This is a genomic window from Streptomyces sp. NPDC002520 (assembly GCF_053595235.1).
Map to the genome: position 1 here is coordinate 60,885 of NZ_JBSFXG010000011.1, position 113,786 is coordinate 174,670.

Annotated in this window: 99 protein-coding genes, 2 tRNA genes, 3 pseudogenes and 1 riboswitch (1 of these 105 only partly in view); of the genes and pseudogenes, 56 read left to right on the forward strand and 48 right to left on the reverse strand. The window is 71.4% G+C overall.

The genetic code is table 11. The annotated features are described in order from the left end of the window. Positions 1-135 precede the first annotated feature (135 nt). The 7 genes and pseudogenes from ACWD5D_RS17720 (at position 136) to ACWD5D_RS17750 (ending at position 6,611) form a co-directional block, all read left to right on the forward strand. Positions 136-735, forward strand: a complete 600-nt coding sequence (locus tag ACWD5D_RS17720; protein WP_451373614.1) for a TetR/AcrR family transcriptional regulator — start codon at positions 136-138, stop codon at positions 733-735. A gap of 133 nt (positions 736-868) precedes the next feature. Further along, the gene (locus ACWD5D_RS17725) at positions 869-3,091 is read left to right on the forward strand and encodes an MMPL family transporter (protein ID WP_451373615.1); all 2,223 of its coding nucleotides are present in this window, start codon (positions 869-871) and stop codon (positions 3,089-3,091) included. Between the two features lie 265 nt (positions 3,092-3,356). Next, positions 3,357-3,752 carry a hypothetical protein gene (locus tag ACWD5D_RS17730; RefSeq protein WP_451373616.1) on the forward strand — a complete coding sequence of 132 codons (396 nt, stop codon included), beginning with the start codon at positions 3,357-3,359 and terminating at the stop codon, positions 3,750-3,752. A gap of 58 nt (positions 3,753-3,810) precedes the next feature. Continuing rightward, positions 3,811-4,323 carry a YbaK/EbsC family protein gene (locus ACWD5D_RS17735; protein ID WP_451373617.1) on the forward strand — a complete coding sequence of 171 codons (513 nt, stop codon included), beginning with the start codon at positions 3,811-3,813 and terminating at the stop codon, positions 4,321-4,323. Next, positions 4,320-5,169 (forward strand): annotated as a pseudogene (locus ACWD5D_RS17740) (EamA family transporter). Before ACWD5D_RS17735 ends, ACWD5D_RS17740 begins: the two are co-directional and overlap by 4 nt. A 126-nt stretch (positions 5,170-5,295) precedes the next feature. Further along, positions 5,296-6,186 carry an NAD(P)-dependent oxidoreductase gene (locus ACWD5D_RS17745; protein ID WP_451373618.1) on the forward strand — a complete coding sequence of 297 codons (891 nt, stop codon included), beginning with the start codon at positions 5,296-5,298 and terminating at the stop codon, positions 6,184-6,186. A gap of 149 nt (positions 6,187-6,335) precedes the next feature. Continuing rightward, a complete protein-coding gene (locus ACWD5D_RS17750; RefSeq protein ID WP_451373619.1) occupies positions 6,336-6,611 on the forward strand; it encodes a DUF1876 domain-containing protein in 276 nt (91 codons plus the stop codon). A gap of 43 nt (positions 6,612-6,654) precedes the next feature. Here the strand turns inward: ACWD5D_RS17750 and ACWD5D_RS17755 are convergent, their stop codons facing one another. From ACWD5D_RS17755 to ACWD5D_RS17775, 5 genes are all read right to left on the reverse strand, one after another. Next, positions 6,655-7,815, reverse strand: a complete 1,161-nt coding sequence (locus ACWD5D_RS17755; RefSeq protein ID WP_451373620.1) for a serine hydrolase domain-containing protein — start codon at positions 7,813-7,815, stop codon at positions 6,655-6,657. A gap of 143 nt (positions 7,816-7,958) precedes the next feature. Then, positions 7,959-8,438, reverse strand: a complete 480-nt coding sequence (locus tag ACWD5D_RS17760) for a MarR family winged helix-turn-helix transcriptional regulator (RefSeq protein ID WP_451373621.1) — start codon at positions 8,436-8,438, stop codon at positions 7,959-7,961. Then, a complete protein-coding gene (locus tag ACWD5D_RS17765) occupies positions 8,435-9,199 on the reverse strand; it encodes an energy-coupling factor ABC transporter ATP-binding protein (RefSeq protein ID WP_451373622.1) in 765 nt (254 codons plus the stop codon). Before ACWD5D_RS17765 ends, ACWD5D_RS17760 begins: the two co-directional genes overlap by 4 nt. Then, the gene (cbiQ, locus tag ACWD5D_RS17770) at positions 9,187-9,948 is read right to left on the reverse strand and encodes a cobalt ECF transporter T component CbiQ (protein ID WP_451373623.1); all 762 of its coding nucleotides are present in this window, start codon (positions 9,946-9,948) and stop codon (positions 9,187-9,189) included. Before cbiQ ends, ACWD5D_RS17765 begins: the two co-directional genes overlap by 13 nt. A 1-nt stretch (position 9,949) precedes the next feature. Continuing rightward, positions 9,950-11,050, reverse strand: a complete 1,101-nt coding sequence (locus ACWD5D_RS17775) for an energy-coupling factor ABC transporter permease (RefSeq protein ID WP_451373624.1) — start codon at positions 11,048-11,050, stop codon at positions 9,950-9,952. A 148-nt stretch (positions 11,051-11,198) separates the two neighbouring features. Here ACWD5D_RS17775 and ACWD5D_RS17780 point away from each other — a divergent pair, with 148 nt between their 5' ends. Next, positions 11,199-11,543, forward strand: coding sequence for an SsgA family sporulation/cell division regulator (locus ACWD5D_RS17780; RefSeq protein ID WP_451373625.1), 345 nt, complete (start codon positions 11,199-11,201; stop codon positions 11,541-11,543). Here ACWD5D_RS17780 and ACWD5D_RS17785 read toward each other — a convergent pair whose 3' ends face one another. Together ACWD5D_RS17785 and ACWD5D_RS17790 are read right to left on the reverse strand one after the other, a co-directional pair. Then, the gene (locus ACWD5D_RS17785) at positions 11,544-13,202 is read right to left on the reverse strand and encodes a penicillin-binding transpeptidase domain-containing protein (protein ID WP_451373626.1); all 1,659 of its coding nucleotides are present in this window, start codon (positions 13,200-13,202) and stop codon (positions 11,544-11,546) included. It abuts the gene before it with no gap. 100 nt (positions 13,203-13,302) lie between these two features. After that, complete coding sequence (locus ACWD5D_RS17790; RefSeq protein ID WP_451373627.1) at positions 13,303-14,943, reverse strand: penicillin-binding transpeptidase domain-containing protein; 1,641 nt, start codon at positions 14,941-14,943, stop codon at positions 13,303-13,305. A 255-nt stretch (positions 14,944-15,198) separates the two neighbouring features. Between ACWD5D_RS17790 and ACWD5D_RS17795 the strand changes: the two genes are divergently transcribed. Continuing rightward, positions 15,199-16,308 (forward strand): PP2C family protein-serine/threonine phosphatase, encoded by a 1,110-nt coding sequence (locus ACWD5D_RS17795; RefSeq protein ID WP_451373628.1) that lies wholly within the window; start codon positions 15,199-15,201, stop codon positions 16,306-16,308. Positions 16,309-16,359: 51 nt separating this feature from the next. Here the strand turns inward: ACWD5D_RS17795 and ACWD5D_RS17800 are convergent, their stop codons facing one another. Next, the gene (locus ACWD5D_RS17800) at positions 16,360-18,102 is read right to left on the reverse strand and encodes a dolichyl-phosphate-mannose--protein mannosyltransferase (protein ID WP_451373629.1); all 1,743 of its coding nucleotides are present in this window, start codon (positions 18,100-18,102) and stop codon (positions 16,360-16,362) included. Positions 18,103-18,206: 104 nt separating this feature from the next. On the opposite strand from ACWD5D_RS17800, the gene rsmI reads away from it, so the two are divergent. From rsmI to ACWD5D_RS17830, 6 genes are all read left to right on the forward strand, one after another. Continuing rightward, positions 18,207-19,055, forward strand: coding sequence for a 16S rRNA (cytidine(1402)-2'-O)-methyltransferase (gene rsmI / locus ACWD5D_RS17805; RefSeq protein ID WP_451373630.1), 849 nt, complete (start codon positions 18,207-18,209; stop codon positions 19,053-19,055). A 329-nt stretch (positions 19,056-19,384) separates the two neighbouring features. Then, positions 19,385-19,792, forward strand: a complete 408-nt coding sequence (locus tag ACWD5D_RS17810) for a hypothetical protein (RefSeq protein ID WP_451373631.1) — start codon at positions 19,385-19,387, stop codon at positions 19,790-19,792. Between the two features lie 48 nt (positions 19,793-19,840). Next, a complete protein-coding gene (locus ACWD5D_RS17815; RefSeq protein WP_451373632.1) occupies positions 19,841-20,764 on the forward strand; it encodes a TatD family hydrolase in 924 nt (307 codons plus the stop codon). 147 nt (positions 20,765-20,911) lie between these two features. Further along, on the forward strand, positions 20,912-22,441 hold the full coding sequence (locus ACWD5D_RS17820; RefSeq protein ID WP_451373633.1) for a ubiquitin-like domain-containing protein: 1,530 nt from the start codon (positions 20,912-20,914) through the stop codon (positions 22,439-22,441). A 252-nt stretch (positions 22,442-22,693) separates the two neighbouring features. After that, entirely contained in the window at positions 22,694-23,572 is an 879-nt protein-coding gene (rsmA, locus tag ACWD5D_RS17825) for a 16S rRNA (adenine(1518)-N(6)/adenine(1519)-N(6))-dimethyltransferase RsmA (RefSeq protein ID WP_451373634.1), read from the forward strand. Beyond that, on the forward strand, positions 23,569-24,462 hold the full coding sequence (locus ACWD5D_RS17830; protein WP_451373635.1) for a 4-(cytidine 5'-diphospho)-2-C-methyl-D-erythritol kinase: 894 nt from the start codon (positions 23,569-23,571) through the stop codon (positions 24,460-24,462). Before rsmA ends, ACWD5D_RS17830 begins: the two co-directional genes overlap by 4 nt. 10 nt (positions 24,463-24,472) lie before the next feature. Here ACWD5D_RS17830 and ACWD5D_RS17835 read toward each other — a convergent pair whose 3' ends face one another. Next, the gene (locus ACWD5D_RS17835) at positions 24,473-25,066 is read right to left on the reverse strand and encodes a Uma2 family endonuclease (protein ID WP_451373636.1); all 594 of its coding nucleotides are present in this window, start codon (positions 25,064-25,066) and stop codon (positions 24,473-24,475) included. A 193-nt stretch (positions 25,067-25,259) separates the two neighbouring features. Between ACWD5D_RS17835 and ACWD5D_RS17840 the strand changes: the two genes are divergently transcribed. The 4 genes from ACWD5D_RS17840 to ACWD5D_RS17855 all read left to right on the forward strand — a co-directional run bounded on the left by ACWD5D_RS17840 (position 25,260) and on the right by ACWD5D_RS17855 (position 32,092). Beyond that, positions 25,260-27,068, forward strand: a complete 1,809-nt coding sequence (locus ACWD5D_RS17840) for an ABC-F family ATP-binding cassette domain-containing protein (protein WP_451373637.1) — start codon at positions 25,260-25,262, stop codon at positions 27,066-27,068. 252 nt (positions 27,069-27,320) lie between these two features. Further along, positions 27,321-29,141 (forward strand): outer membrane protein assembly factor BamB family protein, encoded by a 1,821-nt coding sequence (locus tag ACWD5D_RS17845; RefSeq protein ID WP_451373638.1) that lies wholly within the window; start codon positions 27,321-27,323, stop codon positions 29,139-29,141. Positions 29,142-29,226: 85 nt separating this feature from the next. Then, positions 29,227-31,149 carry an outer membrane protein assembly factor BamB family protein gene (locus ACWD5D_RS17850; protein WP_451373639.1) on the forward strand — a complete coding sequence of 641 codons (1,923 nt, stop codon included), beginning with the start codon at positions 29,227-29,229 and terminating at the stop codon, positions 31,147-31,149. Between the two features lie 223 nt (positions 31,150-31,372). Further along, positions 31,373-32,092 (forward strand): helix-turn-helix transcriptional regulator, encoded by a 720-nt coding sequence (locus tag ACWD5D_RS17855; RefSeq protein ID WP_451373640.1) that lies wholly within the window; start codon positions 31,373-31,375, stop codon positions 32,090-32,092. Here the strand turns inward: ACWD5D_RS17855 and ACWD5D_RS17860 are convergent. The 4 genes from ACWD5D_RS17860 to ACWD5D_RS17875 form a co-directional block, all read right to left on the reverse strand. After that, positions 32,064-32,669: a biliverdin-producing heme oxygenase gene (locus ACWD5D_RS17860; protein WP_451373641.1), complete on the reverse strand. Its 606-nt coding sequence runs from the start codon at positions 32,667-32,669 to the stop codon at positions 32,064-32,066. The two genes, ACWD5D_RS17855 and ACWD5D_RS17860, sit on opposite strands and share 29 nt — an antisense overlap. A 21-nt stretch (positions 32,670-32,690) precedes the next feature. Next, on the reverse strand, positions 32,691-33,467 hold the full coding sequence (locus tag ACWD5D_RS17865; protein ID WP_451373759.1) for a class 1 isoprenoid biosynthesis enzyme: 777 nt from the start codon (positions 33,465-33,467) through the stop codon (positions 32,691-32,693). A 71-nt stretch (positions 33,468-33,538) separates the two neighbouring features. Beyond that, the gene (locus tag ACWD5D_RS17870) at positions 33,539-33,901 is read right to left on the reverse strand and encodes a hypothetical protein (RefSeq protein ID WP_451373642.1); all 363 of its coding nucleotides are present in this window, start codon (positions 33,899-33,901) and stop codon (positions 33,539-33,541) included. Positions 33,902-33,922: 21 nt separating this feature from the next. Continuing rightward, a complete protein-coding gene (locus ACWD5D_RS17875; protein ID WP_451373643.1) occupies positions 33,923-35,614 on the reverse strand; it encodes a sodium:solute symporter family protein in 1,692 nt (563 codons plus the stop codon). Positions 35,615-35,826: 212 nt separating this feature from the next. Between ACWD5D_RS17875 and galT the strand changes: the two genes are divergently transcribed. From galT to galK, 3 genes are read left to right on the forward strand one after another with little or no spacing between them, the layout of a single operon-like run. Then, entirely contained in the window at positions 35,827-36,903 is a 1,077-nt protein-coding gene (galT, locus tag ACWD5D_RS17880; protein WP_451373644.1) for a galactose-1-phosphate uridylyltransferase, read from the forward strand. Further along, a complete protein-coding gene (gene galE / locus ACWD5D_RS17885; protein ID WP_451373645.1) occupies positions 36,900-37,862 on the forward strand; it encodes a UDP-glucose 4-epimerase GalE in 963 nt (320 codons plus the stop codon). The genes galT and galE overlap by 4 nt, the downstream gene beginning before the upstream one ends. Further along, the gene (galK, locus tag ACWD5D_RS17890; RefSeq protein WP_451373646.1) at positions 37,862-39,016 is read left to right on the forward strand and encodes a galactokinase; all 1,155 of its coding nucleotides are present in this window, start codon (positions 37,862-37,864) and stop codon (positions 39,014-39,016) included. Before galE ends, galK begins: the two co-directional genes overlap by 1 nt. Positions 39,017-39,046: 30 nt before the next feature. Here galK and ACWD5D_RS17895 read toward each other — a convergent pair whose 3' ends face one another. Genes ACWD5D_RS17895 through ACWD5D_RS17905 form a run of 3 tightly spaced genes read right to left on the reverse strand, consistent with a single transcriptional unit; the run spans position 39,047 to position 40,142 of the window. Further along, a complete protein-coding gene (locus ACWD5D_RS17895; RefSeq protein ID WP_451373647.1) occupies positions 39,047-39,361 on the reverse strand; it encodes a hypothetical protein in 315 nt (104 codons plus the stop codon). Continuing rightward, on the reverse strand, positions 39,358-39,648 hold the full coding sequence (locus tag ACWD5D_RS17900) for a hypothetical protein (protein ID WP_451373648.1): 291 nt from the start codon (positions 39,646-39,648) through the stop codon (positions 39,358-39,360). The genes ACWD5D_RS17895 and ACWD5D_RS17900 overlap by 4 nt, the downstream gene beginning before the upstream one ends. 32 nt (positions 39,649-39,680) lie before the next feature. Continuing rightward, positions 39,681-40,142 (reverse strand): GNAT family N-acetyltransferase, encoded by a 462-nt coding sequence (locus ACWD5D_RS17905; protein ID WP_451373649.1) that lies wholly within the window; start codon positions 40,140-40,142, stop codon positions 39,681-39,683. Positions 40,143-40,439: 297 nt separating this feature from the next. Between ACWD5D_RS17905 and ACWD5D_RS17910 the strand changes: the two genes are divergently transcribed. Next, the gene (locus tag ACWD5D_RS17910; RefSeq protein ID WP_451373650.1) at positions 40,440-41,234 is read left to right on the forward strand and encodes a LuxR C-terminal-related transcriptional regulator; all 795 of its coding nucleotides are present in this window, start codon (positions 40,440-40,442) and stop codon (positions 41,232-41,234) included. On the opposite strand, the gene tamR is transcribed toward ACWD5D_RS17910, so the two are convergent. Continuing rightward, positions 41,193-41,690 (reverse strand): MarR family transcriptional regulator TamR, encoded by a 498-nt coding sequence (gene tamR / locus ACWD5D_RS17915; protein WP_451373651.1) that lies wholly within the window; start codon positions 41,688-41,690, stop codon positions 41,193-41,195. The genes ACWD5D_RS17910 and tamR overlap by 42 nt on opposite strands. A gap of 119 nt (positions 41,691-41,809) precedes the next feature. Here tamR and ACWD5D_RS17920 point away from each other — a divergent pair, with 119 nt between their 5' ends. Further along, the gene (locus ACWD5D_RS17920) at positions 41,810-42,634 is read left to right on the forward strand and encodes a trans-aconitate 2-methyltransferase (protein WP_451373652.1); all 825 of its coding nucleotides are present in this window, start codon (positions 41,810-41,812) and stop codon (positions 42,632-42,634) included. A gap of 21 nt (positions 42,635-42,655) precedes the next feature. On the opposite strand, the gene ACWD5D_RS17925 is transcribed toward ACWD5D_RS17920, so the two are convergent. From ACWD5D_RS17925 to ACWD5D_RS17940, 4 genes are all read right to left on the reverse strand, one after another. Beyond that, the gene (locus ACWD5D_RS17925; RefSeq protein ID WP_451373653.1) at positions 42,656-42,904 is read right to left on the reverse strand and encodes a type II toxin-antitoxin system RelE family toxin; all 249 of its coding nucleotides are present in this window, start codon (positions 42,902-42,904) and stop codon (positions 42,656-42,658) included. Then, positions 42,901-43,155: a type II toxin-antitoxin system Phd/YefM family antitoxin gene (locus ACWD5D_RS17930; protein ID WP_451373654.1), complete on the reverse strand. Its 255-nt coding sequence runs from the start codon at positions 43,153-43,155 to the stop codon at positions 42,901-42,903. Before ACWD5D_RS17930 ends, ACWD5D_RS17925 begins: the two co-directional genes overlap by 4 nt. Positions 43,156-43,216: 61 nt before the next feature. Next, positions 43,217-43,894, reverse strand: coding sequence for a TetR family transcriptional regulator (locus ACWD5D_RS17935; protein WP_451373655.1), 678 nt, complete (start codon positions 43,892-43,894; stop codon positions 43,217-43,219). Beyond that, entirely contained in the window at positions 43,891-44,898 is a 1,008-nt protein-coding gene (locus ACWD5D_RS17940) for an acyl-CoA desaturase (protein WP_451373656.1), read from the reverse strand. The genes ACWD5D_RS17935 and ACWD5D_RS17940 overlap by 4 nt, the downstream gene beginning before the upstream one ends. A gap of 306 nt (positions 44,899-45,204) precedes the next feature. On the opposite strand from ACWD5D_RS17940, the gene ppc reads away from it, so the two are divergent. Next, positions 45,205-47,949: a phosphoenolpyruvate carboxylase gene (gene ppc, locus ACWD5D_RS17945; protein ID WP_451373657.1), complete on the forward strand. Its 2,745-nt coding sequence runs from the start codon at positions 45,205-45,207 to the stop codon at positions 47,947-47,949. Between the two features lie 99 nt (positions 47,950-48,048). Here the strand turns inward: ppc and ACWD5D_RS17950 are convergent, their stop codons facing one another. The 6 genes from ACWD5D_RS17950 to ACWD5D_RS17975 form a co-directional block, all read right to left on the reverse strand. Next, positions 48,049-48,555, reverse strand: a complete 507-nt coding sequence (locus ACWD5D_RS17950; protein WP_451373658.1) for a hypothetical protein — start codon at positions 48,553-48,555, stop codon at positions 48,049-48,051. Between the two features lie 52 nt (positions 48,556-48,607). After that, entirely contained in the window at positions 48,608-49,210 is a 603-nt protein-coding gene (pth, locus tag ACWD5D_RS17955) for an aminoacyl-tRNA hydrolase (RefSeq protein WP_451373659.1), read from the reverse strand. Between the two features lie 92 nt (positions 49,211-49,302). Beyond that, positions 49,303-49,902: a 50S ribosomal protein L25/general stress protein Ctc gene (locus ACWD5D_RS17960; protein WP_451373660.1), complete on the reverse strand. Its 600-nt coding sequence runs from the start codon at positions 49,900-49,902 to the stop codon at positions 49,303-49,305. A gap of 192 nt (positions 49,903-50,094) precedes the next feature. Then, a complete protein-coding gene (locus tag ACWD5D_RS17965; protein WP_451373661.1) occupies positions 50,095-51,075 on the reverse strand; it encodes a ribose-phosphate diphosphokinase in 981 nt (326 codons plus the stop codon). 139 nt (positions 51,076-51,214) lie between these two features. Then, positions 51,215-52,663 (reverse strand): bifunctional UDP-N-acetylglucosamine diphosphorylase/glucosamine-1-phosphate N-acetyltransferase GlmU, encoded by a 1,449-nt coding sequence (gene glmU, locus ACWD5D_RS17970; RefSeq protein WP_451373662.1) that lies wholly within the window; start codon positions 52,661-52,663, stop codon positions 51,215-51,217. Between the two features lie 113 nt (positions 52,664-52,776). Then, positions 52,777-52,851 (reverse strand) — tRNA-Gln (locus ACWD5D_RS17975). 365 nt (positions 52,852-53,216) lie between these two features. Here ACWD5D_RS17975 and ACWD5D_RS17980 point away from each other — a divergent pair. Further along, positions 53,217-54,551 (forward strand): sensor histidine kinase, encoded by a 1,335-nt coding sequence (locus ACWD5D_RS17980; RefSeq protein ID WP_451373663.1) that lies wholly within the window; start codon positions 53,217-53,219, stop codon positions 54,549-54,551. Positions 54,552-54,584: 33 nt separating this feature from the next. Here ACWD5D_RS17980 and ACWD5D_RS17985 read toward each other — a convergent pair whose 3' ends face one another. After that, positions 54,585-55,079, reverse strand: coding sequence for an SUKH-3 domain-containing protein (locus ACWD5D_RS17985; RefSeq protein WP_451373664.1), 495 nt, complete (start codon positions 55,077-55,079; stop codon positions 54,585-54,587). Between the two features lie 86 nt (positions 55,080-55,165). Then, positions 55,166-55,681: a YwqJ-related putative deaminase gene (locus ACWD5D_RS17990; RefSeq protein WP_451373665.1), complete on the reverse strand. Its 516-nt coding sequence runs from the start codon at positions 55,679-55,681 to the stop codon at positions 55,166-55,168. Positions 55,682-56,028: 347 nt separating this feature from the next. On the opposite strand from ACWD5D_RS17990, the gene ACWD5D_RS17995 reads away from it, so the two are divergent. From ACWD5D_RS17995 to ACWD5D_RS18005, 3 genes are all read left to right on the forward strand, one after another. Beyond that, complete coding sequence (locus ACWD5D_RS17995) at positions 56,029-57,024, forward strand: SMI1/KNR4 family protein (RefSeq protein WP_451373666.1); 996 nt, start codon at positions 56,029-56,031, stop codon at positions 57,022-57,024. 10 nt (positions 57,025-57,034) lie between these two features. After that, the gene (locus ACWD5D_RS18000) at positions 57,035-60,196 is read left to right on the forward strand and encodes an SUKH-4 family immunity protein (protein WP_451373667.1); all 3,162 of its coding nucleotides are present in this window, start codon (positions 57,035-57,037) and stop codon (positions 60,194-60,196) included. Positions 60,197-60,407: 211 nt separating this feature from the next. Next, a complete protein-coding gene (locus ACWD5D_RS18005; RefSeq protein ID WP_451373668.1) occupies positions 60,408-61,298 on the forward strand; it encodes a cellulose-binding protein in 891 nt (296 codons plus the stop codon). A 183-nt stretch (positions 61,299-61,481) separates the two neighbouring features. Here the strand turns inward: ACWD5D_RS18005 and ACWD5D_RS18010 are convergent, their stop codons facing one another. The 3 genes from ACWD5D_RS18010 to ACWD5D_RS18020 form a co-directional block, all read right to left on the reverse strand. After that, positions 61,482-63,101: a sodium/solute symporter gene (locus tag ACWD5D_RS18010; RefSeq protein ID WP_451373669.1), complete on the reverse strand. Its 1,620-nt coding sequence runs from the start codon at positions 63,099-63,101 to the stop codon at positions 61,482-61,484. Then, positions 63,098-63,556, reverse strand: a complete 459-nt coding sequence (locus ACWD5D_RS18015; protein ID WP_451373760.1) for a DUF485 domain-containing protein — start codon at positions 63,554-63,556, stop codon at positions 63,098-63,100. Before ACWD5D_RS18015 ends, ACWD5D_RS18010 begins: the two co-directional genes overlap by 4 nt. Before the next feature lie 261 nt (positions 63,557-63,817). Continuing rightward, a complete protein-coding gene (locus tag ACWD5D_RS18020; protein ID WP_451373670.1) occupies positions 63,818-65,314 on the reverse strand; it encodes an MFS transporter in 1,497 nt (498 codons plus the stop codon). Positions 65,315-65,807: 493 nt separating this feature from the next. Here ACWD5D_RS18020 and ACWD5D_RS18025 point away from each other — a divergent pair, with 493 nt between their 5' ends. Beyond that, positions 65,808-66,596, forward strand: coding sequence for an ABC transporter ATP-binding protein (locus tag ACWD5D_RS18025; RefSeq protein ID WP_451373671.1), 789 nt, complete (start codon positions 65,808-65,810; stop codon positions 66,594-66,596). Further along, the gene (locus ACWD5D_RS18030) at positions 66,593-69,172 is read left to right on the forward strand and encodes an ABC transporter permease (protein ID WP_451373672.1); all 2,580 of its coding nucleotides are present in this window, start codon (positions 66,593-66,595) and stop codon (positions 69,170-69,172) included. Before ACWD5D_RS18025 ends, ACWD5D_RS18030 begins: the two co-directional genes overlap by 4 nt. 102 nt (positions 69,173-69,274) lie before the next feature. Here the strand turns inward: ACWD5D_RS18030 and ACWD5D_RS18035 are convergent, their stop codons facing one another. Together ACWD5D_RS18035 and ACWD5D_RS18040 are read right to left on the reverse strand one after the other, a co-directional pair. Further along, entirely contained in the window at positions 69,275-69,535 is a 261-nt protein-coding gene (locus ACWD5D_RS18035) for a type II toxin-antitoxin system RelE family toxin (RefSeq protein WP_451373673.1), read from the reverse strand. Further along, a complete protein-coding gene (locus ACWD5D_RS18040) occupies positions 69,532-69,807 on the reverse strand; it encodes a type II toxin-antitoxin system Phd/YefM family antitoxin (protein WP_451373674.1) in 276 nt (91 codons plus the stop codon). The genes ACWD5D_RS18035 and ACWD5D_RS18040 overlap by 4 nt, the downstream gene beginning before the upstream one ends. 141 nt (positions 69,808-69,948) lie before the next feature. On the opposite strand from ACWD5D_RS18040, the gene mfd reads away from it, so the two are divergent. After that, positions 69,949-73,506 (forward strand): transcription-repair coupling factor, encoded by a 3,558-nt coding sequence (mfd, locus tag ACWD5D_RS18045; RefSeq protein WP_451373675.1) that lies wholly within the window; start codon positions 69,949-69,951, stop codon positions 73,504-73,506. Positions 73,507-73,736: 230 nt separating this feature from the next. Further along, positions 73,737-74,414, forward strand: coding sequence for an HNH endonuclease family protein (locus tag ACWD5D_RS18050; protein ID WP_451373676.1), 678 nt, complete (start codon positions 73,737-73,739; stop codon positions 74,412-74,414). A gap of 100 nt (positions 74,415-74,514) precedes the next feature. On the opposite strand, the gene ACWD5D_RS18055 is transcribed toward ACWD5D_RS18050, so the two are convergent. Both ACWD5D_RS18055 and ACWD5D_RS18060 read right to left on the reverse strand, forming a co-directional pair. Further along, complete coding sequence (locus ACWD5D_RS18055; RefSeq protein ID WP_451373677.1) at positions 74,515-75,258, reverse strand: hypothetical protein; 744 nt, start codon at positions 75,256-75,258, stop codon at positions 74,515-74,517. A gap of 180 nt (positions 75,259-75,438) precedes the next feature. Then, a complete protein-coding gene (locus ACWD5D_RS18060) occupies positions 75,439-76,131 on the reverse strand; it encodes a hypothetical protein (protein ID WP_451373678.1) in 693 nt (230 codons plus the stop codon). A gap of 190 nt (positions 76,132-76,321) precedes the next feature. Between ACWD5D_RS18060 and ACWD5D_RS18065 the strand changes: the two genes are divergently transcribed. The 16 genes and pseudogenes from ACWD5D_RS18065 to ACWD5D_RS18140 all read left to right on the forward strand — a co-directional run bounded on the left by ACWD5D_RS18065 (position 76,322) and on the right by ACWD5D_RS18140 (position 95,303). Then, positions 76,322-78,562, forward strand: coding sequence for an N-6 DNA methylase (locus tag ACWD5D_RS18065; protein WP_451373679.1), 2,241 nt, complete (start codon positions 76,322-76,324; stop codon positions 78,560-78,562). 130 nt (positions 78,563-78,692) lie between these two features. Then, the gene (locus ACWD5D_RS18070; protein ID WP_451373680.1) at positions 78,693-79,322 is read left to right on the forward strand and encodes a hypothetical protein; all 630 of its coding nucleotides are present in this window, start codon (positions 78,693-78,695) and stop codon (positions 79,320-79,322) included. A gap of 38 nt (positions 79,323-79,360) precedes the next feature. Continuing rightward, complete coding sequence (locus tag ACWD5D_RS18075) at positions 79,361-80,854, forward strand: protein kinase domain-containing protein (protein WP_451373761.1); 1,494 nt, start codon at positions 79,361-79,363, stop codon at positions 80,852-80,854. A 120-nt stretch (positions 80,855-80,974) separates the two neighbouring features. Beyond that, complete coding sequence (locus ACWD5D_RS18080; protein WP_451373681.1) at positions 80,975-81,802, forward strand: glycoside hydrolase domain-containing protein; 828 nt, start codon at positions 80,975-80,977, stop codon at positions 81,800-81,802. 143 nt (positions 81,803-81,945) lie between these two features. Further along, positions 81,946-82,596, forward strand: coding sequence for a SurA N-terminal domain-containing protein (locus ACWD5D_RS18085; RefSeq protein ID WP_451373682.1), 651 nt, complete (start codon positions 81,946-81,948; stop codon positions 82,594-82,596). Positions 82,597-82,778: 182 nt separating this feature from the next. Continuing rightward, the gene (locus ACWD5D_RS18090; protein ID WP_451373683.1) at positions 82,779-83,354 is read left to right on the forward strand and encodes a hypothetical protein; all 576 of its coding nucleotides are present in this window, start codon (positions 82,779-82,781) and stop codon (positions 83,352-83,354) included. Between the two features lie 110 nt (positions 83,355-83,464). Then, positions 83,465-84,469: a nucleoside triphosphate pyrophosphohydrolase gene (locus tag ACWD5D_RS18095; protein WP_451373684.1), complete on the forward strand. Its 1,005-nt coding sequence runs from the start codon at positions 83,465-83,467 to the stop codon at positions 84,467-84,469. 142 nt (positions 84,470-84,611) lie between these two features. After that, the gene (locus ACWD5D_RS18100; protein WP_451373685.1) at positions 84,612-85,883 is read left to right on the forward strand and encodes a cytochrome P450 family protein; all 1,272 of its coding nucleotides are present in this window, start codon (positions 84,612-84,614) and stop codon (positions 85,881-85,883) included. 168 nt (positions 85,884-86,051) lie between these two features. Next, complete coding sequence (locus tag ACWD5D_RS18105) at positions 86,052-87,092, forward strand: transglycosylase family protein (protein WP_451373686.1); 1,041 nt, start codon at positions 86,052-86,054, stop codon at positions 87,090-87,092. Positions 87,093-87,289: 197 nt separating this feature from the next. Next, a riboswitch (cyclic di-AMP (ydaO/yuaA leader) is annotated at positions 87,290-87,465 on the forward strand. Positions 87,466-87,469: 4 nt separating this feature from the next. Further along, a complete protein-coding gene (locus tag ACWD5D_RS18110) occupies positions 87,470-88,168 on the forward strand; it encodes a transglycosylase family protein (RefSeq protein ID WP_451373687.1) in 699 nt (232 codons plus the stop codon). 238 nt (positions 88,169-88,406) lie between these two features. Beyond that, entirely contained in the window at positions 88,407-89,693 is a 1,287-nt protein-coding gene (gene eno / locus ACWD5D_RS18115) for a phosphopyruvate hydratase (RefSeq protein ID WP_451373762.1), read from the forward strand. A gap of 121 nt (positions 89,694-89,814) precedes the next feature. After that, on the forward strand, positions 89,815-90,291 hold the full coding sequence (locus ACWD5D_RS18120; protein WP_451373688.1) for an FtsB family cell division protein: 477 nt from the start codon (positions 89,815-89,817) through the stop codon (positions 90,289-90,291). A gap of 28 nt (positions 90,292-90,319) precedes the next feature. Beyond that, a pseudogene (locus tag ACWD5D_RS18125) lies at positions 90,320-90,721 on the forward strand (DUF501 domain-containing protein); the annotation flags it as partial. Positions 90,722-90,895: 174 nt separating this feature from the next. After that, on the forward strand, positions 90,896-91,882 hold the full coding sequence (locus ACWD5D_RS18130) for a Ppx/GppA phosphatase family protein (RefSeq protein ID WP_451373763.1): 987 nt from the start codon (positions 90,896-90,898) through the stop codon (positions 91,880-91,882). 443 nt (positions 91,883-92,325) lie between these two features. Beyond that, the gene (locus ACWD5D_RS18135; RefSeq protein ID WP_451373689.1) at positions 92,326-93,705 is read left to right on the forward strand and encodes an NAD(P)/FAD-dependent oxidoreductase; all 1,380 of its coding nucleotides are present in this window, start codon (positions 92,326-92,328) and stop codon (positions 93,703-93,705) included. A gap of 299 nt (positions 93,706-94,004) precedes the next feature. Next, a complete protein-coding gene (locus ACWD5D_RS18140; protein ID WP_451373690.1) occupies positions 94,005-95,303 on the forward strand; it encodes a class I SAM-dependent methyltransferase in 1,299 nt (432 codons plus the stop codon). 67 nt (positions 95,304-95,370) lie between these two features. On the opposite strand, the gene ACWD5D_RS18145 is transcribed toward ACWD5D_RS18140, so the two are convergent. After that, a complete protein-coding gene (locus ACWD5D_RS18145) occupies positions 95,371-97,899 on the reverse strand; it encodes an ABC transporter permease (RefSeq protein ID WP_451373691.1) in 2,529 nt (842 codons plus the stop codon). Beyond that, positions 97,899-98,669, reverse strand: coding sequence for an ABC transporter ATP-binding protein (locus ACWD5D_RS18150; RefSeq protein WP_451373692.1), 771 nt, complete (start codon positions 98,667-98,669; stop codon positions 97,899-97,901). Before ACWD5D_RS18150 ends, ACWD5D_RS18145 begins: the two co-directional genes overlap by 1 nt. 394 nt (positions 98,670-99,063) lie before the next feature. Between ACWD5D_RS18150 and ACWD5D_RS18155 the strand changes: the two genes are divergently transcribed. After that, positions 99,064-99,147 (forward strand) — tRNA-Leu (locus ACWD5D_RS18155). A 34-nt stretch (positions 99,148-99,181) separates the two neighbouring features. Here the strand turns inward: ACWD5D_RS18155 and ACWD5D_RS18160 are convergent. Further along, a complete protein-coding gene (locus ACWD5D_RS18160) occupies positions 99,182-100,387 on the reverse strand; it encodes a cytochrome P450 (protein ID WP_451373693.1) in 1,206 nt (401 codons plus the stop codon). Between the two features lie 236 nt (positions 100,388-100,623). Between ACWD5D_RS18160 and ACWD5D_RS18165 the strand changes: the two are divergent. Further along, positions 100,624-100,758, forward strand: a pseudogene (locus ACWD5D_RS18165) (4-hydroxybenzoate 3-monooxygenase); the annotation flags it as partial. A gap of 150 nt (positions 100,759-100,908) precedes the next feature. Next, on the forward strand, positions 100,909-101,769 hold the full coding sequence (locus ACWD5D_RS18170) for a Bax inhibitor-1/YccA family protein (protein ID WP_451373694.1): 861 nt from the start codon (positions 100,909-100,911) through the stop codon (positions 101,767-101,769). 68 nt (positions 101,770-101,837) lie between these two features. Here ACWD5D_RS18170 and ACWD5D_RS18175 read toward each other — a convergent pair whose 3' ends face one another. Next, positions 101,838-102,068, reverse strand: coding sequence for a DUF4287 domain-containing protein (locus ACWD5D_RS18175; RefSeq protein WP_100826629.1), 231 nt, complete (start codon positions 102,066-102,068; stop codon positions 101,838-101,840). Between the two features lie 129 nt (positions 102,069-102,197). Here ACWD5D_RS18175 and ACWD5D_RS18180 point away from each other — a divergent pair, with 129 nt between their 5' ends. After that, positions 102,198-102,479 (forward strand): hypothetical protein, encoded by a 282-nt coding sequence (locus ACWD5D_RS18180; RefSeq protein ID WP_451373695.1) that lies wholly within the window; start codon positions 102,198-102,200, stop codon positions 102,477-102,479. Positions 102,480-102,513: 34 nt separating this feature from the next. Here ACWD5D_RS18180 and ACWD5D_RS18185 read toward each other — a convergent pair whose 3' ends face one another. The 3 genes from ACWD5D_RS18185 to ACWD5D_RS18195 all read right to left on the reverse strand — a co-directional run bounded on the left by ACWD5D_RS18185 (position 102,514) and on the right by ACWD5D_RS18195 (position 106,128). Beyond that, complete coding sequence (locus tag ACWD5D_RS18185; RefSeq protein ID WP_451373764.1) at positions 102,514-103,296, reverse strand: hypothetical protein; 783 nt, start codon at positions 103,294-103,296, stop codon at positions 102,514-102,516. 299 nt (positions 103,297-103,595) lie between these two features. Beyond that, positions 103,596-104,816 (reverse strand): acetyl-CoA C-acetyltransferase, encoded by a 1,221-nt coding sequence (locus ACWD5D_RS18190; protein ID WP_451373696.1) that lies wholly within the window; start codon positions 104,814-104,816, stop codon positions 103,596-103,598. A gap of 289 nt (positions 104,817-105,105) precedes the next feature. After that, on the reverse strand, positions 105,106-106,128 hold the full coding sequence (locus ACWD5D_RS18195; RefSeq protein ID WP_451373697.1) for an SGNH/GDSL hydrolase family protein: 1,023 nt from the start codon (positions 106,126-106,128) through the stop codon (positions 105,106-105,108). A gap of 161 nt (positions 106,129-106,289) precedes the next feature. Between ACWD5D_RS18195 and ACWD5D_RS18200 the strand changes: the two genes are divergently transcribed. After that, positions 106,290-107,681 (forward strand): cystathionine beta-synthase, encoded by a 1,392-nt coding sequence (locus ACWD5D_RS18200; RefSeq protein WP_451373698.1) that lies wholly within the window; start codon positions 106,290-106,292, stop codon positions 107,679-107,681. 463 nt (positions 107,682-108,144) lie between these two features. On the opposite strand, the gene ACWD5D_RS18205 is transcribed toward ACWD5D_RS18200, so the two are convergent. The 3 genes from ACWD5D_RS18205 to ACWD5D_RS18215 form a co-directional block, all read right to left on the reverse strand. Then, positions 108,145-108,594 (reverse strand): hypothetical protein, encoded by a 450-nt coding sequence (locus tag ACWD5D_RS18205; protein WP_451373699.1) that lies wholly within the window; start codon positions 108,592-108,594, stop codon positions 108,145-108,147. A gap of 77 nt (positions 108,595-108,671) precedes the next feature. After that, positions 108,672-110,090 (reverse strand): purine-cytosine permease family protein, encoded by a 1,419-nt coding sequence (locus ACWD5D_RS18210; protein WP_451373700.1) that lies wholly within the window; start codon positions 110,088-110,090, stop codon positions 108,672-108,674. Then, positions 110,091-110,246 (reverse strand): hypothetical protein, encoded by a 156-nt coding sequence (locus tag ACWD5D_RS18215; RefSeq protein WP_451373769.1) that lies wholly within the window; start codon positions 110,244-110,246, stop codon positions 110,091-110,093. 141 nt (positions 110,247-110,387) lie between these two features. Here ACWD5D_RS18215 and ACWD5D_RS18220 point away from each other — a divergent pair, with 141 nt between their 5' ends. Together ACWD5D_RS18220 and ACWD5D_RS18225 are read left to right on the forward strand one after the other, a co-directional pair. Continuing rightward, positions 110,388-111,896: an aromatic amino acid ammonia-lyase gene (locus ACWD5D_RS18220; RefSeq protein WP_451373701.1), complete on the forward strand. Its 1,509-nt coding sequence runs from the start codon at positions 110,388-110,390 to the stop codon at positions 111,894-111,896. After that, the gene (locus ACWD5D_RS18225) at positions 111,893-112,765 is read left to right on the forward strand and encodes a MurR/RpiR family transcriptional regulator (protein ID WP_451373702.1); all 873 of its coding nucleotides are present in this window, start codon (positions 111,893-111,895) and stop codon (positions 112,763-112,765) included. The genes ACWD5D_RS18220 and ACWD5D_RS18225 overlap by 4 nt, the downstream gene beginning before the upstream one ends. Positions 112,766-112,903: 138 nt before the next feature. On the opposite strand, the gene ACWD5D_RS18230 is transcribed toward ACWD5D_RS18225, so the two are convergent. Together ACWD5D_RS18230 and ACWD5D_RS18235 are read right to left on the reverse strand one after the other, a co-directional pair. Next, the gene (locus ACWD5D_RS18230) at positions 112,904-113,278 is read right to left on the reverse strand and encodes a hypothetical protein (protein ID WP_451373703.1); all 375 of its coding nucleotides are present in this window, start codon (positions 113,276-113,278) and stop codon (positions 112,904-112,906) included. Positions 113,279-113,296: 18 nt separating this feature from the next. Further along, on the reverse strand, positions 113,297-113,786 hold the 3' portion of the coding sequence (locus ACWD5D_RS18235; RefSeq protein ID WP_451373704.1) for a roadblock/LC7 domain-containing protein. It continues 14 nt past the right edge of the window; 490 of the gene's 504 nt are visible here — the last part of the coding sequence; the start codon falls outside the window, past its right edge; its stop codon occupies positions 113,297-113,299.

The window sequence follows — 113,786 nt, forward strand, 5'->3', positions numbered from 1 at the left end:
CGGGGGGCCAGCAACTTATGCGGGCCCGACACTCGTGACCCAGGACACGTACGAAACGGTTTCGTTTCGTTGAGGGATGCGCTACATTCGTCACGTACGAAACCGTGTCGTACGGAGCGGGAAAGGGTGAGACAGATGACTGAAGTCGCCGCCGCGCGCCGCAGTCGGATCACTCCCGAGCGCGAGGCCGAGCTGTACGAGGCCGTGCTCGACCTGCTCCGGGAAGTCGGTTACGACGCCCTCACCATGGACGCCGTGGCCGCCCGCACCCGCTCCAGCAAGGCCACGCTCTACCGCCAGTGGGGCGGCAAGGCCGACCTGGTCGCGAAGGCGATCCGGCACAGCAAGCCGGGCAGCATCGCCGACGTCGACACGGGATCGCTGCGCGGCGACTTCCACGCCCACGTCAGCCGCGAGGACGACTGCGGCATGGAGCAGAACCACGCCCTGATGCGGGGGCTGGCCATGGCCACGCACACCAACCCCGATCTCCTCCAGGCGTTCCGGGAGCAGCTGATCGAACCCGAGACGGCGGAGATCCGCGACGTACTGCAGCGCGCCGTCGACCGCGGTGAGGTCGACCCGGACAACCCGGCTGTGCCGTACGTGGTGCACATGATGATCGGCGCGTTCGCCACGCGCGCGCTCATCGACAACAAGCCGCCGACGCAGGAGTTCCTGCGCTCGTACATCGACGCCGTGGTCCTCCCCGCGCTCGGCGTTCCCACCGCGTGACCGACCGATCGCCCCGTCGTCCGGTCGCCTGATCCCTCTCCCCAGCAAGCCCATCATCTGACGTCACCGCTCACGTCGTCGGGCTGATCACCCCTGCCCCGAAACCCCACGACCTGACCGGGAGTACGCCCTCGTGGCCACGTTCCTCTACAAACTCGGCCGGCTCGCCTTCCGGCGACGGCACTTCGTCGCCCTCATCTGGGTCGCCCTGCTCACCCTCGCCGGGGTGGGCGCCGCCTCCGCGCCGGCCGCCGGCAACACGTCCTTCTCGATCCCCGGCACCGAGGCGCAGAAGGCCTTCGACCTGCTGGAGCAGCGCTTCCCCGGGATGAGCGCCGACGGCGCGACCGCCCGAGTCGTCTTCAAGGCGCCGAGCGGCGAGAAGATGACGGACCACGACAACAAGGCGGCCGTCCGCAAGACGATGAAGGAGCTGCGGAGCGGCTCCGAGGTCGCCTCCGTCGCCGACCCCTACACCGGGCACGCCATCAGCAAGAACGGTACCGTCGCCTACGCCTCGGTGAAGTACGAGGTCTCCGGCATGGAGCTGAAGGACTCCTCCCGGGACGCACTCAAGGAGGCCGCGCAGGACGCGCGGGACGCCGGACTGACCGTCGAGGTCGGCGGTGACGCGCTGACCGCCACGCCCGAGACCGGCTCCAGCGAGGCCATCGGCATCGCGATCGCGGCCGTCGTCCTCGTCATCACCTTCGGCTCGCTGCTCGCGGCCGGATTCCCGCTGCTGACCGCGATCATCGGCGTCGGCATCGGCGTCTCCACGATCACCGCGCTCGCGAGCCCGCTCGACCTGGGCTCCACCACCTCCACCCTGGCGACGATGATCGGCCTCGCCGTCGGCATCGACTACGCCCTGTTCATCGTCTCCCGCTTCCGCGCCGAGCTGGCCGAGGGCCGCGAGCGCGAGGAGGCGGCCGGCCGGGCCGTCGGCACGGCGGGCTCGGCGGTGGTCTTCGCCGGTCTGACCGTCGTCATCGCCCTGGTCGGCCTGTCCGTGGTCAACATCCCGATGCTGACCAAGATGGGCATCGCCGCCGCCGGCACCGTCGCCATCGCGGTCCTCATCGCCCTCACCCTGATCCCGGCGCTGCTCGGCTACGCGGGCCGCAGGATCAAGCCGGCCGGCGAGAAGAGCAAGCTCCTCGGCGGTGGCCGGGGGCCCAAGCAGCCGGGCCGCCCGAACATGGGCACCCGCTGGGCGAGCTTCGTCGTGCGGCGCCCGGTCGCCGTCCTCCTCCTCGGTATGCTCGGCCTCGGCGCGGCGGCGGTCCCGGCCGCCTCCCTCCAGCTGGGCCTGCCCGACGACGGTTCCCAGCCCGTCTCCACCACCCAGCGCCGCGCCTACGACCTGCTGTCCGAGGGCTTCGGACCGGGCTTCAACGGCCCGCTGATGGTCGTGGTCGACGCCAAGGACAGCGCCAGCCCGAAGAAGGCCTTCAGCGAGGTCGGCAAGGAGATCAAGGGCCTGAAGGACGTCGTCACGGTCACCCCGGCCGTGCCCAACAAGGCCGGCGACACCGCGACGATCACCGTCGTCCCGAACTCCAAGCCGTCCTCGAAGACCACCGAGGACCTGGTCCACGCCATCCGCGGCAAGGGCGCCGGCATCACCGCCGCGACCGACGCGAAGGTGCTGGTCACCGGCTCGACGGCGATGAACATCGACGTCTCGCAGAAGCTGAACGACGCCCTGCTGCCCTACCTCGCCCTGGTGGTCGGCCTGGCCTTCCTCCTGCTGATCGTGGTCTTCCGCTCGGTCCTGGTCCCGCTGAAGGCGGCCCTCGGCTTCCTGCTCAGCGTGATGGCGGCGCTCGGTGCCGTGGTCGCGGTCTTCCAGTGGGGCTGGCTGTCCGGCCTGATGAACGTCGAGGAGACCGGCCCGGTCATGTCGATGATGCCGATCTTCATGGTCGGCGTGGTTTTCGGTCTCGCCATGGACTACGAGGTGTTCCTCGTGACCCGGATGCGCGAGGCGTACGTCCACGGGGAGAAGCCCGGCCAGGCCGTCGTGACCGGCTTCCGGCACGGTGCCCGCGTCGTCACCGCCGCCGCGATCATCATGATCGCCGTCTTCTCCGGCTTCATCGGCTCCAGCGAGTCGATGGTCAAGATGATCGGCTTCGGCCTCGCCGTCGCCGTCTTCTTCGACGCGTTCATCGTCCGCATGGCCATCGTCCCGGCGGTGCTCGCGCTGCTCGGCAAGCGGGCCTGGTGGCTGCCGAAGTGGCTCGACCGGGCGCTGCCCAACGTCGACGTCGAGGGCGAGGGCCTGCGCTCCGAGTCGGACCGGCACAAGGACACCGACCCCGACGAGGAGCGGGAGCTGGTCCGCGTCTGACGTACCGCTCGTGAAAGACCGCCGGTGAGGGATCCGTGGGGACGGGGCGCCCTCACCGGCTTCTTTCTGCCCGGACACGGCGCGGGCGCGGGGGGCAGGCGCGTGGACGGGGGCGGCGCGTGGACGGGGCGGCGCGTGGACGGGGCGGCGCGTGGCGGATGAGTATCCGCCGGGCGCCCGCTGAGTATCAGCGCCCATGCCCGACAGGCGGCCTTGCGCGCAGGATCGTGCTCGACCCGCTCGGACGGCACGGAAGGCAACCCCGGTGAACCCGCAGACGCCCCGCATCCCGTACGGCCCCTGGCAGCCGGCGCCTGGCCCCGGGCGGCCGGCGCCGCGATCGGCCCGTGGTGAGATCGCGGTGGGGCTGCCGGCCGTCCTGCTCTGGATGGTGACCCTCTCCTCGCTCAGCCTGCTGACCGTCCTCGTGGGCATGTTCGCCTTCTGGCTCAAGGCGGACGGGGCGCCCTGGGCGGACGTGCGGGCCTTCGTGCTGCCCTACGCCCTGCCCGTCGCCGGCGCCGCCGTCGCCCTGGCCGGGCTGGCCTTCGCCCCCGGGGTCCGGCGCCTCACCCCGCTCGCCCGGCTGCTTCTGCTGGGCGTCCTGGCCTGCCCGGTGCCGACCGGCCTCCTGGCGTGGACCTGGTTCCGGGTGGGCTGACGACACGCGTGGGAAACCAGGTCGCGTGTGCCCTACAAGCACCGCTAGCGTGCCCCGCATGACGACAGCCGCCACTGACGCCGAAGAGTCCGGAGCCCACCCGCGCTTCGCCGAAGCCGTGCGCGCCCTCGGCCTGGACGACGTGCTCGCCCGCACCCGCCGCTTCCCGGAGGCGACCCGTACGGCCGCCGAGGCCGCCGCCGCGGTCGGCTGCGGGCTGAGCCAGATCTGCAAGTCGCTGATCTTCGCGGCCGACGGGGTTCCCGTACTGGTGCTGATGGACGGGGCGTCCCGGGTGGACGTGGAGCGGGTGCGGCAGGAGCTCGGGGCCGGCAAGGTCGGCCGGGCCGACGCCGCCGTCGTACGCGAGACCACCGGGTACGCCATCGGCGGGGTCCCGCCCTTCGGGCACCGCACCCGCACCCGCGTCCTCGCCGACCGCTCGCTGCTCGCCCACGACGTGGTGTGGGCCGCGGCCGGGACCCCGCACACCGTCTTCCCGATCTCCCCCAAGGACCTGGTCGCCCACGCGGGCGCCACCCTCGTGGACGTGCGCGAGCAGACCGCGTGACGCCGCTGGTCACGGCGGCCGTCCTGCTCGCCGCGATCACCCACGCCGGCTGGAACGCCATCGCGCACAGGATCACCGACAAGCTGGTCGGCTTCACCCTGATCCTCGGGGGCGGGGTGGTCGTCGGTCTGGTGCTGGCGCCGTTCGCGGCGTTCCCGGCGGCGGCCGCGTGGCCGTACCTGCTCGCCTCGGCGGCCATCCACCTCCTGTACGTCGTGCTGCTCATGACGTCGTTCCGGCTCGGCGACTTCGGGCAGGCCTATCCCATCGCGCGGGGCAGCGCGCCCCTGCTGGTCACCCTGTTCGCGGCCCTCTTCGCGCACGAGGTGCCGGACGGCTGGGCCGCCGCCGGCATCGTGCTGTCGTGCACGGGGCTGTCCGGCGTGGCGCTGTGGGGGCTGCGCGGGCGCCGGCCGGACTGGGCGGCGATCGGGGCCGCGCTCGCGACGGGGGTGTCGATCGCCTCGTACACGGTCGTCGACGGGCTCGGCGTGCGCGCCTCCGGCACCGCGCTCGGCTACACCGCCTGGCTGATGGTGGTGCAGGGGGGGCGCGATCCCCGCCTACGCCGTCTGCTGCCGCTGGCGGAAGGAGACCGTGGCCGTGCTGCGGCCCTTCGCGACCCTCGGCCTGCTGGGATCCGTGATGTCCGTGGCCGCGTACGGACTGGTCCTGTGGGCCCAGACCCGTGCCGCCCTCGCGCCCGTCGCCGCCCTGCGGGAGTCCTCGATCATCGTCGGCGCGGCCATCGGCGCGCTGTTCTTCGAGGAGCGCTTCGGAGCACCCCGGATCGCGGCGGCGGGTCTGCTGGTCGTGGGGATCGGGCTGATGTTGCATGCCGGATAGCGGGATCGCCGGGAACGGGACCGGGAACGCCGCGGACGTGGCCGGGATCGTCGGGAACACGTCCGGGATCGCGGGAGCATGACGGTGGATCATCTCGCTCACCGATCGCTCGACAGGGAGTCGTTCATGACCGACAAGCCGACCGTCGGGGTCCTCGGCACCGGCATCATGGGTGCCGCCATGGCCCGCAACCTCGCCCGCGCCGGACTCGACGTCAGGGCCTGGAACCGCACCCGGGACAAGGCCGAGCCGCTGGCCGCCGACGGGATCCGGGTCACCGGCACGCCCGCCGAGGCCGTCGAGGGCGCCGACGTCGTGCTGACCATGCTGTACGACGGGAACACCGTCCTGGACGTCCTGCGGGAGGCCGCCCCGGCGCTGCGTCCGGGCATGGTGTGGGCGCAGTGCACCACCGCCGGCACCGACCTGGTCGCCGACCTGGCCGGCCTCGCCCGCGAACACGGGCTGGTCTTCTACGACGCCCCCGTCCTCGGCACCCGCCAGCCCGCCGAGGCCGGTCAGCTGACCGTGCTGGCCGCCGGGCCCCGGGAGGGCCGGGAGACGGTCGGTCCGGTGTTCGACGCGGTCGGCGCCAAGACCGTGTGGACCGGCGAGGACGGGGCCGCGGGCAGCGCGAGCCGGCTCAAGCTGGTCGCCAACAGCTGGGTCGTCGCGGTCACCGCGGCGGCCGGTGAGGTGCTCGCTCTCGCCAAGGCCCTCGGCGTCGACCCGCAGGGGTTCTTCGACCTCATCGAGGGCGGCCCGCTGGACATGGGGTACCTGCGGGCCAAGGCGGCGCTGGTGCTGGACGGGAAGCTGACCCCGCCCTCGTTCGCCGTGGCCACCGCCGAGAAGGACGCCCGGCTGATCGTGGCGGCCGGCGAGGGGAGCGGCGTACGGCTCGACGTCGCCGCCGCGGCCGCCGAACGCTTCGCCCGCGCCGCCGCCCAGGGGCACGCCCAGGAGGACATGGCCGCCGCCTACTTCGCCAGCTTCGACGAGAAGCCCGGCGACTGAGACCGGCGACGGAGCCCGATGACGGCGACCGGCGGCGGAGACCGGAGGCGGAGACCGGCGGCGGAGACCGGAGGCCGGGGCCCTGGTCGACATGACGTTCCCCGTGTGCGGGAGCACCCTGGAATCAGTGGTTTCCGGAGGTGGTCGACATGATGCACACGACTGTGGGATGGCACGTCGAGATGGAGTTCATGGAGGACGACCAGCACACGCGCGCGGTCGCTCTGGTCCGGTTGCCCGACGGCACCGAGGTCAGGGCGCACGGGCACGCCAGCCGGCACCGCGTCGACTCGAACCAGCCCCGGGTCGGCGAGGAGATAGCGGGCGCTCGCGCTCTCAACGAACTGGCCATGCAGTTGCTGGCCAAGGCCCACGGGGAGATCGACGCGGAGTCCGGGCGGATCTCGCACCCGATCAACGTGTGAGAGCGGGGCGCCCCGTTCCGGCGCCGCGCGCGGTGCCGCGGGCCTACGCGAGGGCCGTACGCACCGCCCGCACCAGCGCCTGCGCCCTCGGGTCCGCCGTCACGCTCTGGCGGAAGCCGTTGGTGACGTAGCCGAACGCGATGCCCGCCTCCGGGTCGGCGAAGGCGAGGGCGCCGCCCCGGCCCGGGTGGCCGAAGGAGGTGGGGGAGAGCAGCGGGGTGGCGCTGCCGTGCAGCATGTAGCCGAGGCCGAACCGGGTTTTCACGACGAGGATCCGGTCCGGTCCGGCGGACTGTTCGGCGCGGGCGAGTTCCATGGTGGCCGGCGTGAACAGGCGGGTGCCGCCGTCCACTTCGCCGATGAGCGAGGCGTAGAAGCGGGCCAGGCCGTCGGCGGTGGCGATGCCGTTGGAGGCGGGCAGCGCGGCGGCGCGGTAGCCGGGGTCGTTCTCGTCCGGGAGCGGGGTGATCGCGGCGAAGGCGCGGCGGGTGAGGGAGTCCGGGTCGGCGTAGGCCTCGGCGACCGCCCGCTTGGGGCGGGTCTTCAGGGCGCCTGAGGTCTCCGGTTCCACGGCGGGTCCGACGCGGCCCGCACGGGCCTGCTCGGCGTCGGGCAGGCCGAGCCACAGGTCGGCGCCGACGGGCGCGGCGATCTCGGTGGCCGTCCAGTCACCGACGGACCGTCCGGTGATCCGGCGGATCAGTTCTCCGGTGAGCCAGCTGTAGGTCTGCGCGTGGTAGCCGTGGTCGGTGCCCGGCTCCCACACCGGCGCCTGTGCCGCGACGGCCGCCGCGCCGAGGTCCGGGTCGACGGCCTCCTCGGGGGTCAGGGGGCGGTCCAGCACCGGCACTCCGGCGGAGTGCGCGAGCAGGTGCCGGACGAGGGTGTGCTCCTTGCCGGCCGCCTTGTACTCGGGCCAGTACGCGCCCACGGGGGCGTCCAGGTCCAGCTCGCCGCGCTGGTGCAGCAGCAGGAGCGCGGCGGCGGCGATGCCCTTGGTCGCGGAGCGCACGATCTGCGCGGTGCCGGGCTCCCAGGGGGCCGTACCGTCCATGTCCCTGGTGCCGCCCCACAGGTCCACGACCTTGTGGCCGTCCCGGTACACGGCGACGGCCGCGCCCCGGTCCCCGAGCAGGGCGAAGTTCGCGGCGAACGCCTCCCTGACCGGCTCGAAGCCTTCGGCCACCGTGCCGTTCACATCCACGTCCGCCGCCTCTTCCCATCGTCCGACCGCCTGCGACAGTGCATACAACAGCAGCCATGAGCCTGCGATTCCTCGGTGGGGGCAGTCGAGCGCGATCGTTACATCGATGTTGTCTCGGGTCGCCGAAGGATGCGGGGGAGAGGTCAGCGGCGGTCGGCCGCCGCATCGGCGCGCTCGGTGAGCCGTCGCAGCTCCTCGCGCAGCCGTACGACCTCCTGCGCGTCGAGTCCCGTGCCGGCGAGCAGGGCGCCCGGCACCCGCGCGGCGCGCTCCTTCAGCTGTTCGCCGCGCCCGGTGCAGGTGACGAGCACCGAGCGCTCGTCGTCCGCCGCGCGCTCCCGGCGCACCAGCCCCGCCCCCTCGAGCCGCTTCAGCAGCGGTGAGACGGTGCCGTAGTCCAGGCGCAGGGCACCCGCCAGCTCCTTCACGCTCATCTCGCCGCGCTCCCACAGGACCAGCAGCACCAGGTACTGGGGGTAGGTGAGCCCCAGGTCGTCGAGGAGTGGACGGTAGGCGGCGGTCACGGCGCGCTGGGCGGCGTACAGCGCGAAACACAGCTGGTCGTCCAGCCGTAGCGACCCGGTGGCGGCACCGTTGTCCTCTGGGTCGTCCTGACGCGTCACGCGCCCATTGTCACGGACCTCGGGTCGAAGCCGAACGGCAGCTCCAGCCGGTGCTCCCGCATCAGGGCGTCGTCGGAGAGCAGCTCGCCGGTCGGGCCGTCCGCCGCGATCACGCCGTCGCTGAGGATCAGCGAGCGCGGGCACAGCTCCAGGGCGTACGGCAGGTCGTGCGTGACCATGAGGACCGTGACGTCCAGGGAGCGCAGGATGTCGGCGAGTTCGCGCCGGGAGGCCGGGTCGAGGTTGGAGGACGGCTCGTCCAGGACGAGGATCTCCGGTTCCATCGCGAGCACGGTCGCGACGGCGACCCGGCGGCGCTGGCCGAAGGAGAGGTGGTGCGGCGGCCGGTCGGCGAAGTCCCCCATGCCGACCCGCTCCAGGGCGGTGCGCACCCGCTCCTGAAGCGCGGCCCCCTTGACCCCGGCCGCCGCCGGACCGAACGCCACGTCCTCGCGCACGGTCGGCATGAACAGCTGGTCGTCGGGGTCCTGGAAGACGATGCCGACCTTCTGCCGGATCTCGGCCATGTGCCGCTTGCCGACCGGCAGCCCGGCCACGGTCACCGTGCCGGTGCCGCCGCCCAGGATGCCGTTGAGGTGCAGCACGAGGGTGGTCTTGCCGGCGCCGTTCGGGCCGAGCAGGGCGACGCGTTCGCCGCGCGCGATCGAGAGGTCCACGCCGAACAGGGCCTGGTGGCCGTCGGGGTAGGCGAAGGCGAGGCCGGAGACCTCGAGGGAAGCAGGTGCGGTCACAGGATCCATCCCAGCAGACAGACGACGAGGGCGGCACAGGGGAGGGCGAGGGCGTACGACCACTGCGCCCGGGACGCGGTCACCTCGTCGATGACCGGCATCGAACCGGAGTATCCGCGGCTCATCATGGCCAGGTGCACGCGCTCCCCGCGTTCGTAGGAGCGGATGAACAGCGCGCCGGCGGACTTGGCGAGCACGCCCCAGTGCCGCACTCCCCGCGCCTCGAAGCCGCGGGACTCGCGGGCGATCCGCATCCGGCGCATCTCGTCGGTGATGACGTCGCCGTAACGGATCATGAAGGAGGCGATCTGCACGAGCAGCGGCGGCAGCTTCAGCCGCTGGAGCCCGAGCAGCAGCTCGCGCAGCTCGGTGGTGGCGGCCAGCAGCACCGAGGCGGCGACGCCGAGGGTGCCCTTGGCGAGCACGTTCCAGGCGCCCCACAGCCCGCTGACGCTGAGCGAGAGGCCGAGCACGTGCACCCGCTCGCCCTCCGCCACGAACGGCATGAGCACCGCGAACGCGACGAACGGCACCTCGATCAGCAGTCGCTTGAGCAGGAAACCGGCGGGCACGCGCGCGCGACGGGCGACGAACGCGAGCAGGACGGCGTACGCCGCGAACGCCCACGTCGCCTCGCGCGGGGTCGACACGACGACCACGACGAAGGCGAGCGTGGCGGCCAGCTTGGTGTGCGGCGGCAGGGCGTGCACGGGCGAGTGCCCGTGCCGGTAGAGCCGGTGCGTGTGTCCCGCTCCCACGTCAGGCGCCCGTCCGCGCGGTGGCGGCGGGGGAGACGTCGTCCGGGGTCCGGCGGCGACGCACGACCCAGAAGACCGCGCTGCCCGCGACGACGGTGGCGCCGACGCCGATCACGCCGGCCAGGCCGCCGGAGAGCCGCGCGTCGGTGACGTCCCGGACGCCGTAGTCGGCGAGCGGGGAGTCGGCGGAGGCGTGCTTCTCGGTCTTCTTGTCGATGCCCTGGTCGTGCGCGACCTTCTCCAGGCCGTCGGGGCTGGCGGAGGCGTAGAAGCTGACGAACCCGGCGAGCACCAGGGAGGCGACCAGACCGGTGATCCACAGCGTGCGCCGGGAGGTGCGCGCCGCCACGGCCGCCGCGGCCGCGGGAGTGGCGGGCGCGTCCACCAGCTCGCCGTTCACCCGCAGCTTCAGGCGCTGCTGGAGCCCGCGCGCCCCGTACACCAGGTCCGGCCGTACGGCGATGACGGCGCCCACGGTGAGCGCGGTGATCACGGCCTCACCGATGCCGATCAGGACGTGGACCCCGATCATCGTGGTCGCCACCTTGCCGATGGAGACGTCGGTGGTGCCGCCGATCGCGTAGATGAGCGTGAAGGCGACGGCGGCGGCCGGCACGGAGAGCAGCGCGGCGACGAAGGAGGCAGCGGTGACCGAGCGGCGGCTGCGGGGCAGTACGGCGAGCAGCCCGCGGAAGACGGCGTAGGAGACCACGGTCGTGACGATCGCCATGTCGGTGATGTTCACGCCGAGCGCGGTCAGCCCGCCGTCGGCGAACAGCACCCCCTGCATGAGCAGCACGACCGACACGCACAGCATGCCCGTGTACGGCCCGACGAGGATCGCGGCGAGCGCCCCGCCGAGCAGGTGGCCGCTCGTTCCGGCCGCGACCGGGAAGTTGAGCATCTGCACGGCGAAGATGAACGCCGCCACGAGGCCGGCGAGGGGGGCCGTCTTCTCTCCCCCCGGCTCGAATTCGCTCGCTCGGGAGGTGCCCCCGAGTTCGCGGCGGGCGCCGCGCAGGCTCACCGCGAGGGCGCCGGCGGCGACCACCGCGGTGACGGCGGAGGTGGGAGCGTCGATGAATCCGTCAGGTACATGCACCGTACGATTTTAAAGCCTTGTTGCGAAGGGTTTGCAAGAGAGAGCGCGTCTCATCTCTGGAAGTGTGCAAATCGGAAAATATGCGACATTAGAGAGGAAGCGAATACGCGGCTTCCCCATAGGTCACTGAACGTGAGAGGGCGGTCCGATGTCTGTAGTCGAACAGTACGCGCGCGCCCATATCGTCACGGACGAGGAGATCGCGGATCCCGGGGTCGTACCCGTGGTGTTGCGGTACGACCCCGACAACGATCCCCGGTCGGTCCGGTTCGGCCTTCCCGGATCGCACGAGTGGACGTTCTCGCGCGCCCTGCTGGAGCGGGGGCTGCGGGCACCGGCCGAGAGCGGCGACGTACGGGTGTGGCCCTGCGGGCGCGTCCAGGCGATCGTGGAGTTCCACTCGCCGGGAGGCGTGGAAATGGTGCAGTTCGACACGAAGGCGCTGATCAGGTTCCTGCGGCGGACCTACACGGCCGAGCCGGTCCGGAACTGATCAGCTCCCCGACTTCAGCAGCGCCGCGACGATCGGCCCTGCCGTGTCGCCGCCGTGGCCGCCCGCCTGGACCACGCCCGCCGCGGCGAGATCGCCCCGGTAGGCGGTGAACCAGCCGTTCGGCTTCTTCTGCCCGTCGACCTCGGCCGAGCCGGTCTTGGCGCCGTTGTCGCCGCCCACGCCGGCCATCGCCTTGGCCGCGGTGCCGTACGCCGCCGTGAACCGCATGACGTCCTTCAGCTGGCCCTGCGTCTTCGACGACATCGTGCGCGCGGCCTTCGCCAGAGTGCGGTGGTCCACATCCGCGGACACCAGGTACGGCTGGCGGAAGGTGCCCGACTCCACCGTCGCCGCCACCGAGGCCATGTTCAGCGGGTTCATGCGCACCCCGCCCTGCCCGATCAGCGAGGCGCCCATCTGCGCGCCGCTCTGCACCGGGACCGCGCCGTCGAAGGTCGGGACGCCGATGGCCCAGTTGTTCATGCCGAGGCCGTAGACCTGCTGGGCCTCCTTCGTCAGGTCGCTGTTCGACAGCTTCGGCGCGAAGTCGATGAAGGCGTTGTTGCAGGAGGCCCCGAAGCTCTGCCTGAACGTGCCCTTCTTGATCTCGGAATCGGCGTCGTTGTGGAACGTCCAGCCGGCGAGCTTGTAGGTCTTGGGGCACGGGTGGGAGGCGTCCGGGGTGACGAGCTTCTTCTCGAACAGCATCGTCGACGTCACGATCTTCATCGTGGAACCCGGCGCGAGGGAGCCCTGGAAGGCCACGTTGAAGCCGTGCTCGCTGTTGGCGACCGCGAGGATCTCACCGGTGGAGGGCCGCAGCACGACCACGGAGGCGCGCTTGCGCTTGCCGACCAGCTCCTCGGCCTGCTCCTGGAGCTTGGGGTTCAGCGTGGTGTGCACCGTGCCCGGCGTGCCCTGGCTCAGCTCCACCAGCGTCTTGTCGGACAGCCCCGCCTTCGTGGACGCCTTGCCGCGCACCACGCGCAGCTCGACGCCGGCCTTGCCGCCCGCCGTCTTGCCGAACTTCTCGCGCAGTCCGTCCAGCACCGAGCCCAGCGAGGGGTACGCCTCGGTCGTCAGCACACCGCCGTCACGGTCCAGCGCCTTGACGGGCGGGGTCCCGGACTCGCCGGTGACCAGCGTGTCGCCGTCCTTCAGATCGGGCTGGACCACGGACGGCTGCCAGCTCACCAGCGGCTTGCCGTCGCTCTTGCGGCGCGCGACGGTCAGCGAGCTGTCGTACGCCAGCGGCTTGCTGAGACTCTGGTCGGACACCGTCGCCTTCACCGAGAACGGCACCTTCGCGCCGGTCGCCGCCCTGGGGGTGAGGGTGACGTCCTTGAGATGGGCGTCCTTGGCGGTGCCGGTGAGCAGGGCGGTCGCGGCGGCCGGGTCGTCGGTGACGGCCGCGGCCTGCGCGATCCGGCCCTGCTGCCAGGCCGTGAGAAAACGCGCGGACACCGTCCGCACCTCGGCCGCCGTCGGCGGGCCCGTCGGGACGGGCTTGTGGGCGGACGTCCGCTCGTCGGCCGACGCCCCGCCGTCGTACAGCGCGTAGGCGCCGAGCCCGGCGCCGGCGACGACCGCGGCGATCATCCCGCCGAGTACGGCGGGGCTGGTCTTCCGTCGCTCGGCGACGCGCCTTCTCTTGCCCACTTCCTCAGTTCCTCCGCGCTTTCCCCAGGGTCCCCGCAGCCCCTCACACTCCTCAACAACGACGGGACCCACCCTAGAGTCCCGTTCTGTGCGGGTGATCTCAGCCCGCACTCCGTAGCACGCTTGCGACAATCGGTCCGGCCGCGTCGATGCCGTGTCCGGCGTCCTGGGCCATCGCGGCGGCGGTGACGTCGCCCCGGTAACCGGTGAACCAGCTGTTGGACCTCGACTGCCCGTCGACCTCCGCCGAGCCGGTCTTCGCGCCGATGTCGCCGCTCAGGCCGGCCATCACGCCGGCCGCGGTGCCGCTGCGCGCGGTGCGGTTCATCATGGCGCGCAGCTGCCGGACCGTGCTCGGCGACAGCCCGCGCGCGCGTGCCGGTTCCCGGTGGTCCAGGGACAGCGGCACGATCACCGGCTGCCGGAAGGCGCCGGTCATGGCGGTCGCCGTGATCGAGGCCATGTTCAGCGGGCTCAGCTGCACCTGGCCCTGGCCGATCAGGTTGGCCGCGGTGTCCGGGCCGCCGGAGGCGGGGACCCGGCCGTCGAAGGAGGGCACCCCGATTTTCCAAGTGTCCTGCCCGAGCCCGAACCGGTTCTGGGCCTCCTCGGTGAGGGAGTCCACCTTCACCTCGTCCGCGAACTTCACGAATGCCGTGTTGCAGGAACGGGCGAAGCTGTCGGAGAGGGTGGCGTGCTCGTCGGGCTGGAGACTCTTGAGGTTCTGGAAGGTCTGGCTCTGCCAGACCGCGGACGGCGGGCAGGGCGCCGGGCCGTTCGCGCTGGTCAGGTTGTTGTCGATGAGGGTCGCGGCGCTGACGATCTTCATGGTGGAGCCGGGGGCGAGCTCGCCGAGGAAGGCCGCGTTGAAGCCGTCGTCCCGGTGGTTGGCGACCGCCAGGATCTCGCCGGTGCTGGGCTTGACGGCCACCACGGAGGACTCGGGGTACTTGCGCACCGCCGTCTCGGCCGCCGCCTGCGCGCTCGCGCTGAGCGTCGTGCGCAGCCTGCCCGGCCTGCCCTCGGCGAGGGTGAGCAGGGTGGTGTCGGCCGGGCCCTCCCCGTCCGCCGTGTCCGCGTGCCGGATCACCAGCTCCACCCCGGACCGGCCCCCGGTCGTGTCGCCGTACCGCTCACGCAGCTCGTCCAGGACCGGCCCGAGCGAGGGGTACTTGTCCTTCGTCAGCACCGTGCCGTCGCGGTCCACGGCCTCGATCTCGGGGGCCGCCGAATCGCCCGTCGCCAGCGTGTCGCCCCGCTTCAGCCGCGGATGGACGACGGAGGGCTGCCAGTCGACCAGCGGCCGGTACGAGGACTTGCCGCGCACGACCGTCAACTCACCGGCGTAGCGCAGCGGCTGGGACTTCCCGTCGTACGACACCGTTGCCCTGACCGTGAAGGGCACGGTCGTGCCGGTGGCCGCACCGGGCGTGATGTGGACCTGGGCGATGTGCGCGTCACCGCTGTAAGCCGTCAGCAACGCCTGGGCCGCCTCCGGGTAGTTGGTGTACGTCGCCGCCTTCGCCGCGTCCCCCTTCTCCCAGGCGGCGAAGAACTGCCGCGTGGTCTCCTTGACCTCGGCGTCGCTCGGCGGCCCGGTCCTCACCGCGGGGCGGCCCCCGCTTCCGGTTCCCCCGTCCCCCGTGAGCGCGTTCGCGATGTTGTAGAGCCCCCAGCCGGCCCCGCCCACCAGTACCGCGCAGGCACCGCCGACCACGGCGACCTTGACTCCTCTGGCCATGACGCCCATCCCCTCCCCGTGTCCCCGTCGACGCCCGCCCCTGTCCTGAACGCGTTCAAAAGGCGGGTCGCGTGAGCAATGTAAGCGGTTGCGGGGACTCCAGGAACGGATGTTGTCAAAACCGTGACTCGGCCGGTCTGCCGCGTGGTCCACCTCGCGATGGCTGCCACGCGCTGGCACGCCTCATGGGGCGAGCTGTGACTACCCGCTCGTATCGTGAGAAGAGACAGAGCTGCGGGGCAAGGCAGGGAAGCCATGAAGGTACCGGCTGTCGACTACGCGGCGGTGTTCCAGGCCCTTCCCGGGGCGGTGGCGCTGGTGACTCCGCAACTGATCTACGCGGACGCCAACGCGGAGTTCCTGCGCCTCCGGGGTGTTGCCCGCGAGCAGGTGGTCGGTCGCTTCGTGCCGGAGGACCACCCCGAAAAAGACCCCTCCGAGCCTCTCCTGCTCAGAGTTCTGGCGTCACTGCGCCAGGCGGCGGGCACCGGTGAGCGCAGCATCGTGGCGCTGCAGCGCTACGACGCGGAGGACCCCGACCGGCCCGGGGTGTGGCACGAGCGGTACGTCAACATGACCAACATCCCCGTGTTCGGGCCTGACGGTCGGGTGGCGCTGCTGCTGCACCGGGTGGAGGACGTCACCGAGCTCATCCGCGCCCGTGACGTCGCGCTGACCTTGCAGGAAGCCATGCTGCCCGCTTTCCGCCCGGTCGGCCGGCATCAGGCCGCCGTGCGCTACCGGCCCGCCGCCGAAGCGCTCAACGTGGCCGGCGACTGGTACGACCTGGTCGAGCTGCCGGGCGACCGCGTCGCCGTCGCCGTCGGTGACGTCGTCGGCCACGGCCTGGCCGCGGCCGGTGTCATGGGGCAACTGCGCAGCGCCCTCACCGCCGCCTGCCTCGTCGCCGAAGGCCCCGCCCGCGCCCTGGAAGTCCTCGGGCTGTACGCCCGCACCGTCGACGGCGCCGAGAACACCACCGTGGCCACGGCGTTCGTCGACTGGGAGACCCGCACCGTCACCTACAGCAGCGCCGGCCACCCGCCACCTGCGCTCCTGCGGAGGGACGGGACCGTCGAGTTCCTGGACCAGGCCACCGACCCGCCACTGGCCGCCCGCCCGCAACACGCCCCCCGGATCCAGGCTGCAGCGGACTTCGACGAGGGCGCCGTTCTCGTGCTCTACACCGACGGCCTGATCGAACGCCGGCGCGAAGACATCGACACCGGCCTCGCCCGGCTCGCCGACTCCCTGGCCCGCCACCAGGCGGACGACCCCGATGCCCTCGCCGACGCCGTGCTCACCGACCTGCTCCCGCCCGGCGGCGCCACCGACGACACCGCCCTGGTCATCGTGCGCCTGTGAACCCGGCCCACCACTTCCGCGTGCCCGATCCGCCCTGACGCATCCGTCCGGCTACACCCAGGTGTCCAGCCACATCCGCGACCGCCAGGCGTCGATCGGGATGGCCTGGCCCGTGTACAGCGGCCAGAAGTAGATGAAGTTCCAGGCGATCAGCAGGACCAGCACGCCCGCGGCCGAGGCGCCGACCACGCGGCGGGTGTCGCTGGAGCCCGGTGGGCCGACGATCGCGCCGATCATCATGGCCACCGCCAGGCACAGGAACGGCAGGAAGACGACCGCGTAGAAGAGGAAGATCGTCCGCTCCTGGTACATGAACCAGGGCAGATAGCCGGCGGCGATCCCGCAGGCGATGGCACCGGCCCGCCAGTCGCGCCGGAACGCCCAGCGCCACAGCACGTACAGGAGCGCGAAGCAGGCCGCCCACCACAGCAGCGGCGTGCCGAGGGCCAGCACCTCCCTGGCGCACTTCCCGGTGGCGCCGGCCGGGCAGCCGTCCGTGCCGGGGGAGGGGGACTCGTAGAAGTACGACACCGGGCGGCCCAGCACGAGCCAGCTCCACGGGTTGGACTGGTAGGTGTGCGGGGACGACAGGTGCACGTGGAAGTTGTAGACCTCGTGCTCGTAGTGCCACAGGCTGCGCAGCCAGTCCGGCAGGAAGGTCCAGTGGCCCCCCCTGCCGTCGGTCACGGCCCAGTTGCGGTAGTAGCCGCCGGTGCCGTCCGCCGGGGAGAGGATCCAGCCGAGCCAGGACAGCACGTACACGGCGATCGCCAACGGGAACATGGTCAGCCCGAGGACCGCGTCGACCAGGCTCGCGAGGTACGGGTGCCGGCCGCCGGCCACCTTGCGGGCGCCGACGTCCCAGAGCACCGTCATCACGAAGAACGCGACCAGGAAGTACAGGCCGTTCCACTTGGTGCCGATCGCGAGACCGAGCAGCACACCGGCCGCCAGGCGCCAGGGACGCCAGTAGAGGAAGAAGTTGTCCGTGGTCCGGGCGTCCGGGCGCACGCGGCCGTCCGCGTCGACGGGCAGCGCGGCCGCGAGCCGGGCGCGCGCGTAGTCCCGGTCGACCACCAGACAGCCGAACGCGGCGACCACGAAGAACATCAGCACGCCGTCGAGCAGCGAGGTCCGGCTCATCACGAAGTGCAGGCCGTCCACCGCCATCAGCGCGCCCGCCAGACAGCCGAGGAACGTCGAGCGGAACATCCGGCGGCCGATCCGGCACAGCAGCAGGACCGAGAGCGTCCCCAGCAGCGCCGTCATGAACCGCCAGCCGAACGGGTCGAACCCGAACATCAGCTCGCCGAGGCCGATGACGTACTTGCCGACCGGCGGGTGCACGACGTACGCCGCGTCCGCCGGGACGGCCAGGTGCCCGTGCGTCTGCAGCACCAGGTCGTTGGCGTTCTTGTCCCAGTTGACCTCGAAACCGCGGTGGACCAGCGCCCACGCGTCCTTCGCGTAGTACGTCTCGTCGAATATCACCGCCCGCGGGCTGCCCAGGTTCCAGAACCGCAGCACGCCCGCCAGCAGCGTCACCAGCAGCGGAGCGCCCCAGCCCGACCAGCGCGTGAGCCGGCCGGCCAGGACCGGCGGCACACCCAGCACCTGCCACAGCCGCGAGCCCGGCTCGGCGTACGGCGGCACCAGCCGGTCGCGTACGTCGCCCGTCGGCGCGTCCGTCGCGGGCGTGTAGCCGAATCGGCGCAGCCGCTGCTGCCACGACGGCCGCTGGTCGAGCGGTGCCTGGCCCTGCCGGAGGTCCGTGGAGGACGCGGTACTGGTCACCGCGCCATCGTAGGGAACCGTTCTGTGTGAGTCCCGCGCACCGGCCGTCCCGGTCCGGAAGCCGTCGTTTTCCCGTGCCCCGGCGGCCCTGGGAGGATGGGGGCGTGACTGGAACCCTTGTCCTGGCAGGTACCCCCATCGGCGACATCGCGGACGCCCCGCCCCGGCTGGCCGAGGAGCTGGCCGGCGCCGACGTCGTCGCCGCCGAGGACACGCGGCGGCTGCGCCGGCTCACCCAGGCGCTCGGGGTGACCCCGAAGGGCCGCGTCGTGTCGTACTTCGAGGGCAACGAGTCGGCCCGCACCCCCGAGCTGGTCGAGGAGCTGCTCGGCGGGGCGCGGGTGCTGCTCGTCACGGACGCCGGGATGCCCTCGGTCTCCGACCCCGGCTACCGGCTGGTCGCGGCCGCCGTCGAGAAGGACGTCCGGGTCACCGCCGTGCCCGGCCCGTCCGCCGTGCTGACCGCGCTCGCCCTGTCCGGGCTGCCCGTCGACCGGTTCTGCTTCGAGGGGTTCCTGCCGCGCAAGGCGGGGGAGCGGCTGTCCCGGCTGCGCGAGGTCGCGGGGGAGCGGCGCACGCTCGTCTACTTCGAGGCTCCGCACCGGCTCGACGACACGCTGGCCGCGATGGCCGAGGTCTTCGGCGCCGAGCGGCGGGCCGCGGTGTGCCGGGAACTGACCAAGACGTACGAGGAGGTACGGCGCGGGCCGCTCGCCGAGCTGGCGAGCTGGGCCGCGGAGGGGGTGCGCGGGGAGATCACCGTCGTGGTCGAGGGGGCGCCCGAGACCGGGCCCGAGGAGCTCGGCGCCGAGGAGCTGGTGCGGCGGGTCCGCGTCCGTGAGGAGGCGGGGGAGCGGCGCAAGGAGGCGATCGCCGCGGTGGCGGTGGAGGCCGGGATCCAGAAGAGGGTCGTCTTCGACGCCGTGGTTGCAGCAAAGCAGGCCGGTGCCTGAGCGGAGTACGCCGTTCGGGGGGCGGCCCGCGGCGCGGGCCGTGAAGGCGTCGTGGCCGGCCGCGCCGATCCCCGCGCCCCTTTGGGGGCGCGTACTCCGGCGCACGGTGACAGGTCCTCTGAGCAGGGGCGTTCTCGACTGAGCGGGCGCCCCATGCGGGGGCAAAACGAGGGGGCCCGAAGGCAAAGGGCTGGTTCCTCCGGCGAGGCGTTGTGGCAAGGGACGTCCAAAACGGGTCCAACAGTCGGCAGGACTGATGCGTTCGCGCCGGCGAAGGCGTCCACTGGTCGAAGAGACGCACCCGTTCCCCGTCCAGGGGAGGAGCTGGCATGAGTGAGACCACAGGGCAGACCGGCATACGCGGTACGGCCACAGCCGTCGTTCACGAGTCGTACGCGTTCGCCTGCATGAAATGCGGGCACGGCTGGGAGCAGTCGTACGCGATAGAGCACCACACCGACGCCGACGGGCAGGAGTTCGTCCAGTACGTGGCCGACGGCCGGGTGGTGCCGTCCCCGCTGAGCCGTCCCGCGTGCCACAACTGCGACGGCCACGTCGTACGGATCATGCGCGCGGGACAGGTGTCCTCCGCGCGCGACGCGGTCGAGCGGCTGCACCGGCCCGTGCCGCAGGCGCCCCGGGTGGACGCGTCGGTGCGCGCCGAGGAGCGGCACCGCGAGCAGCACCACTGGCATCTGTCCGATCTCCTGCACGCCTTCCATCGCAAGGCCGGCTGAGCGGAGCACCGGGCGTTCGGCGGCATGTCCTTTCCGTAGGATCGGAACATGCCTTCGAACGCCGCTCACGACGACAGGAACGCCAAGAACGTCAAGGACGCCAAGGACGCCAAGAACGCCGCACCGCCGCTCCCGGCCCCCCTCGGGGTGCCCGTCGCCGACTCGCACACCCATCTCGACATGCAGTCCGGCACGGTCGAGGAGGCTCTCGCGAAGGCCGCGTCGGTGGGCGTGACGACCGTCGTCCAGGTCGGCTGCGACATCAAGGGCTCGCAGTGGGCCGCCGAGACCGCGGCGGCGTTCGAGAACGTCCACGCCACCGTCGCCCTGCACCCCAACGAGGCCCCGCGCATCGTCCACGGCGACCCCGACGGCTGGTCCCGGCAGGGCGCGCGCGAGCCGGGCGGGCAGGCCGCGCTGGACGAGGCGCTCGCCGAGATCGACCGGCTGGCCGCACTGCCCCAGGTCAAGGGCGTCGGCGAGACCGGACTCGACTACTTCCGCACCGGACCCGAGGGCGAGGCCGCCCAGGAGCGGTCCTTCCGCGCCCACATCGAGATCGCCAAGCGGCACGGCAAGGCCCTGGTCATCCACGACCGGGACGCCCACGCCGACGTCCTGCGCGTCCTGAAGGAGGAGGGCGCCCCCGAGCGCACCGTCTTCCACTGCTACTCCGGCGATGCCGAGATGGCCGGGATCTGCGCCCGCGAGGGCTACTTCATGTCCTTCGCCGGCAACGTCACCTTCAAGAACGCCCAGAATCTGCGCGACGCCCTCGCCGTCGCCCCGCTGGAGCTGGTCCTCGTGGAGACCGACGCGCCCTTCCTGACCCCGGCGCCGTACCGCGGCCGGCCCAACGCCCCGTATCTCGTCCCGGTCACCGTGCGCGCGATGGCCGCGGTGCGCGGCATCGACGAGGACGCGCTGGCGACCGCCCTGGGCGCCAACACGGCCCGCGCGTTCGGCTACTGAGCGGCTGCCGAGCGACTGCTGGGCGTCCGGTGATCGCCCGTTCGAAAGGCAACTGTACGTAGTCGCGTCGCTTTGGAGAGTGACGACCGCTCCGCTAGGTTCTGGTGGCCCGATCCGGACCCGTCTGGCCTCCTGGAGCGTGTCGGCGTGAGCAAGTCGCAGTACGAGACGTACGGCCCCTACAGCCGTGAACCCCACGCCCGGGACCCGCACGGCCGGGACCCCCACGGCCGGGACCCGCACGGCCAGGACGTGCACGGCCACGACCCGTACGGCCACGACCCGCACGTGCGTGCCCCGTACGGCCACGACGCCCGCGGCCACGGCGGCTTCGACCACACGTCACGGGCGCCGGGGTACGGCGGGTACGGGGACACCTACCGGCCCGCCTACGAGGCCGAGGCGTACCTGGTTCCCGAGCCGGCGCTGCCGCGGCCGAGGCGGGCGGGGAACTATCCAGGAGCGGGGACCCCCGAGGCGGAGGTCCCCGAGGCGGAGATCCCCGGGACGGAGCTGCCGGAGACGGTGGTCCTCGCGACCGGCCGGGGCGCGCGGCGGCGCAGGGCGCGTTCCGGGGAGCGTCCGGAGGCCGCGGTGCGCCGCCTGCTGCCGCAGGCGCTCGTCGTCGCCTTCCTCGCCGGCGGCACCACCGCCTTCGTCGCCAACGACAAGGCGGTCGAGCTGAACGTCGACGGCAAGCCGCGCACCCTGCACACCTTCGCCGACGACGTGACCGAGCTGCTCGCCGAGGAGGGCGTGCACGTGGGCGCGCACGACATGGTCGCGCCCGGCCCCGGCGCCGAGCTCGCCAGCGGCGACGAGGTCGCGGTGCGCTACGGCCGCCCCGTCCGGCTCACGCTGGACGGCGAGCGGCGCGAGGTGTGGACGACGGCGCACACGGTGGACGGGGCGCTCAGGGAGCTGGGGGTGCGGGCCGAGGGCGCGTACCTGTCGGCGTCGCGCTCGCAGCGCATCGGCCGTGCCGGGCTCGCGCTCGACGTGCGCACCGAGCGAGCCGTCACGTTCATGGCGGACGGCCGCACCCGCACCATCCGCACCAACGCGGCGACCGTCCGCGAGGCCGTCGAGGAGGCCGGGATCACGCTGCACGGCCAGGACACCACCTCCGTGCCGCTCGACGGCTTCCCGCGCGACGGGCAGACGGTGACCGTGCTGCGGGTGACCGGCGCCCGGGAGGTCCGCGAGGAGCAGATCCCGTTCCAGGTGCAGCGCACCGACGACGCCACCCTCTTCAAGGGCACCGAGGTCGTCGAGCAGCAGGGGGAGTTCGGGCTGCGCCGGGTCACCTACTTCCTGCGCACGGTCAACGGGGTCCGGGAGAGGCCGCGCCTGGAGGATTCCGCGGTGGTGCGCGAGCCGCGCATGCAGGTGGTGCGGGTGGGGACCAGCCCCCGGCCGAGCTCCGTGCACGGTGCCGACGACCTCAACTGGCACGCCCTGGCCGTCTGCGAGTCCGGGGGGCACCCCGGCGCGGTCGACTCCTCCGGCACCTACGGGGGCCTCTACCAGTTCGACACCCACACCTGGCACAGCCTCGGCGGCTCCGGCCGCCCCCAGGAGGCGGCCGCGGACGAACAGACCTACCGAGCGAAGAAACTCTACGTACGCAGGGGCACCAGCCCCTGGCCCCACTGCGGGTCCCGGCTGCACTCGTAGTCACGCCGTACGCGTGCGGCGTGACTACGGCCACGGCCCGGCAGGGGCTTGCCGCCCCCCACTCTCGGCTTCTCCCCCGCTCTCGGCTTCTCCCCCACTCTCGGCTTCGCTCGAGCGGGCGGGACCCCCACCGCGAGGGCACCTCATCGAGGCGGAGCCGCATATCGGCGGAGCCCCGCGCCCCCGGGGAGCCGCGGCCCGTCGGCCGCATGGCCGTCGTCCCCCGCTGCTACCGCCCCGTACCCTTGTCCCGTGAGCAGCCCCACCCCCGACGCCCTCCTCGGCCCGGCCGACATCCGCGAACTCGCGGCAGCGCTCGGCGTACGCCCCACCAAGCAGCGCGGCCAGAACTTCGTGATCGACGCCAACACGGTCCGCCGTATCGTCCGCACCGCGGAGGTCCGCCCCGACGACGTGGTCGTCGAGGTCGGTCCGGGGCTCGGCTCCCTCACGCTCGCGCTGCTGGAGGTCGCCGACCGGGTCACGGCCGTCGAGATCGACGACGTCCTGGCCGCCGCGCTGCCCTCGACCGTCGCCGCCCGGATGCCGACGCGGGCCGACCGGTTCGCGCTGGTCCACACCGACGCGATGCACGTCACCGAACTGCCCGGCCCGCCCCCGACGGCACTCGTCGCGAACCTGCCGTACAACGTCGCCGTCCCGGTGCTGCTGCACATGCTCGACACCTTCCCGAGCATCGAGCGCACGCTGGTGATGGTGCAGTCGGAGGTCGCCGACCGCCTCGCCGCCACCCCCGGGAACAAGGTGTACGGCGTGCCCTCCGTGAAGGCCAACTGGTACGCCGACGTCAAGCGGGCCGGCGCCATCGGGCGCAACGTCTTCTGGCCCGCCCCGAACGTCGACAGCGGCCTGGTCTCGCTGGTCCGGCGGGCCGAGCCGATCAAGACGACGGCCTCCAAGCGGGAGGTGTTCGCGGTGGTGGACGCGGCGTTCGCGCAGCGCAGGAAGACGCTGCGGGCGGCGCTGGCCGGCTGGGCCGGGTCCCCGGCCGCGGCGGAGGCGGCCCTGGTCGCCGCCGGGATCTCGCCGCAGGCGCGCGGGGAGGCCCTGACGGTCGAGGAGTTCGCGCGGATCGCCGAGCACAAGCAGCAGGGGGAGAGCAGCAAGTGAGCGTCACCGTACGCGTCCCGGCCAAGGTCAACCTCCAGCTCGCGGTGGGCGCCGCCCGTCCCGACGGCTTCCACGGCCTCGCCAACGTCTTCCTCGCCGTCGGCCTGTACGACGAGGTCACCGTCACCCCCGCCGAGGAACTCCGCGTCACCTGCGAGGGCCCGGACGCAGACCTGGTCCCCCTGGACCGCACCAACCTCGCGGCGCGCGCGGCCCTCGCGCTCGCCGAGCGGCGGGGCGTCGACCCGGCCGTGCACATCCACATCGCCAAGGACATCCCGGTCGCCGGCGGCATGGCGGGCGGCAGCGCGGACGGCGCGGGCGCGCTGCTCGCCTGCGACACCCTGTGGAACGCCGGCGCCTCCCGCGCCGAACTCCTCGCCATCTGCGCCGACCTGGGCAGCGACGTGCCGTTCAGCCTGGTCGGCGGGGCCGCCCTCGGCACCGGGCGGGGCGAGCAGCTGACCTCCCTCGACGTCGGCGGCACCTTCCACTGGGTGTTCGCGATGGCCGAGCGAGGGCTGTCGACCCCGGCGGTCTTCCGCGAGTTCGACCGGCTGGCACAGGGGCGGGAGATCCCGGAGCCGGTGGCCTCGGCGGACCTGCTGGAGGCGCTGGCGAAGGGTGACGCGGAGGCGCTGGCGGCGACTGTCTCCAACGATCTTCAGCCGGCCGCCCTGTCCCTGTTCCCGGAACTGGCGGACACGCTGGCGGCGGGGCGCGGGGCGGGTGCGCTGGCCGCGCTGGTCTCGGGATCGGGGCCTACGACGGCCTTCCTCACGCGCGATGCGGAGTCGGCGGAGAAGGTCGCGGCGGCGCTGCGGGCGTCGGGCACCTGCCGCACCGTACGGGTGGCGGCGGGGCCGGTGCCGGGGGCGACGGTTCTCTAGGGCCCGGGCTTCAGAGGGCGTCGATCCCGGTCAGGTCGATGTCGATGTCGTAGGGCACGCTGATCTTGACGTGGTCGTGGTAGATGCCGGTCAGCGCGTAGGTGCCGGTGGCCTTGCCGCGCTCGTAGACCTGCACGACGGGGTGGTCGTCCTGGCCCGCCATGTCGACCAGCCAGAAATGGGGGATGCCCGCCGCGGCGTACTTGTGCGGCTTGTAGTCGCGGTCGCGGGCCTCGGAGTCCGGTGAGACGACTTCGACGGCGAGCAGGACGTCGGCTGCCTTGAAGTGGGTCTGACGGCGGTCGGTGACCGCGTCGGCGCGGACCACGGAGATGTCTGGTTCGGGGCCGTTGCGTTTGTCGAGCACGACAGTCATCTCGCGCTTGACCCTGATCTCCGGCGATGCTGTGCGCCGCAGGCCGTTGATCAGCATGTCGATGGCATCGGCATGAAAGACGCGCTGCGCGCTCACGAAAACCAGGCTCCCGTCGATCAGCTCGGTGTGCGGCGGGAGATCAGGCAGCGTGAACAGGTCGTCCACGGTGTAGCCGTCCTGCGGCGGCACAGGCCAGTGGCGGCGGTGCTCTGTGGACTCGGCGGTCATGGTTCCTCCCATAAACGGGATCCTGCTGCCTGTCCTCAACGGTAGCGGCTGCTTCCCGATCACGTCATCACAAAGAGTGACCACCCCCTCGCGCCCCGCCCCCACCTCCGCAGGCCCTACGCTAGAAGGCTGAGCCACGCGGCGGAGCCGCATGTCGACACCGCCCCGCACAGCCCCCGCGCACAGGAGTGAAATGGCCGTCAATCTGGTCAATGTCGAGAACGTCAGCAAGGTGTACGGCACCCGTGCCCTGCTGGACGGCGTCTCACTCGGCGTGTCGGAGGGGGACCGGATCGGGGTCGTCGGGCGCAACGGCGACGGCAAGACCACCCTCATCCGGATGCTGGCCAAGCTGGAGGAGGCGGACACCGGACGTGTCACGCACTCCGGCGGGCTGCGGCTCGGCGTGCTGACCCAGCACGACTCGCTGGACCCGGCCGCGACCGTTCGGCACGAGGTCATCGGTGACATGGCCGATCACGAGTGGGCCGGCAACGCCAAGGTCAGGGACGTGCTGACCGGGCTGTTCGGCGGGCTCGACCTGCCCGGCTTCCCGAAGGGGCTGGACACCGTCATCGGCCCGCTGTCCGGTGGCGAGCGGCGCCGGATCGCGCTGGCCAAGCTGCTCATCGAGGAACAGGACCTGGTCGTCCTCGACGAGCCCACCAACCACCTCGACGTCGAGGGCATCGCCTGGCTCGCCCAGCACCTGCGCAACCGGCGGTCCGCGCTGGTCTGCGTGACGCACGACCGGTGGTTCCTGGACCAGGTGTGCACCCGCATGTGGGACGTCCAGCGCGGCGACGTGTACGAGTACGAGGGCGGTTACTCGGACTACGTCTTCGCGCGCGCCGAGCGCGAGCGGATCGCCGCCACCGAGGAGACCAAGCGGCAGAACCTGGTCAGGAAGGAGCTGGCCTGGCTGCGCCGCGGCGCGCCCGCCCGTACCTCCAAGCCGCGCTTCCGCGTCGAGGCCGCCAACGAGCTGATCAAGGACGTGCCGCCGCCGCGGGACAGCAGCGAGCTGATGAAGTTCGCCTCCTCGCGGCTCGGCAAGACGGTCTTCGACCTCGAGGACATCACCGTGCAGGCCGGTCCCAAGGTGCTGCTCAAGCACGTCACCTGGCAGCTCGGCCCCGGCGACCGGATCGGCCTCGTCGGCGTGAACGGCGCCGGCAAGACCTCGCTGCTGCGTGCCATGGCCGACGCCGCGCGCACCGAGGGCGAGGCGCAGCCGGTCGGCGGACGCGTCGTCGTCGGCAAGACGGTCAAGCTCGCCTACCTCTCCCAGGAGGTCGCCGAACTCGACCCGAACACGCGGGTCCTGGAGGCAGTGCAGCAGGTGCGTGAGCGCGTCGACCTCGGCAAGGGGCGCGAGATGACCGCCGGGCAGCTGTGCGAGACGTTCGGCTTCAACAAGGAGAAGCAGTGGACGCCCGTCGGTGACCTGTCCGGCGGTGAGCGGCGCCGGCTCCAGCTGCTGAGGCTGCTGATGGACGAGCCCAACGTCCTCTTCCTCGACGAGCCCACCAACGACCTCGACATCGAGACCCTCACCCAGCTCGAGGACGTCCTCGACGGCTGGCCCGGTTCGATGATCGTCATCTCCCACGACCGGTTCTTCGTGGAGCGCACCACGGACCGGGTGTTCGCCCTCCTCGGCGACGGCACCCTGCGCATGCTGCCGCGCGGCATCGACGAGTACCTGGAACGCCGTCAGCGCATGGAGGAGGCCGTCGCCGCGCAGGTCGCCGCCGCGGCGCCCAAGGCGGACGGCGCGGAGAAGAGCGCCGCCGACCAGCGCGCCGCCAAGAAGGAACTCCAGAAGATCGAGCGGCAGTTGGACAAGATCTCCGAGAAGGAGTCCAAGCTGCACGACCGGATCGCCGAGAACGCCACGGACTTCGCCAAGGTCGCCGAACTGGACGCCCAGCTGCGGGACCTGGCCGGGGAGCGCGAGGAACTGGAGCTGCGCTGGCTGGAACTGGCGGAGGATGCCTGACGGAGCCGGAGCGGCGCCCGGCCTCGCGACATTCCACGCAGGGGGCGCGTGCACCGCGTGAAGGGGGCGTGAAGGCGCATAACGACGGCGTCACGGGCCGGTCCTCCCTTGGGAACAGGGGAGGACGCGGCCCTCTTTGCTGTCCGTGCCGGGTGATAAAAAGAGCCGACTGACTGTCTGAGTACGACCTTGGGTCCGTGAACGAACCTCAGGGCGTGGCTACAAATCAGTGAACGAGGGGGAAGACCGCTGATGACCCAGCCGCCCGACCAGCCGCCGCAGGGTGGTCTCGGAGCACCGCAGGAGCCGCCGCACGCCGGCGGATTCGGGGCCCCGCCCACACCTCCGCAGATGCCGCCCGCGCCCCCGGCCCAGCCGCCGCAGCCGGGCTACGGCTACCCCCAGCAGCCCGGCCCCTACGCCCAGCAGCCGGGCCCCTACGCCCAGCCGGGCCCGTACGGCGCACCCACCGCACCGAACGCGCCCACCGCTCCCGGCACCCCGGGCCCGTACGGCCAGCCCCAGCAGCCCGGCCCGTACGGTCACCCCCAGCAGCCCGGCCCGTACGCCCCGCAGCCCGGCTACGGCTACCCGCAGCAGCCGCAGTACCCGGGCGCGCCCGGCACCGCGCCCGGCGGTCCGGCGGCCAAGAGGAAGACGGCTCTGATCATCGGTGCCGCGGTGGCCGCGCTGCTCGTCATCGGCGGCACCGTCTACGCCGTCACGAGCGGTGGCGACGACGGCGGCAGGAGGAAGCCGGTCGCCGAGAAGAGCGACGACAACAAGCCGTCCGCCTCCGACGTGCCGGTCAACCCCGGTGACGGCAGCGGCGACGGCGGTTCGGACCCGGAGAACCTCAACGAGGGCCGGGGGCCCGGCGAGGCGAAGGTGCTCTGGTACAAGACGGCCCCCGACGCCCCCGGTTCCGGCGCCGACGCCCCCGGCATGTGGGTCACCGGCAAGGCGGTGGTGAAGGCCGCGTACAAGCAGGTCTTCGCCTACAACACCGGTGACGGCAACCCCAGTTGGGACCCGATCTCCTTCCCGCAGAAGGTCTGCGCGGTCACTTCGCGGCCGTCGGACGACGGCAAGGTCGTCGTGGCCTACATGAGCGGTGTCAGCGACCGCGCCAAGTGCAACCAGCTCCAGCAGATCGACCTGGACACCGGCAAGAAGGGCTGGACCGCCGAGGTCGCCGACGGCGGGCTGTTCGACAGCGCGCTCAGTGTCGAACTGTCCGTCAGTGGCAGGACCCTGGTGGTGGGCCGCTCGCAGTCGGGCGTGGCGTACGACATGGACACCGGCCGCAAGATGTACGAAGCGAAGAAGTACGGCAACGCCTGCTTCCCGACGGCGTTCGCGGGCGGCGACGGCAAGCTGATCCAGGTGGCCTCCTGCGACGCGGCCGGCAGCGACGAGCACGACGAGATCGCCGAACTCGACCCGGCCACCGGCAAGGTCAAGTGGAAGCAGCCGTTCAAGAAGGGCTGGACTGTCGCGCGGGCCTACTCCCTCGACCCGCTCGTGGTCTACCTGACCAACGAGGACGAGAAGGCCTGGAACATCTCCACCCTGACCGGCAACGGCACGTTCCGTTCGCAGGTCAAGGTGGACGAGAAGTTCTCCCCCAGCTGCGGCTGGGCGATCCTCGAACGGGACCTGCAGGGCTGCCAGGGCGTCGCCGTCGGCTCCGACACGCTCTTCCTGCCGACCGACAACTCGGGCGGCGCGAACGAGATCGTCGCGATCAGCCTCGCCACCGGCAAGGAGAGGTGGCGCGTCAAGTCCCCGACGGACGAGTCGATGGCACCGGTGAAGGTCGAGGGCGGCAACCTCATCGCCTATGTGCAACCGTCGTACGACGCCGGCGGCCAGGTCGTGTCGATCTCGGTCCCGGGCGGTTCGCACACGCCGACGGAGCTGCTGCAGAACCCCGCGGGCACGGCGCAGATCGAGCGCACCTTCTTCGACAGTGACATCGACTGGGTTGACGGGCGCTTCTACATCTCCACCTCCCGGCTCACCGGCAACGACGACACGAAGGAGAAGCTGATGATGGCCTTCGGCAAGTGAGCCCCGGCCCGTCTCCGTCTCCCTCTCCGTTCCCAGCCGTTCCCGGGCCGTCCGGCCCCGAGTGCTTCTTCGAGGTACCTCCGTCATGACCCAGCCGCCTCCGCCGCCGCCCAACCAGCCCCCGCCGCAGGGCGGTTTCGGCCCGCCGCAGGACCAGCCGCCCGCGCCCCAGACCCCCGCGACCCCGCCGCCGCCGAACCAGCCGCCGAACCAGCCGCCGGGCCAGCCGCCGGGCTTCCAGCAGACCCCGCAGCCCGGCTACGGCTACCCGCAGCAGCCCCCGGCGCCGCAGCAGCCCCCGACCCCGCCGCAGCCGCAGCCCGGCTTCGGCCAGCCCCAGCCGCCCGCGCCCCAGGCTCCCCAGCCCGGCTACGGATACCCGGGCACGCAGCAGAACCCGTACCACCAGCCCACCCAGCCGCCCGGAGCCCCGTACGCCCCGCAGCAGGGCTACGGGCAGCCGGGTTATGGACAGCCGGGTTATGGACAGCCGGGTTATGGGCAGCAGGGGTACGGCTACCCGGGCGGCCCCGGCATGCCGACGCAGCCGCAGCCCGCGAAACCGGCCGGCGGGAGGAACAACGCCGCGCTCGTCATCATCGTCGCCGCGGTCGTCGTGATCGCGCTGATCGTCGGCGGCGGCGTCTGGTACGCCAACTCCTCCGGCGACGACGGCAAGAAGCACGACACCGCGTCCTCCAGCGGCAGCACGGGCGACACGGGCGGCAAGAACGCCACCACGGGCGGGTCCTCGGGCGGCAAGGAGAAGGCTCCGGCGAACCCGGCGAGCCACGTCCTCTTCAAGGTCCCGCTGCCCGACTCGAAGAACTCCGTCCGCACCGCGGGCTCCTGGCTGACCGACAAGGTGTACGCCAAGAGCGGGATCGCCGAGATCGTCGGCTACAACCCCGCCACCGGCGGCAAGATGTGGACGATCTCGTTGCCCGGCACGGTCTGCGCTGTCACCCAGCACGTCACCGAGGACGACAAGACCGCGATCGTCTACGAGTCGTCGAAGAGCGACACCGCGCGCTGCTCCGAGGTCGGGGTCATCGACCTCGACAAGGGCACCAAGCTGTGGTCGAAGTCGGTCGGCAGCGGTGACTACCCCGTCAGCTGGGAGAACGTGACGGTCGCCCAGCACACCGTCGCGGTCGGCAGCACCGACGGCGGCGCCGCGTTCGACGTCGCCTCCGGCAAGGTGCTGTGGCAGCCGAAGCCGACGGACGGCTGCTACGACGCCGGGTACGGCGGCGGCACCAAGCTGGTCGCGGTGCGCAAGTGCGGCAGCATCGACAACCCCACGCTGCACATCCAGACCATCGATCCCGGCACCGGCAAGGTGATCGCCGAGTACAAGATGGCCTCGGGCATCGAGTACGCGAGCGTCGTCTCCACCGACCCGCTGGTGGTGGCCGCGGACATCGGCGACAGCGCGGGCGACGGCAGCGGCGTCTCGGACTACTTCTCGATCGACAACAAGACCGGGAAGCTGCTCACCCGCATCTCCGCCCCCGGCGACGACTACGCCGGCGACTGCGACGGCATCACCCGCGTCGAGGACTGCAAGGCGATCGTCGTCGGCAACGGCAAGCTGTACGTGCCCACCGAGGAGCACGACTCCAGCAGCGACGAGTACAGCAAGACCAACGAGATCGTCGCCTTCGACCTGACCACCGGCAAGCTGACCGGCCAGCGGGCCGAGGCCGGCGACGGCTACACGATCTACCCGGTGCGCATGGACGGCGGCAACCTGCTGGCCTACAAGCGCCCGCCGTACGACAAGGGCGGCCAGGTCGTCAGCATCGACGGCTCCTCCTTCAAGGCCACCACCCTGCTGGAGAACCCCGCCGATCAGGGGACGCGGGAGGCCGAGGTCTCGATGTCCCCGGACTTCGCGGAGTTCCGGTTCGGGCAGGGCCGGCTGTACATGGCGGCGCTGTACGCGCACAGCGGCGACTTCGGCACCAAGGAGTACCTGGCGCTCGCGTTCGGCACGAGCGGCTGACGCGGCGAACGCCCTTGTCAGGGGCCTGATCAACTCTGATCGAGCGGAGGTGCCCCGGATTTTCGTCGATCCGGGGCACTTCTGCCGCATAGGGGCAGCGCGACGTCGAACAAGCGTGTAGCTTCCGGGGGCATGAAGGGGCGAGGTGCCGGGGGGCCCTCTGTCATCGAGGGCCGGTGGACGTCCATAGTGGGGCATCCATGGGGGGACTGGGGGGTGCTCTATGGGAGTGCGGCTCATGGTCGTCGACGACCACCGCTTGCTCGCGGAGGCGTTGGCGTCGGCGTTGAAGCTGCGCGGGCACCGGGTGCTCGCGGCGGCGGCGCCGGCGGCGGGTGCGGCCGAGCTGGTGATCACCCGGGCACCCGAGGTGTGCCTGCTGGGCACGGCGGCACCGGCCGAACCGGGCGCCTTCGACCCGGTGATCCGCATCAAACGGGAGCGCCCGCAGGTGGCGGTCCTGGTCCTCGGCCCCGTGCCGTCACCACGCGGCATCGCCGCGGCCTTCGCCGCCGGCGCGTCCGGATACGTACGCCAGGACGAACGCATCGAGGGCGTCGAACGAGCCATCATGAAGGCCCGGGCAGGCGAGGCGGCCATCGCGCCGCAACTGCTGCAGGGAGCCTTCAGCGAGCTGCTGAACCCGGCGGCGCAGCCCGACGACGAGGGGCAACGGCTGCTGGAGATGCTCACGGCCAGGGAAGTGGAGGTACTGGTCCGCGTCGCGGACGGCGAGGACACGCGCCTGATCGCCGCGGGCATGGGCATCGCCCCCTCCACCGCCCGCACCCACGTCCAGCGGGTCCTGATGAAACTCGGCGTCGGCTCCCGTCTGGAGGCCGCAGCCCTGGCCGCCCGCACGGGCATCCTGGACCGCGCGGGCACCTTTCCCCACCCGCCCCCCGGGGAGGGGTTCAGTGCAGGCGGTCCTGGACGTCGATGACGCACTGGTAGGTGTCGATCGCGGCGGCGAGCACGGTCTTCTGCTCGCCCGGGTCCACCACCGCGCTGTCGAGGCGATGGTTCAACGTCTGCCACTGCGCCCGGTCGCCGCTGTTGAAGTAGGCGGTTCCGCGATCCGCGGCGAGGCCGTAGGCCGACTCGACATGCCGGCGCAGGACGGCCTCGGCACCGAGCGTCGAGCCCTCCATCACATAGAGACAGCCCAGGCACTCCACGCCGACGCTCGCACGGAGCTTCTTTGCGAGTAGCTCCGCCGGCGCGACGGCCGTCGAAGCGGCCGGTCCGGCACCGGATGCGGCGTCGAAGAACTCGAGATCCCGGTCGAAGGCCGCCGTCTTCGAAAGATCGTCACGCCAGACCTGTACGACCGACGGATGACTGCTGCCGCGCAGGGTCTCTTCCAGCGCGCGATAGATGACGGCGTACGACCGCAGCAGTCCCACGTACTTCTCGCGGGGCAGGGTCTCCGACTGCATGGCGGTACCGAAGGAGTTCACCATGAGCGCTTTGTGATAGTCCTGCGTCTCCCGCAGAATCATGCTGGATATCGGTGCCATGGAACGCTTCTCCCGTTTCGTTCAAGGTGACGTGGGCGCGGCAGGCGCGAGCAGCGAGTCGAGGGAAGTCGTGGAGTGCAGCCGTTCGGCGACCATGTCGATGTGGTGGCCGACCCGCTCGATGGCCGCGTCGAAGTACTCCGCGCTCTCCTTGGACCGGCACAGCGCGAATACCTGATCCTTCGCCGTCCGCTTGAATCGAACGGCCTCATCCGCGAGACGGCGCATCACCTCCGGGAGCCGCGGGTGCCGCAACGCGAAGGATTTGAGTTCCTCCGGCGTCATCTCGTCCGGGGCGCCTTGCGCACCTTCCGTCGCCAGCAGTTCCAGGACGACACGGTTCTTCAGTCCTTTGAAGTCGGCGAAGCTGTTCGCGCCCGCGTAGCGGGGAATGAAATCCACCAGGTCGTTCAGCAACTGCCCGGCCAGCCCCATGAGATGCATGCTCTCGTCGAGGACGACTCGCTCCTCCTTGGGCACGTCCAACGCCAAAGCCGCCGTGTTCACGGGCAATTGGAGAAGCGTGGACGTCTTCAGCGCGGCGACCGACATCCAGAATTCGATGCGGGACTCCGGGGACGCGGTCGCCAGACTCCGCTTCACTTCGGCGAGGCCCGTGGACAGGTCGAGCGCCTGTCCGGTGAACCCGTTGCGTACGGCTCCCACCGCGTAGTCGACCACCTCGGGGTCCGCGATGTGGCGCAGCCCGCTCATCATCATCCAGCAGGCCGTGTTGAGGGCGAGCGGAGCACCGTGGGTGATGTGCAGCGCCGGCTTTTCGCCGGCCGATGGGCGCAGCCGATATCGCGGTCTTTCCTGGCGGAATTACGGGGCCGGGCTCCCGGAGTGGGGCCCGGCCCCGTGTCGCGTCAGTCGGACCGGGGCTCCTCGCTCTCCCCGTCCGGCAGCGCGTCGGACGGCGAAGACGCCGCGGGCCGGAGCTTCAGCCACGCCAGGAAGAACACGCCGAGGGCCAGCATCCCCAGCCCGGTCCAGAGGTTGATGTTGACGCCCTCGGCCTTGTCGATCGCGGCCTGGGAGTCGGTGATGCCGGTGATCGTGACGATGACGCCGTAGACCACGAACAGGCCGCCGATGATGCGGCGCAGGTCGAAGATGCGGGCGGCCGTCGCGGACCTGCCCTCCAGCTCGGTGACTTCCCGCTGGACGTCCTCCTCGGAGTACCCGTGGTGCTCGGGGCGCTCGGGACGGCGGTCGGAGTGCTCGGTCATGGTTTCCTCATCCTCCCGCGATCAGAACGAGAACGGGATGTAGCAGGCGGCGGCCAGGACGACCGCACCCCAGCCCAGCAGGGCCGGCTTGCGGTACCAGGCCTCGTCGCCGGGGGCGGGCGGCTCGGTCATGCCGGGAGAGGCGGTGCCGTAGACCAGGCCCCGCAGCTCCTTCGCCGGCTTGGGCTTCGTGAACAGGGACACCGCGACCATCACGACCGCACCGGCGACGAAACCGGCGATCGCGGAGACGAAGTTGGCGCCCTGGTCGGAGGGGATCGAGATGATCCCCTTCTTGTAGAGGACGAAGTAGTTGATCATCGCTGTGACGGTGCCGGCGAGCAGACCCCAGAAGCCGGACTTCGCGGACGCCCGCTTCCAGAACAGGCCGACGATGAAGACGACGAACATCGGCACGTTGAAGAAGGAGAACAGTGTCTGCAGGTAGCTCATGATGTTCGAGAACGAGGACGCCAGGAACGCGGTGCCGACGGAGGCGGCGACGCCGATGACGGTGATGAGCCGGCCGAAGCGGACGTAGTACCCGTCCTCACGGCCCTTGACCACGTACCGCGCCCAGATGTCGTTGGTGAACACCGTGTTGAAGGACGACACGTTCGCCGCCATGCCCGCCATGAACGCGGCCAGCAGTCCGGTGACCGCGATGCCGAGGACGCCGTTGGGCAGCAGCTCCTGCATCAGGTAGGGGATGGCGTCGTTGTACTGGAGGCCGGAGCCTGGGGTGCCGATGTCCGGGACGAGGGCTGCGGCGACCAGGCCCGGGATCATCACCAGGAAGACGATGAAGATCTTCGGGTAGGCGGCGATCAGCGGGGTCCGCTGCCCGGCGGAGAGGTTCTTCGCGGACAGCGCGCGCTGCACCTCGGCGAAGTTCGTCGTCCAGTAGCCGAAGGACAGCACGAAGCCGAGGCCGAGCACGATGGTCAGCCAGTTCGCGCCGAGCGGGTTGACGTGGCCGATGCCGGTGCCGCCCCAGGCCGTGGTGAAGTTCGCGCCGTGCGTCGCGGTGAGCTTGTCGGTCAGCCCGCCCCAGCCGCCGGCCTTCTTCAGGCCGAGCACGGTGATCGGGATCAGCGCCGCGAGGATCACGAAGAACTGGAGCACCTCGTTGTAGATCGCGGAGGACAGTCCGCCCAGCGTGATGTACGCGAGCACGAACGCCCCGGCGACCACGATGGCCACCCACTGCGGCCAGCCCAGCAGCGCCTCGACGACGATCGCGAGGGCGTAGAGGTTGACGCCCGCGATCAGGATGGCGGCGAACGCGAACAGGGCCGAGCTGAGCAGGTGGGCGGCCCGGTCGAAGCGCAGCAGCAGGAACTCGGGGACCGAGCGGACCTTGCTGCCGTAGTAGAAGGGCATCATCACCAGGCCCAGGAAGACCATGGCGGGGATGGCGCCGATCCAGTACCAGTGCACGGTGTAGGCGCCGTACTGCGCGCTGTTCGCGGCCATGCCGAGGATCTCGGTGGCCGCCAGGTTCGCCGAGATGAAGGCGAGACCGGTGATCCAGGCGGGCAGCGAGCGTCCGGAGAGGAAGAAGTCGAGGCTCGTCCTCACCGAGCGGCGGGCCGCGAAGCCGATGCCGAGGACGACGACGAAGTAGATCGCCAGGATCGTGTAGTCCAGCCCGTTGGTGGGGAGCCGTAGCTCCGCCGCCAGCCGGGTGGTGCCGAATGTGGGGGTTTGCATGAGAACTCGCTTCGTCGCGCGAACTGATCCAGGCGGATCTTGTGCCTCCGCATTCAGTAATTGAACACTTCTGATGGTGTTCTTTGTTTGATCGTGATCGTACTGAGTGTTGTGGAGTTGTGGTTTGTTATGTTTGGTTGTGTTGAGGGAGGGTGGGGTCCCGAACCCCGGCCGCCCCCAGCGACCTCGGCGCGGATGGAAGGCGACGTGTTGTGAAGAAGACCTCGACCCGGCTGGCCGACGGTCGTGAGCTGATCTACTACGACCTGCGGGACGACACCGTGCGCGACGCCGTCGACCGTCGCCCGCTGGAGCCCACGGTCACCACGGCCGAGATCCGCCACGACGTGCTGCTCGGCGACTCGGTCGCCGTCGCCTCACACCGCCAGGGCCGCACCTACCACCCACCGGCCGACGAATGCCCGCTCTGCCCGACCCGGGGCGGGAAGCTCAGCGAGATCCCCGACTCCTCGTACGACGTCGTCGTCTTCGAGAACCGCTTCCCCTCGCTCGCCGGCGACGTCGGCCGCTGCGAGGTCGTCTGCTTCACCTCCGACCACGACGCGTCCTTCGCCGACCTCACCGAGGAACAGGCACGGCTCGTGCTGGACGCGTGGACGGACCGGACGTCGGAGCTGTCGCACCAGCCCTCCGTCAAGCAGGTGTTCTGTTTCGAGAACCGGGGCGAGGAGATCGGCGTCACCCTCGGGCACCCGCACGGCCAGATCTACGCCTACCCCTTCACCACCCCCCGCAGCGCCCTGATGCTCCGCTCGCTCGCCGCCCACCGGGAGGCGACCGGCGGGGAGAACCTGTTCGACGCCGTCCTCGCGCGTGAACTCGCCGGCGAGCGGGTCGTCCTTGAGGGTGAACACTGGGCGGCCTTCGTGCCGTACGCCGCGCACTGGCCGTACGAGGTCCACCTGTATCCGAAGCGCCGCGTGCCCGATCTGCTCGGCCTCGACGAGGCGGCGCGCACAGAATTCCCGAAGGTCTATCTGGAACTCTTGAGGCGCTTCGACCGGATCTTCGATGGGCGGGAGGGTTCTGTGGGCGGGTCTCCGACGCCGTACATCGCGGGCTGGCACCAGGCCCCGTTCGGCACGCTGGACGGGTTCGGCGGTGTCACGCGCGACGACTTCGCGCTCCACCTCGAGCTCTTCACCATTCGCCGCACTTCCGGCAAGCTGAAGTTTCTCGCGGGTTCCGAGTCCGGCATGAGTGTGTTCATCAACGACGTGCCGCCGGAGCGCGCGGCAGAGCGACTGCGAGAGGTAGCGAGTTCATGAAGTACCTGGTGACGGGTGGCGCGGGTTACGTCGGCAGTGTCGTGGCACAGCACCTGCTGGAGGCCGGCCACGAGGTCACCGTCCTCGACAACCTCTCCACCGGCTTCCGCGAGGGCGTGCCCTCCGGTGCCGCGTTCATCGAGGGCGACATCCGTGACGCCGCCAAGTGGCTCGACGCCTCCTACGACGGAGTGCTGCACTTCGCCGCGTTCTCGCAGGTCGGCGAGTCGGTGGTGAAGCCGGAGAAGTACTGGGACAACAACGTCGCCGGCAGCATGGCCCTGCTCGGCGCGATGCGCGAGGCGGGCGTGCGCACGCTCGTCTTCTCCTCCACGGCGGCCACCTACGGCGAGCCGGAGCAGGTCCCGATCCCGGAGTCCGCCCCGACCCGGCCGACCAACCCCTACGGCGCCTCCAAGCTCGCCGTCGACCACATGATCACCAGCGAGGCGAACGCCCACGGCCTGGCCGCCGTCTCACTGCGCTACTTCAACGTGGCCGGTGCCTACGGCACCTGCGGCGAGCGCCACGACCCCGAGTCGCACCTGATCCCGCTCGTCCTCCAGGTCGCCCAGGGCCGCCGCGACGCGATCTCCGTCTACGGCGACGACTACCCGACCCCGGACGGCACCTGCGTCCGCGACTACATCCACGTCGCGGACCTGGCCGAGGCCCACCTGCTGGCCCTGACGGCCGCCCGGCCCGGCGAGCACCTCATCTGCAACCTCGGCAACGGCAGCGGCTTCTCCGTCCGCGAGGTCGTCGAGACCGTCCGCGAGGTCACCGGCCACCCGATCCCCGAGGTCGTCGCGCCGCGCCGCGGCGGCGACCCCGCGGCCCTGGTCGCCTCGGCGGACACGGCCCGCGAGAAGCTGGGCTGGAACCCGTCCCGCGCGGACCTCGCCGGGATCGTCGCGGACGCGTGGGAGTTCGCGCAGAGCATCGCGAAGGGGCACTAGTGGGGGCACAGCAGGTCCGGGAGCGCTTCGCCGAGCTGTACGGGGCCGAGCCGGAGGGGGTGTGGGCGGCGCCGGGCCGGGTCAACCTGATCGGCGAACACACCGACTACAACGACGGCTTCGTCATGCCGTTCGCTCTTCCGCACCGGGTGACGGCGGCGGTCTCCCGCCGCACCGACGGCGTCCTGCGCCTGCACTCGGCGGACGCCGGCGGCGACGTCGTGGAGCTGTCCCTGGACGCGCTCGCCCCGCAGAGCGACGCGAACTGGACGGCGTACGCGGCGGGCGTCGTCTGGGCCCTGCGCGAGGCCGGCCACGGGATCACCGGCGCCGACGTCCACCTCGCCTCCACGGTCCCGACCGGCGCGGGCCTGTCCTCCTCGGCGGCCCTGGAGGTCGTGATCGCGCTCGCGCTCGACGACCTGTACGGCCTCGGCCTGCAGCGCTGGCGGCTGGCCCGCCTGTGCCAGCGCGCCGAGAACGTGTACGTCGGCGCGCCGACCGGGATCATGGACCAGACGGCCTCCGCCTGCTGCGAGTCCGGGCACGCCCTCTTCCTCGACACCCGTGACCTGTCCCAGCGGCAGATCCCCTTCGACCTCGCGGCGCGGGGACTGCGCCTGCTGGTCGTCGACACCCAGGTCAAGCACGCCCACAGCGGCGGCGAGTACGGCAAGCGCCGGGCCGGCTGCGAGAAGGGCGCCGCTCTGCTCGGCGTGGACGCCCTGCGCGACGTCGCCTACGCCGACCTGGACGCGGCCCTCGCCCGCCTCGGCGACGAGGAGGAGATCGTCCGCCTGGTCCGGCACGTGGTGACGGAGAACCACCGGGTGGAACGCGTGGTCTCCCTCCTCCGGGCCGGCGAGACCCGGGCCGTCGGCCCGATCCTCACCGCGGGCCACGCCTCCCTGCGCGACGACTTCCGCGTCTCCTGCCCGGAGCTCGATCTGGTCGTCGACACCGCCCTCGCATCCGGCGCCCTCGGCGCCCGCATGACCGGCGGCGGCTTCGGCGGCTCGGCCATCGTCCTCACGGAAGCCACCGACGTCGACACCCTCACCAAGGCCGTCGAGGAGGCCTTCGCGGCGGCGGGCTTCAAGGCCCCGCGCGTCTTCGAGGCGGTGCCGGCGGCGGGGGCGCGGCGGGTCGGCTGACGTCCGCTGTTCAGGGGGCGGTGCCAGGTTTCAGAACCCGGCGCCGCCGCCCGCGAAGCGGACCGGCGAGACGAGGGCGACGCGGATCAGTCCGGGTTCCGGCGGTGGGGCGTCGTAGACGTAAGTGACCGTCAGAGCCGGACGGGTGTCCGTGGCTTCGACGCGTGTCGTGTAGAGCTTCATGCCTCCGACGGCACCGCGTGCCTGCCGGCCGAGCAGAGGGGTCTTCTCCAGTTCGGCGCGCAGAGCCTCGACGGCCTCAAGAGCCCCGTGGCCGATGGCCTGACAGCGGGCGAGGGCCTCATGGGTGATCTCGGCGATGACTGGTTGCTTGTCCTCGGTCAACGCTCGGTCCCTCGAGCAGCCTGGATCTCGGCGACGGCCGTGGCCACCGCGGTGTCGAAGCCGGGATCCTGCCGGGCGATGATCCGGCCGCGGAACTCCTCGACCAGGCGGACGACGCCGCTGAGATCGGCGGGGTCGGCGTGGTTGATCTCGCGGGCCAGTTCGGCCTCGAAGTCGTCGCTGTCGCCGGGGAAGCCGTAGCCCATGGTGAGCGCGGCACGGAGTTCGCCGATGGTGCGCACGGGGGGAAGGTGGGGCGTGCCGGAGTCTGCCGGTTCTGCGGTCATGGCGGACAGGGCTCCTTTCACGGGTGTGGGTTTCACGGTACCGGGAGCCGCTTGGTCAGCGTGTACTCCGTGACGCCCGGCGGATAGTCGGGGATCACGCACACCACGTCGTACCCCTGCCTCGTGTAGAACTCGGGCGCCTGGAAGTCCCAGGTCTCCAGGCGAGCGCCCGTGCAGGCGCGGTCGGCGCGGGCGATGCGCTCGGCGCGGGCCAGCAGGTGGGAGCCGACGCCCTTGCCGCGGTGGCGGGCGTCGACCCACAGGTAGGTGACGTGCAGCCAGGTCGTCCAGGTGTGGCCGACCAGGCCGCCGGCCAGATCGCCGGCGGAGTCCAGGGCCCAGACGTGCAGGGGGACTTCACGTTCGCCGGGCGTGCCGCGCAGCGCGGCCAGCACCGGCGAGGCCGCCGTGTTGGTGTTCCGCAGCCGGGCGCGCAGCAGATCACATCGGTCTTTGTCGACTTCCGCCTCAATACGAAACATGCGGCACACCATAAGCGCGAAGGACGGCCAGTTCTGTAAATCGACTTCCGCTCCGTGCTCCCGTCCGTACTCTGAGGAGCAGCACCGGTGGGGGCCGGCGCCGATCAGGGGGCGAGACTGGCGGGTACGGCGCCCGCAGTGGGGGTAACAGTTTCCGCGACGGCGGCGGCCGTGCGGTCGGCGTTCCTTCCGCGGGTGTCGTACCCGCGCGGGTCGCCGTTCTCCGACCTTTCCGGACGTTCTCTCCGGACGTCTTCCGGACCTTTGGCCATCCCCTGCTCCATGTGGAGCCCGGGGAAGGGGGTTTCGTTGGTTCGCATTCGAGTCCTGGTCGTCGACGACCACCGCATCTTCGCCGAGTCGCTCGCCGCCGCCCTGGCCGCCGAGCCCGACGTCGACGTCTCCGCCGCGGGCAGCGGCCCGGCCGCGCTGCGCTGTCTGGAGCGCGCGGCCGCCGAGGGCCGCCGCTACGACGTGCTCCTCGTCGACGCCGACCTCGGCGGCACCGTGCCCGGCATGCGCCCGGCCGTGCCCGGCATGCGCCCGGCCGTGCCTGTCCAGGTGGGCGGCGAGGGCGGTCTGGTCGACGGGATCTCGCTGGTGGCGGGCGTCCGCGCGGCCCAGTCCGGGGTGCGGACCGTGGTGCTCGCCGAGAAGGACGACCCCCGGCGCGCGGCGCTCGCCCTGCAGGCCGGCGCCTGCGGCTGGGTCGCCAAGGACTGCTCCCTGTCCCGGCTGCTGACGGTGGTACGGGGTGTGCTGCGCGACGAGACGCATCTGCCGCCCGCGCTGCTCACCGGTGTCCTCAAGGAGCTGACGGCCGCGCGCAAGCACCGCACCGAGAGCGAGCGGCTGGTGGAGTCGCTGACCCCGCGCGAGCTGGAGGTGCTGCGCTGCATGGTCGCGGGCCTGGGCCGCAAGGCCGTGGCGGAACGGCTGTTCCTGTCCCCGCACACCGTGCGCACCCACATGCAGAACGTCCTCGGCAAGCTGGGCGTCCACTCCACCCTGGCCGCCGTGGCGCTCGCCCGGCGGGCCGGGCTGGGGCCCGCGGAGCTTCCCCTAGCCGGGAATGTTGTCGAACGGGGCGGTCAGCTGGCGTAGCAGCCCCGCGAGTTCGGCCCGCTGGGCGCGGGACAGCTCGCCGAGGATCGCCCGCTCCTGGTCCAGCAGGCCGGACAGTGCCTGGTCGGCGCGGTCCCGGCCGGTGTCGGTGAGCCGGACCAGTACGCCCCGCCGGTCGCTCGGGTCGGGCAGCCGCTCGACCAGGCCCTTCTTCGCGAGCCGGTCGATCCGGTTGGTCATCGTGCCCGAGGTGACCAGGGTCTGGGTGAGCAGTTGTCCGGGGGAGAGCTGGTACGGCGTTCCCGCGCGCCGCAGCGCGGTCAGTACGTCGAACTCCCACGGTTCGAGCTCGTGCTCGGAAAAGGCGAGCCGGCGTGCGCGATCCAGGTGCCGGGCCAGTCTGCTCACCCGGCTGAGCACCTCGAGCGGCTCCACGTCGAGGTCCGGGCGCTCCCGGCGCCATGCTGCGACCAGCCGATCGACCTCGTCCTCCATGGAGATCAGTGTAGTGGTTGTGTCGACGTGAAGTCTCTTGACTCCAAACCTCTTGGAGAAAAATCTCTCGATATCAAGTTTCTTGACATAGAGATAATTCGGAGAGGAAAGTACTGCACATGACGACACCCACCTGGGATCCCGCCCAGTACCTCCGTCACGCCGGCCACCGCGCCCGCCCCTTCGTCGACCTCCTCGCCCGCGTCCCGGCCCTCCCCGCGGAACCCTCCGCGAGGCGCCCCCGCATCGCCGACCTCGGCTGCGGCCCCGGCAACGTCACCGCCCTGCTCGCCGAACGCTGGCCCACCGCCCGCATCACCGGCTACGACAACTCGCCCGAGATGCTCGACAAGGCCCACGTCGACCACGCGGGCCCCACGGCAGGGGGCGGAAGCCTCGACTTCGCCCACGCCGACGCCCGGACCTGGACACCCGAGGAGCCGTACGACCTGATCGTCTCCAACGCCACCCTGCAGTGGGTGCCGGGCCACGCCGAACGCTTCGCCGACTGGATCGCCGGCCTCACCCCCGGCGGCACCTTCGCCTTCCAGGTCCCCGACAACATCGATGCCCTGCTGCACTCCCTGATGCGCGACCTCGCGGCCACCCCCCGCTGGAAGCCCCGCCTCGCCGACGTCCTGCGCGAGGTGGACTCCGTCGACACCCCCTGCGCCTACCTGGACCGCCTCGCCCGCCTCGGCTGCGCGACCGACGTCTGGCAGACCACGTACTTCCACGTCCTTGAGGGCGAGGACCCGGTCCTGGACTGGGTCAAGGGCACCGGCCTGCGCCCCGCCCTGACCGCCCTGGCCGACGACCCGGAGGCCCAGGGCGCCTTCCTCACCGAGTACCGGGACCTGCTGCGGGAGGCCTACCCGACCGAGCCCTACGGCACGGTCATGCCCTTCCGCCGGCTGTTCGCGGTGGCCGTGAAGGAAGAGTGAGAGTGCTGTTCCTGTGAACGGTCAGACCGTCCGGCCCAGGTGTGTGACGAGGATGCGGATGACCTCGGCCTCGACGACATAGAGGACTCGGTAGCCACCGACGCGAAGGCGGCGCATGTCCGGACCGTACGGCGTCGATTCCATCGGTCGCGGATCGTGAGCCAGCTCGTCGATCGCGTCCAGGACCTTGGCGAGTCCTGCTGGGTCGTCCTCCAGGAACCGTGCCGCAGCATTGAGGGCGTGCGGTTCGAAGATGATCTCGTAGGTCACGACTTTTCGAGCCCCAGCCGCCTGCGCACCTCTGCCATGGGGATGCCCTCGCCCAGCGTCCCTTCCGCCTTGCGTCGCTGGTAATCGGCGACGGCCACGGCGTCTTCGAGATCCTCTATCACCTGCGGGGACACGAGGAGTGCGGCGACGTGCCCATGGTCGGTGAGGGCGATCGTCTCGCGGCCGTGAGCCGCACGGCGAACCAGGTCGCCGAGCTGGGAACGGGCTGCACTGATCGCGATCTGAGTCATGCCGCCAGGATTCCACAAGGTGTATCTAGCTGCCCACTAGTGTCACCTTTTCCGGTGAACCTCAGCTCTTCCGATGCCCGATCAGCCGCGGCCTCGGCTCCAGGCCGTCCAGGCCGTGCCAGGCCAGGTTCACCAGGTGCGCGGCGACCTCCGCCTTCTTCGGGCGGCGCACGTCCAGCCACCACTGGCCGGTCAGGGCGACCATGCCGACCAGTGCCTGGGCGTAGAGGGGGGCGAGCTTCGGGTCGAAGCCGCGCGACTTGAACTCGCGGCCCAGGATGTCCTCCACCTGGGTGGCGATGTCGGAGATCAGCGACGCGAAGGACCCCGTCGACTGGGGGATGGGGGAGTCGCGGACCAGGATGCGGAAACCGTCCGTGTACTCCTCGATGTAGTCGAGGAGCGCGAAGGCCGCCTGCTCGCACAGCTCGCGGGGGTGGCCGGCGGTCAGCGAGCCGGTCACCATGTCCAGCAGGCGCCGCATCTCGCGGTCCACGACCACCGCGTACAGCCCCTCCTTGCCGCCGAAGTGCTCGTACACCACCGGCTTGGACACCCCGGCCTTCGCCGCGATCTCCTCCACCGAGGTGCCCTCGAAACCCTTCGTCGCGAAGAGGGTGCGACCGATCTCCAGCAACTGCTGGCGGCGCTCGGCACCGGTCATACGGGTCCGGCGGGTCCGCCGCTGCTTGTCGTTGCTCGGAGTGCTGCTGGAGTCGGTCGCCACGGCTTCAATCATGCCGCCTCGGCGGGCGCCTTCCCGCGCTGGGAGCCGCCTTCACCGGTGTTGCGTCGCGAATCGATACGTGAGCGTGACGGCCAGCGCACGTCGTACGCCCAGCCGAGCATCTCGAACCAGCGGATGAACCGCGCCGAGGAGTCGATCTGCCCGCGCATCACACCGTGCCGCGCCGAGGTCGGGTCGGCGTGGTGCAGGTTGTGCCAGGACTCCCCGCACGACAGCACCGCCAGCCACCACACGTTTCCCGAGCGGTCCCGCGACTTGAACGGCCGCTTGCCCACCGCGTGACAGATCGAGTTGATCGACCACGTCACATGGTGCAGCAGGGCCACCCGCACGAGTGATCCCCAGAAGAACGCGGTGAAGGCGCCCCACCAGGACATCGTCACCAGACCGCCGATCAGCGGAGGCAGGAACAGGGACACGGCCGTCCAGTAGACGAACTGGCGGGAGATCGCCCGGATCGCCGGGTCCTTGACCAGATCCGGGGCGTACTTCTCCTGCGGAGTCTGCTCCTCGTCGAACATCCAGCCGATGTGGGCCCACCACAGGCCCTTCATCAGCGCCGGGACCGTCTCCCCGAACCGCCAGGGCGAGTGGGGGTCGCCCTCGGCGTCGGAGAACTTGTGATGCCTGCGGTGGTCGGCCACCCAGCGCACCAGCGGGCCCTCGACCGCCAGCGACCCCATGATCGCCAGCGCGATCCTGAGCGGCCGCTTCGCCTTGAACGCACCGTGGGTGAAATACCGGTGGAAACCGATCGTGATGCCGTGACAGCCGAGGAAGTAGAAGAACACCAGCAGGCCCACGTCGAGCCAGCTCACCCCCCAGCCCCAGGCCAGCGGCACGGCCGCCACCAGTGCCAGGAACGGCACGACGATGAACAGGAGCAGGGTGATCTGCTCGATCGAACCCTTCTGCTCGCCGCCCAGCGTGGCGGAGGAGACAGGTGTGTCGGGGGCCTTACGGGCTTCGTCGATCACATCGGAACTGGAGGTCATGCGCGTCCCCTGTGGGGTCGAGGGTCGGGGCAGGTGCCGGGAAGCCGGGACCGGGCGGGAGTCGAACGGTACTGCCCTACGGCTCCGTAACCTACGGCGTCGTAAGTATGGCAGCGTGTCGTGCGGCGGCAAGAGCCCCAGAATCTGCGCGTCCGCACCGCCACCTATCCTTGGGGTCGGTCGGACAGCGCGGTCCGCTCTGATTCCTTCCCGGACGTTCCGGCCCGCATGCGGCACCCGCCGCATGGTGGATGGTGCCCCGGGTTCCCTCCCAGACGAGCTTCAACACTGCAAGGAGCCGCACCTGTGAGCAGTGCCGACGACCAGACCACCACGACCAGCAGCGAGCTGCGCGCCGACATCCGGCGCCTCGGCGACCTCCTGGGCGAGACCCTCGTACGGCAGGAGGGCCCCGAACTTCTCGAACTGGTCGAGAAGGTCCGCAGCCTCACCCGCGAGGACGGCGAGGCAGCCGCCGAGCTGCTGCGCGGCACCGAACTCGAGACCGCCGCCAAGCTGGTCCGCGCCTTCTCCACCTACTTCCACCTGGCCAACGTCACCGAGCAGGTGCACCGAGGCCGCGAGCTGCGCGCCCGCCGCGCCGCCGAGGGCGGCCTGCTGGCCCGCACCGCCGACCGCCTCAAGGACGCCGACCCCGAGCACCTGCGGCAGACCGTCGAGCACCTCAACGTTCGCCCGGTGTTCACGGCACACCCCACCGAGGCCGCGCGCCGTTCGGTCCTCAACAAGCTCCGGCGCATCGCCGCGCTCCTGGAAGCGCCCGTCCTGCCCTCCGACCGCCGCCGGCACGACGTCCGCCTCGCCGAGAACATCGACCTCGTCTGGCAGACCGACGAACTGCGCGTGGTGCGACCGGAGCCCGCCGACGAGGCCCGCAACGCCATCTACTACCTCGACGAGCTGCACGCCGAAGCCGTCGGCGACGTCCTGGAGGACCTCACCGCCGAACTCGAACGCGTCGGCGTCGAGCTCCCCGACGACACCCGCCCCCTCACCTTCGGCACCTGGATCGGCGGCGACCGCGACGGCAACCCCAACGTCACCCCCCAGGTGACCTGGGACGTCCTCATCCTCCAGCACGAACACGGCATCAACGACGCCCTGGAGATGATCGACGAACTGCGCGGACTGCTCTCCAACTCCATCCGCTACACCGGCGCCACCGACGAACTCCTGAAGTCCCTCGAGGCCGACCTGGACCGGCTGTCCGGGATCAGCCCCCGATACAAGCGCCTCAACGCCGAGGAGCCCTACCGGCTCAAGGCCACCTGCATCCGGCAGAAGCTGCTCAACACCAAGCGGCGCCTCGCCACCGGCACCCCGCACGAAGCGGGCCACGACTACCTGGGCACCAGCGAACTCCTCGCCGACCTGCGGATCATCCAGACCTCCCTGCGCGAACACCGCGGCGCCCTCCTCGCCGACGGCCGGCTCGCCCGCACCATCCGCACCCTGGCCGCCTTCGGCCTCCAGCTCGCCACCATGGACGTCCGCGAACACGCCGACGCCCACCACCACGCCCTCGGCCAGCTCTTCGACCGCCTCGGCGAGGAGTCCTGGCGCTACGCCGACATGCCCCGCGAGTACCGGGCCAAGCTCCTCGCCAAGGAACTGCGCTCCCGCAGGCCGCTCGCCCCCACCCCGGCCCCCGTCGACGCGGCCGGCGCCAAGACCCTCGGCGTCTTCCGGACCGTCAAGAAGGCCCTGGAGGTGTTCGGCCCCGAGGTCATCGAGTCCTACATCATCTCCATGTGCCAGGGCGCCGACGACGTCTTCGCCGCCACCGTCCTCGCCCGCGAGGCCGGCCTCATCGACCTGCACGCCGGCTGGGCGAAGATCGGCATCGTCCCCCTCCTGGAGACCACCGACGAGCTCAAGGCCGCCGACACCATCCTCGAGGACATGCTCTCCGACCCGTCCTACCGGCGCCTGGTCGCGCTGCGCGGCGACGTCCAGGAGGTCATGCTCGGCTACTCCGACTCCTCCAAGTTCGGCGGCATCACCACCAGCCAGTGGGAGATCCACCGCGCCCAGCGCCGGCTGCGCGACGTCGCCCACCGCTACGGCGTACGCCTGCGCCTCTTCCACGGCCGCGGCGGCACCGTCGGCCGTGGCGGCGGCCCCTCCCACGACGCCATCCTCGCCCAGCCCTGGGGCACCCTCGAGGGCGAGATCAAGGTCACCGAGCAGGGCGAGGTCATCTCCGACAAGTACCTCATCCCCTCCCTCGCCCGGGAGAACCTGGAACTGACGGTCGCGGCCACCCTGCAGGCCTCCGCCCTGCACACCGCACCCCGCCAGTCCGTCGAGGCACTCGCCCGCTGGGACGCCGCCATGGACGTCGTCTCCGAGGCCGCCCACGCCGCCTACCGCCGGCTCGTCGACGACCCCGACCTGCCCGCGTACTTCTTCGCCTCCACCCCCGTCGACCAGCTCGCCGACCTCCACCTCGGCTCCCGGCCCTCCCGCCGGCCCGACTCCGGCGCCGGACTCGACGGCCTGCGCGCCATCCCCTGGGTGTTCGGCTGGACCCAGTCCCGGCAGATCGTCCCCGGCTGGTTCGGCGTCGGCTCCGGACTCAAGGCCCTGCGCGAGGCGGGCCTGCGGCAGGAAGGGGACACCGTCCTCGCCGAGATGCACGAACAGTGGCACTTCTTCCGCAACTTCATCTCCAACGTCGAGATGACCCTCGCGAAGACCGACCTGCGCATCGCCCAGCACTACGTCGACACCCTCGTCCCCGACGAGCTCAAGCACGTCTTCGACACCATCAGGGCCGAACACGAACTGACCGTCCAGGAGATCCTGCGCATCACCGGGGAGAACGAACTCCTCGACGCCGAGCCCGACCTGAAGCAGACCTTCGGCATCCGCGACGCCTATCTGGACCCCATCTCCTACCTCCAGGTCGCCCTCCTCAAGCGCCAGCGCGAGGAGGCCGCCGCCGACACCGACCCCGACCCGCTGCTCGCCCGCGCCCTGCTCCTCACCGTCAACGGCGTGGCGGCCGGCCTGCGCAACACCGGCTGAGGTCCGACTCCGCACACGACAGTGCCCCCGGGTTCCTGCGAGAACCCGGGGGCACCCCCATGTCCGACCCACGGCATTGCTACGGCCGCGGCACACGCCTCACTGCAACGCCACGAACGCCGACGTCAGCAGCAGCACACCCGCACCGCCCAGCACCCACGCCACCCGCGTCAGCCGCATCCCGCCCGCGACCACCACCGACGCCAGCAGCAGCGCACCACCCAGCGGCAACCAGGCGTACAGGATCCCCGCCGGCCCCGAACGCACCGCGTCGCTCGAACCGGGCTTCAGGACGACGTCGTACGTCTGCCCCTTGCGCACCGCGACCGTCTCCGCGAGCTCCACACGCGCACGCGCCCGCCCGCCCTGCGAGGCCGGCGCGAACGGCCCACTGCACACGCCGTGCGCGCAGGCCGTCACCCGGACCGTGCCGCGCTCACGCCCCTTCGTCAGCATCACGTGCTGTGCGGTCCCCCAGGAACCCCACACCCCGGCGATCAGAATCAGCACGGCGACGGCACCCATCGCCACGACCCTCCCGAACCGCAGAGCGGTCCCGGAGGCCTGGCGAGCAGTGGTGGCTGAGGCAGGCATGGCCGGGATCATTGGCCATGTCCGCGCGACCGGTCAACTCCGGCGCACGACAAGCACGGACAAGTCAGGAGTTGTAAGCGCTCTGCGCCCGCTCCAGACCCTCCGACACCAGACACTCCACCGCGTCCGCCGCACGGTCCACGAAGTAGTCCAGCTCCTTGCGCTCCGCGGACGCGAAGTCCTTCAGCACGAAGTCCGCCACCTGCATACGACCCGGAGGACGCCCGATCCCGAACCGCACCCGGTGGTAGTCCGCCCCCATCGCCTTCGTCATCGACTTCAGACCGTTGTGCCCGTTGTCGCCGCCGCCCAGCTTCAGCCGCAGCGTGCCGTAGTCGATGTCCAGCTCGTCATGGACCGCCACGATGTTCGCCACCGGCACCTTGTAGAAGTCACGGAGCGCGTTCACCGGACCGCCGGACAGGTTCATGTACGACATCGGCTTCGCCAGGATCACCCGCCGGCTGCCCGGCCCCGCCGGACCGATCCGGCCCTCCAGCACCTGCGCCTGCGCCTTCCCGGCCCGCTTGAACTTCCCCCCGATCCGCTCCGCGAGCAGATCCGCCACCATGAACCCGACGTTGTGCCGGTTCATGGCGTACTCCGGCCCGGGATTACCGAGCCCGACGACGAGCCAGGGGGCGCTTGCGGGGGTCGTCACGTGCATGTCTCCTTGATACGCCCTCAGAGGCGTCCTCGATATGCGCCAGCCGCTGCCCCCGAAGGGAACAGCGGCTGACCAAACGGCTACGACGAGGCTCAGGCCTCGGCAACCTCTTCGCCGGCCCCGGCACCCTCGCCCTCGGCGGCCTCCTCGACCTGCGCCTGCAGAACCTGCAGGACCACAGCGTCCTCCTCGACGGCCAGCGTCACACCGGACGGCAGCTTGATGTCCTTGGCGTGGACGGAGGCACCGGCCTCCAGGCCCTCGACGGAGACGGTGAGCGCCTCGGGGATGTGCGTGGCCTCGGCCTCGACCGGCAGCGCGTTCAGCACGTGCTCGAGCAGGTTGCCACCCGGGGCCAGCTCGCCCTCGGTGTGCACCGGAATCTCGACCGTGACCTTCTCGCCACGCTTGACCAGCAGCAGGTCGACGTGCTCCAGGAAGCCCTTCAGCGGGTCACGCTGCACGGACTTCGGGATCGCCAGCTCGTTGGTCTTGCCGTCGATGTCCAGCGAGATCAGGACGTTCGGCGTACGCAGCGCGAGCAGCAGCTCGTGGCCCGGCAGGGTCAGGTGCAGCGGGTCGGAACCGTGGCCGTACAGCACACCGGGAACCTTGCCCTCGCGACGGATACGGCGGGCGGCACCCTTGCCGAACTCGCTGCGGGTCTCGCCGGCGATCTTCACCTCGGACATGCGGATCACTCCTCGTAGAAATAGGTACGGACGTGGTCACCCGGCCACGAACGGCCTGCTACGAAGAGCGCGTCGATAACGGACCACCGCGAACCGCCGAAACGGCCACGGCCTCCCTCGCCGAGCAACTGAAGCAGTCTACTCGGCGAGGGAGGCCGCACCCAAAAGGATCTTCGAGTCAGCGCTCGCGGCTCACTGCTCGTCGAACAGGCTCGTCACCGAGCCGTCCTCGAACACCTCACGCACCGCGCTCGCGATCATCGGAGCGATCGACAGCACCTTGATCTTGTCCAGGTCCGCCGACAGCTCACCCGGCGTCGGCAGCGTGTTCGTGAACACGAACTCGCTCACCCGCGAGTTCTTCAGCCGGTCCGCCGCCGGACCCGACAGCACACCGTGCGTCGCCGTCACGATGACGTCCTCGGCGCCGTGCGCGAACAGCGCGTCGGCAGCGGCGACGATCGTGCCACCCGTGTCGATCATGTCGTCGACCAGGACGCACACCCGGCCCTCGACCTCACCCACGACCTCGTGGACCGTCACCTGGTTCGCCACGTCCTTGTCGCGACGCTTGTGCACGATCGCCAGCGGCGCACCCAGACGGTCGCACCACCGGTCCGCCACCCGCACACGACCCGCGTCCGGCGAGACCACCGTCAGCTTGTCCCGGTCCACCTTGTCGCCCACGTAGTCCGCCAGCAGCGGCAGCGCGAACAGGTGGTCCACCGGGCCGTCGAAGAAGCCCTGGATCTGGTCCGTGTGCAGATCCACGGTCAGGATCCGGTCCGCACCCGCGGTCTTCATCAGGTCCGCGACCAGACGCGCCGAGATCGGTTCACGGCCACGGTGCTTCTTGTCCTGGCGCGCGTAACCGTAGAACGGCACGATCACCGTGATCGAACGGGCCGACGCACGCTTCAGCGCGTCGATCATGATCAACTGCTCCATGATCCACTTGTTGATCGGAGCCGTGTGGCTCTGGATCAGGAAGCAGTCCGCACCACGCGCCGACTCCTGGTAGCGGACATAGATCTCGCCGTTCGCGAAGTCGAAGGCCTTCGTCGGGACGACCCCGACACCCAGCTGCTGGGCGACCTCCTCGGCAAGCTCGGGGTGGGCGCGGCCGGAGAAGAACATCATCTTCTTCTCGCCGGTCGTCTTGATCCCGGTCACAGCACTGTCTCCTCAGAGGTGTCTCAGCCAAGGCGGCTGCTCGGCGGCCTCTCGGCTGGGCACGAGAGGCCGTTTCGGCTGGTAAGGGTGCGGGTGTGCACTTATCACGGTACGCCGTGTTTGGCGCACCCGTTTCCGGTCAGTCCTCGCTCCGGCCCTGCCCGGACGCCGCCTCAGCCGCCTTCGCGGCCGCGCTCCCGGGACGCTTGCGAGCCACCCAACCCTCGATATTCCGCTGCTGACCGCGGGCCACGGCCAGCGAACCGGGCGGCACATCCTTCGTGATCACGGACCCGGCGGCGGTGTACGCACCGTCCCCGACCGTGACAGGAGCCACAAACATGTTGTCCGAACCGGTCCGGCAATGCGACCCCACCGTGGTGTGGTGCTTCTCCTGACCGTCGTAGTTCACGAACACACTCGCGGCGCCGATGTTCGTGAAGTCACCGATCGTCGCGTCCCCCACGTACGACAGATGCGGAATCTTCGTCCCCTCACCGATCGCCGCGTTCTTCGTCTCGACGTACGTACCGACCTTCGCCCCGTCGCCCAGCCGCGTACCAGGACGCAGATACGCGAACGGCCCCACGGACGCCCGCGCACCGATCCGCGCCCCGTCCGACACCGTGTTGTCCACCCGCGCCCCCGCACCCACCCGGGTGTCCTTCAGCCGGCAGTTCGGACCGACCTCCGCACCCTCACCGAGATGCGTCGAACCCGTCAGCTGCGTCCCCGGATACACCACCGAGTCCCGCTCGAAGGTCACGGTCACGTCCACCCACGTCGTCGCCGGATCGACCACCGTCACCCCCTCGAGCATCGCCCGCGTCAGCAGCCGCTCGTTCAGCGTCCGCCGCGCCTGCGCCAGCTGCACCCGGTTGTTGATCCCCGCGATCTCCCAGTGATCACCCGCCACCGACGCACCCACCCGATGCCCCGCCTCCCGCAGGATCCCGAGCACGTCCGTCAGATACTCCTCGCCCTGACTGTTGTCCGTCCGCACCTTCTTCAGCGCGTCCGCGAGCAACTGCCCGTCGAAGGCGAACACCCCGCTGTTGATCTCCCGGATCGCGCGCTGCGCCGTCGAGGCGTCCTTGTGCTCGACGATCGCGGTCACCGCGCCCGTCGCCTCGTCCCGGACGATCCGCCCGTACCCGGTCGCGTCCGGCACCTCCGCCGTCAGCACGGTCACGGCGTTCCCGTCCGCGTGATGCGTGGCGGACAGCTGCCGCAGCGTCTCGCCGGTCAGCAGCGGGGTGTCACCGCAGACGACGACCACCGTCCCGTCGACGGCACCGCCCAGCTCCTCCAGCCCCATCCGGACGGCGTGACCCGTCCCGTTCTGCTCCGCCTGTACGGCCGTCTGCGCACCGCGGTCGATCTCGGTCAGATGCGCGGTGACCTGCTCACGGGCGTGGCCCACGACGACGACCAGGTTGGCGGGGTTCAACTCACGGGCCGAGGCCAGCACATGGCCGACCAGGGAACGGCCGCAGATCTCGTGCAGGACCTTCGGTGTGGCCGACTTCATACGGGTGCCCTCACCCGCTGCGAGAACGACGACGGCTGCCGGGCGAATGGCGCTCACGGGGTTGCCCTTCGGCTCTGGATGGGTGGGGGTGACAGCCGAAGGATACCGGGGCGGAGTTGGGGGGATATGAGTGCGGGCCCTGACGGTGGTGTCAGGGCCCGAACCTCGCATGGCTCCCCCGCCAGGACTCGAACCCGGACAGATGGCACCAAAAGCCACAGTGCTGCCAATTACACCACGGGGGATCAAACTCGACTAAACCGGACATTCGGTTAGATCGCCGAGTCGGCACCCAACACTATGCCGTACCAAGACCCCTCGACGCGACGGTACAAGTCGGCGCCTTTCAGGCCTTTGATCATGAGGCAGCCGCGGCAGTTGTCGCCGGTGTTCTTTCGAACCGTCTCGGGGTGCGCTCTCCTGCTTGCCGGGTGGATGCGTCATGTGCATGCCGTCCGGCCGGAATGCCGTGTTCCGGAGTCGAACGGGAGGAGTTCAGCAGTTCGAGGGATATCAGGGAGTTTCGGGGTCGTTCGAGTACGGAGCGTGGTCCTCTTCGGTAGACGAAACTCACCGGAAAACCGGGCGTCTACGCCCGTAGGGTGGAGGCATGACCACGACGGGGGAAGAGCATGCCCGGGCGGCCCTGGCCGGCCCGTGGTGGTGGGGGAGGTGGCGTAGTGCGGTGCTCGACGGGGCTCTCGCGCTGGTGTCCGCCGTGGAGTGCGGTGCGGAGGGGATTCCGTTCGCGCGGGACGCGGGGATCCCGGCGTCCCTGGGGATCGTCTTCGGGCTGATCGCCGGTTCGGTGCTGCTGGTGCGCAGGAAGTGGCCGATCGCCGTCGTGCTGGTGGCGATCGCGATCACGCCGGCCCAGATGGGTTTCCTGATGGGCATCGTCGGCCTGTACACGCTGGCCGCGGCGGAGCTGCCGCGGCGGATCATCGTGGCGCTGGCGGGCATGTCGCTGCTGGGCACGATGATCGTGACGTTCGTGCGGGTGCGGCAGGACATGGCGCAGGGTGATCTGACCCTCGGTGACTGGTTCGTTCCGTTCGCTTCGATCACGACGTCCCTGGGGCTGACGGCGCCGCCGGTGCTGCTCGGGCTGTACGTGGGTGCGCGGCGCCGGCTGATGGAGAGTCTGCGGGAGCGGGCGGACAGCCTGGAGCGGGAGCTTCAGTTGCTCGCGGAGCGTGCGGAGGAGCGGGCCGAGTGGGCGCGGGGCGAGGAGCGGACGCGGATCGCGCGGGAGATGCATGACGTGGTCGCGCACCGGGTGAGTCTGATGGTGGTGCACGCGGCGGCGTTGCAGGCGGTGGCCCGGAAGGATCCGGAGAAGGCCGTGAAGAACGCGGCGCTGGTGGGGGACATGGGCCGGCAGGCGCTGACCGAGTTGCGGGAGATGCTCGGTGTGCTGCGTGCCGGGGACGCGGGGGGCGGTGCGGAGCGGCGTTCGGCGTCGGTGCCGTTGGCCGCGGTGCGGGTGGCGGCGGCCGAGGCGGCGTCCAGGGCGGGCACCGAGCAGGCGGCCGAGGCGGGTGCGGAGGGGCCGTGTCTGTCGGAGCTGGAGGAGCTGATCGGGCAGTCGGCCGCCACGGGGATGGTGGTGCGTCTGACGGTCGAGGGGGACGCGCGCCTGTACAGGGCGGAGATCGAGCAGACGGCGTACCGGGTGGTGCAGGAGGCGTTGACGAACGTCCACAAGCACGCGGCGGGTGCGAAGACCCATGTGCGGCTGGCTCATCGCCGGGCGGAGATCGCGATGCAGGTGGAGAACGAGCGGCCGCCGGAGCTGGGGCCGGCGTCGGCCGCGGGGCTGCCGTCGGGCGGCAACGGCCTGCTGGGGATGCGGGAGCGGGTCGTGGCGCTGGGCGGTGTGTTCGTGTCGGGGCCGACGGACGCGGGGGGCTTTAGGGTGTCGGCGGTGATTCCGGCGGCTTAGGGGGCGCGGCGCGGGGCCCGCGGTGCCGGGTGGTCAGCCGGTGGTGAGGCGGACGGGTTCCGTGCCGGCGATGAGGGTGGTCAGGGCGTGGTCGATGTCGGGGCCGACGTACCAGTCGCCGGTGTGGTCGAGGGTGTAGACGCGGCCTTGGGTGTCGATGGCGAGGAGGGCTGCGGTGTCGGTCTCCTCGCCGAGGGGGCTGATCTCGGTGTCGAGGGCGCGGCCGAGGTCGCCGAGGGTGCGGGCGTGGTGGAGGCCGTGCAGCGGGTCGAGGTGGAGGGTCGTGGGGGCGACCTGGCGGCCGGGGCCGCCGGGGGTGACGTGCAGGCCGCCGAATTCGGCCCAGGCCTCGACGGCGGCGGGGAAGACGGTGTGCCGGTGTCCGGCGGGTGAGGTGTGTTCGCGCAGGGTGTCGGCCCAGAATTCGGCCTGCTTTATGTCCCAGCGCCCTGGCTGCCAGCCGGCCGCGCGCAGGGCGGCGTCGACGGGGACGGGGAAGCGGGTGGTCGAGGTGCGGTCGGTGTGCATCTGCCCTTCGATCGTCGTGCTGGCGGGTGGTTCTGGCGTGCGTGGGCTTGCTGGGTTCGGGCGGGTCGGGGGGATGGGCCGGGGCGTCAGTCCTCGGCGATGGCCGGGTCGACGACGCGGACGCCGAAGTGGGCGCTGAGGGCCGTGCAGGCGCGGCAGGGCGCGGCGAAGCTGCCGTGCCGCGGGTCGCCGTCCTCGCGTATGCGGCGGGCGGTCAGTTTGGCCTGCTTGAGGGCCTTGCGTGCCTCGCCGTTGGTCATCGGTTTGCGGGCAGCACGTTTGCTGCGGGCGGCGTCGGCGGCGGTGATGTGCCGGGAGATGAGGATGGTCTCGGCGCAGCGGCCGGTGAAGCGGTCGCGTTGGGCGCTGGTGAGGGTGTCGAGGAAGTCCTGGACCAGGGGGTGCAGGGGTGGGGGGTGGTCGCCGCGGGCGGCCGTGCCGGTGAGGGTGGCGCCGCGTACGGAGAGGGCGGCGGCGACGGTGGGGAGGATGCCGTCGCGCCGGTGCAGCAGGGTGGGGGCGGGGGCCGTGTCGGTGCCGCTCCAGCCGATGCGTGGGTCGCCGGCCCGCACGTCGCTGCCTCCGGTCTGCGTCGCGTTCATGATCGTCTTCCCCTCCCGGGCATCCCCCCGAAGGACACAGAGTGCCAAATGCCGTGGCTGGTGCGGAAGCTGGGGCGGTGCGACACGCCAGGGTTCGAGCCGGCTGTCACGTTGGGGTGACGGCTGGTCACGGAAGGGGCGGGGTGGAGAGGGGGTGGAGGTGGGGCGGACGTGGGGAGGGGGTCGGTGGACCGGTGACCGGGGTGCGCGTACCGCATAGGCTGTCGGCACCGCGATGGGCGCGGTCGATGCGTCGGTGACGTTGGAGAGACAGTCGGATACGGGTCGTGGCGCACCGGAGAGGGTGCGGTGCGGGCTCGTACAGAGTGCCGCAGGGGGCAACCGCCATGACGACAGGTCGGCTCGGGCAGCAAGCCGTGCCGCCGAACGCGGCCTACGCCGGGCAGGTCGTGCACTTCCCGGATCCGGTGCGGGCGGCGCGTCACCCAAGAGGAGTACGGGTCGACGAGCGCGGTTACCCCGATTTCGCGCCTTACGCGCGCGCGGCGGCGGAGATCGCCGAGCCGCCGGAGGGTTTCGGTGTCGACGAGTTGCGGCTGACGGACTTCGTGTCGGCGAACGCGGCGCTCGCGGCGTCGGGCCACGAGTTGTGGGACACGGTGCCGGAGGTGGCGACGCCGCACGGCTGGACGTGGCATCACGTCGCGGGTACGCGGCGGCTGGAGCTCGTTCCGGTCGATGTGAAGGCGCTGTTGCGGCATCACGGCGGGCTGGCGACGACCTTGGTGGATCACGCCAAGCGGGGTACGCGGCCGTTGAACGAGACGCGTCCGGCGCACTTCGGGCTGCCGAAGTCGGGCGTGGCGGTGACGGAGTCGCAGGTGCAGGGGGTCGAGGAGGATCTCGGCTACCGGTTGCCGGGCTCGTACCGCTCGTTCCTGAAGGCGGCGGGCGGGTGCGCTCCGGTGGGTGCGGCGCTCGACGCCCAGTTGGGGCTGCTGGTGGACCAGCCGTTCTTCACGGTGCGCGACGAGGCCGCGGTCAACGACCTCGTGTACGTGAACAAGTGTCTGCGGGACCATCTGACCAAGGACTACCTGGGTGTCGCGTTCGTCCAGGGCGGTCTGCTCGCGGTGAAGGTGAAGGGCGAGCGGATCGGTTCGGTGTGGTTCTGCGCGTACGACGACGTGCGGGACGTGGATCCGTCGTGGTCGCCGGCCGAGCGGGTGGAGCGGCTGCTGCTGCCGTGCGGTGACGATTTCGACGCGTTCCTGTCGCGGTTGGCCGGCAATCCGCCGGAGCTGGAGACGGTGGCGAACCTGATGGTGGACGGCGGTTTCGCGCGCGTCGTTGCGGTGTCCTCGGCGTCGGTGGGGGAGTGAGCTTCGGACGATGGTGACGTTTGCGCAGGCGCAGGAGCGCGCCGAGGAGTGGGTCAACGGGGACGTCCCCGCGTACCAGCATCGTGAGGTGCGGGTACGGGAGTTCGAGCTGGGCTTCGTCGTGTGGGGCGAGGACCGTGCGGAGGGCCCGCGTTCGGACGCGGGTGGCCAGCGGCTGGTGATCGCCCGGGACAGCGGGGAGGCCACGTTGTGGCCGGCGCTGCCGGTGGGTGAGGTGATCCGCCGGTACGAGGAGGAGTACGGCCGTCCCGACGAGGTCGGGGACGCGGCGCCGGCACCGGCCGCGGCCCGGGTGGACCTGAACCAGACGTCGTTCCTGCTGAGTCCGCCGGAGTGGTTGCAGGAGGCGGCGGACAAGCTGGGGATTCCGGACCGGCGGGGTGGGAGTTCGGGTGCGGGCTCCGGCTCGGGCGCGCACTCGGGCGTGGCGGCTTCGGCCGCGGGTGCGGGTGCTGGTGCCGGTGCGGCTTCGGGTGCGGCCGCGTCTGGTTCCGCTTCCGGTTCCGTTTCCGGTTCGGCCGGTGCCGCCGGTGGGCTTGCCCGGACGCAGGCCGGGGCTCCCGCGACTGCGGGAACAGGCGGCGCTGGTACGGCAGATGGCGCCGGGAGCGGTACGGCGTGGCCGGCCCCGGGTTCCGGCGCCCCGGAAGCGCCCGCCGGTGCCACTCCGTGGGCCGGTACGGACACCAACGCGGATGCGGGCGAGGACCGTTCGGTGCCGTTGCCCGCGACGGTGTTCGCACCGCCGCTGAGTGAGACGGACGATGTCCCCGCGCGCCCCTCGACGGTGGCTCCGGACGCGAAGACGGCGCTGATGTCGGGCGGCAGCCAACTGCCGCGCACGGCGGTCGCGCCCGCGCTCGACGGCCCGAACGCGCCGGGCATGCCCGCCGCACCCGCCGCGCCCGCCGCCCCCGGAACTCCCGCGCCGGGCACGCCGGTTCCCGGCCCGCCCGCCCCGGGCACTCCCGCCCCTGGCACTCCTGCCCCGGGCACGCCGGCTCCCGGCACCCCCGCGCCGGGCACGCCCGCCTATGCTCCGGCGCCCGGAACTCCGGGTGCTCGTCCGGCCGTTCCGGGTGCGCCGCAAGGCAGCACGCCCCCGCCCCCGCTCGGCGGGCCGACGTACGGATACCCGCAGGGACCCGGTTCCCAGCCGGGTGTCCCCGGCGGTCCGCAGGGTGCTTCCGGGTACGCCTATCCGTCCGGTCCGGGCGGTGCGCCGGACGCGTCGCAGACTCCGGCCGGGCCGGGTGCCGGGCGGCCTCTCGCGCCGAACGCCGGGGACATCGCCGACGCCGCGACGAGCAAGGCCGCGCCGCCGCCCCGCAAGGGACGAAGCGGGATGGGTACGCCGCCGCCTCCGCCGGGCGCCCCGGGTACGCCGGGAGCGCGTCCGGGGAGCACGCCGCCTCCGCCCGGTGCGCCGGGCGCACCCGCGGGCGGCTATGTGCCGACCCAGCTGATGTCGTCCCTCGGCCCCGAAGGGCCCGGCGCTCCGGCTGCGCCGGGAGCCCCAGGCGCCCCGGGTGCTCCGGGTGCTCCAGGCGCTCCGGGTGCTCCGGGTGCTCCGGGAACCCCCAACGCGCCCGGTGCCCCGGGTGGTTCCGGCGACACGCCTCCGGGCAACGTGCACCACGCGGCCACGATGCTGGCCGACCCGAGCCGGCTGGGAGGCGGCGCGCCGCAGCCTCCGGCCGGCCCGGGGATGCCGCCGGCGCCCGGTGCGCCGCAGCCTCCGGCCGCTCCGGGGATGCCGAACCCGCCCGGCGCTCCGGCGGCTCCGGGTGCTCCCGGCATGCCGCCCGCGCCCGGCGCGCCCCAGCCTCCGGCCGCCCCCGGCATGCCGCCCGCGCCCGGCGCGCCCCAGCCTCCCGCCGCTCCGGGGATGCCGAACCCGCCCGGTGCCCCGGCGGCTCCGGGTGCTCCCGGTATGCCGCCCGGTGGGCCTGCCGCTCCCGGTGCCGTGCACCAGGCGGAGACCATGCTGGCCGCGCCTCCCGTGGGTGGTCCGGGCATGCCCCCGCCCCCGCCGCCCGCCCCGGGCGCTCTCGGCGCTCCGGGCATGCCGCCCGGTGTTCCGGGTGCCCCGCAGCCGATGCCGCCGGGTGCGATGGCGCCGCCGGGTGGCCCGATGCCGGGTCAGCCGCCGGCGTACGGCTACCCGCCGCAGGGTCGGCCGACGGTGGGACCGGGCTATCAGGCCGTACTGCGCTACCGCGCGCAGGACGGCTCGGAGCAGCAGCTGATCCGGCGTTCGGCGCCGGGCACGCCGCACCCGGAGTGGCAGATCTTCCACGAGCTGCGTGCGATGAACGTGCCGCCGGACCAGGTGCTGGAACTGCACACGGAGCTGGAGTCGTGCGAGCTGCCGGGTGCGTACTGCGCGCGGATGATCCGCGAGCAGTGGCCGCAGGCGCGCATCACGAGCATCGCGCCGTACGGCACGGACCACGCGAGCCGGCAGCAGGGCATGCAGCAACTGCTGGCGCACCAGGGCGAGTTGCACCAGGTGGCGGACGGCCCCGCGCGGCCCGCGCCGGTGCGGGCGCCGCTGCCCCCGGTGCAGGTGGCGCCGCCGGTCCCGCCGGAGGGCATCGCGCAGGAGATGGCCGCGGCGTTCGGGCCGGGGGTCTTCCGGTTCGACCAGCAGGCGGTGTCGCGTCAGGGTGTGCCGCCGGTCGTGGCGCACACGCTGATGGTGGCGGGCCTTCCGATGGACATGGGCCCGTTCTTCTGGGCGCAGGCGCAGCCGGGCCGTCCGGTGCCGACGCTGGCCGAACTGGCGACGGAGCGCGGTGTGCAGCCGGCCCCGGACGCGGGTTCGTACCTCGTCATGGGGACGGACTTCGGCCGGGCGATCTGTGTGCAGTACGGCACCGCCAACATCGTGGCCGTACCGGTGGAGGCGGGTCCGGGCGGTGCTCCGGTACCGCCGCAGTTCGTGAACACCGGGCTGCCGGAGTTCGCGCGCTCGCTCGCGCTGCTGGGCCGGATGTGGCGGCTGCGGTACGGGCTGAACCAGGAGCAGGCGGGCCGCTGGACCGTCGACTTCCAGGCGCAGCTGTCCGCTCTCGACCCGGCGGCGCTCGGTTCGCCGGAGAGCTGGTGGTCGGTGCTGCTCGAGCAGATGTGGGACGGCCTCCTGTAACGGACTCCGCCACTCGCATCAGGCCCTTCACGCGTTCGCGTGAAGGGCCTGATGGCTTGTTGGCGACTTTCCCGGCGCCTGCGTCGGGCACGGGCCCCGTCCTGACCGTGCCGTGCCTGCGGAGTGTCGAGTTATGAGCGCTTATGTCTGATCCCTCAAGATGTGCGCGAAATCGTCCTGTCGTGCAGGTCCGCGGAGAGGGGTCCCCAGAGTGAGGAGCGCATCGAAGACGCCGCACGGTTTCGTGGCCGTGCGGGGGCGTGGCTACCGCCCCGACCAGGTCGACGCGTACACGGAGGTCCTGGCGCGGGACCGGGACGCCGCGTGGGAGCGTGCCATGTGGCTGACCGTGCTCGCCAAGGACATGGAGGCGCAGGCCGCGCGGTTGCGCGAGGTCGTCGCGCAACTCGCCCCGCAGGCGTACGAGTCGCTCGGGGAGGGGGCGCGGCATCTGTTCCGGCTCGCGCTGGGGGAGGCGGAGCAGATGCGGGAGAGCGCGCGGCGCGCGGCGCGGGAGCAGGTCGCGCAGGCGGAGGCACACGCCCTGAGCGTGCGCACAGCGGCGCGGGAAGCGGCGGACGCGCTTCGCGCGGAGGCCGAGGAACACGCCCGTCAGCGACTGCTCGCCGCCCGCGCCGAGACCGACGCCCTGCGCGTCGGCGCCCGGCGCGCGGTGAAGGAGGGGCGCGGGAAGACGCTCGCCGCGTTGCGTGAGGTGCGCCAGCGCACCACCGGCATTCTCGACGAGGGGGCCAGGGAGCAGGCCGGGCGCTGGGCCGCCTTCGAGCGCGAGGAGGCCGTACGGCAGGCCGCGTTCGAGGCCCGGAACGCCGAGCGCGTCTGCCGCGCACAGGCTGCCCTGGCGGCGGCGGAACGGGCGTACGGGGAGGCCGAGGAGGCGGCCCGCCGCTCCAAGGAGGAGGCACGCGCGCGTGCCGCCGAGATCATCGTCGACGCCCGCCTGCGCGCGGACCGCACCGCCCTGGACACGGAACGCGTCCTGCGCGAGCACGGCGAGGCCTGGAACGACGTGCAGGCGCAGATGGACCGGGTGCGCAGCCGCCTGACCACGCTGACCGGCAGGGCGGTGATGCCGGAGTAACCGATGGGCAGGCCAACCCCGGGAGATGCCGATGGGCAGGCCACCCCGAGAGACGCCGATGGGCAGGCCACCCCGGGAGATGCCGATGGGCAGGCCAACCCCGGGAGACGCCGACGGGCAGGCCACCCCGGGAGACATCGACGGGCAGGGCGCCTGGCGCGGCGGCCGCCCCCGTCGCCGTTCTCAACTCCCCCTGCGCACCGCCCCCGCCAGGATCCACCCCTCCACCGCCTCGTACTGGCGTCGCTGTTCCCGCGCCGTGCGGCGGTCCGAGAGGACCGTGCCGAGCCAGCCGAAGAAGAAGCCGGCCGGGATCGAGACGATGCCGGTCGTGGTGAACGGGAACCAGTTGAAGTCGGCCCGCGGAAAGGCCGCGGTCGGCGAGCCGGAGACGAGATTGGTGCCCGGCATGAGCAACAGCACGGTCAGTGAGCCCCCGAGCAGCGTGCCCATCAGCCCGCCGCGCGTGTAGCGGCGCCAGAAGAGGCCGTAGACCAGGGCGGGCGCCAGCGCGGAGGCGCCGAGGCAGAAGGAGAGGGTCACCAGCGGCTGAAGACTGTACCGCTGCACCAGGGTGGCCAGCAGGACCGTCGGCACCCCGACGCAGAGCGCCGACACGCGTGCCAGGGCCATTTCCCGGCGGGCCGGCATCTCCCGCACCCGGGCGGCGAACACGTCGTGGGCCAGGGAGTTGGCGCAGGCGAGGATCATCCCGGCCACCGAGGCGAGCATGGTCAGGAAGATCGCCGTGGTGACCAGGGTGAGGAGAACCGTCTCCCCGGTCGACACCTCGGCGCCGAACACCGCCCGGGAGCCCAGCAGGTACGCCGTGTTGCCCTGCGGGTCGGCGGCCGCGATCGCCGTACGGCCGAGCAGCGCCGTGGCACCGAACCCCACCACCGTGACGACCAGCACGAACAGGGCGACGATCGACACCGCCCAGGACATCGAGCGGCGCACCTGGCGGGCGCTGGAGGCGGTGTACATGCGCATGGTGATGTGCGGCAGACAGGCGCCGCCGAGCACGACGGTCAGTTCCGAGGCGATCATGTCCACGCGGGAGCGGGTGCCGGTGCCGAACTGCAGTCCGGAGTGCAGGAAGGCCGTACCGGCTCCGCTCCGCCGGGCCGCCGCGTCGAACAGGGCGCCCGGGTCCCAGTCGAAGCGCTTCAGCATCAGGGTGGCGACCAGCGCGCCCGAACCGAGGAGCATCACGATCTTGAGGATCTGGATGAGCGCGGTGCCCTTCATGCCGCCGATCGCGGCGTAACTGATCATCAGCGCGCCGAGTCCGATGACGCAGCCGGTCTTCAGCGACGCGTTCGAGAAGCCGAGGACGAACGCCATCAGCTGCCCGGTGGCGGCCAGTTGGACCAGCATCAACGGCAGCAGCGCGGCGATCGTCACCACGCACGCGGCAATGCGCACACCGCGGCCCGGCAGCCGGCGGGCCAGCGCGTCGCCCATGGTGAACCGGCCCGCGTTGCGCAGCGGTTCGGCGAGCAGGAACATCAGCAGCAGCAACGACAGGGTCGTGCTGAGGGCGAGCACGACGCCGTCGTAGCCGCACAGGGCGATCACTCCGCCCGTGCCGAGGACACCGGCCGCGGAGATGTAGTCGCCGGCGACGGCCAGGCCGTTGCGCAGCGGGGACAGGGTGCCGTAGCCGGTGTAGAACTCGTCGAGGTCGTCGCGGTCCGGGCCCGTCATCACGCACAGCAGCAGGGTGAGGGTGGCCACGGTGGAGAAGGCGACCAGCGACATCGTCTGCGCCGAGCCGGTGAAGCCGGTGAGACCGGTCATCGGGCGGCTCCTCGCCGTGCGTCCAGTTCGGCCTCCTTGCGGATGCGGTCCGCGAGCGGGTCGACGTGGCGGCGCGCGGTGTGCTCGTACAGGGCGATCGCCAGCCAGGTGACGGGGAGTTGGAGCAGGGCCAGCAGCAGGCCGGCGGGGATGCCGTCGACGACCGTGCGTGTCATGACGTGCGGGGCGAACGCGGACAGCACCAGGAACACCGTGAAGTAGCCGAGCGCGGTGAGGGCCGCGGTGCGCCGCTGCCGGCGGTAGGCGCGGCGCAGCAGGCGCAGGTCGCTGTGGCGGCCGAGGGGTTCGCGCAGCGGCGCGGGGTGCGGCCGCTGCGGCTGCGGGGGAGGCGGCTGCCAGGGATAGGTGGGATAGGTGGGATAGGTCGGGTGGGTGGGGTGCGGCGGTGGCTGCGGGGACTGCTGCGGGGGTTGTCGTGGGGGGTCGTGGGGCATGCCATGGGCCATCCCGGGGCTCCTTGCGCTCGGGTCCGTGGCGGCGGACCGCAGGGAGGTGGGGGCGAGCGGAGTCACGCACGTTACTCGCGAGTTAAGGTGCCGCGCGGCGTTTTCGCCCAACTGGACAGTCGGTACGCGCTTGCCGCGTGCGAACGGACGCCGGCCTCGGGTTTCACGTGCCGCCCGTCACGTGCCCCCGGCACCCGGCGCCGGGTATCTGTCACCTGCGTTGCCGCGGTGGGCCGGTGACCCGTCCCGCTACTCCTGCCGAACCGGGAACCTCCGCGGAGCCACCACCAGCAGCACCAGGAAGGCCACCGCCGCCGCGCACGCGGCGCCGAGGTACACCGCGTGCACCGCCGCCGCGATCGCCCGGCGCGTCGCCTCCGGGGCCGCGCCGTCGTCCAGCGCGCGTGTGACGGAGTCCAGGTCGCCCGCGCCGCCCAGCCGTGCGGCCAGCACCCCGTTGGCGACGGCGCCGAACACGGAGGCGCCCACGGTCTGTCCGGTCTGCCGGCAGAACAGCACCGACGCGGTCGCCGTGCCCCGCTCCGCCCAGCCCACCGTCGACTGCACACCGATGATCAGCGGTAGCTGGAACAGCCCCAGTGCCCCGCCGAGCAGCAGCATCAGCAGCATCGGCTGCCACCAGGAGCCGGGATACGGCAGGAACGGGAACGCGAGCAGGATCAGCGCGCCCAGGCCGATGCCGATCAGCGCGGTGTCGCGGAAACCGATGCGCCGGTACACGTGCTGGCTGACGGCCGCCGAGCCCGACCAGGTCAGTGTCCACACGCACAGCACGAGGCCGGCGGCCGCGGGGCCGAGCCCGAGCACCGCCTGGGCGTACGTGGGCAGGAACACCGACGGCGCCACCATCAGCAGCCCCAGCGCGCCGAGCGCCAGATTGACGGCCGCGATCGTACGGCGTCGCCACACCCACCCCGGGATGACCGGCTCCGCCGCCCGCCGTTCCACCGCCACCACGACCGCCACCAGGGCGAGCCCGGCGCCGAACAGGGCGAGCGAGGGCGCCGAGAGCCACGCCCAGGCCACCCCGCCCTGTACCAGCGCGGTCAGCAGCACCCCGCCGCACGCGAACACCGCGAGCGCGCCCGCCCAATCCACGCGCGCGTGTGGGGCCTTCTCCCGTTCGGGCTCGTGCAGATGACGCACGATCAGCCACAGTGCGGCCGCCCCGATCGGCAGGTTGACCAGGAAGATCCAGCGCCAGCCGGCGTACGCGGCCAGCATTCCGCCGAGCCCCGGGCCCGCCACCGCCGACACCGCCCACACGGTGGACAGCCTGGCCTGGATCTTCGGGCGCTCGTCGAGCGGGTACAGGTCGGCGGCGAGCGTCTGCACGGTGCCCTGCAACGCCCCGCCGCCCAGCCCCTGGACCACCCGGAACGCGATCAGCGCCGCCATGTTCCACGCGCTCGCGCACAGCAGCGAGCCCAGCAGGAAGACGACGGCGCCCGCGACGAGGACCGGCTTGCGGCCGAAGGTGTCGGAGAGCTTGCCGTAGACGGGCAGGGTGACGGTGACCGCGAGCAGGTAGCCGGAGAACAGCCAGGAGAAGACGGAGAACCCGCCGAGGTCGCCGACGATCTGGGGTACGGCGGTGGAGACGATGGTCGCGTCGAGCGCGGCGAGCGCCATCGCGAGCATCAGCGCGGCGACCACCGCGCCTCTCCCGCGGCCCCCCTGACGTGCCGTTGCGCCACCGCGTATCGCGGGTGTCGTACTCCCCACCGCAGACCCCTCCCCGTGCTCCCCGCACCCTTTCCGGCCCGTGCTCCGGACACCGGCTCGGCCGTGCGCCGGGCGGTGCCGAGACCCGTGCCCCGTGCACCTATCCCGGTACGACAGCTTGCCACGCGAGGGACGAGTTGACCCTGACGCGGCGGGAGGGTGGACGCTGACTGGGCCGGTGGGTGGAGTCGACCCCGAGAAGGAGTCCACCCGGCGGTGGACCACCCCTAGGGGTATCTCCGTACTACGGCTCGGGGAGGGTTCGTACCCACGGAGGACGAGAGGGGACCGGGGTCGTCCTTAACCTGGCTTTACGCCGCTGGGGGGCGGCTGACGGCACCAACGGGGGTGGGGTTTACCCCCCTGCAAGAGGGGGCTTCGCACCAGCGCGCGGCACCCTCCGCTCCCGCCAGACTCATCGACGTACCCGAACGAACGCACCGGTCCGCCGGTGGGCACTCGCAGAACTGTCAACCGACATAGGAGACATACCGTGACATCGGCTGTGACCATTCCCAGGCACGGGGGTACTGGAGGGCCTACGGCCGTTGCCGCGCGGGCGCGGCAGGTCGTGAAGGCGTACGGGTCCGGGGAGACCCGTGTCGTCGCCCTCGACCACGTCGACGTGGACATCGCCCGTGGCCGTTTCACCGCGATCATGGGCCCCTCGGGGTCCGGCAAGTCCACCCTGATGCACTGCCTCGCCGGGCTCGACACCGTGACGAGCGGCCAGATCTACCTGGACGAGACCGAGATCACCGGCCTGAAGGACAAGAAGCTCACGCAGCTGCGCCGGGACCGGATCGGCTTCATCTTCCAGGCGTTCAACCTGCTCCCGACGCTGAACGCGCTCGAGAACATCACGCTGCCCATGGACATCGCCGGGCGCAAGCCGGACAAGGGCTGGCTGGACCGGGTCGTGGAGACCGTCGGCCTCGCCGGCCGGCTGGGGCACCGGCCCACCCAGCTCTCCGGCGGCCAGCAGCAGCGCGTCGCCGTGGCCCGCGCGCTCGCCGCCCGCCCGGAGATCATCTTCGGCGACGAGCCGACCGGAAACCTCGACTCGCGCGCGGGCGCCGAGATCCTCGGCTTCCTGCGGCGGTCCGTCGACGAGCTGGGCCAGACCATCGTGATGGTCACCCACGACCCGGTCGCCGCCTCCTACGCCGACCGCGTGCTCTACCTCGCCGACGGCCGGATCGTGGACGAGATGTACCAGCCGACGGCCGATCAGGTCCTGGACCGCATGAAGGACTTCGACGCCCGGGGGCGTACGTCATGACCGTCCTGAAGACCTCCATGCGCAACTTCTTCGCGCACAAGGGCCGTATGGCCCTGTCGGCGGTCGCCGTCCTGCTGTCGGTCGCCTTCGTCTGCGGCACCCTCGTGTTCACCGACACGATGAACACCACCTTCGACAAGCTCTTCCAGGCCACCGCCTCGGACGTGACGGTCACCGCCAAGGGCTCCTCCGACACCGGTGAGACCACCTCCCGTACGGGCAAGCCGCCGGTCATGCCGGCCTCGGTGCTCGGCGAGGTCCGGGGGGCCCAGGGGGTGAAGGAGGCCGAGGGCACCGTGTTCTCGACCTCGGTGACCGTCGTCGACCACAAGCTGGACAAGCTCTCGCCCACCAGCGGCGCCCCGACCATCGTCGGCAGCTGGAACGACAACGACGCCCGCACCATGAAGATCACCTCCGGCGCGGCGCCCAAGGGCTCCGACCAGGTCATGGTCGACGCGGACACCGCCGACAAGCACCACCTGAAGCTCGGCGACGAGATCGGCATGATCAGCGCCGTCGGCACGTACCACGCGCGCGTGTCCGGCATCGCCACCTTCACCGTCACCAACCCCGGCGCGGCGATCTTCTACCTGGACACGAAGACCGCCCAGCAGACCCTGGTCGGCCGCACCGGCGTCTACACCAACGTCAACGTCACCGCCGCCGAGGGCATGACCGACGCGCAGCTGAAGAAGAACGTGGCCGCCGAACTCGGCCACGGCTACAAGGTGCAGACCGCCAAGGAGGTCGCCGACGCCAACCAGAAGAGCGTCAACAGCTTCCTGAACGTCATGAAGTACGCGATGCTCGGCTTCGCCGGGATCGCCTTCCTGGTCGGCATCTTCCTGATCATCAACACGTTCTCCATGCTGGTCGCCCAGCGCACCCGGGAGATCGGCCTGATGCGGGCCATCGGCTCCTCGCGCCGCCAGGTCAACCGGTCCGTGCTCGTCGAGGCCCTGCTGCTCGGCGTGATCGGCTCCGTGCTCGGCGTCGGCGCCGGCGTCGGCATCGCGATCGGCCTGATGAAGCTCATGGGCCAGATGGGGATGCACCTGTCCACCGACGACCTGACCGTCGCCTGGACCACCCCCGCCGTCGGCCTGCTCCTCGGCGTCGTCGTCACCGTCCTGTCCGCCTACCTGCCCGCCCGGCGCGCCGGCAAGGTCTCCCCGATGGCCGCCCTGCGCGACTCGGGCGCCCCGGCGGACGCCAGGGCCGGGATCGTCCGGGCCCTGATCGGCCTGGTCCTCACCGGCGCCGGCGCCGCGAGCCTGTACGCCGCCGCCACCGCCGACAAGGCGAAGGACGGCTCGGCCTGGCTGGGCCTGGGTGTCGTCGCGACCCTGATCGGCTTCGTCGTCATCGGCCCGCTCCTCGCCGGCGGCGTGGTCCGCGTCCTCGGCGCGGTCATCCTGCGGATCTTCGGCCCCGTCGGGCGCATGGCCGAGCGCAACGCCCTGCGCAACCCGCGCCGCACCGGCGCCACCGGCGCGGCCCTGATGATCGGCCTGGCCCTGGTCGCCTGCCTGTCGGTGGTCGGCTCCTCCATGGTCGCCTCGGCCACCAGCCAGCTCGACAAGACCGTCGGCACGGACTTCATCCTGGCCGGCGACAAGGGCGAGGTCATCACCCCGCAGGCGGTCAAGGCCGTCAAGGACACCCCGGGTCTCGAGCGGGTCACCGAGTACAAGCTGCTGGACGTGACCCTGGGCACCCCGGACGGCAAGTCCGTCAAGGACGAGACGGTCAACGCGGCCGACCCGACCTACGCACAGGACGTGCGCACCAAGACGGTCGCCGGCAACCTCGCCGACGCCTACAAGCCCGACTCGATGTCCGTCCCCGAGGGCTTCGCCAAGAAGCACGCCATCAAGCTCGGCTCCACGGTCTCGGTCGACTTCAAGGACGGCAGGACGGCCGAGCTGACCGTCCGCGCGATCACCAGCGACGACGTCGTCGTCGACAAGGGCGCGATGTACGCCGCCATCGCCACCGCGGCGAAGTACGTGCCCGCCGGCAGGATGCCGCTCGACCAGCTGGTCTTCGCCACTGCCAAGGACGGGCAGCAGGACGCCGCCTACAAGGCCCTCAAGAAGGCGCTGCACCCGTACCCGCAGTACACGGTGCGCGACCAGACCGACTACAAGAAGGCCCTGAAGGACCAGATCGGCCAGCTGCTGAACATGATCTACGGCCTGCTGGCACTCGCGATCATCGTCGCCGTCCTCGGTGTGGTGAACACCCTCGCCCTGTCGGTCGTCGAGCGCACCCGCGAGATCGGCCTCATGCGGGCGATCGGCCTCTCCCGCCGCCAGCTGCGCCGCATGATCCGCCTGGAGTCCGTGGTCATCGCCCTCTTCGGCGCCCTGCTGGGCCTCGGCCTCGGCATGGGCTGGGGCGCCACCGCCCAGAAGCTCCTCGCGCTGGAGGGACTGAACGTCCTGGACATCCCCTGGCCGACGATCATCACGGTCTTCGTCGCCTCCGCCTTCGTGGGCCTGTTCGCCGCCCTGGTCCCGGCGTTCCGCGCGGGCCGCATGAACGTCCTGAACGCCATCGCGACGGACTGAGCCGACCGACCGAGCGGACCGAGGGGGAACACCACCGCATACGGGGGTTGCGGGGGAAAGAGCCGGGCCCGATGGAATTCCCATCGGGCCCGGCCGAGTTCATCAGCGGGACTGCGGGATGCGGCCGATGTGCAGAACCACGACCGTGCCCGAATCCTCCTCGATCTGGTACATGAGCCGGTAAGGCCCGGCGTGCATACGCCGTAGATCATGCGACCCGAGCGCGACGGTCCCCTCGGGGCGCGGATCGTCAGCGAGCAGATCGGTAGCGGCGAAGACCCGGCCAAGCCCGTCCGGATCCTCCTTGAGGAAGCGAACCGCGCTGTCGGTGGCCTGTTCGTGCCAGATGATCCGGAAGGTCACTCACCCTCCAGACCGAGCATTCGGCGGACCTCTTCCTGAGGAACACCGGCGAACGTGCCGTTCGCCTTCTCTGCTCGGTAGCGGGCGAGAGCGAGCTGTTCCTCCAGCTCGAGCAGGCGCTCCTCCAGCTCCTCCAGCTCACGGGGGTTTATGAACACGGCCGCGGCCTGGCCGTGGTCCGTGATGGTGATGCGCTCACGCGCGTGTGCGGTCCGCCGCACCAGGGAGCCGAACTGGGCACGAGCCTCGGTGATGGGGAAGGTTGCACTCATGTACGGAACTGTACGGTCCATGCCTCGCGGAGTCGATCGCTCTCACGGGTGAACACCTCCCGTCCGTCGTACGCTGGACACCCCCGGCTGCTCGACGCGTCGGGCTCTTCGCGTTGCCCACTCCGGACGGAAAGTCTTCCCATGAGCCTGCACGGTCTGCTCGACGCCGTCGTCAAGGACCCCGCCCTCGCGGAAGCGATCACCGCCGCCGCGGACGGCAACCGCATGCACGTCGACCTCGTCGGCCCCCCGGCGGTCCGGCCCCTCGCCGTCGCCGCCCTGGCCCGCGAGGCCGGCCGCACGGTGCTCGCGGTCACCGCGACGGGCCGCGAGGCCGAGGACCTGGCGGCGGCCCTGCGCTCGCTGCTGCCCCCGGAGGGCGTCGTGGAGTACCCCTCCTGGGAGACCCTCCCGCACGAGCGCCTCAGCCCGCGCAGCGACACCGTCGGCCGTCGCCTCGCCGTCCTGCGCCGCCTGGCCCACCCGCGCCCTGACGACCCCGAGACCGGCCCGGTCTCCGTGGTCGTCGCCCCCATCCGCTCCGTGCTCCAGCCGCAGGTCAAGGGTCTCGGCGACCTGGAACCGGTGTCCCTGACGACGGGGCAGACCGCCGATCTGAACGAGATCGTGGAAGCCCTCGCGGCCGCCGCCTACTCGCGCGTGGAGCTGGTCGAGAAGCGCGGCGAGTTCGCCGTGCGCGGCGGCATCCTGGACGTGTTCCCGCCCACCGAGGAACACCCCCTGCGCATCGAGTTCTGGGGCGACGACGTCGAGGAGATCCGCTACTTCAAGGTCGCCGACCAGCGCTCCCTCGAAGTCGCCGACCACGGCCTGTGGGCCCCGCCCTGCCGTGAACTCCTGCTGACCGAGGACGTCCGCGCACGCGCGCGTGCGCTCGCCGAACAGCACCCCGAGCTGGGCGAACTGCTCGGCAGGATCGCCGAGGGCATCGCGGTCGAGGGCATGGAGTCCCTCGCCCCGGTCCTCGTGGACGACATGGAGCTGCTGCTCGACGTGCTCCCCAAGGGCTCCATGGCCGTGGTCTGCGACCCGGAGCGGGTCCGCACCCGAGCCGCCGACCTCGTCGCCACCAGCCAGGAGTTCCTCCAGGCGTCCTGGGCGGCCACCGCGGGCGGAGGCGAGGCCCCCATCGACGTCGGCGCGGCCTCCCTGCGGTCCATCGCCGACGTACGCGACCGCGCGCGCGAGCTGGACATGATGTGGTGGTCCGTCTCGCCCTTCGCCGCCGACCTCGAGCTCACGGATCCGTTTGCCGCTGACGCGGCGGGCGACACCCTCAAGCTCGGCATGCACGCCCCCGAGACCTACCGCGGCGACACCGCCAGAGCCCTCGCGGACACCAAGGGCTGGCTCGCCGACGGCTGGCGCACGGTCTACGTCACCGAGGGCCACGGCCCCGCCACCCGAACCGTGGAGGTCCTGGGCGGTGAGGGCATCGCCGCCCGCCTGGACGTCGACCTCACCGAGCCGAGCCCGTCCGTCGTGCACGTCTCCTGCGGCTCGATCGACTACGGCTTCGTCGACCCGGCGCTCAAGCTGGCCGTCCTCACGGAGACCGACCTGACCGGCCAGAAGGCCGCCGGCAAGGACGGCGCCCGGATGCCGGCCCGCCGCCGCAAGACCATCGACCCGCTCACCCTGGAGCAGGGCGACTACATCGTCCACGAACAACACGGCGTCGGCCGCTACATCGAGATGGTGCAGCGCACCGTCCAGGGCGCCACCCGCGAGTACCTGGTCGTCGAGTACGCCCCCGCCAAGCGCGGCCAGCCCGGCGACCGCCTCTACATCCCCACCGACCAGCTGGAGCAGATCACCAAGTACGTCGGCGGCGAGGCCCCCACCCTGCACCGGCTCGGCGGCGCCGACTGGACGAAGACCAAGGCGCGCGCGAAGAAGGCCGTCAAGGAGATCGCCGCCGACCTGATCAAGCTCTACAGCGCCCGCATGGCCGCCCCCGGCCACTCCTTCGGCGCCGACACGCCCTGGCAGCGCGAGCTGGAGGACGCGTTCCCGTACGCGGAGACCCCCGACCAGCTCACCACCATCGCCGAGGTCAAGGAGGACATGGAGAAGTCGATCCCCATGGACCGCCTGATCTGCGGCGACGTCGGCTACGGCAAGACCGAGATCGCGGTCCGCGCCGCCTTCAAGGCCGTACAGGACGGCAAGCAGGTCGCCGTCCTCGTCCCCACGACCCTGCTGGTGCAGCAGCACTTCGGCACGTTCTCCGAGCGGTACGGCCAGTTCCCCGTCAAGGTGAAGGCCCTGTCCCGCTTCCAGACCGACACCGAGGCGAAGGGCGTCCTGGAGGGCCTGAAGGAAGGTTCGGTGGACGTCGTCATCGGCACCCACCGCCTGTTCTCCTCCGAGACCAGGTTCAAGGACCTCGGCCTCGTCATCGTCGACGAGGAGCAGCGCTTCGGCGTCGAGCACAAGGAGCAGCTGAAGAAGCTCCGCGCCAACGTCGACGTGCTGACCATGTCGGCCACCCCGATCCCGCGCACCCTGGAGATGGCGGTCACCGGCATCCGCGAGATGTCCACGATCACCACCCCGCCGGAGGAGCGGCACCCGGTGCTGACCTTCGTCGGCCCGTACGAGGAGAAGCAGATCGGCGCGGCCATCCGCCGCGAACTGCTGCGCGAGGGCCAGGTCTTCTACATCCACAACCGCGTCGAGTCCATCGACCGCGCGGCCGCCCGGCTGCGCGAGATCGTCCCCGAGGCGCGCATCGCCACCGCGCACGGCCAGATGTCCGAGCAGGCCCTGGAACAGGTCGTCGTCGACTTCTGGGAGAAGAAGTTCGACGTCCTCGTCTCGACGACGATCGTCGAGTCCGGCATCGACATCTCCAACGCCAACACCCTGATCGTCGAGCGCGGCGACAACTTCGGCCTCTCCCAGCTGCACCAGCTGCGCGGCCGCGTCGGCCGAGGCCGCGAGCGCGGGTACGCGTACTTCCTGTACCCGCCGGAGAAGCCGCTGACCGAGACCGCGCACGAACGCCTCGCCACCATCGCCCAGCACACCGAGATGGGCGCGGGCATGTACGTCGCCATGAAGGACCTGGAGATCCGGGGCGCGGGCAACCTCCTCGGCGGCGAGCAGTCCGGCCACATCGCGGGCGTCGGCTTCGACCTGTACGTCCGCATGGTCGGCGAGGCCGTGGCGGACTACAGGCGGCAGCTGGAGACCGGCGGGATCGAGGAGGAGCCGCCGCTCGAGGTCAAGATCGAGCTGCCCGTCGACGCGCACGTTCCGCACGACTACGCGCCCGGCGAGCGCCTGCGCCTCCAGGCCTACCGGGCCATCGCCTCCGCCAACTCGGAGCAGGACATCAAGGCCGTCCGCGAGGAACTCACCGACCGCTACGGCAAGTTGCCCGAGCCGGTGGAGAACCTGCTGCTGGTGGCCGGCCTGCGCATGCTCGCGCGCGCGTGCGGCGTCGGCGAGATCGTCCTCCAGGGCAACAACATCCGCTTCGCCCCGGTGGAGTTGCGCGAGTCGCAGGAGTTGCGGCTCAAGCGGCTCTACCCGGGCACGGTCATCAAGGCGGCCGCGCACCAGGTCCTGGTGCCGCGCCCGAAGACCGCGAAGGTGGGCGGCAAGCCGCTCGTCGGCAGGGAACTGCTGGGCTGGGTCGGGGAGTTCCTGGCGTCGGTCCTCGGGTCGTAGGCGGGGTCTGGGGTCGTAGGCGGGTTCTGGGGGGCGCGGAGGCTTCGACACGTGCCCCCGCACACCCTCCGACTGCACGGAATCTCCCCGACGGCCCCCGTCGGAGGAACGTCGTGCGGCCGATACGGTGATAGGCGGAACGATCCGCCCCGCATGTGAGGGCGGACCAGGACGATTCAGGGGGGACGCGCGTGAGGCGTCTGAGGGGTGGGGCGGTCACCGCCGCAGTCATGGCGGTCGCCGTGGCCGGCTGTACGCCCGAGCACGACAAGGGGGCCTCCGGGCCCGAGCAGACGGGCGGCAAGGGCGCCGCCCTGGCCGCCGCCGACTCACTGCCCGTCAAGGGGCGTGCGCCGAAGACCGGTTACTCCCGGGCCCGCTTCGGCACCGCCTGGGCCGACACCGACTCCAACTCCTGTGACACCCGTGACGACATCCTCAAGCGCGACCTGAAGGAGGTGAAGTTCACCGGAGGCACCTGCAAGGTCACCTACGGCCTGCTGGAGCCGGACCCCTACTCCGGCAAGGGCGTCACCTACCGGCGCGGCCGCAGCCTGGTCGACATCGATCATGTCGTCGCCCTCTCGGACGCCTGGCAGAAGGGCGCCAAGTACTGGGACCCCAGCAAGCGCATAGCCCTGGCCAATGACCCGCTCAACCTCATCGCGGTCGACGCGAGCACCAACCGCAGCAAGGGCGACGGGGACACGGCCACCTGGGTCCCGCCCAACAAGACCTACCGCTGCACCTATGTCGCCGCCCAGGTCGCCGTGAAGAAGAAGTACGGCCTGTGGGTCAGCGCCGCCGAGAAGGCCGCGATGAAGAAGGTCCTCGCCACCTGCCCGGACCAGAATCTCCCCACCGGCGGCAACCCGACCAAGGCGCCGGAGCGCTTCCGGGCACGGTGAGCCGGGCCGCCCACGGCCCCCGGCCGCGCCGCACCGAGCTGCGCTCCGCACCGCGCCGAGCTGCGCTCCGCACCGCACCGGGGGCCGTGGGCGGCGGTGATCAGGACGCGCCGGCCGCGTCCTTCAGCGAGCTCACGACGTGGCTCGCCAGCTTGGCGGCGTTGGCGGCGCCGTTGTCGCTGCCGGCCGTGGACATCACGGTGACCACGGAGGTGCCCACACGGGCGGCGACCAGAGTGGTGCCGTTCTCCCAGCTGCCGCTGGTGAGCGTGATGGTGTAGGCCTCGTCGCCGAGTCCGGGCGTGGCGCGCCCGGCGAGCCTCACCCTGGCGTGCGCCTCCGTGTCCGTGAACGAGGCGCACGCGGTGGCGGCGTTGCGCACCTCCTTCATCACCGCCGTCGCGGTCGTGCCCTGGAACTCGTCGATCTCCTGGACGATCTCCTCGGTCCGGTCCTTGTTCCCGTAGTCGCTCTGCGCGAAGGACACGCCTCCCTTGTAGCCGGTCACGTCGATCCAGGAGGTGTTCTCGAACTTGCCGCAGTCCGGCTTCGCCGTGCTCCGGCTGCTCGGAGCGAGGAACTGGCCGCCGCTGTCGACGGCACCGTCCGCGACGGCGGTGAGCCCGGACGGGAAGAACGACGCCGGCGCCAGAGCCTTCTTCAACTGGCTGCCTGTCAGCAGGCCGGCGTTGGCGTCCTTGGCCTTCGTCGTCTTCGCCGACGCGTCGGCGCCGGAGGAACCGGAGGAACCGGACGAACCAGAGGATGCGGTGGAGCAGGCGGTCAGGGCCAGCGGGAGCGCCGCGACGGCGAGGACCTGGACGAGACGGGACGGGAGATGCATGACAGTTCCTTGGGGGAGTGGGGGAAACCTGGTGAAACCTGGTGAAACGTGCTGGTGTTGCGGTGAGTTCATGACTCGGGGGCCTGCGGCGCGGGACGTGACCGGGTGCGAATGACCGGGACGTCCCGCGAATGACCAGGGCGTCCCGCGCCGGCCGGGGGACGTGGTGCGGCGGCGAGGTCAGGCCGTCTTCTTCCAGTCGCCGCAGCCGGTCGTCTTGAAGTAGGCGTCCGTGGCGCGGATGGTGACGACGGCCGTGCCGGTCACGTTGTTGTTCGCGATGATCGAGTCGAGCCCGTGCTCGGCGTCCTTGGCGCGCTCCCAGTAACAGGAGTCGTCGGCGTTCCCGGTCGACTTGTAGGTGCCCGGCGCGATGTCCGTGCCGACCTTGAACATGCCCCCCTTGCCGCTCATCGACGAGGCGGGCGTGCCCTTCGCCTTCGGGTCGACGGCCTCCCAGTCCTTGCAGCCGCTGGACTTGAACAGCTTGTCGGTGGGCTTGACCGTCACGTAACTCGTGCCGGTGACGTTGTCGTTGGCCAGCAGCGAGTCCGTCTCGCCCGAGGCGTCCTTGGCGCGCTCCCAGTAGCACATGTCGTCGGTGTTACCGGTGGTGCGGTAGGTGCCGGGCTTGACGTCGGAGCCGACGGTGAAGTCACCGTCCCCGGAGAAGGCGGCCTTCTTCCTGCCCGCCTCCACGCCTCCCGACGACTTGTCGGGCTTGCCGCCGGGCTTGTGGTCGGCGGCGGCCGAGCTGCCCCCGGAGCCGCCGTCCTTGCCGTCCTTCCCGTCGCCGCCGGCGTTCGCCGAGACGACACCGATGACGACGATCCCGACGACGGCGCCCAGCGCGATCTTGCCCTTCATGCCCATGACGGGCTCCTCCCCGATGCGGCGGCCACCCCCCTCCGGCTGACCGCTCGTTCGCTGGGTCAATAAGACCAGAGCTTGTGAACCGAGTCAACGCGATTCACGAGAGTCATTGCGTACACGTGCGTGAAGGCGTGGGTCTTGTGTACGTCGCTATGCTCGGTGCACACATGGGACGAGGGGAGCGGGGCCGGTGCAGGACAACGCGACAGAGGTGACCGCGGCCGGTATCGCGCGGCTCGCCGGAGTGGGCCGTGCCGCCGTGAGCAACTGGCGCCGTCGGCACGCCGATTTCCCCAAGCCGATCGGGGGCACCGAGACCAGCCCGTCCTTCGCCCTCGCCGAGGTCGAGTCCTGGCTGCGCAGGCAGGGCAAGCTCGCCGAAGTCCCCCTGCGGGAACGCGTCTGGCAGCAGCTGGCCGGGCATCCCGAGGGGCCCGTCACCGCGCTGGTGCACGTCGGCTGCGTCCTGCTGCTCATCCAGGAACGCCCCACCGTCTGGCTCGACGCCGGTGCCGGTTCCGACGCGCGCCTGGCGGCGATGCTGCCCGGCGCGCTGGACCAGGTGCTCGGCCCGCGCTTCGGCATCGCTCCCGGCCGCGGTGTTCACACGGCCCGACCGGACGACGGCTCACCGGCTGTGAACACCGGCCCCACGGTTCACACCTCGCCCCCCACCATGGCGCAGCCCGCTGTGAACACCCCGCCCGCTGTGAACACCCGGCAGCCTCTGAACCCCCCGCCCGCCGGACCGACATCGGCCACCGCACCCACCACCCCAGCCCCGTACCCCTCGGCCCTGTACACCCCCGCCCTCCGCATCCCCAGCGGCCCGCAACTCCTCCCCTCCGCCCCCCTCCTCCGCGGCGCCGCCGAGCTGGCCGCCGAGCTGGGGGCGCGGCAGACCTTCGAGTTCCTTCTGGGCCGGCACCTGGACGCCAACCCGCGCCAGTACACGCTCACCCCGGCCGAACTCGCCCGCCTCATGGCCGACCTCGCCGGTCCCGCCCGCACCGTCCTCGACCCCGCCTGCGGCACCGGCGCCCTCCTGCGCGCCGTGGACACCCGCCCCGACCAGGAGCTGTACGCCCAGGACAGCGCCCCCGACCTCGCCGCGCTCACCGCGCTGCGGCTCGCGCTGCACACGCGGGCCACCGTGCGCGGCGCCGCCGGCGACACCCTGCGCGGCGACGCCTACCCCGCACTGCACGCCGACGCGGTCCTGTGCCACCCGCCGTTCAACGAGCGCAACTGGGGCCACGACGAACTCGCCTACGACGCCCGCTGGGAGTACGGCTTCCCGGCGCGCACCGAGTCCGAGCTGGCCTGGGTGCAGCACGCGCTGGCCCGGCTCGCCGACGACGGCACCGCCGTCCTGCTCATGCCGCCGGCCGCGGCATCCCGCCGCTCCGGGCGCCGGATCCGCGCCGACCTGCTGCGCCGGGGCGCGCTGCGGGCCGTGGTCGCGCTCCCGGTCGGGGCGGCGCCGCCGTACAACATCCCGCTGCACGTGTGGGTGCTGCGCCGCCCGGACCGGACGCCCGCGGCGCCCGAGGTGCTGCTCGTGGACACCGGGCGGTTCGCCGGCGAGGCGCGGGGCGGCCCGGACTGGCAGGCCGTGCGGAACGCCGTCCTCGACGCCTGGCGCGTCTTCGACCGGGACGGGCGGCTGGAGGAGCGAGCCGGGCTGGCGCGTTCCGTGCCGGTCATCGGACTCCTCGACGACGACGTGGACCTCGCCCCCGCCCGCCATCTGCCGCCGCCCGCCGTGGCCGACGGCGCGGAGCAGCTCACGGCCGTGCGTGAGCGCCTGGGCGAGACCCTGCGCCTGACCTCCGCCCTCACCCCGCCGCCCGCCGCCCCGGCCCCGCCCGCGCGCTGGCCGCTCACCACGGTCGGTGAACTCGCGCGCGGGGGCGCGCTGGTGCTGCGCACCGGCGGAAGCGGCGGCCACGCGCGCGTGCCCGTCCTGACCGACCACGACGTCCTCGCCGGAACGGCACCCTCCGGCTCGCTCCCGGAGAGCGACGAGGAGGCGGTGCTGACCGAGCCGGGCGACGTCGTCGTACCGGTGCTCGGCGGCGGATCCGTGGCACGCGTGATCGACGACGCGACGGAGGGCGCCGCCCTGGGGCGCAACCTGGTGCTCCTGCGCCCCGATCGCACGGCGCTCGACCCCTGGTTCCTCGCCGGGTTCCTGCGCGGCACCGCCAACAACCGACAGGCCAGCAGCTACGCCTCCACCGCCACCCGCCTGGACGTGCGCCGCCTTCAGCTGCCCCGGCTGCCGCTCGACGAACAGCGGCGCTACGGCGCGCGCTTCCGCGCCCTCGACGAGTTCGAGCGCGCGGTGCGCCACGCGAGCCGGCTCGGGCAGCAACTGGTGCGCGGGATGTACGACGGACTGACGGACGGGACGGTGGCGCCGGACTGACGGACGGGACGGTGGCGCCGGACTGACGGACGTGGAGCAGCGCTACAACGGTTCGGTACAAGCCGTAACGCCTTGTCGGTGTCGGCCTATACGCTCGAACTCCCTACCGATCCCCGGCCCAGGAGCAGTCATGTACGGCCACGGCGCGGCGCCGCCCACCCGAGGCGCGGGAAGTGTCATCACCCTGCGCGTGCTGATCGCCGCCTGCGGCCTGTTCTCGTGCGGCATCCTCGCGTGCGCGCCGCTGTTCCGGGTCGCGTTCCTGCGCGGGCGGTGGTTCGACTGGCTGGTGGCGTGGGTGAGCCTGCCGCTGGGCATCGCCTGCTTCGCGGTGGTCGGCACGGTGCCGGAGAGCGACTCGAGAGGCGACGTCGCGCTGGCCACGGTCCTGATCCTCGGCATCGCCTCGACCGTGCACTTCCTGGTGACGGACATCCGGTACAACGCCAGGACCGGGCGGCCGCCGACGGGTTACGCGCCCCCGCACGCCGGGACGGTCCCGTCGGCCCCGTCGGCGTACGGCTACCCGGGCCCCGCGGCCCCGTTCACCGCGACGACCGCCCCGGTGACCCCGGTGGCCCCGAACGCACCGCACACCCCGCCCGCCATGCCGCACACCCCGATCCCCGGGCCCCCGCAGGCCGCCCCACTCACCCCGCCGCAGCGCCCGGCGCCCGCCCGGATCGACCAGGTGCGGGCCGAACTGGACGAACTGAGCGACTACTTGCGCAAGCACGACGGCCACGAGGGCGGAAGGTGACCGTGGCGCAGGGACGTGTCGTCGCCGGCCGCTACGAACTGTCCACGCTCATCGGGCAGGGCGGCATGGGCCAGGTGTGGACGGCGTACGACCAGCGGCTCGACCGGCGTGTGGCGGTGAAGCTGCTGCGCCCGGACAAGGTGGCCGGCCAGGAGGCCGACGAGCTGCGCCGCCGCTTCGTGCGCGAGTGCCGGGTGACCGCGCAGGTCGACCACCCCGGCCTGGTCACCGTGCACGACGCGGGCAGTGAGGGCGAGGAGCTGTTCCTCGTCATGCAGTACGTCGACGGCGCCGACCTCTCCGACCATCTCGCCGAGCACGACCCGTACCCCTGGCAGTGGGCGGTCGCGGTCGCCGCGCAACTGTGTGCCGTGCTGAGCGCCGTGCACGCCGTGCCGATCGTCCACCGCGACCTGAAGCCGCGCAACGTGATGGTGAAGCAGGACGGCACGGTCACGGTGCTCGACCTGGGCGTGGCCTCGGTCATCGACACCGACACCACCCGCCTCACGCACACCGGCTCCCCGATCGGTTCGCCCGCCTACATGGCGCCCGAGCAGGCGATGGGCGGTGCGGTCGGCCCGTACACCGACCTGTACGCGCTCGGGGTGCTGATGCACGAACTGCTCAGCGGCGACGTGCCCTTCGCGGGCTCCACCGCGCTCGGTGTGCTGCACCGGCACCTGTACGAGCCTCCGCTGCCGGTGCGCCGCATCCGCCCCGAGGTGCCGGAGGCGCTGGAGGCCCTCGTCCTGCGGCTGCTCGCCAAGGATCCGCAAGCCCGCCCGGCCTCCGCGCAGGAGGTGTACGAGCACCTGGCGCTGCTCCTGCCCGCGCGCGGAACTCCGACCGGGGCACCCCTGGACCCCGCACGCCCCTTCCTGCGTCCGCACGCCCCCTGGCCGGACCGGGCGCGGACTCCCGCGCCCCAGCCCGCCCCCGTCGCGCCGGTGCCCCCGGCGGCCGGGAAGCCGGACGTCGCCTCCGCCGTCGACGAGGTGAAGCGGCTGCTCGGGGAGGGTCGCATCACCCAGGCGGTGGACATCCTCGGCGCGATCTTGCCCGCCGCGGCCGAGCAGCACGGCGAGCACTCGCCGGTCGTGCGCACCCTGCGCAAGCAGTACGCGGCGACCCTCATGGACGACGGCCAGTACCGGCGCGCGCTGCCCGAACTACGCCGCCTCGCCGACGAACGCGCCGCCGAGGCCGGCGTGTCCGACCCGCAGTCCCTGCGCTACCGCTACGAGGCCGCCCAGTGCCTGGAGCAGCTCGGCGAACCGGCCGCGGCGCTCGCCGAGTACCGCACGCTGCTGCCGTACTACGAGAACCAGTACGTCTCCGGCGACCCGCAGCTCGCCCACGACGTGCGGCGCCGCATCGGCCACCTGCTGCTCGCCCTCGGCGACCGCCCGGCCGCCCACGACACGCTCGCGCGGCTCGTGATCGACGTGGAGCGCCTGCACGGCCCCGGGCATCCGCTGGCGATGGAGATCCGCCGCACCCTTCAGTGGCTGGGGCAGGTGCGCGGCTAGATTTTGCCGTCCCCTGGAGAATTCTTGTGATCTTCGGGGGATTGTGTTTCCCGAAGGCATGAACGGAGCGGGATAGGTTGCGCTTCGTTTTACCGGGTGACGCATATTCAGGGGTGGGGCATGGCAGGCCATCGGCAGTCGAAGAAGCGCAGGTACATCACGTGGGCGGTGGCCGGGACGGCCGTCCTCGGGGGTGCCGGCCTCGCCGCGCAGACCTCCATGGCCGCCACCGCCTGGCCCGCCCAGAAGACCTTCACCGGACGCGCCTTCGACACCTGCACCGCGCCCTCCCTGTCCACGATGAAGGCCTGGCACACCGGCTTCTACGGCGCCGCCGCCGTCTACGTGGGCGGCAGGAACCGCGGCTGCGCCCAGCCCAACCTCACCGCCTCCTGGGTCAAGTCGGTCAGCGCCCTGGGCTGGAAGCTCGTCCCGATCTACGTCGGCGCCCAGCCGCCGTGTCAGTCCGGCTCCAACCCCGAGAAGCTGACCGCCGCCACGGCCGCCTCCCTTGGCGCCTCCGACGCCTCCGACGCCGTGGCCAAGGCCTCCGCCCTCGGCATGAAGGCGGGCAGCCCGGTCTACCTGGACATGGAGGCGTACGACAGCACGAACAAGGCGTGCAACGACGCCGTGCTGACATACGTGCGCGCCTTCGACAAGGGCCTGCACGCCAAGACGTACCGCACCGGCTTCTACGGCTTCACCAGCTCCAGCGCCAAGGCCGTCGCCACCGCGTCGGACAAGACGGACCTGCCGGGCAACCTCTGGTACGCGCTGTACGACAAGCAGAACACCACGACCGCGGACTGGCCGTGGGGCGCGAGCCAGTTCACCAATCACAGCCGCGGCCACCAGTACATGGTCAACAGCAAGGAGACGCGCGGCGGCGTCACGCTCACCGTCGACCGTGACGCCTGGGACGCGCCGGTGGCCATCACCGGCTGACGGCGGCACCGCCGGTGCGCGCGACGGTGCCTGAAGTCGTGGTGAATCGTTGGTCGAATGGGTTGGCCAGAGCTGAGCCGCTGCCTACCATCGATCACCGCAAGACTTTGTGCACCGCCGCACAATCTCCTCGGGAGGTTTCCTTGCACCGCCGCCGTCGCACCGCGCTCCTCCTCACCGCCGCGCTCGCCGCCGCGGCCCCCCTCCTCACCGCCTGCGGGGACCAAGCGCACCCCGGCGCAGCGGCTGTCGTCGGGGGACAGCGGATCACCGTCGCCCAGCTGGAGGGCCGGGTGAACGAGGTACGCGCGGCACAGCGGGCCGCGGTGCCGGACGAGACGCAGTACCAGCAGGTCCTCGCCTCCACCGGCAGCCTCACCCGGGACACCCTGCACACCATGGTGCTCGACCGGGTCCTGCACCGGGCCGCTCAGGACGGGGGCATCACGGTCAGCCGCAAGGAGATCCAGCAGATGCGGGCCGGCCTGGAGCAGCAGGCCGGTGGCTCCAAGGGGCTGGAGACCACCTGGCTCCAGAAGTACGGCATCGCGCCCGAGCGCCTGGACGACAACCTCCGCCTCCAGATCGAGGCCCAGAAGCTCGCCATGAAGCTCGGCACCGACACCGCCCAGCCCGCCTTCTGGAAGGCCCTCTCCCAGGCCTCCGAGGAACTCCACATCGACCTCAACCCGCGCTACGGCACCTGGGACGTGGAGAAGAGCAGCCGCGTGGACGCCAAGACCCCGTGGGTACGACAGGTCACGTCGGCGGCGTCCGAACAGCAGTCGGCGTAGCGGACGCCTGGCTTCCCCCTCCGAGGGTGCCGGAACGGTACGGCAGCCGGTCGCGGAGAGTACGGGATTTCCCGGATAGAGCGCCGCACGACGGGGAGGACACCTAGGAGAGGACCACCCAGGAGGCGGGGGAAGCACGCGGCGAAGGCCGCCTGCCCGGTGCGAGTCTGGCGGGAGGGGCCGTGGCTGTTGGTGCGGGTGCGGGTGCGGGGGGGGGCGAGCGGCGGTGGCCGCGCCGCTTCGGTGCGTGGGCGCGCGTCGCCGTGAAGGCTGCGGTCGGGCTGGTCGTCACGGCTGTGGCGGGGTTCTTCGTCGTCCTCGGGTGGGGACTCGCCCGTGCCGGGGTCGACGGGTGGAACGACACCTCCTCGCTCGCCGCGCACGGGCGGTCCGTCGACGGGGTCGTCACAGCGAAAGACAAGGTGAGCGGGCCCCAGGGAAGCAGCCAGAAGAGGTTCGAGGTCCGTTTCACCACGGCCACCGGGACGTCCTACCGGTTCTGGGAGCCCGGCGACGCGGATGTCGGCGACACGGTCCGCGTCCACTACGCGCAGGGGCGTCCCGAGACGGCGACCACCGCCTCCGCGTCCAGCGACCGCATCGCGTACGGCCTGCTGACCGTGACCGGGGCAGCGATCGTTATCGTCATCGCGCTCCTGTTCCTGGGGCTCGCCCGGGTGAGTCTCCGCGGCGCCTTTCCCGCGCGCCGCCCTCGCATGGAGAACCCGGAGAACCCGGAGAACCCGGAGAACCCGTAGACCTCGCCCGCAGAACCCGTGGAAGAGGCACCGGTCATACGATCACGCAACCCCCTCGCCCCTGTGGACAACCCGGCTCGTCCGTCGGCGCCGTGGGTTACGTTCGGATCGTGAACGCAACCAGCCCCGAAGCCCTCGGCCCGGACGCCGCCCCCGGCCGCATCGTCCTGCTCACCACCAGCCATCGCGTCGCCCCCGGCCTGCTGTCCTGGCCCGCCTGGCAGGCGCTGCGCACCGCCGACGCCGTGCTGTGCGCGGACGGCGCGCATCCGCAGCTGCCGTATCTGCGGGAGGCCGGGATAGCGGTGGCGGAGGCGTCCCCCACGGCGCAGGATCTGGTCGACGCCTGTGCCGGCGGGCGGACGGTGGTGGTCGTGGCCACCGGCGAGGGCGAGCCGGTCCTCACCGACGGGCTGGCCCGGCTGGCGGGCTCCGGCCGGGTGCGGATGCCCGAGCTGGAGCTGCTCCCCGCCTCCTACGACCTGCCCGGCGCCCGCCTCCTCGACCTCGTGCAGGTCATGGACCGCATCCGCGAGGAGTGCCCCTGGTCCTCCCGGCAGACCCACCAGGGCCTGGCGAAGTACGGCATCGAGGAGGCGTACGAACTGGTCGAGGCGATCGAGGCCGGCGACCGCGACGAACTCCGGGAGGAGTTGGGTGACGTCCTGCTCCAGGTCGTCTTCCACTCCCGCATCGCCGAGGAGGACCCGGACGCCCCGTTCTCCATCGACGACGTGGCCGGCGGCATCGTCGCCAAGCTGATCCACCGCCACCCGCACGTCTTCGGCGAGGAGAAGGCGGAGACGCCGGAGGACGTCAAGGAGCACTGGCTGCGCACCAAGGCCGAGGAGAAGCAGCGCACCTCGGTGACGGAGGGCGTCCCCCTCGGCCAGCCCGGTCTCGCCCTCGCCGCCAAGCTCGCCTCCCGCGCCCGCACGGCCGACCTGGACGTGCCCCTGCCCCAGGGCGAGGGCATCGGCTACGAACTGCTGGCAATGGCGGTCCACGCCGAGGCGGACGGCGCCGACCCGGAGGCGGCACTCCGCGCGGCGGCCCGGACCTACCGGGACGCGATACGCGCGGCGGAGGGCACACAGCCGGAGAAGGAAAAGTAAGGACGAGCAGCAAGAAGGAGCAGTAAGGAGGAGAAGCAGTAAGGAGGAGCAGTAAGGAGGAGAAGCAAGGAGGGCGGAGGGCGCACAGCGGGAGGCACAAGGCGCGGAGCCGGAGACGCAGAGGGCCGGATACCGTCGAGGAGTGACCAACCAGCCCCACCCCGACGCACCCGCCCCGGACCTCTTCACCTGGGAGTTCGCCGCCGACCCCTACCCCGCCTACGCCTGGCTCCGCGAGCACGCGCCCGTGCACCGGACCAAGCTGCCCAGTGGGGTGGAGGCCTGGTTGGTCACCCGGTACGCCGATGCCAAGCAGGCCCTGGCCGACCAGCGGCTGAGCAAGAACCCGGCCCATCACGACGAGCCCGCGCACGCCAAGGGGAAGACCGGCATCCCCGGCGAGCGCAAGGCCGACCTGATGACACATCTGCTGAACATCGACCCGCCGGACCACACCCGGCTGCGCAGGCTGGTCAGCAAGGCGTTCACGCCCCGCCGTGTCGCCGAGTTCGCGCCCCGGGTGCAGGAGCTGACCGACCAGCTCATCGGCCGGTTCGCGGCGACGGGCTCCGCCGACCTCATCCACGATTTCGCCTTCCCGCTCCCCATCTACGCCATCTGCGACCTGCTCGGTGTCCCGCGCGAGGACCAGGACGACTTCCGGGACTGGGCGGGCATGATGATCCGGCACGGCGGAGGTCCGCGGGGCGGTGTCGCGCGGTCGGTCAAGAAGATGCGTGGCTACCTCGCCGAACTCATCCACCGTAAGAGGGAGGCGCTGCCCGCCGAGCCGACCCCGGGCGAGGACCTGATCTCGGGCCTCATCCGGGCCTCCGACCACGGCGAGCACCTCACCGAGAACGAGGCCGCCGCCATGGCCTTCATCCTCCTGTTCGCCGGCTTCGAGACGACCGTCAACCTCATCGGCAACGGCACGTACGCCCTGCTCACCCACCCCGAGCAGCGCCACCGCCTCCAGCGTTCCCTCGCCGCCGGGGAGCGGGACCTCCTGGAGACCGGAGTGGAGGAACTCCTGCGCTACGACGGCCCCGTGGAGCTGGCCACCTGGCGGTTCGCCACCCGGCCGCTCACCATCGGCGGGCAGGACGTCGCGGCCGGCGATCCGGTGCTCGTCGTGCTCGCCGCCGCGGACCGCGACCCGGAGCGGTTCGCCGACCCGGACGTGCTGGACCTCGGGCGCCGCGACAACCAGCACCTCGGGTACGGCCATGGCATCCACTACTGCCTCGGTGCCCCGCTCGCCCGGCTGGAAGGGCAGACCGCGCTGGCCACCCTGCTGACCCGGCTGCCCGACCTGCGGCTCGGGGCGGATCCGGCCGATCTGCGCTGGCGCGGCGGGCTCATCATGCGCGGTTTGCGCACGCTTCCCGTGGAGTTCACGCCGGTCTCCTGAATCCGGCTCGCGGAGAAAACATGAGAGACGTTCAACTGCGTGATCTTCATGTGATCTGTGCGGCATGAACTTGTGACAGGCGATCGTCTGCCGATACGTTCACCCATCAGTGTGGCGGCCGGGCAACGTCCGCCGCGCCGGATCTGCCGTCGCTCGAAAGGCCTCCGTATGCTCCCCGGGAACGGTCGTCACCGTCGCCCCCGCCAAGCTCCGGCGCTCATCGTCGCGGCCGGAGTGACCGGCTCCGCCATCGCCATCCCGCTCCTCGGCGCCGCGAGCGCCCACGCGGCGGACGGCACCACCTGGGACAAGGTCGCCGAGTGCGAGAGCGGCGGCTCCTGGAGCGCCGACAACGGCAACGGGTACTACGGCGGCCTGCAGATCTCGCATGAGGACTGGGTCAAGTACGGCGGCACCCGGTACGCCGAGAACGCCGACCAGGCGAGCCGTTCGCAGCAGATCGCGGTCGCCGAGAAGATCCTTGCCGACCAGGGCACCACTCGCTGGGCCACCTGCGCCCTGCTCTCCGGGATGACCTCCGGCTCCGGTTCCGCGGACGCCGACACGGACGCCGGGGACTCCGACTCCCAGGGCTCGGGCAAGGGGCACTCCGGCCCCTCCTCCTCCGACTCCGACTCCCAGGGCGGCTCCGACTCCGGTAAGAAGTCCGACTCGTCCAGTTCATCCGATGAGCCGGGTTCACCGTCTTCGTCTTCCCCGTCCGACCCCTCGGTGGGTGCGACGGTCACGCCGTCCCCGGGTGTGAGCGAGGGTGCCGGTTTCGGCGGAGCCTATGAGGGTGCGGATGCCCACAAGTACGACAAGTCGACCTTGCCCGACTCCGGTGCGACACAGGGGGGCGAGGATTCGGCCGGCTCCGACCCTGTGACCGACGACTCGGGCAATTCGTGGCAGACCGGCGCTTCTTGGAGTCTGGTCGACACCGGCGCCCTCGACAGTGGCGGACGTCACCGTGGCGGTAGTGCGGACGAAAGCGTGACAAACGGTCAGAACGACCGCTCCGCGGGCCGCCACGCCTCCCGTGACGCGGACGGCTACACCGTCCGCGAGAACGACACGCTCGCCTCCATCGCCGACTCCCTTGACGTCGACGGCGGATGGCGCGCGCTGTACGCCCAGAACAAGAAGATCGTCGGCGCCGACCCGAACCACATCGCCCCCGGTCAGACCCTGCACATCGGTTCCTGAGAGGGCGGCGGACGGGGGGAGTTGGCGCCCCATTTCAGGCGCTGATGTCCGTTTTGGTGAAAGTGTGGGATGAGTCTCAGAAGCCCTGATCGTCTTTGAAATTCCGCCGAACGCCTGTCTACGGTCAAGGCCGCTCGTCACCACGAGCCCCGGCATCGCAACGCCGAATCCTGCCAGCGGTTGCCCGGGAACAGTCGACGCGTCACGCGCCGTAGGCAGGAGCGGGGGACCCAAGGTAAGCGCCGGATCCGGCAGTTGATGCCGCGACCGGCTTGGGGTGGAGCCGCGCCTTCCGGAAGACGGGAGGGGCGGCCGGGCAACTCAACCGGCCCGAACCCGACAGCTCACCTCGTAGGCGTCGGTGAGGGGATCGATCCATGCTGTTTTCCGGCAAGGGCAAGCACCGTCTGCCGTCCAAGGCCGTTCGCGCCGTCACGCTCGCCGGTGTCGCCGGCGCCGTCGTCGCCGCCCCGCTGATGGCGGCCGGCAACGCATCCGCCGCCACCGCCACCGAGTGGGACAAGGTCGCCCAGTGCGAGTCCGGTGGCAACTGGTCCATCAACACCGGCAACGGCTACTACGGCGGTCTGCAGTTCTCCGCCTCCACCTGGGCCGCGTACGGCGGCTCGGCCTACGCCTCCCGCGCCGACCTGGCCTCCGAGCAGCAGCAGATCACTGTCGCCGAGAAGGTCCTCGCCGCCCAGGGCAAGGGCGCCTGGCCGGTCTGCGGCACGGGCCTGTCCAGCACCCCCTACGGCGGCTCCGCTGCCGCCGCCCCCGCGAAGCCGGCCCCCGCCAAGCCCGCCGCGCCGAGCACCACCACCCGCTCCACCGACCGGCAGGCCGCCTCCCGCTCGGCGGACCGCCCGGCCGCGAGCAAGACCGTCACCACCCCGACCGGCAAGAAGGTCAAGAAGGGTGACGGCGAGTACAAGGTGGTCAAGGGCGACACCCTCAGCACCATCGCCGAGAAGCACGGTGTCAAGGGTGGCTGGAAGAAGCTGTTCGACCTGAACAAGGGCATCGTCGAGGACGCCGACCTCATCTACCCGGGTCAGCAGCTGCACCTGAAGTGACACAAGGCTCCGGCCGCCCCCGTCCCCACGGACTCCCGTCCCGGCGCGTGTTCCCCCGTACGCGCCGGGACGGGGTTTTTCATGAACCCCCTTTGTTCCGTTCATAAACAATGGGTACCGTCTGACTGTCTCTCCCGTCCACGGGACGGTCGGTCGGTGGCCGACGCCCCTGGGACGGTTAGGCTCTAGTCGCAAGGCACACCAGCCCCGCACTTCCAGCGTCACATCCATGAAGGAGATGCTCGTGCCGTCCATCGACGTCGTCGTAGCCCGGGAAATCCTGGACTCCCGAGGCAACCCCACGGTCGAGGTCGAGGTCGGCCTCGACGACGGCAGCACGGGTCGTGCCGCCGTTCCGTCCGGCGCCTCCACCGGCGCCTTCGAGGCCATCGAGCTCCGCGACGGTGACCCCAACCGCTACCAGGGCAAGGGCGTCGAGAAGGCCGTCCTCGCCGTCATCGAGCAGATCGGCCCGGAGCTCGTCGGCTACGACGCCACCGAGCAGCGCCTGATCGACCAGGCCATGTTCGACCTGGACGCCACCGACAACAAGGGCTCCCTCGGCGCCAACGCCATCCTCGGCGTCTCCCTCGCCGTCGCCCACGCCGCCTCCGAGGCCAGCGACCTGCCGCTGTTCCGCTACCTGGGCGGCCCGAACGCGCACCTGCTGCCGGTGCCGATGATGAACATCCTCAACGGCGGTTCGCACGCGGACTCCAACGTCGACATCCAGGAGTTCATGATCGCCCCGATCGGCGCGGAGTCCTTCTCCGAGGCGCTGCGCTGGGGTGCCGAGGTCTACCACACCCTGAAGAAGGTCCTGAAGAGCAAGGGCCTGGCCACCGGCCTCGGCGACGAGGGCGGCTTCGCCCCGAACCTCGGCTCCAACCGCGAGGCCCTCGACCTCATCCTCGAGGCCGTCAAGCAGGCCGGCTACGTCCCCGGAGAGCAGATCGCGCTCGCGCTCGACGTCGCCGCGTCCGAGTTCTACAAGGACGGCAAGTACGAGTTCGAGGGCAAGTCCCGCTCGGCCGCCGAGATGACCGAGTACTACGAGGAGCTCGTGGCGGCCTACCCGCTCGTCTCCATCGAGGACCCGCTGTTCGAGGACGACTGGGCCGGCTGGAAGGTCCTCACCGACAAGCTCGGCGACAAGGTCCAGATCGTCGGCGACGACCTGTTCGTCACCAACCCGGAGCGCCTGGCCCGCGGCATCGAGGAGGGCACCGCCAACGCCCTGCTCGTGAAGGTGAACCAGATCGGCTCGCTCACCGAGACCCTGGACGCCGTCGAGCTGGCCCAGCGCAACGGCTTCAAGTGCATGATGTCCCACCGCTCCGGCGAGACCGAGGACGTCACCATCGCCGACCTGGCCGTCGCCACCAACTGCGGCCAGATCAAGACCGGCGCCCCGGCCCGCTCCGAGCGCGTCGCCAAGTACAACCAGCTGCTGCGCATCGAGGAGATCCTCGACGACGCCGCGGTGTACGCCGGCCGCAGCGCGTTCCCGCGCTTCAAGGGCTGAGAAGCCGCAGAGCCGAACGGCAACCCGGGCTAAGTCTCAGCCAGTCGTACGTACGTCCCCGTACGCGGTCCCGTACCGTGTCCGGGGACGTACGCACGTGAAAGGGGAGGCGGAGAGCCAGATGGCCGTGAAGAACGGGGACCGTTTCTCCACCACGACCAGGCTCAGACTGCTCGGGGAGCAGACGGCTGCCCGGGTCTACCGCTCCCAGACCAAGCGCCAGGCCCGCCGCTCCCGGCTCACCGGCCGCGCGGCCCTGCTCGCGCTGGTGCTGTGCTCGCTGGTCGTCGCGCTCGCCTATCCGATGCGGCAGTACGTCTCCCAGCGCGCGGAGATCGCCGACCTCCGGCGCCAGCAGGAGCAGGCGCGCGAGCGGGTCGAGCAGCTGCGCGACCTCAAGGCGCGATGGCAGGACGACGCCTACGCCGAGCAGCAGATCCGACGTCGGCTGCACTACGTGATGCCCGGCGAGACCGGGTACATCGTGATCGACCCGGGCGCGGCCAGACCCTCCCGCGCCGACCTCGGGGCCGCGCACCGGCCCTGGTACGCGAACGTCTGGGACGGCGTCGACAAGTCCGACGCCTCCGACCAGTGAACCGACAGAAAGACAGCTGAAGACAGTCATGGAAACGCCTCCGCCGCCCACCCCGCGTACCGAGCCGACCGACGCGGACGTCGAGGCCTTCAAGCAGCAGCTCGGGCGTCCGCCGCGCGGGCTGCGGGCGATCGCGCACCGGTGCCCGTGCGGGCAGCCGGATGTCGTGGAGACGGCTCCGCGGCTGCCGGACGGTACGCCCTTCCCGACGACGTACTACCTGACGTGCCCGCGCGCCGCCTCGGCGATCGGCACGCTGGAGGCGAACGGCGTCATGAAGGAGATGACGGAGCGGCTGGGGACCGACCCCGAGCTGGCCGCCGCGTACCGGGCCGCGCACGAGGACTACATCCGGCGCCGGGACGAGATCGAGGTCCTGGAGGGCTTCCCGAGCGCGGGCGGCATGCCGGACCGGGTGAAGTGCCTGCACGTCCTGGTGGGCCACTCGCTGGCGGCCGGACCGGGCGTGAACCCGCTCGGCGACGAGGCGATCGCCATGCTGCCGGAGTGGTGGCTCAAGGGGCCGTGTGTGCAGCCGCTCGTGGCGCCCGACCCCGCGGACGAGTACCCGGGCGAGGACGGCACGGTCACCGACCCCACCGAGGTGCGCGGCGGCCTCTTCGCCGAGCGGCCGCCGGTCGCCGACGGGTTCACCCGGGTCGCCGGCATCGACTGCGGCACGAACTCCATCCGGCTGCTCGTCGCCGACGTCAACCCGGCCACCGGCGAACTGCTGGAGCTGGACCGGCGCATGACGATCGTGCGGCTCGGCCAGGACGTGGACCGCACCGGCCGGCTGGCTCCCGAGGCGCTGGAGCGGACCTTCGCGGCGTGCCGCGAGTACGCGGACGTCATCCGCGAACTGGGCGGCGCGTCGGTGCGGTTCGTCGCCACGTCCGCCTCCCGGGACGCGGAGAACCGGGACGAGTTCGTGCGCGGTGTCGTAGGCATCCTCGGGGTCGAGCCCGAGGTGATCACCGGTGAGCAGGAGGCCGAGTACTCCTTCACCGGCGCCACCAAGGAGCTCACGGGCCGTGCGGACCTCGCCCGGCCCTACCTCGTCGTGGACATCGGCGGCGGTTCCACCGAGTTCGTCGTCGGCACCGGCCACGTGCGGGCCGCGCGGTCCGTGGACGTCGGCTGCGTCCGGATGACCGAGCGGCACCTGGTGCGCGACGGCAAGGTGAGCGACCCGCCCACGCAGGAGCAGATCGCCGCCATGCGCGCCGACATCGAGGCCGCCCTGGACCTCGCCGAGGAGACGGTCCCGCTGCGCGAGGCGCGCACCCTGGTGGGCCTCGCCGGCTCGGTCACCACCGTCTCCGCGATCGCCCAGGAGCTGCCCGAGTACGACTCCGAGCGCATCCACCACTCCCGCGTCTCGCGCGACCGCGTCCGCGAGATCACCGAGTGGCTGCTGCGCTCCACGCACGCCGAGCGTGCGGCGATCCCGTCCATGCACCCGGGCCGCGTCGACGTCATCGGTGCCGGCGCCCTCGTGCTGCTCGCGATCATGGAGCGGACCGGTGCCGAGGAGGTCGTCGTCAGCGAGCACGACATCCTCGACGGCATCGCGTGGGCGGTGGCGTAGCCCCCTTTTATTACCGACCAGTAGTCTCTGTCTGAGCAGGTCGGATAACGTCTGAGCGGAATCGAGGGGCCCCCTGGGGCCCCTCGGCGACGGTCGGCCGGAAAAGTTCGTGAAGTTCTTCACAAGGAATTCCGCCGCCGGGAGCGCGAAAAGGCTTCGATTGGCCCTTCCAAGGGCCCCTGGACCCTTTGAACGTGTTCAGATAGCGGGCGAAACGGGGCTTCGGAAGAGGGCGTTCGAGAGGTGTCGCGCGGTGCTCGCGAGCGCCGCGACTACTCAGAAGGGCAGCTCACGCGGCCTTGACACCGGGTCAGAACGGTCAGGGGTTCCCGTTCGGACGCATGACCTGCGTCACGTGGGTGGCGGAGGATAACACAGGGTCCCTCCAAGCTTGTGAAGGGGCGCACGAGCGACCCCCCTGGGGCGGGTGGATACTCGATGGCATGAGCACCACGGAGCGTCCCAGGATCCTCGTAGTAGGCGGTGGGTACGTAGGCCTGTACGCAGCTCGGCGCATTCTCAAGAAGATGCGCTACGGCGAGGCGACCGTCACGGTCGTCGACCCCCGGTCGTACATGACCTACCAGCCCTTCCTCCCCGAAGCCGCCGCCGGCAACATCTCCCCCCGGCACGTCGTCGTCCCGCTGCGACGCGTCCTGCCGAAGGCGGAGGTCCTCACCGGTCGGGTCACCACCATCGACCAGGACCGCAAGGTCGCCACGATCGCCCCCCTCGTGGGCGAGGCGTACGAGCTGCCCTTCGACTACCTGGTCATCGCGATGGGCGCGGTCTCCCGCACCTTCCCGATCCCCGGCCTCGCCGAGCAGGGCATCGGCATGAAGGGCATCGAGGAGTCCATCGGCCTGCGCAACCACGTCCTCGAGCAGCTGGACAAGGCCGACTCGACGACCGACGAGGAGATCCGCCGCAAGGCGCTCACCTTCGTCTTCATCGGCGGCGGCTTCGCGGGTGCGGAGACCATCGGTGAGGTCGAGGACATGGCCCGCGACGCGGCCAAGTACTACAAGAACGTGTCCCGCGAGGACATGCGGTTCGTCCTCGTCGACGCCGCCGACAAGATCCTTCCCGAGGTCGGTCCCAAGCTCGGCCAGTACGGCAAGGAGCACCTGGAGAGCCGCGGCGTGGAGATCTACCTCTCCACCTCCATGGACTCCTGCGTCGACGGTCACGTCGTGCTGAAGAACGGCCTCGAGGTCGACTCCAACACGATCGTCTGGACGGCGGGCGTCAAGCCCAACCCGGCCCTGTCCCGCTTCGGCCTCCCGCTGGGTCCGCGCGGCCACGTCGACTGCGCGCCCACCCTCCAGGTCCAGGGCACGGACTACATCTGGGCCGCCGGCGACAACGCCCAGGTGCCGGACATCGCCGCCCGCAAGGCCGGCGTCGAGAACGCCTGGTGCCCGCCGAACGCCCAGCACGCGCTGCGCCAGGCCAAGGTCCTCGGCGACAACGTGATCTCCGGCATGCGGGGCTTCCCGCAGAAGGAGTACGAGCACGCCAACAAGGGTGCCGTCGCCGGTCTCGGCCTGCACAAGGGCGTGGCGATGATCGTCATGGGCAAGGTGAAGATCAAGGTCAAGGGCCGCCTCGCCTGGTACATGCACCGTGGCTACCACGGCATGGCGATGCCGACCTGGAACCGCAAGATCCGCGTCTTCGCCGACTGGACCCTCGGCATGTTCCTCAAGCGCGAGGTCGTCTCCCTCGGCGCCATGGAGAACCCCCGCGAGGAGTTCTACGAGGCTGCCAAGCCGGCGCCCGTCGCCGCCGCGAAGACCGGGGAAAAGGCCAAGGCTTCCTGACCTCGGCCGCTTGACCTCCGGTCTGCACCCTCCGACCTCCGGTCTGCACCCTCCGACCTCCGGTCGGCGAACCACCTGAAGGACCTCCCGCTATCCGTGGTGCGGGGGGTCCTTCGGCGTTCCCGCGCATCCTCGCCGTGGTGCCGCACCGTTCGGCACCGGCGGGGTTCACCGGCGTGGCTGATCGCCGTCGTGGCGGAAAAAGGTGCCCTGTAACTCATTTGCGGGACTGCGCCGGAGCCTCGGCGGTGTTTACGTGGTAACCGGCATCCGGGATCGTCGTCTTGGAGGTGTGCGCCATGGCCGACGCCGCGTCGCGGCTCGTGAGTGTTGCGGAGCAGTTGCTGGGAGCGCGACTCCCGGTGCGGATCCGGGCCTGGGACGGTTCCCAGGCCGGCCCACCGGAGGCGCCCGTGCTCGTCGTGCGCAACCGACGGGCCCTGCGCCGTATGTTGTTCAAACCGGGGGAGCTGGGCCTGGCCCGGGCCTGGGTCTCCGGAGACCTGGACATCGAGGGCGACCTGTACACGGTGCTCGACGCCATAGCGGCTCTGGTCTGGGAGCGCGACGGCGACTCCCGTACCCTCGCCCAGGCGCTGCGCGACCCCGACGTACGGGCCGGCGCACGCGAGCTGCTCAGGCTCGCGGGCCCGCCGATCCCGCCCGCGCCGCCGCGCGAGGAGGTCCGCCGGCCCGGCCATCTGCACACGCGCCGCAGTGACCGGCAGGCCATCAGCCACCACTACGACGTCGGCAACGACTTCTACGAGATCGTCCTCGGCCCGTCGATGGTGTACTCGTGCGCGTACTGGGGGGCCGCCGACGAGGAGGACACGCTGGAGTCCGCCCAGCGCGACAAGCTCGAACTCGTCTGCGCCAAGCTCGGCCTGACGGAGGGGATGCGGCTCCTGGACGTCGGCTGCGGCTGGGGCTCGATGGCCATCCACGCGGCCCGCGAGCACGGCGTGCACGTGGTCGGGGTGACCCTGTCCCAGGAGCAGGCCGCGTACGCCCGTAAGCGGGTCGCGGACGAGGGTCTGACCGACCGGGTGGAGATCAGGGTCCAGGACTACCGGGACGTCGCGGACGGCCCCTACGACGCGATCTCCTCCATCGGCATGGCCGAACACGTCGGCGCCGAGCGTTACCTGGAGTACGCGAGCCATCTGTACGCCCTGCTGAAGCCCGGCGGCCGGCTGCTCAACCACCAGATCGCGCGCCGCCCGCAGCGCGACGAAGCGGCGTACGAGGCGGACGAGTTCATCGACGCCTACGTCTTCCCCGACGGCGAGCTCGCCCCGGTCGGCACCACGGTCACCCAACTGGAGCGCGCCGGCTTCGAGGTGCGGGACGTGGAGTCGATCCGCGAGCACTACGCCCGCACCCTGCGCCGGTGGGTCGCCAACCTGGAGGCCGACTGGGACCGCGCGGTCCGTCTCACCGGCCCGGGCCGCGCCCGCGTCTGGCGGCTGTACATGGCGGCCTGCGCGCTCGCCTTCGAGCGCAACCGCATCGGCGTCAACCAGGTCCTGGCCGTCCGCACCCCGGAGTCCGGCGCCTCCGGCCTCCCGCTGCGCACCCGCACCTGGAACAGCTGACGACACGAGAACCGGGGCCCCGTTCCGCGTACGGAACGGGGCCCCGGGGCGTGCGGCCGCCGTACGGCTACTCGGCCTTGATCGCCGCCAGCATGTTCAGCCGGGCCGCGCGCCGGGCCGGCCACAGCGCGGCCAGGACGCCGACCACCGCCGCCAGCAGCAGGAAGACGGCCATCCGGTCCCAGGGCAGGACCAGTTCGTAGGTCGCCAGCTTCGTGCCCAGCAGCTCACCGGCCGCCCAGCCGAAGAACACGCCCAGACCGATGCCGAGCACGCCGCCGAACAGGGAGATCACCAGGGACTCCAGGCGCACCATCCGCTTGACCGCCCGGCGGTCCAGTCCGATCGCGCGGAGCATGCCGATCTCCTGGGAGCGCTCGAACACCGACATGGCCAGGGTGTTGATGACCCCGAGGACCGCGACGATGACCGCCATGCCGAGCAGGCCGTAGACCATGTTCAGGATCATGGTGAACATCTTCGCGATGTCGTTGGAGATGTCCTTCTTGTCCTGGACCTGGATCGCCGGGTTGAGGCCGAGGGTCTTCTCCAGGGAGTCCTTGGCGGAGGCCGAGGCGCCGTGCGCCGTCCTGACCATGACCTGCATGTCGGTCGGGTCGGTCAGATGGGGGGTGAGGACCTTGTTGTCGAGCATGATCCCGTTGAGCATGTCGTTGCCCTCGTAGACCCCGGCGACGGTCAGCTTCTTCGCCTTGCCGTCCTCGAAGTGGACGGTGAAGTCCGAACCGGCCCGCCAGCCGTGCTCCTTGGCCCGGTCCTTGTCCACGACCACCTTCGCGCCGCCGACCTCGAAGGCGCCGTCGTCCACCTTCAGGTCCGTCAGCCTGCCGATGGACGAGCCGTCGACGCCGGTCAGGAACTCGGTCTTGCCGTCGATGCGCGAGGGGCCGTTGCGCAGGGGGCTGCTGGCGGTGACGCCGTCGGCGGTCGCGAGCTTCTTCGCGACGTCCGGGGAGAGCGGGCTGCGGTTGGCCATCGACACCACGTAGTCCGCCCGGATCGCGGAGCTCGCCATCTTGTCGATCGCCGTCTGCAGGCTGCCCGCCATCACGGTCATGCCGGTGATCAGGGTCAGACCGATCATCAGCGCCGAGGCCGTGGCCGCCGTACGGCGCGGGTTGCGCACCGAGTTCTGACGGGCCAGCCTGCCCGAGACACCGAACACGCGCAGCACCGGGGCGGCGGCCGCGATCAGCGGGCGGGACAGCAGCGGCGTCAGGATGAACACGCCGATGATCAGCAGGACGGCGCCCAGGCCCATCGGGCCCTGCGCGGAGTCGGTGTCCATCGTCGTGGCCGACAGGACCACCGCGACACCGGCCGCCGAGAACAGCGCGCCCAAAGTGTTCCGCAGCACCAGCGACTTGGTCGTGGCCTTGGCGTGCACGCTGCTCATCGCCGCCACCGGCGGGATCTTCGCGGCCCGGCGGCCCGGCAGCCACGCGGCCAGCACGGTGATGACGATGCCGACGGCGAGCGCGGCCACCACGGTGCCCGGCGTGATCACCAGCGGCCCGTCCGGCACGCTCGCGCCGAAGGAGCCCAGCAGGGCGCGCAGTCCGGCACCGATGCCGATGCCGGCGGCCAGGCCGGTCACACCGGCGACCGTGCCGACCACGAACGCCTCGATCAGCACCGAGCGGGTGACCTGCCGGCGGGACGCGCCGACCGCCCGGAGCAGGGCCAGCTCCCGGGTGCGCTGGGCGACCAGCATGGTGAAGGTGTTGGCGATGATGAACGTGCCGACGAACAGGGCGATGCCGGCGAACACCAGCAGGGCCTGCCGCAGTCCGCTCATGCCGTCGGAGATGGCCTGGGCCTGGTCGTCGGCGAGCTTCTTGCCGGTGGTGGTCTTCACCAGGTGGGACGGCAGCGCCGTGTCCAGCCCGGACTTGAGCGCGGCCTGGCTGGTTCCGGCCGCCGCCTTCACGTCGATCTCGTCGTACGTGCCCTTCTTGCCGAACAGGGCCTGCGCGGTCGGGGTGTCGAACAGGGCGAGGCTGCCGCCGGCGGCGACGTTGCCGTCGTCGGTGGTGAAGATGCCGCTGACGGTCGGGGTGAGGACCGGGCCGTCGACGGAGACGCGCACGGTGTCGCCGACCTTGTAGCCGGCGCGCTTCGCGGTCTTGGAGTCGATCAGCAGCTCGCCCCTGCCGCTCGGCGCGTGGCCGGAGACCAGCGGGTACCGGGCGTCCTTCGTGCCCCAGTAGTTGCCGCCCTGGGACTGCCAGCCGCCGCCGATCAGCTTGCCGTCCTTGTCGGCGATGGCGGTGAAGCCGGTGACGACACCGGTGGCGGAGGCGGCGCCCGGGACCTTCGCGGCCTTGTCGAGCAGCGCCTGGGTCAGCTCGGGCGTCCTGCCGACCTGGTCGCCCCTGGAGTCCTGGAACTTGGGCTGTACGGCGACGTCGACCTGGTCGAAGCCCTTGGCGGAGCTGTTCTGGTAGGCGTCGGAGAGGGTGTTGGTGAAGACGAGCGTCCCGGACACGAAGGCCACGCCGAGCATGACGGCGAGCACGGTCATCAGGAGCCGGGCCTTGTGCGCGAGGATGTTGCGCAGGGCGGTGCGGAACATCAGCTGGTACGGCCCTTCGCGTCGAACTGCTTCATGAGGTCGAGGACCGAGTCGGCGGTGGGGCCGTGGATCTCGTCGACGATCCGGCCGTCGGCCAGGAAGACCACGCGGTCCGCGTAGGCGGCGGCGACCGGGTCGTGGGTCACCATGACCACCGTCTGGCCCAGCTCGCGCACGGAGTTGCGCAGGAAGCCCAGCACCTCGGCGCCGGAGCGGGAGTCGAGGTTTCCGGTCGGCTCGTCACCGAAGATGATCTCCGGCCGGGACGCGAGGGCGCGGGCGACCGCGACGCGCTGCTGCTGGCCGCCGGAGAGCTGCGCGGGCCGGTGCGAGAGCCGCCCGGACAGTCCCACCATCTCGATGACCCGGTCCAGCCACGCCTTGTCGGGCTTGCGGCTCGCGATGTCCATCGGGAGGGTGATGTTCTCCAGGGCCGTCAGTGTCGGCAGCAGGTTGAACGCCTGGAAGATGAAGCCGATCTTGTCCCGGCGCAGCCTGGTGAGCTGCTTGTCCTTCAGGGAACCCAGCTCGGTCTCGCCGATCCGCACGGACCCGGAGGAGAAGGTGTCCAGGCCGGCCACGCAGTGCATCAGCGTGGACTTGCCGGAACCCGACGGGCCCATGATCGCGGTGAACTCGGCCTGCCGGAAGTCGACGGAGACCCGGTCCAGCGCGACCACACGGGTCTCGCCCTGCCCGTAGATCTTCGACAGCTCCGTGGCGCGTGCGGCCACGGCCGTGGTCCGGCCGGCGGTGGGTGTGATGGTCACGGGGCGGTGCTCCTGTCGGGACGACGTCTCTTCGTGGGGACAGATCCATCGTCCCGGCAGCAAAAGGCCGTGTAGTCAGTCGCTGCGCCGGTTCCGGGGGGCGACTCGGGTCGGACGGGGCGGGCCGGTGTCATACCTGGGGAGGACGAGCACCCCTGACAGCCGGCACCGCCCAGAACCGGTGGACCGCCCTCGTTCGGTAGGTGAAATTCCGTCATTCCGCGTACGCACGCAACGGCGTCCCGTCACGCTATTGGCAAGTGCGTATGGCGCGTACCGTGGTCTGATGCACCCTCAGACATCAATAAAATAAGACAACATCGGCCCGTCTCCCCGGCTGTTCGGGGGATGTACCCCGATAGGCTCGGGACCTCGAGAGCGGTGCCCATGGCCTGCCCGGATGGTGGAATGCAGACACGGCGAGCTTAAACCTCGCTGCCCCTTCGCGGGCGTGCCGGTTCAAGTCCGGCTCCGGGCACTACCCCCTGCGGCGCGGCGGTGTTCAGCTGCTGCTACCACGTCACGGGCAGCTCCAGCGGGAAGCGTCTGATCGTCTTCGTGTCCCACTCCAGTTCCTTCTCCGGCACCGCGAGCCGGATCCCGGGGAACCGCTCCAGGAGCCGTCCGATGGCCACTTCGAGCTCCGCCATCGCCATCGGAACCGCGATGCACCGGTGTCCGCCCCAGCCGAAGGTCATGTGCGGAGCGCTGGGCCGGTCGAAGTCGATGGTGTCCGGGTCCGGGTAGCGCTCCGGGTCACGGTTGGCCGTCAGGTACGACACGTGCACGTAGTCGCCCTTCCGGATGCGGGCGCCGTCCAGTTCCAGGTCCTCGAGCGCCACCCGGGGGATGCCGACCCCCTTGCGGAACGGGATGCAGCGCAGCAGCTCGTGCAGGACGTCGGTGAGGGACTCGGGCCTGCGCCGGAGCTCCTTCATCAGCTCCGCACGGGTGAGGAGCAGATAGACGATGTTGCTGATCTGACAGGTCGCGGTGTCCTGGCCGCTGAGGGCCAGCATCAGTGCCATGACCGCCACCTCCCGGTCGTCGAGCCGTTCCTTCCCGTCCCGTGCCGCGGCCATCGCGCTGATGAGGTCCGGGCCGGGTGTGACGCGGCGCTGCTTGACGAGTGTGCCGAAGTAGGCCGTCAGATCGACCTTGGCCTGTGCGGCCGCCTCCTTGTTGCCGGCGCCGACGACGAGGAGGCGCTGCACCGCCTCCTGGATGCGCTGCCAGTCCTCCGCCTCGACGCCGAGGAGGTCCAGGATGGTGTGCCGGGGGAGAGGGTCGGAGAGGTGACGGACCAGATCGGCCGGCGGCCCCTGCCGCTCCATGTCGTCCAGCAGGCGGTCCGCGAGCCGGAGGATCCGGGGCCGCATCTCCTCGACGTGCTGCTGGGTGAAGGCCTGCGAGGCGAGGTGGCGGACGCGGTTGCTGAGCGGCGGGTCCATCACGTTGACCGACTCGGGCGAGACGATGGGCTCCGCCGTCATCCGCGGATAGTCCTGGCCGACGATGCCCGCCCGGCTCAGGCGGTTGTCGGTGGTCACCCGTTTGACGGCGTCGAAGCCGGTGATCAGCCAGGCGTCCGCATCGCCGTAGGGAAGGCGGATCCGGGCAGGGGAGTCGCGGAGCATCAGGTCCGCGAGCGCGGGGTCGAACTCCAGGGCCTCGCTGTAGTCGAACGGGCAGGTGATGGGCGCGTCGTCCGCAGTCATCGGATGGTTCCTCCCGGCATGGGTGTGACGGCGGTGGTGACCACGGCCCCGCGCATCGCCCGGGGTGAACGCGACGGCATCGCCGACGGCCCGGAGGTGGACGAAGGACAGGCGCGGCTCGTCCGTCAAGGTTGAGATGGCTGACGCGATCGAAACACGGGACTCCCCCGGGCGCGCGACCACGCACCATCACCGACCGCCGGGTGGGCTAACCGTCTGCCCCTACCGGGTCGCGTGTCGTCCTGGAGCGCCGCGACCGCGCCTTCGCCGAGCGGCGCCGGCGCGCCGGGATCCTGGAACGGGGCACGGCGGACGTGCTGCGCGCGGCCGGTGCCGGGGAGCGGAGGAACGAGGGTCCTCGAACCGTTGGAGGGAGGGCCCGCGCGGGCGGGAACAAGGCATGCGCGTAGCGTGTTGCGCAGCACAGCGAGGGAAAGATCCTTCCCAAGTACTACGGACGACCCTTTGCCAATCCATTACTCTTGAGCCAAGGCTGCGCACGGCAGCCATGGAGGAGTGAAATGAGGAGCAGTAACCCGGTCTTCTCGCGACGGGGGTTCAGCCGCGACAACGGCTACGCCGGCTTCAACACCGCCGCGCAGGCCGGGTCCGCGCAGGGCAACCCGTACGCGCAGAACCCCTACGCCCAGAACCCGTACGCCCAGCAGGACCTTCAGCAGGGCGCCCCGCCGCAGGCCCCGGCCACCACCGAGCGGATGACGATGGACGACGTCGTCATGCGCTCGGCCTTCACGCTCGGCACGGTCGCCGTCGGCGCCGCCCTCGCCTGGGTGCTGCTGCCGGTCTCGACGACCAGCTACGGCCTGGCCTTCGGCTCCGCGATCATCGCGATGATCCTGGCGCTGGTGCAGAGCTTCAAGCGCACCCCGTCGCCCGCGCTGATCCTCGGCTACGCCGCCTTCGAGGGTGTCTTCCTCGGCGTCATCAGCGAGATGTACAACAGCCGTTGGAGCGGCGCCCCCTTCCAGGCGGTGCTCGGCACCATGGCGGTCACCGCGGCCACCCTGCTGGTCTACAAGGCCGGCTGGATCCGCGTCACGGCCCGCTACGCCCGCATCGGCATGGCCATCGCCATGGCCTTCGTGCTGGTCATGGTGGTCAACCTGCTGCTGGTCGCGTTCGGTGTCGCCGAGGACGGCGGCCTGCGCAGCTTCGGTCCGCTCGGCGCGATCGTCGGCATCATCGCCATCGTGCTCGGCGCGTTCTTCCTGACGCTCGACTTCAAGCAGATCGAGGACGGCATCGCCTACGGCGCCCCGCGAAACGAGTCCTGGCTCGCCGCGTTCGGCCTCACCCTGACCCTGGTGTGGATCTACGTCGAGATGCTGCGCCTGGTGGCGATCTTCAGCAACAACGACTAGCGGACCCATCTCGTGCGAAGGGCCCCCGGGTTCACCCGGGGGCCCTTCGGCATAGGTGTACGGCGGCGTCAGAGCAGCTTGCGCGCGGCCCTCCTCAGGTCGTACTCATGGATGATCGCCTTGGCGTGGCCGTACGCAAGGTCGTACTCGTGCCGGAGCCAGCTGACCTTCTCCTCGAAGCGGAAGAGCGACGGGCCTTCTTCGACGGTGCGCAACCAGTCGGAGACTTCACGACCGGTGCAGTGCGGGATGCGGGCGAGCATGTTGCGATGGGTCTCTTCGGAGAAGACTTGGGACATCGGCGCCTCCGAACGCAAAGGGGATGTAAGCCGGTCCTTCACGTCACGGTGCCTGAGCGTTCGCCTCTTGGCAACAGTGCGGGGCGTTACGCTCGGCGCGTGGTTGATACGACGCCTCTGATCCAAGCAGTGGAACACTTCGCCGACCGGTTGCGGGCGGCGCCGCAGAGTCGCCTGCAACGCAGTGCCGCCGCGGAGGCTCTCGCCGCGGCGCGGGAGCTTTCCAGGCGGGCCCAGCTGTTGGAAGAACCCGACGGTGAGCCCCGGGAGATGCCGGATGCGGGGATGTTCGCGGTGGCCGACCAGATCACCGTGGCCGGGAACGACTTGGCGGTGGTGCTGGAGAGCGAGGAGCAGGTGGCCGAGGCGGTGAGGCTGGTGGAGGAGGCGCGCAAGAAGGCGGGGGTCTGACGGCGTTCACGGGTGCGGGTCGTGGCCGTCGGCTTCACAGGGACGCGATGACCCGGTCCGCCAGGATGTAGAGCGTGTCCTCGCCGCAGGCGAAGGTGAGCGTGTAGCCGCCGGAGACGACGGAGCCCCCGAGAAGGTACGGGGTCTCGCCCTCGCGCAGGGCCGCGGCCAGCCGTTCCGCGGTTTCGCGGTGGCCCGGAGTCATGCACAGGGTGGTGCCGTCGGCGAAGACGTAGACGTCGAGGGTGCCGAGCGGGCCGGGACGGACGTCGGCGAGCTCGATCCGGTCGGCGGAGAGCTGCTCCAGGGTGGTCACGGTGCGCTCGTGGTCGTCGACGACCGGCGACTGCACCGGGACGAAGTCGGGGTGCGAGGGGTGGCGGCGGCGGGCCGCGGCCAGTTCCGGGGATTCCCCGGCGAACTCGTCGGCCTCGGTGGCCGGCTCGGCGACCGGCTCCAGCGAGTCCAGGCCCACGAAGTCGGCCTGCCGGGGAAGGAACGGGTCGGCGTCGCCCAGGCCCAGCAGGGAGGGTGCGTCGGAGACGTCACGGGTCTCCTGCGCGGCCCAGAACGCGCGGGCCTCGGCCAGCTCCCGCTCGCGCTCCTCGGCCAGCGCCTCGGCCACGGCCGCGCGTATCTCCTCCGTGTCGGCGGTGGTCCGGGCGGCCGGCACCGGGGCGCGCACGGAGGCCGCCTGGTTCTCGGCGAGCTGGGTGTGCAGCTCGGCGATCTGGCGGCGCAGCTTCAGCACGGTGCGCAGGACGGCGACGCCCACGGCGCCGGTGGCGGCCGTGGTGAGCAGCAGGGCGATCGGCATGGCGCTCACTGACGTACTCCCAGGTTCAAAGTCGACCCCCGACTTCCTACATCAGCTTGAGGTGCTGCCTCACCATCTGTCAGTGCGTAACATCACGAAACGGACAGGACTTTGGGTCCGTGGTTCCGCCGGGCACCGCGTTGACCTGTGCTGACCTGCGGCGATATGCCCTGTGGGGGAGATAGGTCACATCCTGGGGGAGATTGGATCACAGAACGGCCCGCAACCCGGGCGTTTTCCGGGTTCCGGGCCGTTCTCTGACGTAGGGTGCTCCGTCGGCTACCGACGGTGCGTCCGGGTCAGCTGAGGCGCTCGATGACCATCGCCATGCCCTGGCCGCCGCCGACGCACATGGTCTCCAGGCCGAACTGCTTGTCGTGGAACTGCAGCGAGTTGATGAGCGTGCCGGTGATCCGGGCGCCGGTCATGCCGAAGGGGTGGCCGACGGCGATGGCGCCGCCGTTGACGTTCAGCTTGTCGAGGTCGATGCCGAGGTCGCGGTAGGAGGGGATCACCTGGGCCGCGAAGGCCTCGTTGATCTCGACCAGGTCGATGTCGTCGACGGTGAGGCCGGCGCGGCGCAGGGCCTGCTTCGACGCCTCCACCGGGCCGAGGCCCATGATCTCGGGGGAGAGGCCGGAGACGCCGGTCGACACGATGCGGGCGAGCGGGGTCAGACCCAGCTCGCGGGCCTTGGTGTCGGACATGATCACGAGCGCGGCGGCGCCGTCGTTGAGCGGGCAGCAGTTGCCGGCGGTGACCATGCCGTCCGGGCGGAAGACCGGCTTGAGGCCGGAGACGCCCTCCAGCGTGACGCCGGCGCGCGGGCCGTCGTCCTTGCCGACCACCGTGCCGTCGGGGAGCGTGACCGGGGTGATCTCGCGCTCCCAGAAGCCGTTCTTGATGGCTTCCTCGGCGAGGTTCTGCGAGCGGACGCCGAACTCGTCCATCTCCTGGCGGGTGACGCCCTTCCAGCGGGCGAGGTTCTCCGCGGTCTGACCCATCGCTATGTAGGCGTCGGGCACGAGGCCGTCCTCGCGCGGGTCGTGCCAGGTGGTGCCCTCCTGTGCCGCGACGGCGGCGGTGCGGGCCTCGGCCTCGGCGAAGAACGGGTTGTGCGTGTCCGGAAGGCTGTCGGAGTTGCCCTTCACGAACCGCGACACCATCTCGACACCGGCCGAGATGAAGACGTCGCCCTCGCCGGCCTTGATGGCGTGCAGGGCCATGCGGGAGGTCTGCAGCGAGGAGGAGCAGTAGCGGGTGATCGTGCAGCCCGGCAGGTGGTCCATGCCCATCTGCACGGCGACGATCCGGCCGAGGTTGTTGCCCTGCTCGCCGCCGGGGAGGCCACAGCCGAGCATCAGGTCGTCGATGTCCTTCGGGTCCAGTTCGGGGACCTTGGCGAGGGCGGCCTGGATGATCGTGGCGGTGAGGTCGTCGGGGCGCAGTTCCTTGAGCGAGCCCTTGAAGGCACGGCCGATGGGGGAGCGGGCGGTCGAGACGATGACGGCTTCGGGCATCACGGCTCCAGTTCGAAGGGCGCGGCGCGCAGTGCCCCGTCGGGGCGGCGGTCGGGTGACGGGCGGGCCGACGGAAGAAGGTAGGCCTGAGGGGAAGTTACCTTCACGTAAGGCCCGGGTCACCGGTGTGGCGGTGTGACACAGACCGCACTTGTCTAAGCGCTTGCTTTGGTCTTCGACGGTTTGGCCGAAGGGGTGCGGGTGGGCAGGGGTGGCCGCCCCAGGAGGCCCGCCCCTGGACCCCGCTTTCCCACCCTCCCACCTGTCCCGGTAGGTCGAGAAGGCACCGTCACATCGACGGGGTTGCCGGTTCGGCTTCGGGGACGCGGCGGCGGCGCCTGCGCTTCAGCAGGGCCCAGGGGCCGCGAGGGCCCGTCGGCATGGCGGCGGTGACCTCCGTGCCCGCCTCGGAGGCGGCCTCCGCGGCCGCGCGGGCCACCGGCAGGAACCCCTCGCGACGGGAGACGTCCGGCCGCTCCTCCTCCGCCGGCCACAGTCCCAGCGCGGCGCAGACGGTCGGCAGGACCGCCATCGCCGCGGTGGCGTACCCCTCCGCCGAGGGGTGGTAGTTGTCCGGCCCGAACAGCTCCCGCGGGTTCGCCTCGAACTCGGGGCCCAGCAGGTCGCCGAGCGACACGGTCCGGCCCCCCTGCGCCACCGCCCCGATCGTCTGCGCCGCGGCCAGCTGCCGCGAGGCCCGGCGCGCCAGCCAGCGCAGCGGCTGCTGCACGGGCTCGATGGTGCCGAGGTCGGGACACGTGCCGACGACGACCTCCGCGCCGGCCGTGCGCAGCCGTCGTACCGCCGCCGACAGGTGCCGTACCGAGCGGGTCGGCGGCATCCGGTGCGTCACGTCGTTCGCGCCGATCATGATCACGCAGATGTCGGGGACCGGCAGGGAGGCGGACAGGACCAGCGCGACCTGGCGGTCCAGGTCGTCCGACTGGGCACCGGGAAGGGCCACGTTCCGCAGCTCGACCGGCCGCTCCGCCACCGCCGAAAGCCCCGACGCCAGCAGCGCCGCCGGCGTCTGGCCCGCGCGGTGCACGCCCTGGCCCGCCGCCGTGGAGTCGCCGAGCATGGCCATCCGCAGGGGCGGCTCACCGGGGACGGTGTAGGCCTGCCCGTACATGCCCTCGGCCACGGGCACCCGGCCACCGCGGTTCCCGTTGTTCACGGCGCGACGGGCCAGCCGCACCTCCGCCAGCACCAGCCCGACGGCCGCCGCACCGATCAGGCCGACCCCGCCACCGCCGTACGCCGCTCCGGCCGCGATGCGCCGGGCCACACGCGCCCTCGACATGTTCGTCATGCGTCGCCGCCACCTCCTCGTAGCCGTACATCCACTCCTTGCCCCGTACAGCCCGTTCGCCAATCTCAACGGGGAGTGAACGCCCTCCGCACGTCACCCGGGGGCCTTAGGCTGGCCGCACCACTACAACCACTGTTTTGTGCAAGCAACCGGAGACAACGGTGCAATTCCACGACTCGATGATCAGCCTCGTCGGCAACACCCCGCTGCTGAGGCTCAACAACGTGACCAAGGGCATCCAGGCCACCGTCCTGGCGAAGGTCGAGTACTTCAACCCGGGCGGATCCGTGAAGGACCGCATCGCCCTGCGCATGATCGAGGCCGCCGAGGAGAGCGGGGAGCTGAAGCCCGGCGGCACGATCGTCGAGCCGACCAGTGGGAACACCGGTGTGGGACTTGCCATCGTGGCCCAGCAGAAGGGCTACAAGTGCATCTTCGTGTGCCCCGACAAGGTGAGCACCGACAAGATCAACGTGCTGCGGGCGTACGGCGCGGAGGTCGTCGTCTGCCCGACGGCGGTCGACCCGGAGCACCCGGACTCCTACTACAACGTCTCCGACCGGCTCGTCCGTGAGACCCCGGGCGCCTGGAAGCCGGACCAGTACTCCAACCCCAACAACCCGCTCTCCCACTACCACTCGACCGGCCCCGAGCTGTGGGAGCAGACCGAGGGGAAGATCACCCACTTCGTGGCCGGCGTCGGCACCGGCGGCACCATCTCCGGCACCGGCCGCTACCTGAAGGACGCCAGCGACGGCCGGGTCAAGGTCATCGGCGCCGACCCGGAGGGCTCCGTCTACTCCGGCGGCTCCGGGCGCCCGTACCTGATCGAGGGCGTCGGCGAGGACTTCTGGCCGACCGCCTACGACCGCACCGTCGCCGACGAGATCGTCGCCGTGTCCGACAAGGACGCCTTCCAGATGACCCGCCGCCTCGCCAAGGAGGAGGGCCTGCTCGTCGGCGGCTCCTGCGGCATGGCCGTCGTCGCCGCGCTGCGCGTCGCCGAGCGGCTCGGCCCGGACGACGTCGTGGTCGTCCTGCTCCCGGACAGCGGCCGCGGCTACCTCAGCAAGATCTTCAACGACGAGTGGATGGCCGACTACGGCTTCCTCGAGGACGAGGGCCCCAGCGCCCGCGTCGCCGACGTGCTCAGCGACAAGGCGGGCGCCACGATCCCGTCCCTGGTGCACATGCACCCGGAGGAGACCGTCGGCCAGGCCATCGAGGTGCTGCGCGAGTACGGCGTCTCGCAGATGCCGGTCGTCAAGCCCGGCGCCGGTCACCCGGACGTGATGGCCGCCGAGGTCGTCGGGTCGGTCGTGGAGCGCGAACTGCTGGACGCCCTGTTCTCCAAGCGGGCCTCGCTGGAGGACCCCCTGGAGAAGCACATGTCGGCCCCGCTGCCGCAGGTCGGCTCCGGTGAGTCGGTCGGCGACCTGATGCAGGTGCTGGGCTCGGCGGACGCGGCGATCGTCCTGGTCGAGGGCAAGCCGACCGGTGTGGTCAGCCGGCAGGACCTGCTGGCCTTCCTGGCCAAGGGCGGAAAGCAGTAGCGAACGCGCGGTGAACGGACCGTGGCGGCGGCGAACGTGCGGTGACCGCGGTCGTTCGCACCGTCGCGGAAGCGGTACGAGCGCGTCACGTGCGCGCAGCACCGGCTTAACACGGGTCCGGCACATTGGTGGGTGTCGGCAGAGGCGGTGGAGGTATCTCCCAGGCGTTGAGCACTGGGGAGGCTCCCCGACCCGCCGGCGCCGAACGGCGCCAAGGACCTCCGGAGCGGCTCCCGGACCTCCATGGACGCCATGGACGCGCAAGCCCGGTCCTGACCCGGCCCGCGTCCTTCGCGGGGACCGCCGTCGTCCCGCCCCCCGGCAACGGGGGTGCGGCGGTCCCCGCGACAGTCTTTGCGGCTGAACCGCCGCCGCTCTCGCGGAGGTGGTGGCGCGCCGTCGTGGTTGCTCCATTGACGGTTGCGGTCGTGGTCGTTCTCGACCACCCGGCAAGCGGAGCCGCTCAGTCTTTCTCGGCCGACCTGCCAGACAGCAGTTCCGGGTGGAGGCGGACGGCCTGGGTCGCGTTCACGCCGACGATGCCGATCCAGGCGGCGATGATCCCGGACAGCCCCGCGAGGGCGCCGGCGATGGCGGACAGCGGGATGGCCAGCACGAGGGTGAGCAGGGCGAATCCGTAGCGTTCGCCCCAGGAGTCGGCCGGCTGCGAGCGCCGGCCGCGCGCGACCGCCATCTGCTGCTCGGCCAGGTGCCGCCGCACCCGGCGGTCGACCGTGTCGTCGATGCGCTGCTCGACCTTCTCCAGGAAGGAGTCGACCAGCGCTGAGTCGTACTCCTCGCCCAGTTCCCTGCGGGCCCGCACGGTGGCGTCGAGGTCCTTCCCGATGTCGACGTGGTCGACACGGTCGGCGTGCGGGGCGGGGCCGGCGTGCTGCGGGTCGCTTGCGCTCATGTGCCTCACCCTAGGGAGCGCTCACGCCCGCCGCACTGGGGACAACCCCCCTGTCCGCGCTGGGGCCGGCAGGAAGGTCATCGGGCCTGAGGCACCTCTTCCTGAGCGGCGCCCGGAGCGTGCTCCGCCGACTCCGGCAGATGCGCCGTGTTCCGCCGTGCGACCAGCCAGTACAGCAGCGCCGGCACGACCAGGCCGACGATCCAGGAGACGTCCGCGCCGCCCAGCGGCTCGACCAGCGGGCCGGTGTAGAAGCTTGTCGAGAGGAACGGCAGCTGGGCCAGCAGGCCCACGGCGTAGACGGCGAGGGCGTCCCAGCGCCACGCTCCGTAGCGGCCCTGCGGGTCGGAGAGGGCCGGGATGTCGTAGCGCTCCTTGGAGATCAGGTAGTAGTCGACCAGGTTGATCGCCGACCAGGGGGTGAAGAAGGTCAGCAGGAACAGCAGGAACTCCTTGAAGGAGGACAGGAAGCTGTCCTTGCCGAGCAGGGCCACCGCGGTCCCGGCCACCATGATCAGCGCGATGTAGGCGGCCCGCCCGCGCTGCGACAGCACCCGCTGCCCCTTGAAGCCGCTCACGCTGGTCACCAGCGACATGAAGCCGCCGTACGTGTTGAGCACGTTGACGGTGAGCTTGCCGAGGGCGATCACGAAGTAGAGGAAGGACGCCACGAGGCCGGTGCCGCCGAGCGCGACGATGTAGCCGACCTGGCTGTCCAGGAACTTCGCGCCCGCCGTGGCCGCGACCAGCACGCCGAAGGTCATCGACCACTGCGAGCCCAGCGCGGACCCGGACAGCGTCCACCAGAAGGTGGCCTTCGCCGAGGTCGTGCGCGGCAGGTAGCGCGAGTAGTCCGCCACGTACGGGCCGAACGCCAGCTGCCAGGACGCCGACAGCGACATCGCCAGCAGGAACATCGGCAGCGAGAAGTGCGCGTTGTGCAGCAGGGTGCCGAGGTCCACGCGGTCCAGGAGCCTGATGCCCAGGTAGACGAAGGCGAGCGCGCAGATCACGCTCGCCACGCGGCCCAGCGTGTGGATGACCCGGTAGCCGACGGCCGCCACGACGGCGGTGACGACGGCGAAGGTGATGATGCCGGTGGTGTCGTCGGTGTGCGTCAGTTCGCCGACCGCCTGCCCGGCCAGCACGCTGCCGGAAGCGAAGAAGCCGACGTACATGACGACCACCAGCAGCAGCGGCACGACCGCCCCGCGCACCCCGAACTGGGCCCGCGACTGGATCATCTGCGGCAGGCCGAGCCTGGGGCCCTGCGCCGAGTGCAGGGCCATCACGGCGCCGCCGAGCAGGTTTCCGAGCAGCAGGCCGATGACCGACCACACCACGTCGCCGCCGAAGATGACCGCGAGTGCGCCCGTGACGACGGCCGTGATCTGCAGGTTCGCCCCCAGCCACAGGGTGAACTGACTGAAGGCCGTGCCGTGGCGCTCCTCGTCCGGGACGACGTCGATGGAGCGCAGTTCCACCAGGTTGCTCATTTACTTCACCAGTCCGTGCTGCTCGGCGTAGGCGTTCGCCACGTCTTCCGGGTCCTTCTTGTCCTTGTCCACCTGGCGGTTCAGCTCGGCTGGGTCGGAGAACACCACCCCGGTGCCGTTCGGGAAACGCTTGTGGACCGCGTCGAACCGGATCATGAGATGTCCCTTGCCCGGCTGTATAACATCATGCAGAGTTCTTGGTGTGTGAATAGGTTGTCAATGCTCCAGCGTGAATCCGCGGCAACGGATGTCCGTAGAGCAAGATCGAGTGTCCGGATTGAGGGGAGTTTGGGCCTAATGTCGTCTCGCATCGTGGACGTGTCGGAGTCCGTACGGTCCGCGACGGTGCTGCTCGACGGGACCGGGCTCGGCGTCGAGGACGTCGTACGCCTCGCCGACGGGACGGCCCGGCCGGTCCCCGGGGCCGACGCGCTGCTCCGGGCGGAGCACTCCTGGAACGCCGCACGGCAGATCGCGGCCACCGGGCGCGTCTACGGCCGCTCCACCGGCGTCGGCGCCAACCGGAACGAGGACGTGCCCACCGAGGCCGCCGCCGAACACGGCCTGCGCCTGCTGCGCAGCCACGCCGGCGCCATCGGCGAAGAGCTCCCCGCCCGGGAGGTGCGCGCGATGCTCGCCGTCCGGGCCAACCAGTTGCTCGCCGGGGGCGCGGGGCTGCGGCCCAGCGTGGTCACCGCCCTGTGCGAGGCGCTGGAGACGGGCGCGTATCCGGTCGTCAACGAATTCGGTTCCGTCGGCACCGGCGACATAGCCACGCTGGCCCAGTTGGGGCTGGCGCTGGCCGGGGAGCACCCGTGGCGGGGTACGGGCGCACCCGAGCCGCAGCCCCTCGACAACAACGACGCCCTCGCCCTGATCAGCAGCAACGCCCTCACCCTCGGCCAGGCCGCCCTCGCCCTGCACGAACTGCGCGGGCTGATCGGCGCCACCCAGGTCGTCGCGGCGCTCTCCCTGCTCGCCGTCGACGGCTCCCACGAGGCCTACGCCGCCCCCGTGCACGCCGCGCGCCCGCACCGGGGGAGCGTCGAAGTGGCCCGGCGGATGCGGGAGCTGATCGGCGCCGCCGACCGGCCGACGCCCCCGCTCGGCCGGATCCAGGACCCGTACGGCTTCCGCTGCCTGCCCCAGATCCACGGCCCCGCCCACGACGCGGCCGACGCCCTGGACGACGTCCTGGCCGTGGAGATCAACGCGGCGGCCGAGAACCCGCTCATCGCCCCCGAGGACCACGCCGCCTACCACCACGGCGGCTTCTACCAGGCCCAACTCGCCCTCGCCCTGGACCACTTCAGGCTCTCCCTGACCCAGGTGGCCCGCCTGTCGACGTCCCGCCTGTCCACGCTCAACGAGCCCGCCTACACGCGCGTGCGCCCCTTCCTGGCCGACCGCGAACCGGCCTCCTCCGGCGTGATGATCCTGGAGTACGCGGCCGGAGCGGCCCTCAGCGATCTGCGGGCCTTCTCCGCTCCCGCCTCGCTCGGCCACGCTGTACTCTCCCGAGGCGTCGAGGAACAGGCGAGCTTCGCCTCGCTCGCCGCGCGGCAGACCCTGCGCGCGTGCGGCGCGTACCGTCTGGTGGTCGGCTGCGAACTCGTCGCGGCCGTACGGGCGCTGCGCCAGCGCGACCTGAGGCCCGACCCGGGGCTGCCGGCCGGGCAGGCCTTCGCGCTCGCCGAGTCGGTCCTCGACGCCGACCAGGCCGACCGGCCGCTCACGGGCGACGTGACGGCGGCGGCCGCACTGCTCGACCGGTTCACGGAGATCTGGAGGGGGAGCACGTCATGAGCGTGGACAGGAGTACCGAGGTGACGTCCGGTGTCATGGACAGCCCGGCCACCCGGCTGCAGACGCTCTTCGAGGGCCACCGGCTCACGCCGACGCAGCGCCGCATCGCGCACAGCATGGTGCGCCGGGCCGCCGACGTGCCGTTTCTGTCCAGCGTGGAGCTGGCCGAGCTGGCCGGGGTCAGCCAGCCGTCGGTGACCCGGTTCGCGGTCGCCCTCGGCTTCGACGGCTACCCGGCGCTGCGCAAGCACCTGCGCGAGGTCGTGCCCGTCGAACCGGCCGCCGAGGCCGGCTCCTACAACGAGTACCAGCAGGCCGTCGAGGCCGAGATCGAGAACCTCAAGCACCTCGCCGAGCTGCTCGCCGACCCCCGCCCGGTGCAGCGGGCCGGCCGGATCCTGGCCGCCTCCCGGCCGCTGCCGGTGCTCGGACTGCGTGCGGCCGCCTCGCAGGCGTACGGCTTCGCCTACTTCGCCGCCAAGGTCCACCCGGACGTCCGGCTGCTCGACGAGGGCGGCACGATGATCGAGGACCGCATCGACGCGGCCGTCCGCGCCGGTGCCTCGGCGCTGCTGTGCTTCGCGCTGCCCCGGCATCCGCGCGAGGTCATCGACACCCTCGCCTATGCCAAGGCGGCGGGCCTGACCGTGGTCACGGTCGCCGACTCCGCCTTCGCGCCGGTCGCGGGGCACTCCGACCTGCTGCTGCCGGCCGCCGTCGGCACCGGGCTCGTCTTCGACACCGCGTGCGCTCCGATGCTGCTCGGACGGGTGCTGCTGGAGGCGCTCTGCGACGACCTGCCGGACGCGCAGGCCCGGCTGGAGGAGTTCGACGCCAACGCGGCGGCCCGCGGTCTCTTCGCCGAGTGACCCGGCGCGCCGGGTCGACGGGGCCGGGGGCCCGGCGGGCAGGGCGGCCGTCGAGGGGCCCTGCGGTACGGGTGCCGCGGCCGGCGACGCGGCCCCGGACGGGACCCGCCGCCGTACCGCCGTCCCCGGACAGAACAGCTAGACCTCCAGGTCCTCCTCGATCTTCTTGAGCTGGTGCCGGGCCATGGCCAGATTGGCCCGGGAGGAGTCCAGGACCAGGTAGAGGAACAGGCCGTTGCCGCCGCGGCCCTTGAGCAGGCGGATCAGGTGGTACTGGTCCGACAGCGTGATCAGGATGTCCTCGATCTCGGTCTTGAGGCCGAGGTGCTCCATCGTGCGCATCTTGGCGCGGATCACGTCCGTGTTGCCGGCGGCGGCCACGTTCAGGTCGAAGCTCTTGCTGCCGCCCATCGTGCCCAGCGCCATCCCGCTGGTGTAGTCGACGAGCGCGACGCCGGTGGCGCCCTCGATGGAGGTCAGCGCCTCTTTCAGTGCGGTCTCGGTGTTGGCCATGACGGTCCTCTCAACTGTTCAACTGTCGGTTGTGGTGCGCGCTTCGGCGGTCGTGGCGCGTGGCGCGCGCGTGGTTCTGGTCCGTGGTGCGGATGCGGTCCTGGCGGCCGTCCGGGTGGCCGGTGCGGCCTGTGCGGCGGCCTCGGCCGCGTCGAGCAGCTCCCCGACGCGGGCGCCCGCGCGGCGGCCCTCCAGGTGCAGCCGGCCGACGTTGACCCGGTCCTGGGCCAGCAGCGTCAGGACGGCGGTGCGGCCGGCCGCGTAGGTGGCGACGTAGCCGCCCTCGCCGCGCACCAGCAGCTCCCGGAAGTGGCCGTTCCCGGTGGCGTCGGCCACCCGCACGGCGACGCCGAGCGCGGCCGCGGTGAGCGCGGCCAGGCCCTCCGGGTCGACACCCGGGGTGTCGTGGGCGACGACGAGACCGTCGACACCGGCGGCGAGGGCGCCGGTGAGCTGCGGCACGCGGGTCCGTAGCCGGCGCAGCTCGTCCAGGACGGCTTCGAGGTCC

Excerpts from the sequence above, each read along its gene's own strand:
- ACWD5D_RS18040 (WP_451373674.1), bottom strand. The coding sequence starts at position 69,807 with ATGAGTGCAACCTTCCCCATCACCGAGGCTCGTGCCCAGTTCGGCTCC.
- ACWD5D_RS18210 (WP_451373700.1), bottom strand. The coding sequence starts at position 110,090 with ATGAGCAACCTGGTGGAACTGCGCTCCATCGACGTCGTCCCGGACGAG.
- ACWD5D_RS17990 (WP_451373665.1), bottom strand. The coding sequence starts at position 55,681 with ATGAACGCGACGCAGACCGGAGGCAGCGACGTGCGGGCCGGCGACCCA.
- galE (WP_451373645.1), top strand. The coding sequence starts at position 36,900 with ATGAAGTACCTGGTGACGGGTGGCGCGGGTTACGTCGGCAGTGTCGTG.
- ACWD5D_RS18175 (WP_100826629.1), bottom strand. The coding sequence starts at position 102,068 with ATGTCCCAAGTCTTCTCCGAAGAGACCCATCGCAACATGCTCGCCCGC.
- mfd (WP_451373675.1), top strand. The coding sequence starts at position 69,949 with ATGAGCCTGCACGGTCTGCTCGACGCCGTCGTCAAGGACCCCGCCCTC.
- ACWD5D_RS18110 (WP_451373687.1), top strand. The coding sequence starts at position 87,470 with ATGCTGTTTTCCGGCAAGGGCAAGCACCGTCTGCCGTCCAAGGCCGTT.
- ACWD5D_RS17960 (WP_451373660.1), bottom strand. The coding sequence starts at position 49,902 with ATGTCCGAGGTGAAGATCGCCGGCGAGACCCGCAGCGAGTTCGGCAAG.
- ACWD5D_RS18220 (WP_451373701.1), top strand. The coding sequence starts at position 110,388 with ATGTCGTCTCGCATCGTGGACGTGTCGGAGTCCGTACGGTCCGCGACG.
- ACWD5D_RS18070 (WP_451373680.1), top strand. The coding sequence starts at position 78,693 with ATGTACGGCCACGGCGCGGCGCCGCCCACCCGAGGCGCGGGAAGTGTC.
- ACWD5D_RS17860 (WP_451373641.1), bottom strand. The coding sequence starts at position 32,669 with ATGGCACCGATATCCAGCATGATTCTGCGGGAGACGCAGGACTATCAC.
- ACWD5D_RS17905 (WP_451373649.1), bottom strand. The coding sequence starts at position 40,142 with ATGGTGTGCCGCATGTTTCGTATTGAGGCGGAAGTCGACAAAGACCGA.
- ACWD5D_RS18120 (WP_451373688.1), top strand. The coding sequence starts at position 89,815 with ATGGCCGTGAAGAACGGGGACCGTTTCTCCACCACGACCAGGCTCAGA.
- ACWD5D_RS17935 (WP_451373655.1), bottom strand. The coding sequence starts at position 43,894 with ATGATTGAAGCCGTGGCGACCGACTCCAGCAGCACTCCGAGCAACGAC.
- ACWD5D_RS18060 (WP_451373678.1), bottom strand. The coding sequence starts at position 76,131 with ATGGGCATGAAGGGCAAGATCGCGCTGGGCGCCGTCGTCGGGATCGTC.
- ACWD5D_RS17900 (WP_451373648.1), bottom strand. The coding sequence starts at position 39,648 with ATGACCGCAGAACCGGCAGACTCCGGCACGCCCCACCTTCCCCCCGTG.
- ACWD5D_RS18230 (WP_451373703.1), bottom strand. The coding sequence starts at position 113,278 with ATGGCCAACACCGAGACCGCACTGAAAGAGGCGCTGACCTCCATCGAG.
- ACWD5D_RS17980 (WP_451373663.1), top strand. The coding sequence starts at position 53,217 with ATGACCACGACGGGGGAAGAGCATGCCCGGGCGGCCCTGGCCGGCCCG.
- ACWD5D_RS17985 (WP_451373664.1), bottom strand. The coding sequence starts at position 55,079 with ATGCACACCGACCGCACCTCGACCACCCGCTTCCCCGTCCCCGTCGAC.
- ACWD5D_RS17735 (WP_451373617.1), top strand. The coding sequence starts at position 3,811 with ATGACGACAGCCGCCACTGACGCCGAAGAGTCCGGAGCCCACCCGCGC.
- ACWD5D_RS18015 (WP_451373760.1), bottom strand. The coding sequence starts at position 63,556 with ATGCCCCACGACCCCCCACGACAACCCCCGCAGCAGTCCCCGCAGCCA.
- ACWD5D_RS17780 (WP_451373625.1), top strand. The coding sequence starts at position 11,199 with ATGTCTGTAGTCGAACAGTACGCGCGCGCCCATATCGTCACGGACGAG.
- ACWD5D_RS17920 (WP_451373652.1), top strand. The coding sequence starts at position 41,810 with ATGACGACACCCACCTGGGATCCCGCCCAGTACCTCCGTCACGCCGGC.
- ACWD5D_RS18105 (WP_451373686.1), top strand. The coding sequence starts at position 86,052 with ATGCTCCCCGGGAACGGTCGTCACCGTCGCCCCCGCCAAGCTCCGGCG.
- eno (WP_451373762.1), top strand. The coding sequence starts at position 88,407 with ATGCTCGTGCCGTCCATCGACGTCGTCGTAGCCCGGGAAATCCTGGAC.
- ACWD5D_RS17930 (WP_451373654.1), bottom strand. The coding sequence starts at position 43,155 with ATGACTCAGATCGCGATCAGTGCAGCCCGTTCCCAGCTCGGCGACCTG.
- ACWD5D_RS18050 (WP_451373676.1), top strand. The coding sequence starts at position 73,737 with ATGGCGGTCGCCGTGGCCGGCTGTACGCCCGAGCACGACAAGGGGGCC.
- ACWD5D_RS17950 (WP_451373658.1), bottom strand. The coding sequence starts at position 48,555 with ATGATCCCGGCCATGCCTGCCTCAGCCACCACTGCTCGCCAGGCCTCC.
- ACWD5D_RS18170 (WP_451373694.1), top strand. The coding sequence starts at position 100,909 with ATGAGGAGCAGTAACCCGGTCTTCTCGCGACGGGGGTTCAGCCGCGAC.
- ACWD5D_RS17765 (WP_451373622.1), bottom strand. The coding sequence starts at position 9,199 with ATGGATCCTGTGACCGCACCTGCTTCCCTCGAGGTCTCCGGCCTCGCC.
- tamR (WP_451373651.1), bottom strand. The coding sequence starts at position 41,690 with ATGGAGGACGAGGTCGATCGGCTGGTCGCAGCATGGCGCCGGGAGCGC.
- ACWD5D_RS17850 (WP_451373639.1), top strand. The coding sequence starts at position 29,227 with ATGACCCAGCCGCCTCCGCCGCCGCCCAACCAGCCCCCGCCGCAGGGC.
- ACWD5D_RS18145 (WP_451373691.1), bottom strand. The coding sequence starts at position 97,899 with ATGTTCCGCACCGCCCTGCGCAACATCCTCGCGCACAAGGCCCGGCTC.
- ACWD5D_RS17995 (WP_451373666.1), top strand. The coding sequence starts at position 56,029 with ATGACGACAGGTCGGCTCGGGCAGCAAGCCGTGCCGCCGAACGCGGCC.
- ACWD5D_RS18080 (WP_451373681.1), top strand. The coding sequence starts at position 80,975 with ATGGCAGGCCATCGGCAGTCGAAGAAGCGCAGGTACATCACGTGGGCG.
- ACWD5D_RS17940 (WP_451373656.1), bottom strand. The coding sequence starts at position 44,898 with ATGACCTCCAGTTCCGATGTGATCGACGAAGCCCGTAAGGCCCCCGAC.
- ACWD5D_RS17840 (WP_451373637.1), top strand. The coding sequence starts at position 25,260 with ATGGCCGTCAATCTGGTCAATGTCGAGAACGTCAGCAAGGTGTACGGC.
- ACWD5D_RS17810 (WP_451373631.1), top strand. The coding sequence starts at position 19,385 with ATGAGTGAGACCACAGGGCAGACCGGCATACGCGGTACGGCCACAGCC.
- ACWD5D_RS17845 (WP_451373638.1), top strand. The coding sequence starts at position 27,321 with ATGACCCAGCCGCCCGACCAGCCGCCGCAGGGTGGTCTCGGAGCACCG.
- ACWD5D_RS18195 (WP_451373697.1), bottom strand. The coding sequence starts at position 106,128 with ATGACGAACATGTCGAGGGCGCGTGTGGCCCGGCGCATCGCGGCCGGA.
- ACWD5D_RS18205 (WP_451373699.1), bottom strand. The coding sequence starts at position 108,594 with ATGAGCGCAAGCGACCCGCAGCACGCCGGCCCCGCCCCGCACGCCGAC.
- ACWD5D_RS17795 (WP_451373628.1), top strand. The coding sequence starts at position 15,199 with ATGAAGGTACCGGCTGTCGACTACGCGGCGGTGTTCCAGGCCCTTCCC.
- ACWD5D_RS18225 (WP_451373702.1), top strand. The coding sequence starts at position 111,893 with ATGAGCGTGGACAGGAGTACCGAGGTGACGTCCGGTGTCATGGACAGC.
- ACWD5D_RS18055 (WP_451373677.1), bottom strand. The coding sequence starts at position 75,258 with ATGCATCTCCCGTCCCGTCTCGTCCAGGTCCTCGCCGTCGCGGCGCTC.
- ACWD5D_RS17745 (WP_451373618.1), top strand. The coding sequence starts at position 5,296 with ATGACCGACAAGCCGACCGTCGGGGTCCTCGGCACCGGCATCATGGGT.
- ACWD5D_RS18140 (WP_451373690.1), top strand. The coding sequence starts at position 94,005 with ATGGCCGACGCCGCGTCGCGGCTCGTGAGTGTTGCGGAGCAGTTGCTG.
- ACWD5D_RS18030 (WP_451373672.1), top strand. The coding sequence starts at position 66,593 with ATGACCGTCCTGAAGACCTCCATGCGCAACTTCTTCGCGCACAAGGGC.
- ACWD5D_RS17875 (WP_451373643.1), bottom strand. The coding sequence starts at position 35,614 with ATGCAAACCCCCACATTCGGCACCACCCGGCTGGCGGCGGAGCTACGG.
- ACWD5D_RS17720 (WP_451373614.1), top strand. The coding sequence starts at position 136 with ATGACTGAAGTCGCCGCCGCGCGCCGCAGTCGGATCACTCCCGAGCGC.
- ACWD5D_RS18160 (WP_451373693.1), bottom strand. The coding sequence starts at position 100,387 with ATGACTGCGGACGACGCGCCCATCACCTGCCCGTTCGACTACAGCGAG.
- ACWD5D_RS18010 (WP_451373669.1), bottom strand. The coding sequence starts at position 63,101 with ATGACCGGTCTCACCGGCTTCACCGGCTCGGCGCAGACGATGTCGCTG.
- ACWD5D_RS18215 (WP_451373769.1), bottom strand. The coding sequence starts at position 110,246 with ATGATCCGGTTCGACGCGGTCCACAAGCGTTTCCCGAACGGCACCGGG.
- pth (WP_451373659.1), bottom strand. The coding sequence starts at position 49,210 with ATGCACGTGACGACCCCCGCAAGCGCCCCCTGGCTCGTCGTCGGGCTC.
- ACWD5D_RS17870 (WP_451373642.1), bottom strand. The coding sequence starts at position 33,901 with ATGACCGAGCACTCCGACCGCCGTCCCGAGCGCCCCGAGCACCACGGG.
- ACWD5D_RS18190 (WP_451373696.1), bottom strand. The coding sequence starts at position 104,816 with ATGCCCGAAGCCGTCATCGTCTCGACCGCCCGCTCCCCCATCGGCCGT.
- ACWD5D_RS17855 (WP_451373640.1), top strand. The coding sequence starts at position 31,373 with ATGGGAGTGCGGCTCATGGTCGTCGACGACCACCGCTTGCTCGCGGAG.
- ACWD5D_RS18185 (WP_451373764.1), bottom strand. The coding sequence starts at position 103,296 with ATGCCGATCGCCCTGCTGCTCACCACGGCCGCCACCGGCGCCGTGGGC.
- ACWD5D_RS18000 (WP_451373667.1), top strand. The coding sequence starts at position 57,035 with ATGGTGACGTTTGCGCAGGCGCAGGAGCGCGCCGAGGAGTGGGTCAAC.
- ACWD5D_RS17815 (WP_451373632.1), top strand. The coding sequence starts at position 19,841 with ATGCCTTCGAACGCCGCTCACGACGACAGGAACGCCAAGAACGTCAAG.
- ACWD5D_RS18135 (WP_451373689.1), top strand. The coding sequence starts at position 92,326 with ATGAGCACCACGGAGCGTCCCAGGATCCTCGTAGTAGGCGGTGGGTAC.
- ACWD5D_RS17790 (WP_451373627.1), bottom strand. The coding sequence starts at position 14,943 with ATGGCCAGAGGAGTCAAGGTCGCCGTGGTCGGCGGTGCCTGCGCGGTA.
- ACWD5D_RS17750 (WP_451373619.1), top strand. The coding sequence starts at position 6,336 with ATGATGCACACGACTGTGGGATGGCACGTCGAGATGGAGTTCATGGAG.
- ACWD5D_RS17835 (WP_451373636.1), bottom strand. The coding sequence starts at position 25,066 with ATGACCGCCGAGTCCACAGAGCACCGCCGCCACTGGCCTGTGCCGCCG.